Annotated in this window: 108 protein-coding genes, 4 tRNA genes and 1 other annotated feature (2 of these 113 cut by a window edge); of the genes, 81 read left to right on the forward strand and 31 right to left on the reverse strand. The window is 35.6% G+C overall.

The features are described 5' to 3' along the window. On the reverse strand, positions 1 to 4 hold the start of the coding sequence (thpR, locus tag CALHY_RS05595) for an RNA 2',3'-cyclic phosphodiesterase (RefSeq protein WP_013403009.1). It extends 548 nt beyond the left edge of the window; only the first 4 of its 552 coding nucleotides appear in the window; the start codon lies at positions 2 to 4; the stop codon falls past the left edge of the window. Positions 5 to 122: 118 nt separating this feature from the next. Here thpR and CALHY_RS05600 point away from each other — a divergent pair, with 118 nt between their 5' ends. The 12 genes from CALHY_RS05600 (at position 123) to larC2 (ending at position 11,482) form a co-directional block, all read left to right on the forward strand. Further along, a complete protein-coding gene (locus tag CALHY_RS05600; protein ID WP_013403010.1) occupies positions 123 to 425 on the forward strand; it encodes a hypothetical protein in 303 nt (100 codons plus the stop codon). 10 nt (positions 426 to 435) lie between these two features. Beyond that, positions 436 to 1,236, forward strand: coding sequence for a glutamate 5-kinase (gene proB / locus CALHY_RS05605; RefSeq protein ID WP_013403011.1), 801 nt, complete (start codon positions 436 to 438; stop codon positions 1,234 to 1,236). A 22-nt stretch (positions 1,237 to 1,258) separates the two neighbouring features. Next, positions 1,259 to 2,518 carry a glutamate-5-semialdehyde dehydrogenase gene (locus CALHY_RS05610; protein WP_013403012.1) on the forward strand — a complete coding sequence of 420 codons (1,260 nt, stop codon included), beginning with the start codon at positions 1,259 to 1,261 and terminating at the stop codon, positions 2,516 to 2,518. 155 nt (positions 2,519 to 2,673) lie between these two features. Then, complete coding sequence (locus CALHY_RS05615) at positions 2,674 to 5,037, forward strand: endonuclease MutS2 (protein ID WP_013403013.1); 2,364 nt, start codon at positions 2,674 to 2,676, stop codon at positions 5,035 to 5,037. A 94-nt stretch (positions 5,038 to 5,131) separates the two neighbouring features. After that, positions 5,132 to 5,689: a signal peptidase I gene (lepB, locus tag CALHY_RS05620; RefSeq protein ID WP_013403014.1), complete on the forward strand. Its 558-nt coding sequence runs from the start codon at positions 5,132 to 5,134 to the stop codon at positions 5,687 to 5,689. Between the two features lie 95 nt (positions 5,690 to 5,784). Further along, on the forward strand, positions 5,785 to 6,309 hold the full coding sequence (locus CALHY_RS05625; protein WP_013403015.1) for a DUF6106 family protein: 525 nt from the start codon (positions 5,785 to 5,787) through the stop codon (positions 6,307 to 6,309). Positions 6,310 to 6,338: 29 nt separating this feature from the next. Next, positions 6,339 to 7,805, forward strand: coding sequence for an IMP dehydrogenase (gene guaB, locus CALHY_RS05630; RefSeq protein WP_013403016.1), 1,467 nt, complete (start codon positions 6,339 to 6,341; stop codon positions 7,803 to 7,805). A 32-nt stretch (positions 7,806 to 7,837) separates the two neighbouring features. Beyond that, on the forward strand, positions 7,838 to 8,710 hold the full coding sequence (locus tag CALHY_RS05635; RefSeq protein WP_013403017.1) for an aldose epimerase family protein: 873 nt from the start codon (positions 7,838 to 7,840) through the stop codon (positions 8,708 to 8,710). A 25-nt stretch (positions 8,711 to 8,735) separates the two neighbouring features. Continuing rightward, positions 8,736 to 9,542, forward strand: a complete 807-nt coding sequence (gene larE, locus CALHY_RS05640; RefSeq protein WP_041723362.1) for an ATP-dependent sacrificial sulfur transferase LarE — start codon at positions 8,736 to 8,738, stop codon at positions 9,540 to 9,542. A gap of 27 nt (positions 9,543 to 9,569) precedes the next feature. After that, positions 9,570 to 10,331, forward strand: a complete 762-nt coding sequence (gene larB / locus CALHY_RS05645; RefSeq protein WP_013403019.1) for a nickel pincer cofactor biosynthesis protein LarB — start codon at positions 9,570 to 9,572, stop codon at positions 10,329 to 10,331. Positions 10,332 to 10,361: 30 nt separating this feature from the next. Then, complete coding sequence (gene larC, locus CALHY_RS14020) at positions 10,362 to 11,105, forward strand: nickel pincer cofactor biosynthesis protein LarC (protein WP_041723123.1); 744 nt, start codon at positions 10,362 to 10,364, stop codon at positions 11,103 to 11,105. A 44-nt stretch (positions 11,106 to 11,149) separates the two neighbouring features. Then, positions 11,150 to 11,482 carry a nickel pincer cofactor biosynthesis protein LarC2 gene (gene larC2, locus CALHY_RS14025; RefSeq protein WP_041723363.1) on the forward strand — a complete coding sequence of 111 codons (333 nt, stop codon included), beginning with the start codon at positions 11,150 to 11,152 and terminating at the stop codon, positions 11,480 to 11,482. Between the two features lie 61 nt (positions 11,483 to 11,543). On the opposite strand, the gene ychF is transcribed toward larC2, so the two are convergent. The 6 genes from ychF to CALHY_RS05680 all read right to left on the reverse strand — a co-directional run bounded on the left by ychF (position 11,544) and on the right by CALHY_RS05680 (position 16,082). Further along, positions 11,544 to 12,632, reverse strand: coding sequence for a redox-regulated ATPase YchF (gene ychF, locus CALHY_RS05660; RefSeq protein ID WP_013403020.1), 1,089 nt, complete (start codon positions 12,630 to 12,632; stop codon positions 11,544 to 11,546). 162 nt (positions 12,633 to 12,794) lie between these two features. Beyond that, positions 12,795 to 12,953: a hypothetical protein gene (locus CALHY_RS13735; protein WP_013403021.1), complete on the reverse strand. Its 159-nt coding sequence runs from the start codon at positions 12,951 to 12,953 to the stop codon at positions 12,795 to 12,797. A gap of 48 nt (positions 12,954 to 13,001) precedes the next feature. After that, entirely contained in the window at positions 13,002 to 13,673 is a 672-nt protein-coding gene (locus tag CALHY_RS05665) for a lytic transglycosylase domain-containing protein (protein WP_013403022.1), read from the reverse strand. Positions 13,674 to 13,711: 38 nt separating this feature from the next. After that, positions 13,712 to 13,966, reverse strand: coding sequence for a hypothetical protein (locus tag CALHY_RS05670; protein ID WP_013403023.1), 255 nt, complete (start codon positions 13,964 to 13,966; stop codon positions 13,712 to 13,714). A 23-nt stretch (positions 13,967 to 13,989) separates the two neighbouring features. Continuing rightward, a complete protein-coding gene (locus CALHY_RS05675; RefSeq protein WP_013403024.1) occupies positions 13,990 to 15,876 on the reverse strand; it encodes a heme NO-binding domain-containing protein in 1,887 nt (628 codons plus the stop codon). Positions 15,877 to 15,881: 5 nt separating this feature from the next. Beyond that, complete coding sequence (locus CALHY_RS05680) at positions 15,882 to 16,082, reverse strand: hypothetical protein (protein WP_013403025.1); 201 nt, start codon at positions 16,080 to 16,082, stop codon at positions 15,882 to 15,884. A gap of 108 nt (positions 16,083 to 16,190) precedes the next feature. On the opposite strand from CALHY_RS05680, the gene CALHY_RS05685 reads away from it, so the two are divergent. The 3 genes from CALHY_RS05685 (at position 16,191) to CALHY_RS05695 (ending at position 18,347) form a co-directional block, all read left to right on the forward strand. Continuing rightward, on the forward strand, positions 16,191 to 16,622 hold the full coding sequence (locus CALHY_RS05685) for an EamA family transporter (protein ID WP_013403026.1): 432 nt from the start codon (positions 16,191 to 16,193) through the stop codon (positions 16,620 to 16,622). A gap of 78 nt (positions 16,623 to 16,700) precedes the next feature. Continuing rightward, positions 16,701 to 17,522 carry a helix-turn-helix transcriptional regulator gene (locus CALHY_RS05690; RefSeq protein WP_013403027.1) on the forward strand — a complete coding sequence of 274 codons (822 nt, stop codon included), beginning with the start codon at positions 16,701 to 16,703 and terminating at the stop codon, positions 17,520 to 17,522. Positions 17,523 to 17,621: 99 nt separating this feature from the next. Further along, entirely contained in the window at positions 17,622 to 18,347 is a 726-nt protein-coding gene (locus CALHY_RS05695) for an SIMPL domain-containing protein (RefSeq protein WP_041723365.1), read from the forward strand. A gap of 84 nt (positions 18,348 to 18,431) precedes the next feature. Here the strand turns inward: CALHY_RS05695 and trxA are convergent, their stop codons facing one another. Further along, complete coding sequence (gene trxA / locus CALHY_RS05700; protein WP_013403029.1) at positions 18,432 to 18,758, reverse strand: thioredoxin; 327 nt, start codon at positions 18,756 to 18,758, stop codon at positions 18,432 to 18,434. Between the two features lie 44 nt (positions 18,759 to 18,802). Further along, on the reverse strand, positions 18,803 to 19,072 hold the full coding sequence (locus CALHY_RS05705; RefSeq protein ID WP_013290262.1) for a metal-sensitive transcriptional regulator: 270 nt from the start codon (positions 19,070 to 19,072) through the stop codon (positions 18,803 to 18,805). Between the two features lie 412 nt (positions 19,073 to 19,484). On the opposite strand from CALHY_RS05705, the gene CALHY_RS05710 reads away from it, so the two are divergent. Together CALHY_RS05710 and CALHY_RS05715 are read left to right on the forward strand one after the other, a co-directional pair. Further along, positions 19,485 to 20,645 carry a glycosyltransferase family 4 protein gene (locus tag CALHY_RS05710; RefSeq protein ID WP_013403030.1) on the forward strand — a complete coding sequence of 387 codons (1,161 nt, stop codon included), beginning with the start codon at positions 19,485 to 19,487 and terminating at the stop codon, positions 20,643 to 20,645. After that, positions 20,642 to 21,724, forward strand: a complete 1,083-nt coding sequence (locus tag CALHY_RS05715; RefSeq protein ID WP_013403031.1) for a D-glucuronyl C5-epimerase family protein — start codon at positions 20,642 to 20,644, stop codon at positions 21,722 to 21,724. Before CALHY_RS05710 ends, CALHY_RS05715 begins: the two co-directional genes overlap by 4 nt. 5 nt (positions 21,725 to 21,729) lie before the next feature. On the opposite strand, the gene CALHY_RS13740 is transcribed toward CALHY_RS05715, so the two are convergent. Further along, a complete protein-coding gene (locus CALHY_RS13740; protein WP_013403032.1) occupies positions 21,730 to 21,882 on the reverse strand; it encodes a hypothetical protein in 153 nt (50 codons plus the stop codon). A gap of 100 nt (positions 21,883 to 21,982) precedes the next feature. On the opposite strand from CALHY_RS13740, the gene CALHY_RS05720 reads away from it, so the two are divergent. The 6 genes from CALHY_RS05720 (at position 21,983) to cysK (ending at position 28,806) form a co-directional block, all read left to right on the forward strand. Beyond that, entirely contained in the window at positions 21,983 to 22,648 is a 666-nt protein-coding gene (locus tag CALHY_RS05720) for a class I SAM-dependent methyltransferase (RefSeq protein WP_013403033.1), read from the forward strand. After that, the gene (locus CALHY_RS05725; RefSeq protein WP_013403034.1) at positions 22,642 to 23,742 is read left to right on the forward strand and encodes a Nif3-like dinuclear metal center hexameric protein; all 1,101 of its coding nucleotides are present in this window, start codon (positions 22,642 to 22,644) and stop codon (positions 23,740 to 23,742) included. The genes CALHY_RS05720 and CALHY_RS05725 overlap by 7 nt, the downstream gene beginning before the upstream one ends. A gap of 43 nt (positions 23,743 to 23,785) precedes the next feature. After that, positions 23,786 to 25,807 carry an NAD-dependent DNA ligase LigA gene (ligA, locus tag CALHY_RS05730; protein ID WP_013403035.1) on the forward strand — a complete coding sequence of 674 codons (2,022 nt, stop codon included), beginning with the start codon at positions 23,786 to 23,788 and terminating at the stop codon, positions 25,805 to 25,807. Between the two features lie 6 nt (positions 25,808 to 25,813). Beyond that, positions 25,814 to 27,457 carry an ABC1 kinase family protein gene (locus tag CALHY_RS05735; protein ID WP_013403036.1) on the forward strand — a complete coding sequence of 548 codons (1,644 nt, stop codon included), beginning with the start codon at positions 25,814 to 25,816 and terminating at the stop codon, positions 27,455 to 27,457. 20 nt (positions 27,458 to 27,477) lie between these two features. Beyond that, entirely contained in the window at positions 27,478 to 27,786 is a 309-nt protein-coding gene (locus tag CALHY_RS05740) for a phasin family protein (protein ID WP_013403037.1), read from the forward strand. Positions 27,787 to 27,879: 93 nt separating this feature from the next. Continuing rightward, the gene (gene cysK / locus CALHY_RS05745; protein ID WP_013403038.1) at positions 27,880 to 28,806 is read left to right on the forward strand and encodes a cysteine synthase A; all 927 of its coding nucleotides are present in this window, start codon (positions 27,880 to 27,882) and stop codon (positions 28,804 to 28,806) included. A gap of 14 nt (positions 28,807 to 28,820) precedes the next feature. Here the strand turns inward: cysK and CALHY_RS05750 are convergent, their stop codons facing one another. Further along, positions 28,821 to 29,204: a hypothetical protein gene (locus tag CALHY_RS05750; RefSeq protein ID WP_013403039.1), complete on the reverse strand. Its 384-nt coding sequence runs from the start codon at positions 29,202 to 29,204 to the stop codon at positions 28,821 to 28,823. A 35-nt stretch (positions 29,205 to 29,239) separates the two neighbouring features. Further along, positions 29,240 to 30,178, reverse strand: a complete 939-nt coding sequence (locus CALHY_RS05755; RefSeq protein WP_013403040.1) for a KaiC domain-containing protein — start codon at positions 30,176 to 30,178, stop codon at positions 29,240 to 29,242. A gap of 297 nt (positions 30,179 to 30,475) precedes the next feature. Here CALHY_RS05755 and CALHY_RS05760 point away from each other — a divergent pair, with 297 nt between their 5' ends. The 13 genes from CALHY_RS05760 to CALHY_RS05820 all read left to right on the forward strand — a co-directional run bounded on the left by CALHY_RS05760 (position 30,476) and on the right by CALHY_RS05820 (position 55,018). Next, a complete protein-coding gene (locus CALHY_RS05760) occupies positions 30,476 to 33,088 on the forward strand; it encodes a M48 family metalloprotease (RefSeq protein WP_013403041.1) in 2,613 nt (870 codons plus the stop codon). Positions 33,089 to 33,131: 43 nt separating this feature from the next. Continuing rightward, positions 33,132 to 33,335, forward strand: a complete 204-nt coding sequence (locus tag CALHY_RS05765) for a hypothetical protein (protein ID WP_013403042.1) — start codon at positions 33,132 to 33,134, stop codon at positions 33,333 to 33,335. A 12-nt stretch (positions 33,336 to 33,347) separates the two neighbouring features. Then, on the forward strand, positions 33,348 to 34,289 hold the full coding sequence (locus tag CALHY_RS05770) for a DUF4846 domain-containing protein (RefSeq protein WP_013403043.1): 942 nt from the start codon (positions 33,348 to 33,350) through the stop codon (positions 34,287 to 34,289). 336 nt (positions 34,290 to 34,625) lie between these two features. Continuing rightward, entirely contained in the window at positions 34,626 to 35,261 is a 636-nt protein-coding gene (locus CALHY_RS05775; RefSeq protein ID WP_013403044.1) for a nuclease-related domain-containing protein, read from the forward strand. A gap of 61 nt (positions 35,262 to 35,322) precedes the next feature. Then, positions 35,323 to 36,078 carry a hypothetical protein gene (locus tag CALHY_RS05780; RefSeq protein ID WP_013403045.1) on the forward strand — a complete coding sequence of 252 codons (756 nt, stop codon included), beginning with the start codon at positions 35,323 to 35,325 and terminating at the stop codon, positions 36,076 to 36,078. A 241-nt stretch (positions 36,079 to 36,319) separates the two neighbouring features. Further along, complete coding sequence (locus tag CALHY_RS05785) at positions 36,320 to 39,517, forward strand: NACHT domain-containing protein (protein ID WP_013403046.1); 3,198 nt, start codon at positions 36,320 to 36,322, stop codon at positions 39,515 to 39,517. 37 nt (positions 39,518 to 39,554) lie between these two features. Then, the gene (locus CALHY_RS05790) at positions 39,555 to 41,612 is read left to right on the forward strand and encodes an ATP-dependent nuclease (RefSeq protein ID WP_013403047.1); all 2,058 of its coding nucleotides are present in this window, start codon (positions 39,555 to 39,557) and stop codon (positions 41,610 to 41,612) included. Beyond that, positions 41,578 to 43,503, forward strand: a complete 1,926-nt coding sequence (locus CALHY_RS05795) for a UvrD-helicase domain-containing protein (RefSeq protein WP_013403048.1) — start codon at positions 41,578 to 41,580, stop codon at positions 43,501 to 43,503. Before CALHY_RS05790 ends, CALHY_RS05795 begins: the two co-directional genes overlap by 35 nt. Positions 43,504 to 43,741: 238 nt before the next feature. Continuing rightward, the gene (locus CALHY_RS05800; protein WP_013403049.1) at positions 43,742 to 46,984 is read left to right on the forward strand and encodes a DUF499 domain-containing protein; all 3,243 of its coding nucleotides are present in this window, start codon (positions 43,742 to 43,744) and stop codon (positions 46,982 to 46,984) included. Then, entirely contained in the window at positions 46,977 to 47,579 is a 603-nt protein-coding gene (locus CALHY_RS05805) for a DUF3780 domain-containing protein (protein ID WP_013403050.1), read from the forward strand. Before CALHY_RS05800 ends, CALHY_RS05805 begins: the two co-directional genes overlap by 8 nt. Before the next feature lie 40 nt (positions 47,580 to 47,619). Continuing rightward, positions 47,620 to 50,523, forward strand: a complete 2,904-nt coding sequence (locus tag CALHY_RS05810) for an anti-phage-associated DUF1156 domain-containing protein (RefSeq protein WP_013403051.1) — start codon at positions 47,620 to 47,622, stop codon at positions 50,521 to 50,523. A 77-nt stretch (positions 50,524 to 50,600) separates the two neighbouring features. Next, complete coding sequence (locus CALHY_RS05815) at positions 50,601 to 53,270, forward strand: phospholipase D-like domain-containing anti-phage protein (protein ID WP_013403052.1); 2,670 nt, start codon at positions 50,601 to 50,603, stop codon at positions 53,268 to 53,270. Next, positions 53,270 to 55,018: a DUF262 domain-containing protein gene (locus tag CALHY_RS05820; protein WP_013403053.1), complete on the forward strand. Its 1,749-nt coding sequence runs from the start codon at positions 53,270 to 53,272 to the stop codon at positions 55,016 to 55,018. Before CALHY_RS05815 ends, CALHY_RS05820 begins: the two co-directional genes overlap by 1 nt. A gap of 63 nt (positions 55,019 to 55,081) precedes the next feature. Here the strand turns inward: CALHY_RS05820 and CALHY_RS05825 are convergent, their stop codons facing one another. Then, the gene (locus CALHY_RS05825) at positions 55,082 to 56,404 is read right to left on the reverse strand and encodes an ATP-binding protein (protein WP_013403054.1); all 1,323 of its coding nucleotides are present in this window, start codon (positions 56,402 to 56,404) and stop codon (positions 55,082 to 55,084) included. Between the two features lie 215 nt (positions 56,405 to 56,619). On the opposite strand from CALHY_RS05825, the gene CALHY_RS13670 reads away from it, so the two are divergent. The 7 genes from CALHY_RS13670 (at position 56,620) to CALHY_RS05855 (ending at position 62,486) form a co-directional block, all read left to right on the forward strand. Next, positions 56,620 to 56,793: a low molecular weight phosphatase family protein gene (locus tag CALHY_RS13670; RefSeq protein ID WP_158304230.1), complete on the forward strand. Its 174-nt coding sequence runs from the start codon at positions 56,620 to 56,622 to the stop codon at positions 56,791 to 56,793. A gap of 111 nt (positions 56,794 to 56,904) precedes the next feature. Beyond that, positions 56,905 to 57,606, forward strand: a complete 702-nt coding sequence (locus CALHY_RS05830) for a SurA N-terminal domain-containing protein (protein ID WP_013403055.1) — start codon at positions 56,905 to 56,907, stop codon at positions 57,604 to 57,606. A gap of 242 nt (positions 57,607 to 57,848) precedes the next feature. Further along, entirely contained in the window at positions 57,849 to 58,133 is a 285-nt protein-coding gene (locus CALHY_RS05835) for a hypothetical protein (RefSeq protein ID WP_013403056.1), read from the forward strand. 151 nt (positions 58,134 to 58,284) lie between these two features. Continuing rightward, a complete protein-coding gene (locus CALHY_RS05840; RefSeq protein WP_013403057.1) occupies positions 58,285 to 58,650 on the forward strand; it encodes a hypothetical protein in 366 nt (121 codons plus the stop codon). Positions 58,651 to 58,836: 186 nt separating this feature from the next. After that, positions 58,837 to 59,472, forward strand: a complete 636-nt coding sequence (locus tag CALHY_RS05845) for a TetR/AcrR family transcriptional regulator (RefSeq protein WP_013403058.1) — start codon at positions 58,837 to 58,839, stop codon at positions 59,470 to 59,472. Between the two features lie 84 nt (positions 59,473 to 59,556). Beyond that, a complete protein-coding gene (locus CALHY_RS05850; RefSeq protein ID WP_013403059.1) occupies positions 59,557 to 60,255 on the forward strand; it encodes an ABC transporter ATP-binding protein in 699 nt (232 codons plus the stop codon). Next, positions 60,255 to 62,486 (forward strand): ABC transporter permease, encoded by a 2,232-nt coding sequence (locus CALHY_RS05855; protein ID WP_013403060.1) that lies wholly within the window; start codon positions 60,255 to 60,257, stop codon positions 62,484 to 62,486. Before CALHY_RS05850 ends, CALHY_RS05855 begins: the two co-directional genes overlap by 1 nt. Before the next feature lie 46 nt (positions 62,487 to 62,532). Here the strand turns inward: CALHY_RS05855 and CALHY_RS05860 are convergent, their stop codons facing one another. Genes CALHY_RS05860 through CALHY_RS05875 form a run of 4 tightly spaced genes read right to left on the reverse strand, consistent with a single transcriptional unit; the run spans position 62,533 to position 65,974 of the window. Then, positions 62,533 to 63,387: an ABC transporter permease gene (locus tag CALHY_RS05860; RefSeq protein ID WP_013403061.1), complete on the reverse strand. Its 855-nt coding sequence runs from the start codon at positions 63,385 to 63,387 to the stop codon at positions 62,533 to 62,535. Beyond that, positions 63,387 to 64,286, reverse strand: coding sequence for an ABC transporter ATP-binding protein (locus CALHY_RS05865; protein ID WP_013403062.1), 900 nt, complete (start codon positions 64,284 to 64,286; stop codon positions 63,387 to 63,389). Before CALHY_RS05865 ends, CALHY_RS05860 begins: the two co-directional genes overlap by 1 nt. Before the next feature lie 29 nt (positions 64,287 to 64,315). After that, positions 64,316 to 65,464, reverse strand: a complete 1,149-nt coding sequence (locus CALHY_RS05870) for an anti-sigma factor family protein (protein WP_013403063.1) — start codon at positions 65,462 to 65,464, stop codon at positions 64,316 to 64,318. A gap of 6 nt (positions 65,465 to 65,470) precedes the next feature. Next, the gene (locus CALHY_RS05875; RefSeq protein ID WP_013403064.1) at positions 65,471 to 65,974 is read right to left on the reverse strand and encodes a sigma-70 family RNA polymerase sigma factor; all 504 of its coding nucleotides are present in this window, start codon (positions 65,972 to 65,974) and stop codon (positions 65,471 to 65,473) included. Positions 65,975 to 66,129: 155 nt separating this feature from the next. Between CALHY_RS05875 and CALHY_RS05880 the strand changes: the two genes are divergently transcribed. Continuing rightward, complete coding sequence (locus tag CALHY_RS05880) at positions 66,130 to 67,488, forward strand: glycosyl hydrolase (protein WP_013403065.1); 1,359 nt, start codon at positions 66,130 to 66,132, stop codon at positions 67,486 to 67,488. A gap of 108 nt (positions 67,489 to 67,596) precedes the next feature. On the opposite strand, the gene CALHY_RS05885 is transcribed toward CALHY_RS05880, so the two are convergent. Next, positions 67,597 to 68,928, reverse strand: a complete 1,332-nt coding sequence (locus CALHY_RS05885; RefSeq protein ID WP_238524588.1) for a glycoside hydrolase family 28 protein — start codon at positions 68,926 to 68,928, stop codon at positions 67,597 to 67,599. A 539-nt stretch (positions 68,929 to 69,467) separates the two neighbouring features. On the opposite strand from CALHY_RS05885, the gene CALHY_RS05890 reads away from it, so the two are divergent. Further along, complete coding sequence (locus tag CALHY_RS05890; protein WP_013403067.1) at positions 69,468 to 70,685, forward strand: RNA-guided endonuclease InsQ/TnpB family protein; 1,218 nt, start codon at positions 69,468 to 69,470, stop codon at positions 70,683 to 70,685. 15 nt (positions 70,686 to 70,700) lie between these two features. On the opposite strand, the gene CALHY_RS05895 is transcribed toward CALHY_RS05890, so the two are convergent. Beyond that, entirely contained in the window at positions 70,701 to 70,916 is a 216-nt protein-coding gene (locus CALHY_RS05895; RefSeq protein WP_013403068.1) for a hypothetical protein, read from the reverse strand. Positions 70,917 to 71,086: 170 nt separating this feature from the next. Between CALHY_RS05895 and CALHY_RS05900 the strand changes: the two genes are divergently transcribed. Next, on the forward strand, positions 71,087 to 71,878 hold the full coding sequence (locus CALHY_RS05900) for a PhzF family phenazine biosynthesis protein (protein WP_013403069.1): 792 nt from the start codon (positions 71,087 to 71,089) through the stop codon (positions 71,876 to 71,878). A 2-nt stretch (positions 71,879 to 71,880) separates the two neighbouring features. Here CALHY_RS05900 and CALHY_RS05905 read toward each other — a convergent pair whose 3' ends face one another. Then, entirely contained in the window at positions 71,881 to 72,381 is a 501-nt protein-coding gene (locus tag CALHY_RS05905) for a copper chaperone Copz family protein (protein WP_013403070.1), read from the reverse strand. A 6-nt stretch (positions 72,382 to 72,387) separates the two neighbouring features. Next, positions 72,388 to 72,900 carry a flavin reductase family protein gene (locus tag CALHY_RS05910; protein WP_013403071.1) on the reverse strand — a complete coding sequence of 171 codons (513 nt, stop codon included), beginning with the start codon at positions 72,898 to 72,900 and terminating at the stop codon, positions 72,388 to 72,390. 310 nt (positions 72,901 to 73,210) lie between these two features. Between CALHY_RS05910 and pepF the strand changes: the two genes are divergently transcribed. The 4 genes from pepF (at position 73,211) to CALHY_RS05935 (ending at position 78,094) form a co-directional block, all read left to right on the forward strand. Further along, entirely contained in the window at positions 73,211 to 75,082 is a 1,872-nt protein-coding gene (gene pepF / locus CALHY_RS05915; RefSeq protein WP_202944081.1) for an oligoendopeptidase F, read from the forward strand. Positions 75,083 to 75,322: 240 nt separating this feature from the next. Further along, the gene (locus tag CALHY_RS05925; protein WP_013403073.1) at positions 75,323 to 75,544 is read left to right on the forward strand and encodes a FeoA family protein; all 222 of its coding nucleotides are present in this window, start codon (positions 75,323 to 75,325) and stop codon (positions 75,542 to 75,544) included. A 17-nt stretch (positions 75,545 to 75,561) separates the two neighbouring features. Then, on the forward strand, positions 75,562 to 77,385 hold the full coding sequence (feoB, locus tag CALHY_RS05930) for a ferrous iron transport protein B (protein ID WP_013403074.1): 1,824 nt from the start codon (positions 75,562 to 75,564) through the stop codon (positions 77,383 to 77,385). A 265-nt stretch (positions 77,386 to 77,650) separates the two neighbouring features. After that, positions 77,651 to 78,094 carry a Fur family transcriptional regulator gene (locus CALHY_RS05935; RefSeq protein WP_013403075.1) on the forward strand — a complete coding sequence of 148 codons (444 nt, stop codon included), beginning with the start codon at positions 77,651 to 77,653 and terminating at the stop codon, positions 78,092 to 78,094. A 14-nt stretch (positions 78,095 to 78,108) separates the two neighbouring features. Here CALHY_RS05935 and CALHY_RS05940 read toward each other — a convergent pair whose 3' ends face one another. Then, positions 78,109 to 78,414: a hypothetical protein gene (locus tag CALHY_RS05940; protein WP_013403076.1), complete on the reverse strand. Its 306-nt coding sequence runs from the start codon at positions 78,412 to 78,414 to the stop codon at positions 78,109 to 78,111. 22 nt (positions 78,415 to 78,436) lie between these two features. Further along, positions 78,437 to 79,117 (reverse strand): spore cortex-lytic enzyme, encoded by a 681-nt coding sequence (gene sleB / locus CALHY_RS05945; RefSeq protein WP_013403077.1) that lies wholly within the window; start codon positions 79,115 to 79,117, stop codon positions 78,437 to 78,439. A 156-nt stretch (positions 79,118 to 79,273) separates the two neighbouring features. On the opposite strand from sleB, the gene CALHY_RS05950 reads away from it, so the two are divergent. Continuing rightward, the gene (locus tag CALHY_RS05950) at positions 79,274 to 80,434 is read left to right on the forward strand and encodes a D-alanyl-D-alanine carboxypeptidase family protein (protein ID WP_013403078.1); all 1,161 of its coding nucleotides are present in this window, start codon (positions 79,274 to 79,276) and stop codon (positions 80,432 to 80,434) included. A 17-nt stretch (positions 80,435 to 80,451) separates the two neighbouring features. On the opposite strand, the gene CALHY_RS05955 is transcribed toward CALHY_RS05950, so the two are convergent. Together CALHY_RS05955 and CALHY_RS05960 are read right to left on the reverse strand one after the other, a co-directional pair. Continuing rightward, positions 80,452 to 80,530 (reverse strand) — tRNA-Pro (locus CALHY_RS05955). Positions 80,531 to 80,570: 40 nt separating this feature from the next. Next, positions 80,571 to 81,695 carry a glycosyltransferase family 4 protein gene (locus CALHY_RS05960; RefSeq protein WP_013403079.1) on the reverse strand — a complete coding sequence of 375 codons (1,125 nt, stop codon included), beginning with the start codon at positions 81,693 to 81,695 and terminating at the stop codon, positions 80,571 to 80,573. A gap of 78 nt (positions 81,696 to 81,773) precedes the next feature. Here CALHY_RS05960 and CALHY_RS05965 point away from each other — a divergent pair, with 78 nt between their 5' ends. The 15 genes from CALHY_RS05965 to CALHY_RS06035 all read left to right on the forward strand — a co-directional run bounded on the left by CALHY_RS05965 (position 81,774) and on the right by CALHY_RS06035 (position 98,279). Beyond that, positions 81,774 to 82,709: an RluA family pseudouridine synthase gene (locus tag CALHY_RS05965; protein WP_013403080.1), complete on the forward strand. Its 936-nt coding sequence runs from the start codon at positions 81,774 to 81,776 to the stop codon at positions 82,707 to 82,709. Then, positions 82,706 to 83,953: a CapA family protein gene (locus CALHY_RS05970; protein WP_013403081.1), complete on the forward strand. Its 1,248-nt coding sequence runs from the start codon at positions 82,706 to 82,708 to the stop codon at positions 83,951 to 83,953. The genes CALHY_RS05965 and CALHY_RS05970 overlap by 4 nt, the downstream gene beginning before the upstream one ends. Positions 83,954 to 83,988: 35 nt before the next feature. Continuing rightward, complete coding sequence (gene lepA, locus CALHY_RS05975) at positions 83,989 to 85,797, forward strand: translation elongation factor 4 (RefSeq protein WP_013403082.1); 1,809 nt, start codon at positions 83,989 to 83,991, stop codon at positions 85,795 to 85,797. 40 nt (positions 85,798 to 85,837) lie between these two features. Continuing rightward, a complete protein-coding gene (gene hemW / locus CALHY_RS05980; RefSeq protein ID WP_013403083.1) occupies positions 85,838 to 86,968 on the forward strand; it encodes a radical SAM family heme chaperone HemW in 1,131 nt (376 codons plus the stop codon). 110 nt (positions 86,969 to 87,078) lie between these two features. Further along, positions 87,079 to 88,110: a heat-inducible transcriptional repressor HrcA gene (hrcA, locus tag CALHY_RS05985; protein ID WP_013403084.1), complete on the forward strand. Its 1,032-nt coding sequence runs from the start codon at positions 87,079 to 87,081 to the stop codon at positions 88,108 to 88,110. 22 nt (positions 88,111 to 88,132) lie between these two features. Next, positions 88,133 to 88,810: a nucleotide exchange factor GrpE gene (gene grpE, locus CALHY_RS05990; RefSeq protein ID WP_013403085.1), complete on the forward strand. Its 678-nt coding sequence runs from the start codon at positions 88,133 to 88,135 to the stop codon at positions 88,808 to 88,810. 51 nt (positions 88,811 to 88,861) lie between these two features. Further along, positions 88,862 to 90,685: a molecular chaperone DnaK gene (gene dnaK, locus CALHY_RS05995; protein WP_013403086.1), complete on the forward strand. Its 1,824-nt coding sequence runs from the start codon at positions 88,862 to 88,864 to the stop codon at positions 90,683 to 90,685. Positions 90,686 to 90,820: 135 nt separating this feature from the next. After that, positions 90,821 to 91,987, forward strand: a complete 1,167-nt coding sequence (gene dnaJ / locus CALHY_RS06000; RefSeq protein WP_013403087.1) for a molecular chaperone DnaJ — start codon at positions 90,821 to 90,823, stop codon at positions 91,985 to 91,987. A 38-nt stretch (positions 91,988 to 92,025) separates the two neighbouring features. Continuing rightward, positions 92,026 to 92,940 (forward strand): 50S ribosomal protein L11 methyltransferase, encoded by a 915-nt coding sequence (gene prmA, locus CALHY_RS06005; RefSeq protein WP_013403088.1) that lies wholly within the window; start codon positions 92,026 to 92,028, stop codon positions 92,938 to 92,940. 11 nt (positions 92,941 to 92,951) lie between these two features. Further along, positions 92,952 to 93,683 carry a 16S rRNA (uracil(1498)-N(3))-methyltransferase gene (locus CALHY_RS06010; protein WP_013403089.1) on the forward strand — a complete coding sequence of 244 codons (732 nt, stop codon included), beginning with the start codon at positions 92,952 to 92,954 and terminating at the stop codon, positions 93,681 to 93,683. A 16-nt stretch (positions 93,684 to 93,699) separates the two neighbouring features. Continuing rightward, the gene (locus tag CALHY_RS06015; RefSeq protein ID WP_013403090.1) at positions 93,700 to 94,848 is read left to right on the forward strand and encodes a cysteine desulfurase family protein; all 1,149 of its coding nucleotides are present in this window, start codon (positions 93,700 to 93,702) and stop codon (positions 94,846 to 94,848) included. Positions 94,849 to 94,851: 3 nt separating this feature from the next. Further along, positions 94,852 to 96,042, forward strand: a complete 1,191-nt coding sequence (gene thiI / locus CALHY_RS06020) for a tRNA uracil 4-sulfurtransferase ThiI (protein ID WP_041723125.1) — start codon at positions 94,852 to 94,854, stop codon at positions 96,040 to 96,042. Further along, complete coding sequence (locus CALHY_RS06025; protein WP_013403092.1) at positions 96,035 to 96,757, forward strand: pseudouridine synthase; 723 nt, start codon at positions 96,035 to 96,037, stop codon at positions 96,755 to 96,757. Before thiI ends, CALHY_RS06025 begins: the two co-directional genes overlap by 8 nt. A 30-nt stretch (positions 96,758 to 96,787) precedes the next feature. Then, positions 96,788 to 97,903, forward strand: a complete 1,116-nt coding sequence (locus CALHY_RS06030; RefSeq protein ID WP_013403093.1) for an aminopeptidase — start codon at positions 96,788 to 96,790, stop codon at positions 97,901 to 97,903. An 88-nt stretch (positions 97,904 to 97,991) separates the two neighbouring features. Continuing rightward, on the forward strand, positions 97,992 to 98,279 hold the full coding sequence (locus tag CALHY_RS06035; protein WP_013403094.1) for a hypothetical protein: 288 nt from the start codon (positions 97,992 to 97,994) through the stop codon (positions 98,277 to 98,279). A gap of 90 nt (positions 98,280 to 98,369) precedes the next feature. Here CALHY_RS06035 and argF read toward each other — a convergent pair whose 3' ends face one another. The 4 genes from argF to asnB all read right to left on the reverse strand — a co-directional run bounded on the left by argF (position 98,370) and on the right by asnB (position 105,543). After that, positions 98,370 to 99,296: an ornithine carbamoyltransferase gene (gene argF / locus CALHY_RS06040; protein WP_013403095.1), complete on the reverse strand. Its 927-nt coding sequence runs from the start codon at positions 99,294 to 99,296 to the stop codon at positions 98,370 to 98,372. Then, on the reverse strand, positions 99,271 to 102,504 hold the full coding sequence (gene carB, locus CALHY_RS06045; protein ID WP_013403096.1) for a carbamoyl-phosphate synthase (glutamine-hydrolyzing) large subunit: 3,234 nt from the start codon (positions 102,502 to 102,504) through the stop codon (positions 99,271 to 99,273). The genes argF and carB overlap by 26 nt, the downstream gene beginning before the upstream one ends. Positions 102,505 to 102,510: 6 nt before the next feature. Then, complete coding sequence (carA, locus tag CALHY_RS06050) at positions 102,511 to 103,581, reverse strand: glutamine-hydrolyzing carbamoyl-phosphate synthase small subunit (RefSeq protein WP_013403097.1); 1,071 nt, start codon at positions 103,579 to 103,581, stop codon at positions 102,511 to 102,513. A gap of 126 nt (positions 103,582 to 103,707) precedes the next feature. Further along, complete coding sequence (gene asnB, locus CALHY_RS06055; protein WP_013403098.1) at positions 103,708 to 105,543, reverse strand: asparagine synthase (glutamine-hydrolyzing); 1,836 nt, start codon at positions 105,541 to 105,543, stop codon at positions 103,708 to 103,710. A gap of 140 nt (positions 105,544 to 105,683) precedes the next feature. Between asnB and CALHY_RS06060 the strand changes: the two genes are divergently transcribed. From CALHY_RS06060 to CALHY_RS06130, 15 genes are all read left to right on the forward strand, one after another. Next, a tRNA-Ser gene (locus CALHY_RS06060) sits at positions 105,684 to 105,775 on the forward strand. A 281-nt stretch (positions 105,776 to 106,056) separates the two neighbouring features. Then, entirely contained in the window at positions 106,057 to 106,917 is an 861-nt protein-coding gene (gene ispE / locus CALHY_RS06065) for a 4-(cytidine 5'-diphospho)-2-C-methyl-D-erythritol kinase (protein WP_013403099.1), read from the forward strand. 31 nt (positions 106,918 to 106,948) lie between these two features. Then, positions 106,949 to 107,629 (forward strand): GntR family transcriptional regulator, encoded by a 681-nt coding sequence (locus CALHY_RS06070; protein WP_013403100.1) that lies wholly within the window; start codon positions 106,949 to 106,951, stop codon positions 107,627 to 107,629. 16 nt (positions 107,630 to 107,645) lie between these two features. Next, the gene (locus tag CALHY_RS06075; protein ID WP_013403101.1) at positions 107,646 to 108,398 is read left to right on the forward strand and encodes a nucleotidyltransferase family protein; all 753 of its coding nucleotides are present in this window, start codon (positions 107,646 to 107,648) and stop codon (positions 108,396 to 108,398) included. 68 nt (positions 108,399 to 108,466) lie between these two features. Further along, on the forward strand, positions 108,467 to 108,685 hold the full coding sequence (locus CALHY_RS06080) for a DUF1858 domain-containing protein (protein WP_013403102.1): 219 nt from the start codon (positions 108,467 to 108,469) through the stop codon (positions 108,683 to 108,685). Between the two features lie 50 nt (positions 108,686 to 108,735). Next, positions 108,736 to 108,809 (forward strand) — tRNA-Gly (locus tag CALHY_RS06085). 42 nt (positions 108,810 to 108,851) lie between these two features. Beyond that, positions 108,852 to 108,927, forward strand: a tRNA-Thr gene (locus tag CALHY_RS06090). Between the two features lie 176 nt (positions 108,928 to 109,103). Further along, positions 109,104 to 109,268, forward strand: coding sequence for a 50S ribosomal protein L33 (gene rpmG / locus CALHY_RS06095; protein ID WP_013290321.1), 165 nt, complete (start codon positions 109,104 to 109,106; stop codon positions 109,266 to 109,268). A gap of 23 nt (positions 109,269 to 109,291) precedes the next feature. Next, a complete protein-coding gene (secE, locus tag CALHY_RS06100; protein ID WP_013403103.1) occupies positions 109,292 to 109,561 on the forward strand; it encodes a preprotein translocase subunit SecE in 270 nt (89 codons plus the stop codon). Positions 109,562 to 109,609: 48 nt separating this feature from the next. Next, positions 109,610 to 110,134, forward strand: coding sequence for a transcription termination/antitermination protein NusG (nusG, locus tag CALHY_RS06105; protein ID WP_013403104.1), 525 nt, complete (start codon positions 109,610 to 109,612; stop codon positions 110,132 to 110,134). Positions 110,135 to 110,171: 37 nt separating this feature from the next. Further along, entirely contained in the window at positions 110,172 to 110,597 is a 426-nt protein-coding gene (gene rplK / locus CALHY_RS06110) for a 50S ribosomal protein L11 (RefSeq protein WP_013290324.1), read from the forward strand. A gap of 75 nt (positions 110,598 to 110,672) precedes the next feature. After that, a complete protein-coding gene (gene rplA, locus CALHY_RS06115; RefSeq protein WP_013403105.1) occupies positions 110,673 to 111,365 on the forward strand; it encodes a 50S ribosomal protein L1 in 693 nt (230 codons plus the stop codon). Positions 111,366 to 111,391: 26 nt separating this feature from the next. Continuing rightward, positions 111,392 to 111,596: a sequence feature (ribosomal protein L10 leader region), on the forward strand. Continuing rightward, positions 111,593 to 112,144, forward strand: coding sequence for a 50S ribosomal protein L10 (rplJ, locus tag CALHY_RS06120; RefSeq protein WP_013403106.1), 552 nt, complete (start codon positions 111,593 to 111,595; stop codon positions 112,142 to 112,144). Its footprint overlaps the feature before it by 4 nt. Before the next feature lie 47 nt (positions 112,145 to 112,191). Further along, the gene (gene rplL, locus CALHY_RS06125) at positions 112,192 to 112,581 is read left to right on the forward strand and encodes a 50S ribosomal protein L7/L12 (protein WP_011917713.1); all 390 of its coding nucleotides are present in this window, start codon (positions 112,192 to 112,194) and stop codon (positions 112,579 to 112,581) included. A 136-nt stretch (positions 112,582 to 112,717) separates the two neighbouring features. Then, entirely contained in the window at positions 112,718 to 113,089 is a 372-nt protein-coding gene (locus CALHY_RS06130) for a hypothetical protein (protein WP_013403107.1), read from the forward strand. Between the two features lie 51 nt (positions 113,090 to 113,140). Here the strand turns inward: CALHY_RS06130 and CALHY_RS06135 are convergent, their stop codons facing one another. Together CALHY_RS06135 and CALHY_RS06140 are read right to left on the reverse strand one after the other, a co-directional pair. Next, entirely contained in the window at positions 113,141 to 114,934 is a 1,794-nt protein-coding gene (locus CALHY_RS06135) for an ABC transporter ATP-binding protein (RefSeq protein ID WP_013403108.1), read from the reverse strand. Further along, positions 114,931 to 115,343, reverse strand: the 3' end of a protein-coding gene (locus CALHY_RS06140) for an ABC transporter ATP-binding protein (RefSeq protein ID WP_013403109.1). The gene runs 1,333 nt beyond the window's last position; only the last 413 of its 1,746 coding nucleotides appear in the window; the start codon falls outside the window, past its right edge; its stop codon occupies positions 114,931 to 114,933. Before CALHY_RS06140 ends, CALHY_RS06135 begins: the two co-directional genes overlap by 4 nt.

Below are 115,343 nucleotides of genomic sequence, written 5' to 3' on the forward strand. Positions count from 1 at the left end.
GCATTCTATCTTCATTCCTTTCAATACAGAATTTTTAGAAAAATCTTTGAAGGGTACACATTAATTTGATAGAATAAATATAAGCAGCTCATATCTTAAATTTTATCAGGGGGAAGGACATTATGGAAGTACTTTATAACGTAAAACTTTTATATCCAACAGACATCCCTGTATCACCAGGTGTCATACACGTTGAAATTTATAAACCCCAACAAGGAAAGCTTCCAATATACATCAAAAGCCTTGATGAAAACGACCCGAAAAGATTTATACCAAATATTGCTTCCATCATACAAGAAGAGCTTTTAAACAGAATAAATATTGATATTGTAATCCAAACCCAGCTTTATGTGGTTGACGAGAATTCAAAGTATAAAATCATTTTTAACAATAGCTTGAAAGATTTTACCATAGAAAAGGAGTAGAAAGTGGAAAATGCGAGACTTTGGAAATGTAAAAAAGGTTGTTGTAAAAGTTGGAACAAGCACTGTAACATATCCAACAGGTAAGTTAAATCTTTCACGATTAGAAAAACTTGCAAGAGTTCTTTCTGACATAAAAAATGAAGGAAGGGACGTTGTGCTTGTCACATCTGGTGCTGTTGCATCAGGGTTAGGAAGGCTTGGGCTTACCAAAAATCACAAAACAACCCAGGAAAAACAGGCGCTCGCGGCAATTGGCCAGGGAATTTTAATGCAGATTTACGAAAAGCTTTTTGGTGAATACGGAGTTGTGGTTGCTCAGGTGCTTCTTACAAAGGATGTTGTTGATGAAGAGAAGAAGATGCTAAATGTTAAGAACACATTTGAGTACCTGTTCAAATATGGTGCAATTCCAATTGTGAACGAAAACGACGTTGTTGCAATTGAAGAGCTTGAGTTTGGCGACAACGATACTTTGTCTGCTTATGTTGCGACAATAATTGATGCTGACCTTTTGATTATTCTTTCTGACATAGATGGACTTTACTCATGTGACCCGAGAATTGACAAGAGTGCAGAGCTTATAAAAGAGGTTTTTGAGATTGACTCATATATAGAAAGCATTGCAGGAGGAGCTGGCAGTGTCAACTCAACAGGCGGTATGCAGACCAAAATTGAAGCTGCCAAAATTGCAATGCAACATGGGATTCCTATGGTTATTGCAAACGGTGAAAATCCGACAGTTGTAAAAGAGATTTTAGAGGGCAAGGAGATAGGGACGTTATTTGTTAGTAAAAACACTGTTTCAAGATAAATGCAAAGGGGGCAGAATAAAGATGAGCGATTTGATTGAAAAAGCGAAAAAGGTGAAAGAAGCGTCAAAAAAGCTCATGAACCTTTCTGAAAATGAAAAGAACAGGGCACTTTCATGCATATCTCAAAAGATATTAGAGAAGATGGATTTTATTTTGCAGGAAAACCAAAAAGACATGGAAAATGCTGTCTCTAAAGGCATCAAAGGAGCACTTTTAGACAGGTTAAAGCTAACAGAGGACAGAATAAAGCAAATCTGCAAGGGGATTGAGGATGTTATAAAACTTCCTGACCCGGTTGGAGAAGTTATTTCTATGTGGAAGCGTCCCAACGGGCTTGTAATTGGTCAAAAGAGAGTGCCGATTGGTGCAATTGGAATAATCTATGAGGCAAGACCAAATGTTACTGTTGATGCAGCCGTTTTGTGTTTAAAAGCAGGGAACAGTGTCCTTTTGCGAGGAGGATCTGAAGCAATAAACTCAAATATTGCACTTGTAAAGGTAATGAAAGAGGGTTTGCTTGAGGCTGGAATTGAGGAAGGCAGCATAGAGATTGTTGAGGACACATCACGTGAGACTGCTGTTGAAATGATGAAATTAAATGAGTATTTGGACCTTTTGATTCCGCGAGGTGGTGCAAACCTTATAAAAACTGTTGTGCAGAACGCAACAGTTCCTGTGATAGAAACTGGTGTTGGAAACTGTCACGTTTTTGTTGATGAAAGTGCTGATTTTGAGATGGCAAAAGCAATTGTTGTAAATGCAAAAACACAACGGCCAGGTGTTTGTAATGCAGCTGAAAAGCTTTTAGTTCACAAAAATATTGCAGAAGAATTTTTGCCGATGATTGTAAAAGAATTGATAGGAAAAAATGTTGAGATAAGAGGATGCTCTCTGGTAGTTGAAATTTGCAGAAAAAATGGAATTGAAATAAAGTTAGCAACTGAAGATGACTGGTATACAGAATATTTAGATTTGATAATGGGTGTTAAGGTAGTTAACAGCATCGATGATGCAATTGAACATATTAACAAATATGGTTCAAAACATTCAGAAGCTATTGTAACTAAGGACTACTTCAACGCTCAAAAGTTTTTGGACTATGTAGATGCTGCGGCCGTGTATGTGAACGCATCAACAAGGTTCACAGATGGCTTCGAATTTGGGTTTGGAGCAGAGATTGGAATCTCAACTCAAAAACTTCATGCAAGAGGTCCTATGGGATTAAAAGAGCTCACAACTATAAAATATATCATCTATGGCAGCGGACAAATAAGAAGATAGAGATTTTGAGGTGTTTATTTATGGAACAAAAAATCACAAGGACGACCATGATGTTGTCCTTTTTTCTTTATGAGGGAAAGCCTTGTGTGCTATAATAAACAAAAAAGACACTTTTGCTGCGATTTAAAAACTGAACAAGAAGGGGTAATGCAAGCTTGAATCAAAAGACCTTCAGAGCTTTAGAATATGACAGGATATTAGAAATGTTAATATCTTTAGCACATTCTGAACCTGCAAAAAGGTACTTTCAAAATCTTGTGCCTTCAACAGACAAGGATTTTATCCAAAAAGAACTTGACAAGGTTGAAGAGTGTTTTATCTATATACTAAAATATGGAAGACCGCCCATATTAGAGTTTTCTGATATCTCATTGATTTTGAAAAAGGCAAGAGCACAGGCAATTTTAACACCACACGGAATCTTAGCAGTGGGCAGAATATTAAAGCTTTCACAAGAGGTAAGGTCATACCTTGCAAATGCAGATGGTAGCTATCTAAAAAGCAGTCGAGAGAAGCTATTTTATCTTAAAGAGCTCACAGCCCGTATTGACCAGACATTTTTGACTCCTGAGGAGATTTTAGACACTGCATCGCCAAGGTTAAAAGAGATAAGAGACAGAATAAGACGGCTTGAGACAAGGATAAGAGATGAACTGAACAGGATGATAAGAGACCATAAAATCCAGAGGTTTTTGCAAGAACCTATCATAACAGTTCGTGGGGATAAGCTTTTGCTTCCTGTGAAGGCTGAACACAAAGACAGCATCAAGGGTATTATTCACGACCAGTCTGCAACAGGTGCAACACTTTTTGTTGAGCCGTTTGTGTGTGTTGAAATTTCAAACCAGATAAGGGTTGCGAGGTCAGAAGAAAAAGAAGAGATAGAAAGGATATTACAGGAACTCTCCCAGCTTATTTCCCGCAACTATAATGAGATAAAACAAAATTTCGAGAGTCTTTCTGAACTTGATATTCTATTTACCAAAGCGCAGTGGGCACATCAATTTCGGGCTTCAAAGCCAATCCTCAACACAGCTGGATATATTAATCTCAAAAAAGCAAGACATCCGTTGATTGAAAAAGAAAGGGTTGTGCCAATTGATGTACATTTGGGTAAAGAATTTGACGTTCTTGTCATTACAGGACCAAACACAGGTGGCAAGACTGTGACGTTAAAGACCATTGGGCTTTTCTGTCTTCTTGCTCAAAGTGGAATGTTTCTCCCGGCAGATGAAGGGTCTGAGGTGTGTGTATTTTCAAAGATATTTGCAGATATTGGCGATGAGCAGAGCATAATTCAGAGCCTTTCAACTTTTTCAGCGCATATGAAAAATATAATTGAGATAACACAAAATGCAGACAGCTCAACACTTGTTCTTTTGGACGAGATTGGTTCTGGCACAGACCCCGAAGAAGGCGCTGCGCTTGCCAAAGCAATTTTAAAGTTTCTCTACAGAAAAGGCTCTAAAGTTGTTGCTACAACACACTATGGAGAGCTTAAAACCTTTGCTCAGCAGGAAGAGAGATTTGAAAACGCTTCTTGTGAGTTCGATATCAATACTTTAAAACCAACATACAGGCTTTTGATTGGAATTCCCGGTATGAGCAATGCGCTTTATATATCTTCCAATTTGGGTTTGAAAGAAGAGATAGTAGAGCTTGCTAAAAGCTACATGTCTAAAAAGACGCTGGAGCTGACTGACATTATAAACGAGATGGAAAGAAAACGAAAAGAACTGGAAGAAGCCCTGGAAAGTGCAAATAAACTAAAGATTGAGGCAGAGAACTTAAAGAGAAGCTTGGAAGAAGAAAGAAGAAGGTTTGAAGCAGAAAAACAGAGGATAAAAGAAAGATCAGTAAAAGAAGCACGTGAGTTTGTGCAAAGGGTTGAAGATGAGGTTGAAAAGCTATTCAAAGAGCTTAGGAAGATTGCAGAGAGCCTGAAGGAAAAAGAGATGTTAAAACAGCTTGAGGAGAAGAAGAGAGAATATGAAAATCTTGTAAAGAGTATAGAACAGGCATCACAAAAAGAGAAAAAACTGCAGTCAAAGTTACCTGAAAACCTTCGGCTTGGGCAAAAGGTATATGTCAAAAGCTTTGATGCAGAAGGGTTTGTTGAATCACTGCCTGACTCTAAAGGAAATCTCACAGTTAGAATTGGCATTATGAAACTTTCTGTGAATATATCTGATGTATTTGAAATAGAAGAGGACACGACTGTTAAAAACTTGGGATTGTCTTCAAAAAAAGGTGTTGAAGTTGTTCAAAAGAGTATTGACATTTCCATTGATGTTAGAGGAAAAACAAGTGATGATGCCATTTTAGAGGTTGACAAGTATTTGGATGACGCATACACAGCGGGACTAAAACAGGTGACAATAATCCATGGAAAAGGTACAGGGGTTTTGCGTCAAGCTATAAGGAATTTTTTGAGACGGCATCCGCATGTAAAATCATTCAGAGATGGAACATATGGTGAAGGTGAACAGGGTGTTACGGTGGTTGAGCTGAAAGACTAATGATTTTCTTGATATTGACTTGGCAAATAAATTCAATTAAACTTATATTTAAGCTTCTATTTTTTAACTTCAGAAAAGAAGGAGACGAATATTGATGATGGAACAGCATCAAACGCTGAAACTTCAAAACAAAGTGGTAAAAGAAGCAGTTGAGTGGATTTTATGGATTGGCGGTGCAGTGCTTATTGCTCTTATCCTGCGCACTTATGTCTTTTCACTTGTGATTGTCCCGACCGGCTCAATGCTCAACACAATTCAGCTAAACGATAGACTCTTTGTATATAAGCTTGGTTATGTTCTTCATATAGAAGATGTCAAAAGAGGAGACATTGTGGTTTTCAAGTATCCAGACGATAGAAAAACTTTATATGTCAAAAGAGTTATAGGTCTTCCTGGCGACACAATCGAGATAAAAGATGGTGTTTTGTACATCAACGGTAAAGTCTATAAAGAAAATTATTTAAAAGAACCCATGGTAGGAAGCTTTGGACCATACAAAGTTCCGCCCGGACACTATTTCATGATGGGTGATAACAGGAACGACTCTCACGACAGCCGGTTCTGGGAACACAAGTATGTTCCAAGAGATGATATTTTGGGCAAAGTTGTGTTTAGGGTATATCCGTTTAGTCGCGCAGGAATAGTAAAGTAGATGAAAACAAAAACTACTGATGGTGATAAAAGTTTATTTTTAGATAGATTTGTTGTTTAAAAAATTAGAGTTATTCGGAGGGTTGATTGTAAATTATGAACGATGTTTTCCATGAACAGCTAATTGTCAGAAAAAAGACCTCTGGTGAAAAGGCAAAACAAGTGCTCATTATTATCGGCGGGGTGTTGGTTGGACTTATAACATTCTTTATACCAATCATAAACACCTTAGGTCCTGTTCTTTTAGTTTTGGCTATATGGGGTGCAATTTATCTTTCGAGAAACTACAACATTGAGTATGAATATGCTGTAACAAACCACTATCTTGACATAGACAAGATAATTGCTCAGAGAAAACGAAGCAGGGTTGTGTCTTTGGACATCCGAAAGATTGACTATTTTATTTCTTCAAAAGACTCAAGTATGTTCAATGCTCAAAAAAATGACAAAAGTATTATCCAGTCATTTGACTGCACGTCAAACAGTGGTGAGGAGAATGTATATGCTATTGTTGCTAATGTAGAAGGTAAAAAAACAAGAATTTTGTTTGAGCCGAACGAAGAGATAGTTCAGGCAATAAACAAGTTCTTCCAGAAAAAGCCTTACCAAATTTATAGATAAAAATTCTTCCAAAGGAGATTGAGATTGAGATGGCATTTGAAGACAAAATAATCAAAGAGGCACTGACATTTGACGATGTTTTACTTGTACCTCAATACAGTGAAGTTTTGCCAAAGGATGTAGATGTTTCGACTTATCTTACAAAGACGATAAAACTCAACATTCCTCTTATGTCAGCTGGTATGGACACTGTAACAGAGTCGCGCATGGCAATTGCCATTGCCCGTGAGGGTGGAATTGGTGTTATCCACAAGAATATGACAGTGGAAGAGCAGGCAAGCGAGGTAGACAAGGTAAAAAGGTCTGAACATGGTGTAATAGTTGACCCGTTTTATTTGTCCCCTGACAACAAGATATACGAAGCGATGGAGCTCATGGCAAAGTATCGCATTTCAGGTGTTCCGATAACAGTAAATGGCAAGCTTGTTGGTATTATAACAAACAGGGATATTCGATTTGAGACAGACTATTCAAAACCAATCAAAGAGGTTATGACGTCAAGTAACCTTATCACTGCAAAGGAAGGCATCACCTTAGAAGAAGCAAAGGAGATCATGAAAAAACACAAAATAGAAAAGCTCCCTATTGTTGATGATGAAGGTAATTTGAAAGGTCTTATCACTATAAAAGACATTGAAAAGGCAGTAAAGTACCCAAATGCAGCAAAGGACAGCAAAGGCAGGCTTCTGTGTGCTGCTGCTGTAGGTGTATCAAAAGACACAGATGAGCGTGTTGACGCTCTTGTTAAAGCTCAGGTTGATGTGATTGTTGTTGACACAGCTCACGGACATTCAAAAGGTGTAATTGAAACGGTAAAGAGGATAAAGTCAAGGTATCCACACATTCAGGTTGTTGCGGGCAATATTGCAACTGCTGAGGCTGCCCGTGATTTGATTGAGGCTGGAGCAGACTGTGTAAAGGTTGGAATTGGTCCTGGGTCTATCTGTACAACAAGAGTTGTTGCAGGTATTGGTGTGCCGCAGATAACTGCTATAATGGATGTTGCTGAGGTTGCAAAAGAATATGGTATTCCTGTTATTGCCGATGGTGGAATTAGGTATTCTGGGGATATAACAAAAGCGCTGGCAGCTGGTGCTGATGTTGTCATGATAGGAAGTCTTTTTGCAGGATGTGAAGAGAGCCCTGGCGAGTGTGAGATTTACCAGGGGCGAAGGTTTAAGGTTTACAGAGGCATGGGTTCGCTTTCTGCAATGAAAGCAGGAAGCAAGGATAGATATTTCCAGGAAGATGCTTCAAAGCTTGTTCCTGAAGGGGTTGAGGGTAGAGTTCCATATAAAGGTCCGCTTGAAGACACTGTTTTCCAGCTAATTGGCGGTTTAAAGTCTGGTATGGGTTATTGCGGTGCAAGGACTATAAAAGAACTTCAACAAAAGGCAAAGTTTGTAAAAGTCACCCAGGCTGGTGTCAGAGAAAGCCATCCGCATGACATCTATATCACAAAAGAAGCACCAAACTATTCTGTTCATGTTGAGTAGTCGGAAGTATTATACAGGGGAGGAAAACCATTTTGGACTTTGCAGAAAAATATCATGAAAATGGTTTGGATCTTATCAAAATATATTCAAAGACAAAAAATTCATATTTTACAGTTGCACCCGAGCGGGGTGCAATTGTTGTTTTACTCAATCTTTCAGGCAAAGAGATTCTTTATTTGAATGAGGCGACACTTTTTGACAGAACAAAAAACATAAGAGGCGGAATACCAGTTTTGTTCCCGATATGTGGCAGAGTTGTGGACGGCAAGATTTTTTTCAAAGGTCAAGAGTTTGAGATGAAAAATCATGGCTTTGCAAGAGACAGCTGTTTCAACATAGCAGGTTACATTGACATGCCAGATAAAAATGGTATAATTTTGAGGCTTTCAAGTAACGAATTTACAAAGAGATTTTATCCATACGATTTTGAACTTTTGCTTCAATATCTACTGAGCGATGAAATGTTTGAAGTGAAGATGATTGTTAAGAATGAAGACAGTAGTATAATGCCTTTTTATGCAGGATTTCATCCTTATTTTCTGTGCAATAAAGACGAGTTTACTCTCAAGCTTGAATGTGAAAAGTGCTTTGACGATGTTGAAAAAAGGTTTATTGATCTTCAGGATTTCAAAGAGATTGATTTTTCAAAACCTGAGGTCAACCTTGACTTTTTGGATGTAGGAAGTAGCGAAGTTGAAATTACTCTTGACAGGGATAAAAAAATAGTGCTTTTGAAAGATGAAAATTTCAAGAACATTGTGGTTTGGTCTTTAAAAGATTTTGACTTTGTATGTGTTGAGCCCTGGATGGGCGAACATGAAGGATATATCAATAACAAGTTTTATTACTTAGAGCCAGGAGCAATCTTTGAAGGATGGTTTGCAATTAAACTTGCAAGCAAGTAAACTAAAAAAGGCGGGGGTTAAAACGTTGGTCGATAAAAAAATTGCATATGAAAAACTTGAAAGGCTAAAAGAAATTATAAAAGACTATGAAAGCGTGCTTGTTGCGTTTTCGGGGGGAGTTGACTCTACATTTTTGTTAAAGGTTTCGTTTGATGTGCTGGGGGAAAAAGCCATCGCCGTGTTTTCAAGTTCAGTTTTGAGCCCGCAAAGGGAAAAGGAAGATGCAGCAAAGCTTGCAAAAGACATTGGGGCAAGGCTGATTGTTATAGAGAGAGACGTTTTTTCAAATGAGGATTTTATGAAAAATGATAGACTTAGATGCTATTATTGCAAGAAAGATTTGATAAAAAGGTTAAAAGTATTAAAAGAGGAGTTAAATCTAAACGAGATAGTTGAAGGTTCAAACATAGATGACCTTCAGGATTTTAGACCCGGCAGAAAAGCTTTTGAGGAAGAAGGTATCAAAAGCCCACTGGTTGAAACAGGACTTACAAAAGAGGAGATAAGGTATTTGTCGAAAGAATTTGGGCTTTCCACATATCAAAAACATTCTTCTGCATGTTTGGTTACAAGAATTCCATATGGTGATGAAATTACATTGGAAAAACTTCAAATGATAGAAAAGGCAGAGGATTTTTTGGTTCAAAAAGGATTTTCACAGGTGAGAGTAAGACATCACGGAGCTATTGCGCGAATTGAGGTTGCAAAAGAGGAGCTTTCAAAATTTTTCGACCTTAAACTGCTTGATGAAGTTTCAAACGCTTTGAAAGCCTTGGGATTTAAGTATGTAACGCTTGACCTTTCCGGCTACAGAACAGGAAGCATGAACTGATTTAACACGAAAGGAAGAAGGTAGAAAATGGATGTAAGAAGAATACTTGAGGATGTCAGAGACGGCAAAATTTCGGTTGACGAGGCATTGAAGGTTTTTGCCAAGATGCCATTTGAAGACATTGACTTTGCAAAGATTGACCATCACCGCAAGCTCAGACAGGGCATGTCTGAGGTCATCTTTTGCGAAGGGAAAACAAAGGAGCAGGTTTTAAAGATTTTTGAGAGGATGATTGAAAGAGGAGAAGTAAACATTATTGGCACAAGGGCAAGCAGAGAACAGTATGAGTACTTAAGAGAACATCTAAAAGATGATGTGATATATTATGATACAGGTAGAATTATCTGTGCAAAGAGGGTTGAGATTATCAAAAATCCAAAAGGACACGTTGCAGTTGTGTCTGCTGGAACTGCCGATTTGAAAGTGGCGGAAGAAGCAGCTATAGTTTTGGAGATTTTAGGAAACAATGTAAAGAAAATGTACGATGTTGGTGTTGCAGGAATCCACAGGCTGTTTGCCCACCTTGATGATATTCAGTCATCCAACGCAGTTGTTGCAGTTGCCGGTATGGAAGGTGCACTTGCATCAGTTGTTGCTGGGCTTGTTTCAAAACCTGTTATTGCTGTTCCAACATCTGTTGGTTATGGCGCAAATTTTAAGGGGCTTTCAGCCCTTCTTACCATGCTAAACTCGTGTGCAAACGGTGTTTGTGTGGTCAACATTGACAATGGATTTGGTGCAGCCATTGTTGCCCATATGATAAACTCGCTTGCAAATCAGAACTTGTAAAAAAGGAATAAAAGAGGAGGAAAAGTTTTTATGATTCTCTATTTTGATGCAATCTCAGGCCTTGCGGGTGATATGCTTGTTGCATCGCTAATTGACTGTGGAGTTGATTTTGAGTATATAAAATCAAATATTTCACTTTTAAAGCTTGACGTTGAGCTTTCGGTTGAAGAGAAATTTGTAAATGGTATTAAGGCAAAAAGATTTATAGTAAATACTCATTCACATAACCATGAACATCACAGCGAGGATGCTCATCATCACAGAACTTTTAAAGATATAAAAAAGATGCTGATAGAAAGCTCTTTGCCAGAGGCTGTAAAAGAGATGTCGATAAAAATATTTGAGAAGATAGCTTTGGCAGAGGCTAAGGTGCACAGCAAGAATCCAGAAGATATTTCTTTCCACGAGGTTGGAGCAGATGATTCAATAGTGGATATTGTTGCATTTTCTCTTTGCATAGATTATTTAAAGCCTGAAAGAATAATCTTTTCGCCTCTTTGTGACGGCAGAGGTTTTACAAAATCGATGCACGGCATTATTCCTGTGCCAGCACCAGCTGTTTTAGAGATTGCAAGGCAAAATGGTATTCCACTTTCCACAAAGGATATTGAATCTGAGCTCATAACCCCAACAGGCATTGGGATTGCAGCAGCAGTTGCAAGCTCATTTTCCCAAATGCCAAATATGACCATCGAAAAGATTGGGTATGGTGCAGGGACAAAAGAACTTCCTATTCCCAATGTTGTGAGAGCTATAGTTGGAAAAAAAAACTGAATTTTGATGGTGATTATTTTGAGATATTTGCAAACGTTGATGATATGACAGGCGAACATCTTTCGCTTGCACTTGAGAAGATAATGCAAAGCGGTGCTTTGGATGTCTATTTTACTCCAATTTTCATGAAAAAAGGTCGGCCTGCTTACAAGATTGGGGTCATAACAAAAGCTCAAAACTTTGAGGATGTAGCCTCTGCAATCTTTCGCTGGACATCTACAATTGGTATAAGATTTGTAAAGATGCAAAGAATAGAGATGGAAAGACAGGAGAAAAGAATTCAGGATAATCCCGAGCTGAGATTAAAGATAAGTTCTTATGAGGATATTAAAAGAATCAAACTTGAATTTGAAGATATTAAAAAGTTAACTGAATAATAAAAAAGGGGCAATCCAAAAAATACATTGGATAGCCCCTTTCTTGCAATATACAATATATCTACACATTGAACCTGAAAATAACCACATCACCATCTTGCATGACGTAATCTTTCCCTTCTGACCTGACAAGCCCTTTTTCTTTTGCCTGGGCAAACCCGCCACATTCTACCAGCACTTCAAACGGCACAACTTCAGCTCTTATAAATCCTTTTTCAAAATCGCTGTGGATTTTGCCAGCCGCCTGTGGTGCTTTTGTTCCTTTTTTGATTGTCCATGCTCTTACTTCTTTTTCTCCCGCTGTCAAAAACGAAATCAGCCCCAAAAGCCTGTATCCTGCCTGGATTAGATTGTCAAGTCCCGATTTTTCAATGCCAAGTTCTTTTAAGAATTCTTTCTTTTCTTCATCTGGCAGCGCAGCAATTTCCTCTTCGATTTTAGCGCAGATGACAATTACTTCTGACCCTTCTTCTGCTGCAATTTCCTTTACTACTTTTACATATTCATTTTCTTTTCCAATATCCTTTTCAGAGATGTTAGCTGCATAAATTGTAGGTTTGAATGTAAGAAGGTTCAACGAATTTACAAACTTCAAATCGTCTTCATCATCGAATTTGAGCGTTCTTGCCATTTTGCCACTTTCCAATGTAGAATAAATCTTTTCCATGATTTCAAGCTCGTGTGCTGCTTCTTTGTTATTTTTTGCAAGTTTTCTTGTCTTGTCAAGCCTTCTTTCCAGCACTTCCATGTCAGCAAAGATCAACTCTAAATTGATTGTTTCAATGTCTCTTCTTGGGTTTACACTTCCTTCCACATGGACTATATCAGTGTCGTCAAAACAGCGAACAACATGAACAATTGCGTCAACCTCTCTTATATGAGACAAAAACTTATTGCCAAGGCCTTCACCTTTGCTTGCACCTTTTACAAGCCCTGCAATGTCAACAAATTCAATAAAAGCAGGTGTCACCTTTTCAGGATTGTATATCTTTGCAAGTACATCGAGTCTTTCATCAGGCACTGCAACAACTCCCACGTTGGGTTCAATCGTACAAAACGGGTAGTTGGCAGCTTCTGCACCCGCTTTTGTTATTGCATTAAAGAGAGTACTCTTGCCTACATTTGGAAGTCCAACAATACCAAGTCGCATTTTTCTTTTTTGCCCCCTATGAAAATCTTTTGTTTTTTACAAATAAACAGTATAGAATACTTTGTGTCAAAAATCAATTTAGAATTGCGCAAAATAAAAACGCCACCCCACTTTCTTTTGAGCCATTTTACAAGGTGGCGCTAAGAATTTTTGAAAAACCTTTTAATCTTTTCTGAGTTTTTTCCCGATTATCATTCCAATCATCATACCCTTAAAAAGCCCTGTAAGATAAGAGCCGAGCATACACAGCATATTCTTTTTTGCCTTGAGCATGCTGTATCTACTTCTTTGGCGATTATACAGCTTTCTTGTTCTGACCATTTTTAATCTCCCCCTCTTTCTATTAATGTGTGCAACTGAAGAGGGAGATTATACATCATATTCTCTGTATTTTTGAGAAAGTAAAAGCACCCTTTGAACGTAGTTTATAGTCTCATCAAACGGTGGAATTCCACCAAACTTTAAAACATTTGCTGGACCTGCATTGTAAGCTGCCAGTGCAAGTTCAATGTTTCCATCAAACTCTTCAATTTTTTCCTTCAAGTATCTTATACCACCGTCTAAGTTTTCAATAGGGTCATATGGATTTACACCTAAGGATTTTGCAGTTTGGGGCATCAGCTGCATAAGACCAATTGCGCCAGCCTTAGAGACTGCATCTTGACGAAAACCTGATTCTGCTTCAATTACGCTTAATACTAAACTTGGCAAAACTCCATATTGTTTTGCCTTTTGTGTAGCGATTGATATTATGTCGTCTTTGCTAAGATTAAATTTGTTGTTGGTCAAAGGCTCAAAAGCATAGCTTGAGCTTTGCAAGTTGTAGCTGCCAAGTCTTTTGTTCAAAATAATATCTGCAGTTTTTGCCTGTGTGCTCAAAATTGGAGTATCAGTTTCTACATTGGTTGTTTGAACGGCATTTTCAAAGCTCTGCACAAATATATCTTTAAAATTTTGGGGCAGGTTAGTTTTGCTTGATATTCTTTGCACTATCTGGGAAAATTTCTGCACAATTAAATCCTGAACGTTATAAATTGCCATAACAAAATCCCCTCAAGCTACTTTATTTTTAAAAGCCTTTAGCATTCAAGATTCATATACTGAAGTTTCACATGATCAAGCTGTTTCACATCGTTTTCAAATGCCTTTATCTCATCCTCTGTTGCCTGCATGTGCAAGATGATAGGTCCCTGGTTTGAACAGCTCTCGCCTGCCTCATGAATTCCAAGTCTTGTTTTGATAATACATCCATGTTTTGTCAAAATCTCCTGAAGTTTTGGTGCATCGTGCAGCCTGTTGTCAACTAAAATTGCAGCTATAAAAGTTTTGCACATTTTCAAAACCCTCCCCTTTATTTTTATAATCGGTATTTTGAAAGCTCTTCTTTAAACACATTTGAAAGGTTTTCAAGGTCGGCAACCTTGTTCAAAAGTTCTTTTATACTCTCTGCATACATAGAAATTGAAGCTGCCATCTCCTGAGCAGATGCTGAGTTTTCTTGAGATATTGCCGAAAGAGATGTGATTGTTTCAAATACGTTTGAAATCCTCTCGGCTTCCTGGGAAAGAGATTCAATTTGCGAAATTAAAGTCTCAACCACATTTGATATTCTTTCAATGTTTTGGTTGTTCCTATTCACAACGTCATTTAAAGTAGATTCGCTCTTTGTGAGTTTTTCGACCTGCTGGGTCAAAATAGTCGACAGATTTTCAATCTCCTCCACAAATGTTTTGAGGTTTTTGTTAATTGTCTTTGCAAAAGACATTGTGCTATCTGCAAGCTTTCTTATCTCATCTGCGACAACTGCAAATCCAACACCGACATTTCCAGCCCTTGCAGCTTCAATTGAAGCGTTGAGCGCAAGCATGTTAATCTGGTTTGAAATTTCTGCAACTGTTGATGTTATCTTCATGACCTCATTTGCTTCTTCAGAAAGTTTACTGCCTTTTTGAACTATCTCAGAAAACTCCGTGCTAATTATGTTTATATCTTTTGCAGCTTCACTTATGTCTTTTCCAGAATTATTAAGTATTTGATTGACGTCTGTCAAAATATCTTTTGTCTGAGTTTGCTGTGACACAATTAATTTTAGATTTTCTATATTTTCATTCAGAGTTGTTATAGCCTTTTCAATCTCTTCTGCCTGATGAATAGCACCTTGAGCAACATCATTTACAATTCCAGCAACAGAATCAGAAAGACTTTTCATCTTATCAGCAATTTCTTTTATGTTCTTAGAGAAACTGTATATCTCGTCACTTCCACCTTTGAGCAAAAGCAAATCTTTTTTAACAGAAGATTTTGTTGTGGCTAACATTTTTGCAAAGTTTTCTAATTTGTCATTTGTCTTTATAATCAGTGAGCCGCTAAAATCCAAGTTCTTGAGAGAATTTAGCTCATCATAAATAGGCTTTAGAGGTCTTAGGATAAAAAACGCAGCAACGAATGTGGTTATAAAAGTGAGGCCTGCCGTAAGAAGATGGCTGGCATATTCAGTTTTGTTTGACTCGAGTATAAAACTTAAAACTATGACTGCGATTGATGAGAATATAGAAATCTTGAACTCCAAAGACCTTATAAAACCTAAACCCGCTATTATATTGAAGTAGGCTTTTTTAACCTTTCGATTTGTTTTTTCAAATCTAATTCTAATTTTTAAATGATAAAATCCCTCTTCATCTTTGTACCTTTCAAGCTCTTCAAAATCCAGTTTCTCATTGAAAAATTCAGCACTTCCTTCAAGAAGACCAAGGAAATAATCGTAAAATCCTCTTTTGGACACATATGTTATGTAGGCTTCATTTGGCGATATTTCTTCAAAGATTATTCGGGGCGGTTTTGCACCTTTTATCATTCGGGTAAGCTGGCTGTGAACATCGTCCATGTATTCTAAAAAGCCTTTTAGTGATAGTCTTTGAAAATATGAAGGGAACCATTTACTAAATGTTTTTATGTTATTTTTACCAATCTCTCTCCACATCTGCGAAGGGAGGACATTTGCTTTTTCGCACGCCTTTTCAATCATCTTGTGAACAAGCTCATCGTCAATATCGTCTGTTGGTGAAATTATAACCGACTCGTCAAGTCCCATACCTTGCCTTGCATACTTTTTAACATCCTCTCCCCATATATTTCCAATTGTTTCAAGCCAGGTTAGAACAACAGTTCCTTTCAAGCCTACATTTCCCCTTTCTAAAAAAGTGCGATATATTAAAATAATACCACAAAAAATGAAAAAGAGCACAACTTTTATGTGCTCTTCTCAATCCTCCTTTGTGCTTCGCTTTCAATTAGCCTGTCCAAAAATATAGATTTTTCAAATACTTCTTTTCGTGCAATAATGCCTTTGTCAACCAAAACTTCAATTAGCGAGGTTATCATCAAGGTGTTTTTATAGTCAACCTCTTTGAGCTGTGAAATCTGAGACAAAATATCAATTGACCCTTTCATTTGACCTCAATACCTCTCCCTCTATTTAAAAATTTTAATTGCTATCATTTTGATTATTGGCTAAAATGTAATTAGCTATACATCTGGTTGATTTGGAGGTATGCTGAAATGAACTATTTGTGGCTAATATTCGGACTTTTATCAGCTCTGTTTGCATCTCTTGTTGCAATATTTGGGAAGATTGGTCTAAAAGGCATTGATACAAACGTTGCAACAGCTATAAGAGCCGTGATTATGGCTGCTTTTTTAATCATTGTAGTTGCATTTCAGGGGAGACTGAGCAAGGTTGGGGAAATCTTAGCTGATAAAAAGGCTATTTTGTTTATTGTTTTAAGTGGCGTTGCAGGAGCTCTATCATGGCTTTTCTATTTTTTGGCTCTCAAGAATGGGAAGGTTCAGCAGGTTGCGCCAATCGACAGGCTTTCGGTTGTGTTTGCAATTGTACTTGCTGCCATTTTTCTTGGCGAGAAAGTTTCATTTTACACAGCAATTGGAGTGCTGCTAATTGCCGCAGGTTCTATATTTGTTGCACTGGGCTAAAAGATTATTCAATATAATATCATTTTACAGATTTTAGAAAACAAGCTTTGAGACTTTTAAGAGGGGAAAGACAGCATTATGAAAACCTGCTTTATAGTCAACACTTCTTTGGAAAAAGGACTTCCTATTTATCTCAAAAGCGTGGGCTTTAACCAGTCTCAAGAGCATATTGTTCGAAAGAATGGGCATCCGGATTTTCATTATCTTCACACCGCGCAAGGTAGAGGAGTTTTAATTGTGGATGGGAAGGAATACATTGTTGATGAGTCTGTGGCATTTTTCTTGTGGCCAGGTGTTCCCCATGAATATTATGCGATATCTTCTGATTGGTCAACAGTATGGCTTACTTTCAACGGCCCTGCTTGTGAGATGATATTAAAAACCATGGGAATAAAACCTTTTGAAATATTTAAACTCTCAAGCAAACAGTATTTGGAAGGCATTTTAGAAGCCATTTCGAATAAAGCATCATTTTACAATTATATAGTTTCAATTGAATGTTCTCAGCTAATTTATAGTTTCATCCTTCACATGGCGTTGAATCTCCAGAACAAAATTGAAAGAAATTTTGAGAGTAATTATTTAAAGCTACTTCCAATCCTAAGATATATCGAAGAGAATTATTACAAGAACATCACTCTTGAGGAGCTTTCAAAACTGATTGGTCTTTCACCACAGCATCTTTGCTCAGTTTTTAAGAAAACTTTTCAGACAACACCCTATGAATATTTAATAAGAATTAGAATTCAAAAAGCAAAAGAACTTTTGATAAAAAACCCTATAATTCAAATAAAAGAAGTGTGTTATGAGGTTGGATTCAAAAATCCAAGCTATTTTTGCTACATGTTCAAAAAATTAGAAGGGATAACTCCGATGCAGTTCAAAAGGCTTTTTGGATAAAAATTTTTAAAGGTCACAACATTTATGGAAGTTAAGCGTTATATAAGGTAGAATAAAAAACAAGAAGAAGTTGTATTTTAGGAGGGAATTTAGTTGAAAGTGAAAAACAAAAAGATTGGAGCTGTAAGTTTGGCAATCTTGCTACTTTTGGCAACTTTTTTGGTATTTTTTGCACCAAAGGTGGATGCATCATCTGCATCTTATCAAGCAAAAACAGAGATTACTGTAAAAGGACAGGCATCGGTGTATGTAGAACCTGACATAGCCATTTTGACATTTGGAGTTGTGAGTGAAGATATCAGTGCAGATGCTGCATACTCTCAGACTGCAGCAAAGATTAACAAAACCATTGATGCAGTAAAGAAGCTTGGAATTGACCCAAAGGATATAAAGACACTCAGAGTAAATGTTTATCCAAAATATTCTTACAACAAAGATGACGGCACTTCAAAGATAGTGGGATTTTATGCATCAACTGATTTGACTGTAACTGTAAGAAATCTTTCTATTGTTGGAAAGGTGATTGACACTGCATTCAAAAATGGTGTAAACACATTCAGTAGCCTAACATTTGATATCTCAAACTCATCGCCTTACTACAACCAGGCACTCTCAAAAGCACTTGAAAATGCAAAGCAAAAGGCAGCAACAATTGCAAAAGGGCTTGGCTTAAGCCTTGGCAAGCCAAAATCTGTTACTGAAAATAGCTATGTGAACAATCCTCCTATATTCTACTACAAGGCAGAAGCTATGGCTTCTTCAACATCAACCCAAATTCAGCCTGGAACAATTGAGATAAAGGCCGAGGTAACATTGGTATATTGAGATTTTCTAAAACATATACGAGAAAAGGCGGCAGTTTTATCCCTGCCGCCTTTTCAGGTGGTTTTTTCAAGTAGCATTAAGATATTACAAATTCCTGTTTATAAAGTTTACAAAGTCGCTCTTAGGTCTTGCACCGATAATCTTGTCAACTGCTTTGCCATTTTTAAAGAGCATAATTGTCGGAATGCTCATGATTCTAAATGCATATGCTATGTCACCATAATCATCAACATTGAGTTTTGCGAATTTTACTTTCCCTGCATATTCCTGAGCAAGCTCTTCCATAACAGGTGCAACCATTCTGCAAGGTCCGCACCACGCTGCCCAGAAATCAACAACAACAGGAATATCTGATTGCAAGACCTCTCTTTCAAAATTTTCACTTGTCAGTGTTACAATATTATTTGCCATCTTTATCACATCCCCTTTCAATTTTTATATATACCCATTTTTATTTATTTGATAAACCTTAATAAGGTTTCAATCAGCTCATCAATGCTTTTTTCATTTTCAGTATTTTTGTACTCAGCAATGCATGACTTTGAATACTTTTCAAGAATGATTGCTCCTACCTTGTTGAGTGCAGCTTTTACAGCTGCAATCTGTGTCAAAACATCGTTGCAAGACTTGTCATTCTCAATCATCTTCTGGATACCCTTAATCTGTCCTTCAATCTTTCTGAGTCTCAGCAGGAGATTCTCTTTTTCCTTGCTCAGTTCATCCACTTTCGAACCCTCCCTATACCATATACCCCTATCACTTATTTATTATACCCTCTTTTTTCATTTTGTCAACATTTTTAAAAATAATTTTTCTTCAAAAGATTTTTATAATAAACATTAGATTTTAGGAGATAATTAAAGATAGAATTGGTTTTTCTCAAAAAATTGAAAAATAAACGTGAATTTTGGTCTTAAATTGTCCGAAATAGACTTTTTTAATAATTGACAAGTATTCACAGATGAGTATAATGAAAATCAAGGAAGGTCAAAGTAAAACAAGTCAGGGTATAAAGTCAAAGTCTCATGTCGTCTGTGGGATTCCAGCGGTTTTCGGAAGTAAGGTATAAGTAAAAGTGGCAGTGGGAAAAATAATTTTAGCTACAAGCTAAATATTTTTTGAAAAGGAGGGATTGAAATGGCTATAAAGCCAGTGTTTGTAAGCACATATCCTCCGAGAGAATGTGGTATTGCCACTTTTACACAGGATTTGGTAAATGCAATTGAAAAATATAATGATGTAAGACGTTGTTATATAGTTGCTCTGAGCAAAGACAAGCATATTTATGACAATAGAGTAATATATGATATTAACCAAGATAAATTTTCAAATTATGTAAAAGCAGCTAATCTTATTAATATGTCTGACATTGATGTTGTGATAATTGAGCATGAATATGGGATATTTGGTGGGGAGGATGGAGATTATATAATCCCATTTGTGAAGCTTATCAAAAAACCAATCATTACAACATTCCACACAGTTTTGAAAAATCCAACTGCAAAACAATTTGAGATACTGAAAAAGTTGGCAGATGCAAGTTTCAAGGTCATAACAATGGCAAAAACAACAAAGGATATTCTAATGGAAGTGTATGACATAGAAGAAGAAAAGATTGAAATTGTTCATCATGGTGTTCCTTATATGGAACTTGAAGATAGAGAGACTTTAAAAGAAAAGTATGGATTAAAAGGTAGAAAAGTGATATCCACGTTTGGGCTTATTAGCCCTGGCAAGGGTTTAGAGTATGCGATTGAAGCAATGGACAAGGTAAGAAAAGAATTTCCTGAGGCTGTGTATTTAATTTTGGGTCAAACACATCCAAATATCAAAAGAATAAAGGGTGAAGAGTATAGAGAAAAACTTATGAATATGGTAAAAGAATTAAAGTTAGAAAACAACGTCCAGTTTGTTGACAAATATCTAACAAAAGTAGAAATAATGGAGTATTTGCGACTGAGCGACATTTACCTGACTCCTTACATAGGGAGGGAGCAGGCAGTATCAGGTACGCTCGCATATGCTATTGGTTCTGGCAAGGCTATAGTTTCGACGCCTTATACTTACGCTCAGGAGATGCTCTCGGATGGCAGAGGTGTTCTTGTAGAGTTTGAAGATGCACAGTCGATTGCAGATGGTATATTGATGCTTTTGAAAGATGAAAGTCTCAGGAAAGAGATTGAAAGAAAGACATTGGAGATTGGCAAAGAAATGTACTGGCACAATGTTGCAAAGAGAATGATAGATATATTCTATGATGTTGTTGAAATAAACAAGAAGGTAGGGGTGATAGCATGAAAAGAGGAACAAAAAGGCTTGCCCTTCCTTCTTTGAACACAAAGCATCTTTTTAGAATGACAGACTCAACAGGAATTTTGCAGCACGCTAAATTCTCAGTCCCAAACTACAAAGAAGGATATACCACAGATGACAATGCAAGAGCGCTGATCGTTGCCTTGAGGCTTTATGAAAAGACAGGAGACAAATCTTACCTTGACCTTGTTTACAGATACATGGCGTTTTTATACAATGCTTACACTGAGGATGGCTTTTTCAGAAACTTTATGAATTATTCAAGGGTGTTTCTGGACGAGAAAGGCACAGAAGACTGTTTTGCAAGGTCTTTGATTGCTCTTTCGTATGTTTACAGCTCTGAGATACTTGATAGCTCTATTAAAGAGCTTGCGTATGTGATGTTAAAACGCTCGCTCAGAAATGTTTTGCACCTCACCCACCCAATTAGCATCGCATATTCAGTGATTGCACTTTCAATACTGCACGACATAAAAGAGTTTTCAAGTGAAGCAAAAATGTACTTAGAAGCTCTTTCTGAAAAACTTTTAAACTTTTACCACAAACACTCAGATGAAAACTGGAAATGGTTTTCAGACAAGCTCACATATGCCAATGCGATAATTCCCTATGCTTTGTTTAGAGCTTTTGCTGTTACAGAAAAAGAAAAGTATTTAAAGGTTGCAAAAGAAGCTCTTGATTTCTTGTCTGGTATTTTATTTGAAAATGGCTTTTTGAGAGTTATAGGGAACAGAGGATGGTATGAAAAAGGGAAAGAACGTCCTTATTTTGATGAACAACCAATTGATGCATGTGACTGTGTGATTGCCTATACTGAGGCTTATAAAATCACTGAAGAAAAAGAATACAAAGAAAAAGCTCTCAAAGCTTTCAGGTGGTTTTTGGGTGAAAATATTCACAGAAAACCTCTGTATGATGAAAAAACAGGAGGATGTAGAGACGGTATAGAAGAGGATGGCATTAACCAGAACCAGGGTGCAGAGTCTACCATTTGCTACCTCTTAGCAAGGCTTTTCATTGAAGAGCTTGTTAAAAGTGAAGAAAAGAACAAAGAGGTTGTGTAAGTTTCTTACAACCTCTTTTTTTCTTCTAATTTTTTAAAAATTGGTGTATTTTGATTTTCTATGGTTGTTTTGAGATTGCTTTGACTATCTTCCTTGCTAAGATTCAAATAGTTTTGGAATGTTTCTGTTATTCTTTCAATATCACTTGGCTTTTTCATTTCTTTTATTCCTGCTAAGTAAAGTGTTTGATATTATTATTGACAAAAATTATAATTGTTATTAGAAAGAAAAAGATAGATTTTGGGGAGAAAGGTTTTAGTGATTTCAAAGCGAATTGAGGAAATCATAAATCTATTGGATAGGTGCAATACTCTTGCTGATATAGGATGTGACCACGGATATGTTGCGGTAGAAGCTATCAAAAGAAAAATTGCAAATAGAGTCTTTGCAGTTGACATCAATCTTCAACCTCTTTTAAAAGCAAAAGAGCTTTCTAAAAAAGAAAATGTGGATGATAAAATAGAGTTTTTACTTGGCAACGGATTTGACCCAATTGAGGGCAGTGTTGATGAAGCTGTTATTGCAGGGATGGGAGCAGAAAACATATGTAGTATTTTATCCAGGGCAAAGGACAGAATATCTAATACCACCTTGATATTGCAGCCAATGAAAGACATTGAGCTTTTAAGAAAATGGCTTTTTGAAAATGGGTTTGATATATTAAATGAAAAAGTTGTAAAAGACAAAAACAGGTTTTATGTTATTATAAAATCCAGCTACTTGCCGGAAAAAATATCTTTTTCAGATAAAGATATTTACATTGGAAGACACATTCTTGACAGAACAGAAGAAGCTTACGAATTTCTTTTGAAAATGAAAGAAAAGATGAAGAAAATCATAGGGATGAAAAAGAAGAGCTTTTTAGATACCTCATATGAAGAAAAGGTTTTAATTATGATTGAGGAGGAATTGAAAAAGTGGTAAGTGTTCAGGAGATAATTTCGTTTATAGAGACCTATTTTCCCAAAAAGCTCTCATATGAATGGGACAACTGTGGTCTTCAGGTTGGAAGTTATTCAGACAAATTAGATTCGGTTTTAATCTGTGTTGATATAACAGAAGAGGTTATAAAAGAAGCATTAGAGCTTGGAGCAAAGCTTATAATTTCCCATCATCCCCTTATTTTTCAGGGAATCAAAAGCATAAAAGATGACACACCAGAAGGAAGGATTATCATAGATGCTATCAAAAACGGCATAAATATATACTCTGCTCACACCAGTGCAGATGTCTCGAAATACGGTATAAACCACTGGCTTGCCAATCTCATAGGTCTTAAAAACGTTGAAGGTTTGAGCGTCAAACAAAAAAATGGGTATTTTAAAGTTGTGGTGTATGTGCCGGTAGACTATGTTCAAAATGTGTTAGAGGCAATGGCAAATGAAGGTGCGGGCTTTGTTGGAAAATACAGCCACTGCTTTTTTGCCACAGAAGGTGAAGGAAGTTTTAAACCTCAAGAAGGTGCAAACCCTTTTTTGGGACAGGTCGGTAGGTTAGAAAAGGTTAAAGAGGTGAGACTTGAGAGCATAGTACCTGAAGATAAGCTTAAAAATGTGATAAGAGCGATGTTAAAAGCTCATCCTTATGAAGAGGTTGCATATGACATATACCGGCTTGAAAATGAAATATCATATGAAAGTTTAGGAGTTGTTGGTGAAAGAGAGGTTTTGGCAAGAGAACTTATTTTAGAGCTAAAACAAAAACTTGGACTTGACTTTGTAAAAGCAAGCATTCAAAAAGATGCTTTTAAGAAGCTAGCCATTGTCAGTGGTTCTGGTAAGGACCTTATAAAGGATGCATATTTCAAAGGTGCAGACTGTCTTATCACAGGGGAAGTTGGTCACCACGGGATTTTGTTGGCAAAGTCGCTATCCATGAGCATAATAGAGCTTGGTCATTATGAGAGCGAGAAGGTGTTTGTGGATATCGTTTACAGCCTTTTTGAAGACTTTAAGAAAAAAGATGATCTGAAAATATATAAATCCAAAATCAATACCAACTTTACAAACATTTACTAAACCTAAATTTTAAAATTGTAAACAAAGAGGGTGAAAAAGGCGCATGAGTGAGTTTATAAAAAAGAGAATAAGAGAGCTTGTTGATCTTATCAATTATCATGATTATAAATACTATGTTGAAGATAATCCAGAGATCAGCGACTATGAATATGATATGTTATATCGTGAGCTTGTTGAGCTTGAAAAGCAATACCCTGAATATGTATTTCCAGATTCTCCTACTCAAAGGGTTGGTGGAAAGGTAAAAGAGGGCTTTAAAGAGGTTGTACATCGTGTGCCACTTCTTTCACTTTCAAACGTATTCAATGAAGGGGAACTTTACGATTTTGACAGAAGACTAAAGGAACTTCTTGGTACATCTAATTTTGACTATGTCGTTGAGTACAAGATTGACGGGCTTTCTGTTGCGCTTGAGTATGAAAATGGTCTTTTTGTCCGAGGTGCAACCCGTGGGGATGGGAATATAGGCGAGGATGTGACAGAAAACTTAAAGACTATAAGGTCTATTCCGCTAAAGTTAAAAGAAGACATCTCCATTGTTGTTCGTGGAGAGGTGTTCATGCCAAAGGATGAGTTTATAAAGCTCAACCAGGAAAGGGAAGAGAATGAAGAGCCTCTTTTTGCAAATCCACGAAATGCAGCGGCGGGGTCGCTTCGTCAGCTTGACCCAAAAATAACAGCCCAAAGAAAGCTTGATATATTTGTGTTCAATGTCCAGTGGTGCGAAAAAGAGCTTGAAACACATGCACAAGCGCTTGAGTTTTTAAAGCATCTGGGTTTTAAAGTTTCACCTGACTATGTTGTTTGCAGGGATATTAAAGAAGCATTTGAAGCTATAAAGAAGATTGAAGAAAAAAGGGACTTACTTCCTTTTGAGATAGACGGTGCTGTTGTGAAGCTGAACCAACTAAGACTTCGAGATGTTGCGGGGGAGACTGCAAAGTCGCCAAGATGGGCTGTTGCTTATAAATTCCCGCCAGAGAAAAAGGAGACAAAGCTTTTGGATATTGAGGTCAATGTGGGACGAACAGGTATTCTTACACCAACAGCAATTTTGGAGCCTGTTAGAATTTCAGGTTCTGTTGTTTCAAGGGCAACTCTTCATAACATGGATTATATAAGGCAAAAAGATATAAGAATTGGCGACACTGTGATAGTGCAAAAAGCTGCAGAGATTATTCCTGAGGTTGTTGAGGTTGTGTTTTCAAAGCGAACAGGTCAAGAGAGAATTTTTGAGATGCCAAAGAAATGTCCTGTTTGCGGAGCAGATGTTATAAAATTTGAAGATGAGGTTGCATACAGGTGCACAGGTGTTGAATGCCCTGCTAAAAGCTACAGGTTAATTTTGCACTTTGTTTCGCGCGATGCGATGGACATTGCTGGCATGGGCGAAATGGTTGTAAAAACCTTGTTTGAAAGAGGTCTTATAAAGACTCCTGCTGATATTTATTATTTGAAGTTTGAAGACTTGGTAAATTTAGAGCGTTTTGGAGTAAAGTCAACAAATAATTTGCTAAAAGCAATACAAGCATCTAAAAACAGACCATTAGACAGACTCATATACGCGCTTGGAATAAGGCACATTGGGCAAAAAGCTGCAAAAACTCTTGCTGAGCATATATCGTCTATAGATGACCTTTTTACTATAACAGAAGAGCAGCTTTTAAGTCTTCCTGACTTTGGTGAAAAGATGGCAAAAAGCGTTGTGACATTTTTCAGGCAGGATCAGACAAGACACCTAATAGAAAGGTTGAAAGCTGCTGGTGTCAATACAGTTTCTGAAAAGAAAGCAAAATCGGATATTTTAAAAGGCTACACATTTGTTTTGACAGGGACTTTGTCAAAGTATAGCAGAAATGAGGCAAAAGAGATTTTAGAAAGTCTTGGGGCAAAAGTGACAGAAAGTGTTTCTAAAAAGACAACAGCTGTGGTTGTAGGTCAGGACCCTGGTAGCAAATTTACAAAGGCTCAGCAGCTTGGTATTAAGATTTTGAACGAAGAGGATTTTGAAAAGTTAGTAAAAACTTCATCCCGCGAGGAAGTAGAAAAGATTTTAATGGAGTGAGTTTGTTTGCCAAACACAAAAAGAAAAAGGATAAACAGGCTCAGGTTTATAATAAATGTCTTTGTAAAGCATGGCTTTGGCTATATCTTTAGCAGCACCCCACTTGTAAAATTTAAAAGGTTTTCTGAGAACAAAGTAAATAGAGGACAGAGGCTTAAAAATGCTTTAGAAGAGCTTGGGACAACATTTATCAAGATGGGTCAGCTTCTTGCTAACAGACCTGACCTTGTGCCAGAAGACATTATAGCAGAGCTTAAAAATCTTCAGGAAAACGTAAAATCATTTTCCTTTGATGAGGCAAAAAGTATTTTGGTCCGAAATGGCATCTTTGATAAGTTTGAGTATATAGAAAAAGAGCCAATTGCAACAGCTTCAATTGGTCAGGTCCACATAGGTTATATAGATGGCAAAAAGGTTGCTGTGAAAATAAGAAGACCTAATGTTGATAATGAGGTTAAAACTGATATAGAGATATTAAAAAGAATAAGTGCAATTTTGGACAAGTACTCACCAGTAAAAAATATTGTCAGTTTTTCGGATATAGTAAACGAAGTTGCAAACGTGCTTTTAAAAGAGATAGATTTCAGGTTTGAACAAAACAACATAAAAAAGCTCAGGAAAGCTCTTTCAACCAAGGAAGTTATTATTCCTGATGTGTATGATGAGCTTTGCTCTGAAGAGGTTCTTGTTACAAGTTTTGTTGAGGCAAGCACTTTAGGCACTATAGAGGTTGAAAAAATTCCGTTGATAGAGAGAATAAAGCTTGGCAAAAAACTTGTAAATCTGTATCTTTCGCAGATATTTGAGCTGGGAGTATTTCATGCAGACCCTCATCCAGGTAATATTTTAATTACAGATAATCACGAGATTGCCTTTGTAGACTTTGGAATGGTAGGCTACCTTAGCAAACAAGATAGAGAAAATCTTTCTAACTTGCTTTTGGGAATAGTTCTGAATGATAAGAAAAGGGCAATAAAGGCTTTCAAAGAGCTTGGAATAATTCAAAAAGGCATTGATGCCAATAAATTTTACAATGATATTGAAAGTATTGTTAATCACTATATAAACCAGCCCATCAGTTCTATTAAGGTAGCAGATGTGTTCAATGATGTCTTTAAGCTTACGTTTAAGTACAAGCTAAAAATTCCGCACCAGTTTGTTTTGTTTGGCAGGACGCTCAGCCTTCTTGAGAATGACATTGCTCTTTTGAAAGTTGATTTAAATATTTTAGAGGCAATTTTGCCGTATGTAAATAGGCTTGTGTTCAAAAATAGGCTTTCTAGACTTAGCATTGCTAATTTGTTTAACATCTTGTCATCTTACTTTAGTTTACTTGAGTTTTTGCCCAAAAAGACAGAGACAATATTAGAAAAGCTCGAAGAGGACGAACTTACAGTTAATATCGAGATTAAAAACATAGACAAGATTTTGCACCAAATGGAAAGACTTGCAAACAAGGTTTCGCTTTCGGTTATTCTTCTTTCAGTTAGTATAATAATTGCAGGTATGACGGTTGGAGGTTTGCTTTCTCCAGCCTTGTATAAAACAATTTTATCAGCATGGTATTTATGGGCTTTAAGATTGGGTATATTAATATTGATTGTTCTTATTATCATCATGCTTGTTATGATTATCAGAAAAGAAAAATAATATTTGTGGAGGTGTGAGAAGTGAAGGATTTATTAGAAAAGGTTATCAACATCGGGCTTGGAGTTTTTGCCATCTCAAAAGAGAAAGTAGAAAAATTTTTGAATGAGCTTGCTGAAAAAGGTGAGATTAGCAAAAATGAAGTGCAAGAAATGGTAAATAAGATTATGGAGAAGGGCGAAGAGCAAAGAAAGGAGCTCAACGACTATATTGCAAAGCAGGTTGAGAACATTTTAAACAAAATGAACCTTGCGACAAAGTCAGAAGTTATTTCAGAGGAGAGAATAAGAGAAATAATAAGAGAAGAGCTCTCTAAAATTCACAATCAGTAAGAACTTTTCTTTAATTTTTTTTGACTGCGAGTATAAAAAAGGATTATAATAAAATAAAAACATACTATTTCGACTGGAATTGGGGGTATATTTATGATTTATAATAATATCACAGAACTTATTGGTAAAACACCACTTGTAAGATTAAATAAACTTTCAAAAGAGTATGATGCAGAAATAATTGCAAAAATAGAATATTTTAATCCCGGTGGAAGTGTAAAGGATAGAATTGGTCTTGCTATGATTGAGGATGCTGAAAAAAGAGGTTTGATAAATAAAGATACAGTTATAATTGAGCCAACAAGCGGCAATACAGGTATTGCTCTTGCCATGGTTTGCGCTGTGAAAGGCTATAAGTTAATTCTGACAATGCCAGAAACAATGACTATAGAGCGAAGAAAATTGTTGCGTGCATATGGAGCAGAGATTGTTCTGACACCTGGTGAAAAGGGTATGAAAGGCGCAATTGAAAAGGCTTTTGAGATTTATAATTCAACTCCTAATGCATTTATGCCACAGCAGTTTGAAAATCTTTCAAACCCTGAAATTCACAGAAAAACAACAGCACTTGAGATTTGGAACGATACAAATGGTAATGTTGACATATTTGTTGCTGGGGTTGGCACAGGTGGAACAATTACAGGCGTTGGTGAGGTTTTGAAAGAAAAAAAACCATCTGTTAAGATTGTGGCAGTTGAACCTTTTGACTCTGCGGTTTTGTCAGGGGAAAAGCCTCGTCCTCACAAAATACAGGGAATTGGTGCAGGGTTTGTGCCAAAGGTATTGAATACAAAAATATATGACCAAATAATCAAGGTAAAAGCTGAAGATGCATATGAGATGTCAAGATATTTAGCAAGAGAAGAAGGTATCTTGGTTGGGATATCATCTGGTGCAGCACTTTATGGTGCTTTAGAGTTTGCCAAAAAACAGGAGAACAAAAAAAAGATGATTGTTGTTCTTCTTCCAGACACAGGAGAAAGATATTTGTCTACTGATTTGTTTGATGTTGGGATATGATAGAAATCAAGGCTCTATGCCTCTTGATGTGACATAGAGCCGTTTTCATTTTCTTCTTTCCATTTTTTGTATGCAATCTTTGCTATACCGCCTGCAATATGGGTTTTTTCGCTGCTTTCACCACTTTCTAACTTGATTTTTGCGTATTCAGGTTTGCTTTGCAAGATTGCTTTTGCTGTTTGACTGCTGATTCCTAAAAACTCAGCAATTTCATCTGCTGATTTGTTCTCTTCGTTATGAAGATAAATCACAAATATTGCTTCCATCAATGATGCAAGCCATGTAAGCCTTTTGTACTCAACAAGCTTTTTAGGACCACCTAAGATGTCTATAGCAATCATAAATATTTCTTTTATCACCTTGTCCATATCTTGTTTTAAAAGTTCAATCCTTTTCATGGCTTGCATCCCTCCTATTTTCGCCAGTTTTTATTTTATTCCTTTTCACCTGATTGTTGATTAATGAGACTTGACAAAGGATATAGTACTTTGATAAGCCCTGTCTGGTCTATTTCAAACACATATGTCTTTGAGTCATGACCGCACATTCTGCAGCCATCAATCCTCAAAAGACGTATAACCTCACCAATTGGTTTTTTGAAAGTAGAGCTGTCAAACTTGTTCATGATAATCTGTTTTGAAAATACAATTGTACCATCTACAATGTGGCTCACAGCATATCCACCTGCAGCTTCAGCTGACAGGTGTTCTTGTCCACTTCTCTTTTGTGAAATCATAAGAGTAGTGAGTTTTTTAGACTTTAAGAAATTATAAATTGTCCTTACAATCTCACGAGCGTAAATTTCCTTTGACTCAAAAAATCCAGTAATAGAGTCAATAACAACATTTTTTATGTTAAACTTTGATGCGGCATTATCAATAGTCTTTATAAAGTTGTTTATGTTTCCACGGATGTTAAAATCTCTTGTTACGTCAAGTATATAGATGTTTTCTTCCACTTTAGATTTGTCAATGTTCATTGCATTTGCGCGAAATAACAATGATGAGTACAAAAACTCAGCAGGTGTCTCAACAGTAACATACAGAACATTATTTCCCTCATTTGCCTGCACTACAGCAAACTGTTCAGCAAAAAGGCTTTTACCTGTGTCCGCAACACCACTTACGTTTATGACCGAGTATGCAGGAATTCCGCCAAGTGGTTTTATTACAGGTTTTCCCTGGTCTTTCGAAAACTCAAGCTTGTAAAATAGCTTGTCTATCCCTTCAACTCCTGTCTTTACACCAAAAAGTTCAGGTGCAGCTTTAGATAGGTCTTTGAGCTTCACAGCATCTTGTAGGTGATCCATCTCTTGGGTTTTTGGAGCTGCTGACTCATGAGTTTTCTGAGCTGTGGTCTCCTTTGCTGCCATTTGATGCCACCTCCTTTCTTTCTTTAAAGGAGGACCGTACAACCTTCCAATATTAAATATTATTACAAATTAATACTTTGTCAAGGTCAGAAAAAGTCAAATTTTTTAAAATTTTTTTGATTTTTTCGGACATTTGCTCTTTAATTTGGGCTTTTTCTTCTGAAAATTATTATTTGCTCTTTTTCTTAATTTCTGAAATGCAAAACTATTGTTGTTGATTTGAAGGATTTTTTGTTATAAAATGTTATTGTTATAAATATTCGAGTTTAGTTTATAAACAATGAGAGGTGGAGTTTTGTGCTGTGGATTAAAAATATCATAGCAAATTTGGTGTTTTTTATATTTTGCATCTTAATTATGATTGCACTGAAAAAGTATATAATAGCCAGATACGAAAAAAGTGAGGAAAAAGAAAAAGAAGCAACGAGATTGAATACTTTTTTAGGAAGAGCAATTTTTATAATTAGCTTAGCAATGGGGGCAGTAGGCGGCTTTATAGTTGGAATTTTGAATTCAAAAAGACACAACTACTTGGCAGACTTCTTTATATTACTAATTTATATACTTGAAGTTTTTATAATAGCAGTATTTGTTACAACAACTATACAAGCAAAAATTTTAAATCAGAAAGTAAAAGGTTTATTTTTGTTTCGCAAGTTTGTGTCTGGACTTTTAGGTTACGTTGTAATGCTGGGTATAATTTTTTTACCTATTGTTAAAAGTTTAAGAAGCGATGATATTAAATATATTTATATTCTGCCTGTTGCCTTTTTTGTTGGTAATTATTTGTTTTATATAATATTTTTAAATTTGCAGTATCCAAAAAGAAGACTTAATGAGGGTGAAGAGAAGATTATAAAAAATACTTTAAAAAGGTTTGGTGTTGAGTCACTCAGAGTAACTGTGCTTGATACACTTGGACAAAAATTTGCTAATCTTTTTGCGGCAGGCATTTTTAAGCCTCAGCTTTTAGTAACGTCGTATGCTTTGGAAAATCTAAAGGAAGATGAGCTTGATGCAGTTTTAGTTCACGAGATAGGTCATATAAAAGCAAAGCATGTGCAGAAAATTCTATTTGGTTGGCTTATTGCAATACTTTATTATTTAGCACTTGTATTTGGTTTTGATAGTTTAGCTGGCTATTTTGTTTCAGAATCTAAAATGTTAAATTTCATAAGATTGGCAATTTTATTAATAGGAGCAATTCAGTTTCTCTTTTTACCAAGTTATATTAGCCGAACTGCCGAAATAGAAGCTGATTTGTTTGTTTTGAAAAGTGGGGTAAAGAGAGAGGTCTATGAAAGTGCTTTAAAAACTCTATATGCTATCAATTACATAAAAGGTGATGTTTCGAACGCTTTAGAAAAGATTCAGTCACATCCTTCGCTCAAAAATAGAATTAAGATATTAGCTGAAGCCGAAAACAAAGTAGAGAGAGGAGATACTCATAAATTCAAGAAAATTTATATTTATTTGGCGACAGCCTGTACAATATTTGCCACTGTTTATCTTGCGTTTGGTGTGCTTTTACCCCAAGAAGATGTTAAAAGTTGGTCACAAAATATTGAAAAGATAAAAATAGAAAAGAGTATCCCTACCTTGGTCGAGATTGCTGGAAACAAAAAAGAAATTGAGTTGCCAGCAAAAGTAGATATTACTGATGAAAAAGATATTGAAAATATCGTGAAGAGCATAAATAAAACAAGGAAAAAGTTTAGCTTAGCCAACACAGTTCTTAGTAATAATTACCATATTGAAATATTTGAAAAAAGTGGCAAGTCATATTTGTATTCTTACTCCTCAGACTCAGGAACACTTATTAAGTATATCCCAGCAGTCGATTTTAATAAGGATAAGCCGTGGTGGGGAGTAAATAAAGAGATAGGGAAAATAATATCAAAATACTCATATAGCTTCAGTAACTTAGGGAGCGTACAAGAGTCTGTGTCAAACAGTGTTTATAAATGGTTTGTGTGCGTTGATAGAGATTGGCCAAAATATGAAAACTCAGAGGCAGTATTTATTGAGAAAGTAAAAGATGAGAATATAGGAATTTGTGCATTAAAATATGAGATTAAACTGCCACCTTGGGTAAACAGAAAAGATATTGATGATGCTATCAAAGAAGCATTCAATGTTTATCTGAGAAAAGCAAAACTTCCTTCTACAATACCACTTCCTGAGAAGATTTTTGCGGACTATAAAGTTGTGTTTGAAGAGTCTGAGAAAAATAAAGTTATGACTGGGATTGTGTATTCTTTTGCAGGTTTTTCTTTTGTAAATAATAAATTTGCTGCAGAGGCTTTAGGGGGCCTTGAAATTGCAAAGGGTGAAATTCTTCTGAATAGTGATGGTAGTATAAAGGGTATTTTTCTTACAATACCTACAGGACAGGGGAAGTATTTTTCAAAGTCAATCGAAAGGATATTTGGAAGTGAAAAGGCAAAGAAGCTTCTTTTGAATTACCAGTTTTCAGAAAAAATCTATGAGTACGCTAAAGAATATTTGAAAAGTATTGGCAATGAAAATATTAAAATAGCAAGATATGTTCAAACAAAACCTTCTAACAACTGGTACTCTCAACAGGTATATAGCCTTCTTCCAAAAGTTTCAGAGATAACAGGATGGAATTTTATAGAATCAGGAAGCATCAGGAGGCTTTATAAGATTTTTGATTTTCAAACTCCTATAGAATGTACACACAAAACTGTATTTGAAAAATTTAATGACAATGAGGCTTTGATTTCTTTTTATAACATATGGGATGTTAAAATTAACGGGAAACCAATTCAAAGCTATTGGAAATTTAGGCTTAACATAGATGGGACATATAAACTTGTTGACAAAAATGACCAGACAGGTCTTTTGCTTGAGATTGTCAAGAGGGTTGAAAAAAAGAGTGAGTCCTAATAATTAAAAAATCATTTTTTAATATTGCGAGGAGGTAGATAAAATGAAATTTGGCATGAGAAAACCAAGTATAAGGAAAAGTATAGCTGCCAGAACAAGTGTTAAGAGATTTATACGCCACAGTTTAGGTTTAAAAGCTCCACGGGGTTATGGTTGGATGACTAATCCAAAGAAGTACATGTACAACAAGATATACAATAAGACAACTTTTAGCATATTTACTCTTTTGAAAAAGCTGTTTAAATGAGGAGCTGATTCAATGCCTACGCTAAGGAAAATAATGCGGTTAGGGGCAGCAAGTATCCTTATTTTTGCTCTGATGGTAGCATGTGCAGTTGAACAATCCCAATTGAATAAAAAACCTGAAATTGCAAAAAAGCCAAAGTTAGAGGAGAAGGATAGTATTGCTTCCCTGAAAAATAAATCAGAACAAAGTTACAAAGAAAGTCTGATAAATAGCCATGGTAAAACAATAAGCGAAAGAATAAAAGTACCAGAAGGATATGAAAGAGTTGAAGTTCCGAGGGAATCTTTTGCTGAATTTTTGAGGAATCTTCCACTCAAGCCCCATGGCACAAAAGTAAAGTACTATAATGGTGAAGAAAAACCAAACGGCGTATATGTTGCAGTAATTGACATGGATGTTGGCACAAGAGATTTGCAGCAGTGTGCAGACGCTGTTATAAGGCTCTATTCAGAGTATCTTTATAAAAATAAGCAGTATGATAGAATTCACTTTAACTTCACAAATGGTTTTAGAGCTGATTTTAAAAAGTGGATGCAGGGTTATAGAATAAAAGTTGAAGGTAATAGAGCTTATTGGATAAAAGCTGCTGGATATGATGATAGTTATGAATGTTTTAGAAAGTATCTTGACATGGTATTTGCATATGCTGGAACACTGTCACTTTCTCAGGAAATGCAAAAAATACCTCTGAGTGATTTGCAAATTGGAGATGTATTTTTAAAAGGAAGCGACCCTGGACATTGCGTTATTGTAGTTGATATGGCTCAAAATCCAAAAACAGGTGAAAAGATATTCCTGCTTGCACAAAGCTATATGCCAGCCCAAGACATCCACATCTTAAAAAACCCAGCAAACGATGATGACAATCCATGGTATTCAATAAACTTTGGTGATGTTTTAATAACACCAGAGTGGCAGTTTACAAAAGATCAGGTGTATAGATTTGGGGAGTAGAGAGAGGAGCTGAATATCCAAGAACATTTAGCTTTTGTATCTATTTTGTTTCCATGCGGCACATTTAAAATTTGAATGCCAGAAAGACCAAAGTTTTTCTATGTAATTTTTACAAAAAATTTAGTTTGAAAGATTATAATAATTCTTTCTTCATTGAGATATAAACACAAACATTTCAAACTCATCGATACGGTTAATTTTAGTATATCTATTTTACTAAGTTATGGTATAATGTAAATAAGATAGTAATTTTATGCTTTTTATATTAGTTTGTTAGAGAAAATAACGTATACTGTCTAATAAAGCCGAATTTTGTTTGTCGAAGGAGGTAAGAGATTGAAGTTAGCTTTTGATCTGCTTTTAGATTTATGGTACATATGGGTTTTGCTAATTATAAGCGCAATATTATCATTGTTGAGACCGAAGATAAAAGGAGCAATAGGTGAAAAATCAGTTTCGTTTTTTCTGGCTCGATTAGACCCTAAAAAGTATAAAGTTTTGAATAACCTTTTGATTAAAGTTGGTTCTAAAACAGTTCAAATAGATCATGTTGTTGTTTCAAATTATGGAATATTTGTTATTGAGACAAAGAATTATCAGGGTTGGATTTATGGTAAAGAATATGATGAATACTGGACGCAAGTTATATACAAAAGAAAAGAAAAATTTTACAATCCGATTAGGCAAAATTATGGTCACATCCAAGCGCTTAAAGAAATATTATCATATTTAGGTGATATAAAATTTATCTCAGTGATAGTTTTTACCACAAAGGCTGATTTGAAAGTTGAGACAAAAACAGATGTTGTTTGGACAACTAAACTTATAAAAACGATAAAGAAGTATAATCAAGAATGTTTGACTGATGAACAAAAAGAGAGAATTTTTCAGAGGCTTTGTTCAATGAATGTTAATAGTTACAAAAATATGAGAGAGCATGTGAGAAGTGTTAATAGAAATAAAGTAAGATAGAGTACAATTAATAAAAATTACTTCAGAAAAAATACCATAATTTTCAGGAGTGGTGTCTTATATGGCTGGATACGATTTTGAGTTTAAGATTAACAATAGACATTTTTCTTTAGCTTTTGATTTTCTCAGATATATGAAAGCTTTTTATGAATTATATGGCTTAGAGTTACAATTTATTTTAACTCGAAAAAGAAGGTTAGTTATTTATGTGACTGTTGATGGAGATTTAGCAGTTATGCAATTGATGAACATGAGTATAAAAAATGCTATAAAATTCTATCTATTAAGATACGAGAAAAAGAAGAAGCTAAAAAGTGTAGCAGTAAATCTAACTGCTCTTTTCTACAAATCGAACTACGAAGGAGTAAAGAAAATCACAGAAGGAATATTTGAAATTGCGACAAGTTTGAATGCACAACCTCATCCATTAGCTCTGCAACCTTCTTTATTGACGAATATGGAATCAAACAAAAAGGCTTCAAAAGAAGTTAGAATAGTAAAGAAAATTCTATTTTTAATTAGTAAGTGGTTTTCAGGTGAGAGTAGTAATAGTGAGATAATAATTTTGCTTGATCAATGTATTGAAACGTGGTTAAAATACAGATTGGGTTTACATAAGAATGCTTCATATGGTTTTAAGAAAGTAGTAAAGGAAGCATTTGAAAAAGGTTTAATTTCAAACAATGAAAAATTAGAATTGGAATATTTACATACTATTAGAAATAGAGTTCAGCATAGAGGTGGTTCTGCAAACAAAGGAAAAGTTATTTTTGTTATTAAATGTTGTATAAAACTCATCAATAAGTACTGTGTATAAAAATCAAACAATGTACAGAAGAAGAAGGTACTGCGAAAACTCTTGGAGAAATGTGCACTCCAATGAAAATTTTTTATAACATGTAGCTTAGAAGATGTCCAAGCAATTTCCAATTTACTTTCTGATGAGATCAACCCGACAAATGTTTTAGACCGTGCTCAAGTTCCAAATAATTGAAATATTTTTTAATGAAGTTTTTAGGAAATTTTACAAGGTATCAATAATGAGGGGTGAAATTTTTATGAGAAAACAACTATATGATGGATTAGTAAGTATATCTGATGATAAGTTTCATAGGTTATGTGATGAAATTTTGGAACATTACAATCCTGAATATTCTAACCTTGACTCACATGGTATGCATTTATATAAAGATAAGCCCGTGCCAGGTACTCCGGATTCAATAAAATTTTTTCCTGACGGAAGCATATATGCTTTTCAATATACAACTTCTGATGAGAAAAGTTTAAAAAATAAACTTCTTAGAGATATAAAAGAAGTGGGTTATTGGGAATATGCTAAAGATGTGCGAAGAGTTGTTTTATGCTGCAATTCAAAGGTCAAAGATGATATTAGAAGAGAATGTAGGGCAGAATGCTCAAAGTATGGTTGGGATTTAGACATAGTAGATATTGATTTAATAATTTCTCTTATTCTTAACAATTATGATGCAAGAGTCAAAGCTAGTAAATATTTTGAGGTCGATGTTTTCTCAATTAACTTGGAAAGCGAACTAAAATATTATATCGAAAATAAGTATCCTCTGCTTGCTTCGAGGGAAATAAGGGAAAACTATCATCGAAAGCTTCTGGAATTTGATATTTATGCACTTGAATTAAAGGCTGTCTCTGTTTCAAATGGGACGGAGATTGACTTTAAAACAAAACAGAACATTATATTGACAGGGGAAGCTGGAGCAGGCAAAAGTACGTTCGTTAAGAGATGGTTTTTAGAATGTTTAAAAGAAAAGAATTTAAAATCTATACCAGTATTTTGTGAACTTAGGAGTTATTGTGGCGAAGCTTTGCCTGAATATATAAAAATTAATATCGAAAAGGGTTTTAATCAGATTAACATAGAGCTTATAAATAGGCTCTTATTAGAAGGTCGTTTTCAAATATTTCTTGATGGTTTTGATGAATTATCTGAAAAATATTTTGAGGAATTTAAGATAAAATGTCTTCAAAACCTAAAGTATAATAAAAACACATTTGTTATTACTTGTAGAAATAATCAAGTTAGTAAAATTGAAAACGTAAATTTTGAAAAGTATATAATGAAACCATTAGAATATAATGCTATATTGAATTTTGTTTCAAGAGTTGTGCCAGAAAAGTTAAATATTATTAAAGATTTTTGTAATAATAATACAAACATCTTAAAATTATTATCAAATCCATTTAATCTGACTATAGTTGTGTCTATAATTAAGACATTAAAACAAGAAAAAAGTATTATTGTTTTCTTAGAAGAAATTAGTAGCAAACCACATTATTTTTATAAAGAATTATTTAATCAAATGCTTAAATGGAATCGTGACATAATAAATAAGTTTAAATTAAAGGAAAAGTTTTTAGCTTATCTTGTTTCATATATTGCTTTCAAAACATTAAATGATATGGAAGTGCGTTTAAATTTATGCTATATTAACAGGCTCATTGCAGATGCTTTAAATGAATTTTCCCTTTTTGGCCAAATTAACATAGATGATGTAAGAGATTGTTTGGTTAGTTGCAAATTTATACAAGAATTAAACGATTATTATCAGTTTGAACATAATAATCTTGTAGATTTTTTTGCTAGTGTGTATATCTTAGAAAAAAAAGATGATTCTGATTTTCTTGCTGATGTTTTCAAAAATCCAGTATTAATGGAGCCTCTATTGATAGCATTTGAAAATGAAAATTCATTTTTTGAAAAAAATATTGAAAATATACCATCCAGCCTTTTTCAAAAAGCAGTCGAAAGAATTGATGATTTTGTAAGTGAGAGAGTAGTAGATTTCGTTAGAAAAGTATTTTCAAATGATGAAGAAAATAATGAAAACTTTGACAAGGCATTATGTATTTGCAGCCGTTTTTATTATGATGAAAGGTTATTAATGGCTGTGTTTGAATATTTGAAAAGAAAAGAGGAGAAGGGTTATAAAGATTTTAGTAGTTTCAGGTTTAAAAATAGTGATATTAATGCCATTTTCAACAGCATGCCTGGAATAGAGGTTTTTAGAAGAATGCGTCTTGCTGAAGTCCTGGACTTATTAACCAATCCTTTTAAATATGGTAAAGCCGCTACAATACTCGCCGCAAGATTTATTAAACATCTTGATAAAGCAAGTGATGAACAATGGGATAAGGTTAAGGATTTTTATTTGAGGTGCTTTAAGTATAAGGATAAGGATTTTTTATATTATATACTTATAGAGCTAGATTCATATTTTAGAATCAAACCTAAAGGTGTAGAAGAGGTTTATGAGATGTTTAAAAAAACATATAAAGGACATTTTTGGGGTCTTGCAAACAATCTTATTATAGAGGTAATGGAGTTAATGGGAGAACTTAAGCCGTGTGATAATGACGAATTTATAAGAGAACTTGTTGAAAGAGCTTTAAACTGTGAAAAAAATAATGATTATTACATTGGTCAGCAATTGGCAACATTAAACTTTGAAGAAATTGAGTATTTATGGAGTGCTCCTGCCAAGGTACGAAAAATCATTGGGGATGAAGCATATAAGAAAGCTTTACAATTCGCATTTAACGATCCGAAATTGAATGAAAATGAAATAATTTTATCTGATATGTTATTTTATATATCTGAATTTAACGATGATAATACCCTTAAAATATTGAGGAGATACTGTTATTATACATCTGAACACTATTTTTATAATGGGAAATGGGATGGGGTTAGAACATATGCGCTTGAAGGACTATATAGGAAACCTAATGCCCAAAAATTAAATATTTTGCTTTCTGAATTTAAGAACAGCAAGGAATATACCTATAAGATATTTTTCTTGTATGGTATTTATAAGATGTTTATATCTAACGAATCCGAAAAGCTACCTATGATAGCTGCTGAGTATAAAAAGGCAAAAGAATGCTTATTGGATGAATTGGAAAATCCTAATAATCTAAGAGAGGCAATAATTCAAGTATCTGATTTTTATGTACCATTTCGTAGCAGCTATTATTTAACTTACTTTATTCAAGAAATATTATCTTCACTTTTCCAAGAATATGTTTTTGAAATATGCTTTGAGATTTTGAATTCAGAGAATAAAAAAGACTTTTGGGACTATGTTTTAACGATCATAGACTATGTTGGAAATGAAGATTGGTTGAAAAATTTAAATTGCTTCGGTTTAAAAAATCCTGATTACGCAGATAAAGTTGCTAATATTATAAGACAATGGCGGACAAAAAACAGTTGCAAATAAAAGAAGATATAAGTAATATACACAGGAGTGAAATAAAGTGTATATTGATAAAATAAAAATCAGAAATTTTAGATGCTTTGGTCCTGAGGAAACAGTAATTGAATTTGATAAGCTAACTGCTTTAATAGGTGCAAATAGCTGTGGAAAAACAGCAGTTTTACATGCATTAATGAAAATATTTGGGAGTGACAATAAAGAGATTAAACGTTCTGATTTCCATGTACCTAAAAGCATGGATCCGCAAGAAATTGAAAATAACGACTTATACATAGAGGTAAAATTAAGTTTTCCAGAATTGCGGCAAGAGAATACTGAACTCAATAGTATACCATCTTTTTGGAATTATATGGTTATTAGAGAACCTGGCGTTTTACCATATGTAAGGATATGTTTGAAATCTTCATGGCAAAAAAGTAATACTCCTGATGGAGATATTGAAACAGAAATATTATTTATTAAAGCCCCGGAAGGTAGAGAAAAAGACAGCGATTACGAAAAAGCAAAACGAGAGCATTTATCAAGAATTCTATTTGTATATGTTCCGGCTATAAGAGATGTCTCTCCTCAATTAAGAAATGTTTCGAACTCTATACTCTGGAAAATACTCAATAGCATAGAATGGGAGGAAGATTTCAAAAGTAAGATAAGGGAGAAGACGGAAGAGATTGACAAACTTTTTGCAAAAAATCCAGGAGTATCTTTAGTAAAAGAAATTATTAGTAATACGTGGAAGAAATATCATAGGGATTATAGGTATAAAGAGGCACACATGCGTTTTAGTAGGGGAGACTTGGATACTGTTTTAAAGAAAGTTGAAATAGAATTTTATCCAACTTCTGAACCTAAGTCTTATACAGTAAATGAATTGGGCGATGGATTGCGCTCGCTATTTTATTTAACATTGGTAAATTCCCTTCTTGAATTTGAGAATAGAATCCTACAGTCAAAACATTCTTCTAAAAGTCCTTTTAACAAAGAACCTTCGACACTTGTTTTGCTTGCAATAGAAGAGCCAGAAAATCATGTTTGTCCTCATTTATTAGGACGTATTATGGATAACCTAAAAGATATTTCCTCAAAGCAAAATGCACAGGTTATACTTACTTCACATTCGGCAAGTATTATAAGTAGAATTGAGCCTACAGAAATACGTCACCTAAGAATAAAAAATGAGGATTTATGTACTAAAGTTTCAAGGATTATTTTACCAGAACAAATTGATGAAGCATTTAAATATGTAAAGGAGGCTGTAAAAGCTTATCCTGAGATATACTTTTCCAGGTTGGTAATATTAGGTGAAGGTGATAGTGAAGAACTAATAATCAAGAAAATGATTGAAAAGAGCGGTTTGTCAGCTGATAGCTGTGCAATAAGTATTGTGCCACTTGGAGGAAGATTTGTAAATCATTTTTGGAGACTTCTGCAAGATATTGGTATTAATTATATAACATTGCTTGATATGGATATCGAAAGAAATACAGGGGGATGGGAAAAGCTGCATTATATAATGAATCAGCTTATACAAAGTGGCTATGATGAAAAAAGTGTTTTAGCAGATTTATCTAAAGAAGAATTTGACAATATGCCAAATTGGTCATATGACGAATATAGCAGAGAGAAAATAGAAAAGTTTGCAAAACATCTTCAACAATTTGATATATTTTTTTCATTTCCACTTGATATAGATTTTTCAATGTTAAGTACTTATGAGGAAGCATATAAAAAACTTATACCTAAAAAAGGTGGTCCAAGAATTCCTGATAAAATTACAAAAAAAGAAGACTATGCACGTTATATTGACAATGTTGTAAAAAGTGTTTTGAAATCAGATAATGCTACTGGTATAACTTATTCAGATAATGAAAAGGAGTTGATGGTCTGGTATAAATATTTATTTTTGGGTAGAGGTAAGCCAAATACTCATTTTCAAGCTTTGATAGAACTTGGGGATAGTATAAAATCAAACATGCCAGATGTTTTTAAAAACCTTATAAACAGGGCTAAAGAATTATTAGAAAATGACCCCTACTCTGATATATCTAATTTAGGAGATGAAAAATATGCTGATACCAAAGGAACAATGGAAACCTGCTGATGGAATTGAACTTGAAAAAAATGCAGAGATAGTAGTTAAAAGTAATTGCAACTATTTAGTAATAGCTGGACCTGGCTCAGGTAAAACAGAGTTGCTTGCTCAAAGGGCTTGTTTTTTACTTCAAACGGGTATTTGCTATTCACCAAAAAGGATACTTGCAATCAGCTATAAAAAAGAAGCTGCCAAAAATTTAGCAGAAAGGGTTCAAAAAAGATGTGGTCAGAAATTGGCGAATAGATTTGTATCACTAACTTTTGATGCTTTTGCTAAGAGCCTTTTGGATAGATTTCTGTATGGACTTCCTGAAGTATACAGACCTGATGTTAATTATGATATTAATCCTTCTGTATTAAGAGAGGGGAAGCGAAGCATTTTGTTAAGATTTGAGGGAAAAGAACCGAAACATTTACTTACAGGTGATTATGTTGATGGAATTCATAGTCTTTCAATAGAGAATATTATTAATAAAAAAATGACAGATAAAAAGCTTCCCTTTAATAATGAACCTAACAATTTAGAAGAATGGATGATTAACGAATTATGGAAATTATTTTTGAAAGGAGATAAAGATTTTAAACCTGCTCTGACTTTTCCAATGATTTCAAGACTTGCTGAATATATCTTGAGGGAAAATCCTTTTGTTCTTAAAGCATTGCGAGCGACATATTCACATGTATTTTTAGATGAATTTCAGGATATAACAGGAGTACAATATGATTTATTGAAAACTTGTTTTCTCGGGTCTAATGCCGTAATAACTGCAGTAGGAGATAATAAACAGCGAATTATGGAATGGGCAGGAGCACTAAGAAATTCATTTGAATTGTTTGAAAAAGATTTCAATGCCCAAAGAATAAATTTACTGATGAATCATAGGTCTGCGCCGCGTTTAGTTGAATTGCAAAAAGTTTTTATAAAAGAAGCATTTGGTGAAAAAATAGATTTGTCCGATTTAAAAATAGAGAATAGCAAAAAATGGAGTAAAGATGATGGAATATGTGAAGTTTGGATTTTTAATGATTATATTAAAGAAGCTCAAATTTTATCTGAAAACATAAAGAAGTGGCTAAATTCAGAAGATTTAAGTCATAGAGATATTTGTGTTTTGGTAAAACAACGTCCTTCTAAATACACAAATATGCTGATTAAAACATTAGCTGAAAATAGCATGAATGCAAGAGATGAAGGCGAAGTTTCAGATTTATTAAATGAGGAAATAATTCAGTTTATAATTAATTTATTTTCATTAGCATTAAATATTAATGGAAATAATTCATACACATTTGTATACGATTTTATAAAAATATTAAATGGATATGATGATGACACTCCAGAGAGGTTTTTAATTAAACTTGAATCTGAAATAACAGAGTTATTGAGGTTTGCAAACGAAAAACTACTTAAGATTGATAATCAGAAACAAATTGTAGAATTATATAAAATTATAATTAGATATTTAAAAATGGATAGATTAATATCCTATTTTCCGCAGTATAGAAATACAGCATGGTTTAATGATTTAATGAATAAGTCTATTAAATTATTGTGGAATGAATTTGAAATAACAAATAATTGGTCAAAAGCAATAACTAACTTTATAGGAATAAACAGTATTCCTATTATGACTATTCATAAAAGTAAAGGGCTCGAATATGATACTGTTGTATTCATTGGTTTAGAAGATTCAGCATTTTGGAGTATTAAAAATCAACCTGAACAAGATACTTGCGCCTTTTTTGTAGCTTTATCGAGAGCGAAAAGACGTGTAATAATAACTTTTAGTAAATATAGAGATGTCGGAGCAAATCCTTGCCAAACTGCAGAAAATGTTAAAAAATTTTATGAATTACTTGCCAAATCGGGTATTGTAGAATATAGAGATTTTATGTAAGAGAATACTTGAATGTGATTGTTGGTTTAATCTTCGATGGAGAATTGGTATAATAAAATCAATAGCAATATACGAAACTTAACCTGTATTATACATGAGTGAGAAAGTAGAAAGATTTTGTTTAGTGCATCAACTAAATGTCTATAAATAAAAAAATAATTAATTGGCTAATTTAGGTATCGTAAGGATGATTCGTATTCTCATTGAAAAAAATAAAATTCACTGGAGGTAAACACTCATGAAAACTCTTTTCGAGCTTTGTAAACCCAGGGATGATGTGTTCACAACAAGAAGCTCAGAAGATGTTCAGGAAATCTCAGACCTTCTTTCTGACAAAATCAAGCCGGAAAAGTTTTTTGAACAAACATACATAACAAACGGTATGAGAAGATTATTTGATGTTGCATTCAAAAGATTTAGTGGAATTGATGATGAACAAGGTGTAATTGTTCTGCGACAGGCAATGGGTGGTGGCAAGACCCATAACATGATTGCTTTGGGGCTTTTGGCAAAGTATCCGGAAATCAGAAAAAAGATTTTAGGTGATGATTATCCATATATGTACACAGGTAGAATAAGACTTGCAGTATTTACTGGAAGATGGACAAATTCAATCCCATGGGTAGAAATAGCGAACCAGCTTGGCAAGCAAGAGGTTTTGAACAAGTCCCTTCAAAATCATATGTTTGCACCTGGCGATAGAGAGTGGACAGAGCTATTAGCAGGGGACCCGCTTTTGATACTGCTTGATGAGCTTCCGCTATATCTTGAGTATGTCCAGAGTATTCCAGTTGGTGAGAGTAACTTTGGAAAGGTTGTTTCAATTGGGCTTTCGAATCTTTTCAATGCAATCCAGAAAAAAGAGCTTTCAAACGTAATGGTGGTTGTGGCAGACCTTCAAGCAGCGTATGAGCAAGGAGGGAAACTTTTACAAAGTGCTTTAGCAACAGAGCTTGACAAAGAAGCAACCCGTGTTGCCTCTTCTATCCAGCCGGTTGATATGGTCACAAATGATGTATACTGTATTTTGAGAAAAAGATTTTTCAAAGAGTATCCTCAAGACCCTGAAAATGACCCAGATGTAGAAGAGATTGCAAAAGCCTACAAAGAGGTTATTGAAGAAGGTAATAGAAAAGGACAGACTACAGTTGAGCCAGAGCGAATTTACACTGAGATTAAGAGAACATATCCGTTTCATCCTGCAATAATGGAGCTTGTTAGCAGATTCAGGGAAAATGTCAATTTCCAGCAAACACGAGGACTTATTCGTCTTATGAGGCACTACATAAGATATCTTTACAGTGAAGATGGGAAACTTGCAAAGCAGAAGTATTTAATTGAACCATACGACTTTGACCTGAGCGATTACAACACGCGCGAAGAGATTATAAATATAAAGCAGAGTTTAGAAAATGCCATTATGCACGATGTTTATTCAACAGCTCATATTACAACTGCAAAGGCTATTGACCAAAAGTACAATACTAACTTAGCAAGTGAAGTTGCAAAATTGATTTTGCTGTCTTCGCTGTCTGAAATTACAAAATCTCCATTAGGTCTTACAACAAGTGAGCTTTTTGCATATATGAGCTCTCCAAACAAAGATTTAAGCAGTCTTGCGAACATAATTGAAGAATTTAAGCAAAATTCATTACATACAAGAATTGATGCAAATGACAGAATATATATTACACCAATGGAAAATGTAGTTGCGCGCATGAGAAAATTCAAAAGTATGTATACATTAGATGAAGCGGAGGCAGTGTTAGAGAGGCTTCTTTATGAATATTTTTCACCAAGGAATCTAAACTGCTATCAGAAGGTGTACCAAAAGATTGTCGCTTTGCCAAATGACATATCAAAAATCAATGTGGATATGAACAATGTAACGCTAATTATTTCAAAGCCTTATGACTCAAAAGGGTCTCTTAACCCAGCACTGATTGGTTTTTGGCAAAATCAAACTTACAAAAATAGACTTCTCTTTTTAACAGGTTCTACTACCATGTATAATACGCTTTTAGAGAAAATAAGAGAGTATATGTGTTGGGAAAACGTGCTAAATGAGCTCAGAAAAGAGGGTGTTCCAGAGACTGACACAGAATATCAACGAGCAGAAAATGAACAGAGCAAGATGAAAACTGCAGTTTTAGAAGTCTTGAGAGAGACTTTTAACAAGATTTACTATCCACAGAGGCCATATACTAAACAGAACGCTGAACTTATTTCTGAAGATTTAAAATATCTGCCAGCGAGTGAAAATAGTGATTCTCAAGGTTCAAAAGGGATAGACAGAGTTAGAGCTCTTCTTGGCAACAACCGAGATGGAGAGATTGTCATTCAAAAAGTGTTGCTTAACAAAAAGTATATAGAAGTAAATGACATTGATGAATTTCGCGAAAAGGTAGAGAATTTGCTCTTCACAAGAGAGTCAATGTCTTGGTCCGAGATTGTTGAAAGAGCAGCGCGAGATGCAAGGTGGTTTTGGCATCCACCAGAGGCCCTGGAGAATTTAAAGCGCGAGATGCTTTCAAAAGGTTTGTGGAAAGAAAGTGGAGGGATTGTTTTAAGAGGTGAGGCAGCAAAGGACAAAACAACAGTAAAAGTTCAGTTTGTATCCCCTGACTTTGACACAGGCGAGGTAGTTTTAAAGCTCATACCAATGTTTGGTGATGTTGTACATTATGAAGAGGGTGATAAGGAGGTATCAGAGAACTCACCGGTTGTGCCAAATATTAATGAGTTCAGGACAAAAGCAGTAAAGCTCAGTTTCCTTTGCATTGATTCAACAGGGTATCATCCAAAAGGTGATGTTGTAAAATATGAATGTGAAATTTTACTTGATGACAATATAAGATTTTGCGACCAAGAAGGCAGAGCTCACATAAAAATAAGAACAGCTCCGCAGGCAACTGTAAAGTATACAACAGATGGTTCAAACCCGCGCTATAATGGCAAAGTTGCCGAAAATGGTGATATTACAATTCCAGATAATACAAGGGTAATTAATGTGGTTGCAGAAAAAGATGGTGTTTTTTCAGAGATAAAAAATATTCCTGTGAGAAGAGATGTTACAGGAAACATAGTAATTAAGCAAATAGAACTTGATTATACAAAACCGGTTAAATTAAAACTTTCAGGTAGCAAGAAAATTCTGATTTTTAGTATAGAAGAACTTCAAAGAGAAATTGAACTATTGAAAAATTACAAAGGAAAGTTTGTTGCCTATTCTCTTGATATTTATAGAGATGATGATAACTATATTGTCCTGACATGTAAAAAGCCACAAGGGGTAGAACCAAGCGAGATTTTTACACATATTGAAAAGGTCAAAACCGACTTCTACAATGATGGGATTCAAAACGTGAGAGCTGTTATTACAGAACTGTTATTTGAAGATGCAAAAGACTTTGAAGAATGGATAAAGCAAAAAGGCAAGACGCTTCATGACTTCAAGGAGGCAATAACACAGAATGAGTAAATCTAAAAAGAAAGACGCTGCAGCCTCAATTGGCTTTGGATATGTACCATCTGAGACGCAGCACCATTTTATGGTGGTAATTCCTCAAGGGAAGAACGAAACAGTAAAGGTGTATGAAAGATTTATATGGCAAGAGGGGAAGGAAGTACAAGATATTGATGAGAACAGTCCTCTTCACAACCAGCTCAAAGTAGTTGTTCCTAAATGGTTGTGGCAGAGAGTTGCACCATATGTTGCACAGGAGTTCAATTTTCGGCTTGAAAAGGAGGGTTTTAAGAAATCTAAGTGGAAAGTTGGGCAAAATCCCGTTCACAGACTTTTGGGGAAAGAACTTGTGGTTTTGCTCTGGGCACTGGAAGATTGCACTGATGATTCGCAGGTGCCTGTTGCAATTGTCAACTGGCAGGGCTTGCGACCAGAAGAGAGATGGTGGTTGTATGGTGTTACGAATGCTGCAACAGGCAGGGTAAATGACAGAAAAGGTTGGAGAATGGCACTAAAATATGCTTTGCTTGATAATCCAGTAAGTCAAAAACAAATTAAACAGCTTGACTTTGAAAGCATCAAAGAACAAAAAGTTATATATGAAGAGTAATACTGACAGAAATTCTTGACCTAAAAGGAGATGGAAGAAGATGGAGAAATCTTTTATAGAGGTTCAATTCCCAGTTTCAAAACTTTCAAAGGAGGCATTTAAAGAGCGAAAAGCAGGTGCAGGACAGACATTAACAGGACTTGGCAAATGGTGGGGCAGAAAACCTCTTGTGCTTGTGCGTGCACTACTTTTGGGACTTCTTTTGCCTGCAACAGACGATCCAAAAAAAGATATGAAGATTTTTCTCAAGCTTATGGCTATGGACGAAGAAGGCTTAAAGCTGAGAAGAAAAAGCATCATATCAGCAAGAGATCTTTTTGAATTTGCAACAGAGGAGGAAAAGACAAGATATTTCGATGTTACAGATGATGGAAAGATAAGTTACAAAAAAAATTTAAAAAAAGCTGAAAGGGAAGAAATTCAAGAAAAAATATTTAAAAGGATGCCGTATGAACAAAAGCTAAAATATTGCAAGCGACCTGAAGAAATAGAAAATCTACCCAAGAGTGCTTGGGATGAGATAAATGAACATCTCGGAACAAATGCATATTCGTATTCATCTCTTATTGAAGAGCTTGGCAAAAAAAGATTTGGACAGATTCCAACAGTTGGAGATTGTTTTTGCGGTGGAGGGAGTATTCCATTTGAAGCAGCAAGGCTTGGGTTTGGTGTTTTTGCGTCAGACCTAAATCCAATTGCAATGCTTCTTACGTGGGCAGCTTTGAATCTTTTGAGCCTGCCCGAAGATGCGATTGAAAAGCTAAAAGATTTTCAAAAAAGAATATTTGAGCAGGCAGACAAGATTGTAACTCAGTGGCAGATTGAGCACAACTCAAAAGGGCATAGAGCAAATGCATATTTATACTGCGTTGAGACAATTTGTCCTGAATGTGGTTTCAAAGTACCTCTACTACCTTCTTTGGTAATTGGCAAAAATTCTAAAACTATTGCAGTGTTGCACGAAAACCCGGTTAAAAAAGGATTTGATATAGAAATCAAAATGAATGTCAGCCAATCAGAGCTCGAACAAGCAGCTAAAAACGGAACTGTAAAGGATGGTTATCTAATTTGTCCACATTGTAAAATGGAAACAAGTATTTCGTCAATTAGGGGAGATAAGGTTGATGAGAGTGGCAAAACAATTTGGGGGCTAAGGCGCTGGGAAAAACATGAATTTATACCAAGAGAAGATGATGTTTTTCAAGAAAGATTGTATTGCATAAGATATGAGGATGAAAAAGGGCACAGATATTACAAAGCTCCAGATGATGAGGATTTGGAAAGGGAAAAGAAAGTTATAGATCTTTTGAAAGAAAGATTCGATGAGTGGCAGCAAAAAGGATATATTCCAAGCGATATGATTGAAGAAGGAGAAAAAACAAACGAACCTGTACGAACACGCGGTTGGGCATATTGGCATCAGCTTTTTAATCCACGACAGTTACTTTTACATGGACTTTTGATGGAGCTGATTGATAAAGAGGCAAGGACAAAAGAGGAGAAAATTGTGGGGCTACTAGGGGTTAATAGGTGCTGTAATTGGAATTCAAAATTATCCCATTGGGAAAATAAATACGTTGAAAACGGTCGGCAAACTTTTTACAATCAAGCTTTAAATAGTTTCTACTTATATGCTACTAGACCTCTACATTCTTTGAAAGAAATGATCTTAATAGAAATATCATCTTTTTTGCAATTAAATAATCATAATATGGTTGATGTTTTTCTTTCAGACGCCCGCGATATAAATCAATCCTGCCACATTTGGATAACAGACCCCCCATATGCCGATGCAATAAACTACCATGAGCTATCAGAGTTCTTCTTAGCATGGGATAAGAAGTTTTTGAAAGAAGTTTTTCCAGATTGGTATACAGACAGCAAAAGGGCATTGGCAGTTCGGGGCGACCGCGAACTGTTTAAAGCAGCTTTTACAGAGATTCTTAAAAACATAGTTTCTAATATGCCTGAAAATGGCTATTTTGTCCTCATGTTTACACACCAAGACTCCCAAGTTTTTGCAGACCTTACAGAGATTTTGCTTAACTCAGGGCTTTTGTCTGTCAATGCATGGAGCATTGCAACAGAGACAGAGGACAATATGTCAGAGGGCAATTTTGTCCAGTCAACTGTGTGTGTTGTTTTAAAGAAGATTGATAGAACTCAACTTGAGCCTGTATTTATTGAAGAGCTGTATCCTTTTGGCAAAGAAGAGGTAGAAAGACAGATAAAGCTCATGTATGAGCTTGACAAAGATGAAGCAGAGCCTAATTTTAGTCCAACAGATTTGGAGTTGTCAGGCTACTATGCAGCACTGCGTGTTTTGACATCCTGCAATCTTAAAGCTACAAATCAAAAGATTAAAGAGTTTTTGGATTCCATGCGCGAATATGCAAGCAGCTACATAGTACCAGAAGGTTTGAAATACCTTGGGTTTGATCAAGATACCATTTATGAAATTTGGCGCAAGATGGAAAGCTATGAGAAGTTTTATATAAGGGGCATCGAATTTGAAACAAGGGGCGAAAAAAGAATAGGTGCATATCAAGATGCTGCAAGGAGTCTTGGTGTTGCTGATTATGATGAACTTTTTGCAGTCAAAAAATCAAATTCGGCAAGACTGAGGACAGCAAGTGAGCTTGGGCAGGAACTTCTTGATACCAAACATGCGTTTAGTACAACAATCTTGCGCTTGTGTCTTTTAGCGATAAATAGCGCAATAAAAAAAGACCAGGAAATAAATGACACTGCCGAGGCGGTTGCACTTTCACATGAGATGTTAAAGACCAAACTTGGCACAAAGTACTGGAACAACAAAAGCAAGATAGAGATAATATTCAGATACCTTGCAAGGCTTGAGAAAATTGATGGCATGGAACACTGGCAAAACGACTCAAAAATAGCTTCATATCTTGCTGAGCGTGTGGCAAACGATAGACTGTAAAATTTAAAGCGAGAAGGAGGTGCAAAAAAGGCAGTATCCTGCAAAAAAGGATGCAGGGTATTGCCTTTTTGTAAAATATGCTTGAAAGATATTCGTCACGTCTTACTGACCTTGCAGAGGGATTTTTAAACAAACACCTGAAAAATGCTAAAAGCTATGATAGACTTGCTGGGTACTTTAGCTCATCTATCTTAGAGATAGCAGGTGAAGCAATTGAGAGTATAGAAGGAGTTGCAAGGGTTGTTTGCAACTCTGAGGTTGAGAGCAAGGACGTTTTGGTGGCAAAACTTGCAAAACAAAAGCTTGTCAGGGAATGGTTCAAATCAAAACCTGAGCTTAAGGCTGAACAGTTTCCAGAGAGGTTTAAAAAACTCTATGAACTTCTGAAAAGCGGTAAACTTCAGGTAAGAGTTGTACCAAATGATGTGTATGGACTTGTACATGGCAAAGCCGGTGTCATAACTCTATCAGATGGTAGAAAGATTGCATTTGTTGGAAGTGTCAATGAAACCCTACCTGCCTGGAAAGGCAACTACGAGATACTTTGGGCAGATGACAGTATTGAGAGCGTGGAATGGGTGCAAAATGAGTTTGACTTTTTCTGGAATAATCCTTATGCTTGTGAGCTTTGTGATTTGATAATTGAAAATATAGGAAGATTGGCAGAAAGAAATATAGTTAGCATTGAGGAGTGGAAAAAAGAGCCTGATCCTGCATCTCCTGTGATAGAAGCACCTGTTTACCGGGAAGGTTTTGGGCTTTGGAATCACCAAAAGTATTTTGTAAAAATGGTGTTTGAAGAGCACTGCAAAGATGGAGCAAGATACATTCTTGCAGATGAGGTTGGACTTGGTAAAACTGCCCAGCTTGGTATGATTGCTCAGCTAACTGCGCTCTATGGAAACAAACCTGTTTTGATAATTGTTCCAAAGACACTTTTATGGCAGTGGCAGGATGAGCTCAAAACAATGTTTGATATACCTTCTGCTGTGTGGGATGGGAAAAGATGGATAGTTGAAACAGGGCAAGAGTACAGGCCACAGGCAAATGGCATACCCCCAATCTTACAGTGTCCAAGACGAATAGGAATAATTTCCCAAGGCTTGATTACCTCTAATTCGGATATTGTAAAGCCTCTTTTGGACCTTGAGTATGAATGTGTAATTGTTGATGAGGCACACAGGGCAAGGCGCCAAAATTTAAATAAGCCTGGTGAAAAGCCAGAGCCTAACAACCTTATGAAGTTTTTACTTGAGCTTTCGCAAAAGACAAAGACAATGATTTTAGCAACTGCAACTCCAATTCAGCTACATCCCATTGAGGGTTGGGACCTTCTGTATATACTTGCACAGGGCTCACAAAAGGTTTTAGGCGATGCGTTTAGCCTGTGGCAACTAAGACCTTTAGAAGGAATTGATTATGTGAGGGGAGAAAAAGAAATTTCAAGTAAGGCTTATTACTGGAGCTGGATAAGAAATCCTCTGCCTCCCTCAAGTGAAAATCCATTTACAATTGGGAAACTCAGAAGATCACTTGGTATGGGTGATGATGAGTATGTTTCATATGATGATTATGATGCACTTTTGCCATCCCAGCAGGATATCGTAGATGAGCTTATAGAAGAAAACTTCATGGAAAAGTATAATCCTTTTATCAGGCATATTGTCAAGAGAAAAAGAAGTACACTTGAAAATACAGTTGATCCAGAAACAGGTGAGCCATATCTTAAGAAGATTGATGTTGTCCTTTTTGGTGAAGGTGATGATGAAGGTCTTGTACTTTCTGCACCACTCAAAAAAGCTTATGAGTATGCTGAAGAATTTACAAATTTACTGAGGCAGAAAACAGGCGCGAAAGGGTTTTATAAGACACTACTTTTGCGAAGGATGGGCTCTTCTATGCAAGCAGGCTTGAACACTGCAAAAGCAATTTATGAAAAGAGAGCAATTGTTAAAGACGACTTTTCTGAAGAGGATGAAGACGATGAAATGCCTGATAGAATTAGTATCACAGGCAGGGACGAGCTTTTCTGTTTGGAAGAAATAATAGATCTTCTTGAATATAACAAAGACAATGACCCAAAGCTAAACAAAATTTTGCATATCTTAAACGACATGGGGTGGCTTGAAAGAGGCTGCATAATCTTTTCTGAGTACTTTGACACAGCATGGACCATTGCACAAAAGTTGTCTTCAGCTATGCCAGACAAGAACATAGCAATTTATGCGGGTGGTGATAAATCTGGCATAATCAAGAATGGAGTTTATTCAAAGGTAGAACGGGATGAGATAAAAGAGCTTGTGTTAGACGGTAAAATTAAACTTATGATTGGAACAGATGCCGCTGCAGAAGGTTTGAACTTGCAAACGCTTGGTGCTCTTATAAACGTTGACCTTCCATGGAATCCAATCAGGTTAGAGCAGCGCCAGGGAAGAATAAGAAGAATAGGTCAGCAATTTGATAAGGTTTATGTGTATAACTTAAGATACAAAGATTCTATTGAAGATAGAATTCATGCGGTTCTGTCTGGCAGAATAAAACTCACCTATGATATGATTGGATCACTTCCAGAGATTATAAAGGATGAGTGGATGGAGATAGTCAAAACGGTTGAGATACTAAATTCCGAACATCCATTTGATATAAAATATAAGGAACATGTCGAAAAAGTCGACTGGGAAAGCTGCAAAAAGGTTTTGGATAATGAACAAAGAAAAGAGTGGCTGATGAGGGGGTGGAGTAATTGATGAATCTCCAGCAAGGCCAAATGAACTTATTGGACTTAGTTAGAAAGGCTTATAATGGTGAATGTATGCTCCCCGATTTTCAAAGAAATTTTGTTTGGACAAGATATGACATTGAAGAGCTTATAAAATCACTTCTTCAGGGTATGTTTATAGGAACTTTTTTGATTTTAGAAACGAATCCACAAAGTGTTCCTTTTAAGGTGATTTTTGTGGAAGGAGCAGAAAAGGTGAATCCCCAAATTTGTGAACAACCTAAGATATTAATTTTGGATGGACAACAAAGACTTACATCTTTGTTTTACGCTATATATAGTCCTGATATTCCTCTACGCAATTCTGAAAATCCCTATGCATTTTTTATTGATTTAGAAAAACTTGCTGAAGATAACATTGAGGACGCGGTATTCAGCTGGTCAAAAAAATGGAGAGAGTTCAAGGAGATTATTGATGAAAACGGAGACTATAATCTTGAAGTTTTAAAAGAGAAGAAAATATTGCCATTGACAGTGTTTAAAGATATTCCTGAGTTCTATAAATTATGGTTTGGAGAGTATAAATTATTATTTGAAGACAAGGAAGCGAATAAAATATTTGCTTATATTGATAACATGATAAAATATAACATTTTTACTCTATCGCTTGGTCTATCATATAATGACAAACCTGATGAAATTGCTGCACTGTTTGAAAAAATCAATAGAAGTGGTGTAAAACTTTCCATTTATGATCTTCTTGTAGCAAGATTTTACAAGTTCATAAGACTTCGAGAAAAGTGGGAAGAAGTATTTGAAAATAGTGTTAATATTAAAAAACTTGCAGGAAGAATAGATAACACTACAGTTCCATATTCATTTATTCAAGCTCTTGCATTAGCGGCCGACAAAAACATCAGTTCACGAGAAATGCTTAGGATAGATAATAACATTCTTTCAGACCAGAGTTGGACCAGAGTGGTTGATATTGCAGAAAATAAGGTATTGCCGTATTTGCTCCAGGTAAATAACTTTGGAATAGTAGATTTTGAAAAGTGGTTGCCATATTATCCTATTGTTACAATGATGATTGCATTCTTCTTAAAATTTGATCATCCTGACACAGATAAAATTGAAAAATGGTACTGGAGTGCAGTCTTTTCAGAACGATATTCAGGTTCTACCGAAACCGCTATGGCAAAAGACTTCAAAGAAGTATGTGCTTGGTTTAACAATAATAACTTAATACCTGAGGTTGTGGAAAAGTTAAGAAATCAATTAGAGAGTAATGTATATACTTTGAAAGAGGTAAGGAGAAAGGGAAGTTCAAAATATATCGGAATTTTCAATCTTTTATTTAAAAACGGAGCAAAGGATTTTTATTATCCTGAGAACATTGCATTTAACCAGCTTGATGACCATCATATTTTTCCAGTGAGCTTTTTGAAAGCCAAAGGTGTGGAGGTTGATGTTGACTCAATTATGAACAGGACATTGATTTTTGAAAATACTAACAGAAGCATATCTCGTCACAGTCCAGGTGATTACATAAGAAAGATGATTGAAATTCAAAAATCAAAAGGCCTATCAGAACAAGAAGCAGAGCACAAGGTAAAAGAGATATTAAAGGACCATTTCATAGATGAAGAAATGTATTTATTGTTAAAAAACACTACTAATAATCTGACACCTTCGGAGATTAAAGAGAACTTTGAAAGATTTATAAATAAACGAGAAAAGTTAATTTTGAATGAGATAAAAAGGCTAATAAGGTAAATATAAATGTTATACAAAACAAAAAAGTACAAAACAAAAAAGGGCTAAAGCATTTTTGCTGCCTTAGCCCTTTTTCATTTTAACCTGCGTCTCATACCAGTCAACAAACTGCTTAGCTGTTCTTGCTGAGCGGCCGTTGTAGTTCATCTCCCACTGCAGAGCAAGCCTGTGAAGCTTTTCTGTAATTTCAATTCCCTTTTTCTTTGCAATTTCATCAACAATTGCAAGGTATTCCTGCTGGGTTGGGGATGGGTATGTGACCACTATTCCAAACCTGTCAGCAAGAGAAAGTTTTTCTTCTAAAGTGTCGTTAAAGTGCACTTCATCATCAGAAAGACCATTTCTGTCGCTAAACCTTTCTTTTACGAAGTGTCTTCTGTTTGAGGTTGCATATATAACAACATTTTGAGGCATTGCCTCTAAAGACCCTTCTAAAATGGCTTTTAGTTTGGTATAATTTTCCTCAATGTCTTCAAAAGACAAATCATCTACAAAGATTATGAATTTAAGCGGGACATCTCTTAAGATTCTAATTAGCCTCGGAAAAGTGTAAAGCTGGTCTTTAAACACTTCAACAACTCTCAAACCCTTGTGAGAAAACTCGTTCAAAATTGCTTTTACAGTTGATGACTTTCCAGTTCCTCTGCTGCCATAAAGCAGGATGTTGTTGACTCTTTGACCATTTAAAAACGCTAAAGTGTTTTCAACAACAATCTTTTTCTGCCTGTCAATATTTACAAGGCTATCTAATCTTATTGGGTCTAAGTTCTCAATGCCAATTAGCTTCTCGCCATCCCATGAAAAACCTTTGTATTTTGCAAAGATTCCAAAGCCATTTTGCCTGTGGAATTCTACAAGCTCCTCAATTAAACTGCTCCAGGGAGTTATATTCAAAAATTTTTCAATGATGGTTTTTGTAGAGTTATCAATGGTGTTGTGCAACATGGTATTTGTGCCTTTGAGCTCTAAAAAACTTTCAGCTAAAAAGTTTGGCAAGGTAGCAGATTCTTTTAAATAATCTTTTATCTCTTTTGCAGAAAAATTTGATATAAACTCAAGGCAGTCTAAATCATAAGCTGTAGCTTTTTTAAGACTCTCATTTATTGCTATATTGTTAACACTTTTTGCTGCTAATTTTGTAAAAGTATTTTCGCTAAAGAGAATTTTCTCAATAATGTATTCCTTTAAACTACAGCCTTTCCCAGCTTCTAAAAGATTGTAATAAACTGTGCTATAAAGATTTACAATTCTTGCAAAATCCTGACTTCCATCGTCAATGTAGCAGATAAGATTGTACAGCTTTTCAAGAACGCTATCATGAATAAGGTTTCGATAAACTTTTAGGTTTTCAAAACACAGTCTGTAGAGCTTTATTTTCTCATTCATCGCTGGTATATCTCCTTTGTGCCGAAATTAAATCTTTTGTAATAGAAAGTTTGAATCAACGATATCCTTTGTCTCTACATTTATTTTAGAACAAGCTAATGTCTTTTGAAAAGTTTTCTTCTATATAAATTCAAAATTTGATTGACAAATTTAAGACAATCTTGATACTATATGATTAAATTCAAATATACTCATACAAAGGCAGATTGAAAGATATGAAGCTTGATGAAATTTTCAAAGGGTTGAGTGACCCTGCAGGAAAACCTATTGAAGAGTTTAGAAAAATCAGGGATGAGATAGAAAAGAAGATTTTGGAATTGCTTGAGAGGGTTAAAAAGGAATATTACTTGCTTTGTCCTTCAGTTCAAACTTGTTCTTGTGAAATATAGCGTTGTATTTGAGACGTTTTCTAAGATAGTATAAATATTTTCAAAGTATTGATTAAATAACTTGTATCTGGTACAATGAAAAAAGATAGTAAATTAAAGAAGTGAAGAAGGTTGAAAGAGAAGAAGATTAGAAAATGTTTTTCTTTGATAATAATGGTAATAATAAATCTAATGGCATTTTCTACAGTCTTCTCAGCAGATATTTGGATAGAGTGTGGCAAGAAGATAAAAAATATACAGCAGTCAAAAGACAATAGAGTTGTAGCAGTTGTAAATGGTGAAAAGATTTATAAAAAGGATTTAGAGATTGCGTATGCGTTAGAAGAGGCAAGCTATTTATCTCAAAAAGAATCTTATCAAAAGCTTTTAAAAAAATACAAGGCAAGCTTTCTAAAGCCACCTGTGCAAAAGACAAAAAAAGATGTTTTAAACAGCATGATAGAAAATCTCCTTTTGCTTCAGGCTGCTAAAAAAGAGGGATATTTTGTATCCGAAAAAGAAGCAAAAGACTACTATGAAAAAACAAAGAAGACAATGCAAGACGTAATGAGTGGAAAAATTTCAGGTTATGTGGAAAGTGTAAAGTTTGCAAATGATGTAATTGAGAAGCTCATCAAAGGATGGGGAATAACAAGAGAGGAGTATGACAGAAAAGCTATTGAACAAACAAGAAATATGCTTTCAATTCAAAAACTGCTTAACGCAAAATTTGAAGAGTTCAGGCTCAAGTCTAAGAATTTGGTAATTGAAAACTTCAGAAAGGAATATATAAATTCATTAAAGAAAAAAGCAAAAATAACAATATATGAATGAAATATTTAAAAATGGAATTTATATAGCGCAAGGCCACAGGCTTGAAAAGTCTGTGGTTTTTATTTTTTTAACTTCGCATAAAATTTGAACTTTTTTAGAAAAGCGTTTTGAATATAATAAAAAATTAGCTGCTTGCTACTAAACAAAATTGGCTGGGAAGGAGGGAATAAAAAAAGAAGGCAAAAAGTGCGGCAAATAGCTTTAAGGCTTTAAAATAAGCATTGAAGAAAGGATGTGATTTTTTGAGCCAGAACTGGTTGTTTGAAGAAGCAACAAGACTGGCTCATGAGTATGGCTTTAGAGTGTATGAAGTTACACAAACGGTTGTGAGAATTAGAACAATTTGCGACGAGTGGCTGATACAGTATGTTGAGGGTTCGAAAAAACCGTTTTACCTGTACCACTACAAGCAAAAGCCTCATCTTCAGAGAAAGTTCTATGATCTGCCTTTCTTGTTCAAGTCAATTTGGCAGCATGACAGGTTTGTCTTAAACGGGCGTAGTACAGTTCCTATCGGAGTATATTAAAATTCCTGCGAAAATTGAAAATAGCACAAAAGAAAGGAGGTGGGTTTAATAAAATGTAAGTTTAAATGTTTCTTGAAAAAAGTTGAAGTAAAATTCAAAACAACAACATGAATATCTATGGTATAATAAAATTTCGAAGGAGTGTGATAGTTTGGCAAATGTTTTTTTGTTTTTTATGGGGTTCGTAGGGGGAGTAGTAAGTTTACTTTTGTATCTGAAATTTCATTTTCCAAAACTTTCAAAAAAATCTTCTATCAAGCTTGTACCAACAGCAAGGTCATTTGATGAGCTAAGAGAGATGTTCAGCGCTACAAAAGAAGATGTAGAAAATGAGCTAAACAGCTATTTAGAGTTTTCCACAATTGAAAAAGGAAAAAAACTTGCTGAGAAAATATTTTGCCATGTGACAGTTTGTTTGGGGATACTTGCTTCGTTGGAAAGATTTGGTGTAAATCCAAATGAAGTTTTAGAAAAGTTGAAGAATGAAAATATAGTTCGAGAAGAGTGCAAAAGATAAAGAAACTAATAACAATGACAAGGTTGTTGGAGCTGTCCAAGCAGATGAATTGGCAGCTCCATTTGTTTTATATAGCTAACTTACTTCTTGTTATTTTTGCTATGTTACATCATAGAGCTCAATCAAAATAAAATTTTCTTTACATCACATGACCGATAAGTCATAATAATCTTGAGGTGAGGTTTTATGCCTAAGCAAACATTTTTAAACCTTCCAGAAGAGAAAAGAAACCTTATAACAGATACATTAATAAAGCACTTTTCACAAAAACCTTATCATGAGGTTGATATATCTGATGTTGCAAAAGAATGCAATGTTGCAAAGGGGAGCATGTATCAGTATTTTGAAAACAAGAAAGACATGTACTTTTACGCAATAGAGGTCTCTTATCAGAGATTTTTGAAACTTCTTGAAAAGCTTGATATGGTACATATAAACATTTTTGATTATTATGAGAACTCGTTAAAAAGTATATGGCTTGCAATGAAAGAACTAAAATACGAATACATGCTTATAGAAAGAGCGTTTTTTTTACATGACGCCCCTTTTAAAGATGAAGTAAATGAGAGATTTTTAAAACAGTCAAGAGACTTTTTGATAGAAGTTATAAAATACAACCAAGAAAAAGGGATTATAAGAGACGATATTGATGCAACCGTAATTGCTATATTTTTAGAAGGTGCAGGCTTCTATATGAAAAAATTTATAATAGAACAAGCTTTACAAAATATGTCAACTACACTTGAGATTGATATAGAATACTTCAAAAAGGCTATGTCGCAGTTTTGGACCCTATTAAAAGAAGGAATTGGAAAAAAGTAAAAATATAAATATGACTTGACAGTCATATGACCGATGAGTCATAATATATAGTAGTAATATAAAAAATAAGGGAGATGAATCTAAGTGTTTGTGAAGGTTGAGAATCTTTCAAAGGTCTACAGGATGGGCCAAAGTACAATCAAGGCGCTCGATAGAGTAAGTTTTGAGCTCGAAAAAGGAAAAATCTACACTGTGATAGGTCCATCTGGGTCAGGTAAAACCACGCTTTTTAACATCATTGGCGGGCTTGACAGGGCAGATGAAGGCAGAGTTTTTGTAGATAGCAAAGAGATAACTGCAATGGACCAAAAAAGGCTTTCTGAGTACAGGCGCGACTATGTGGGGTTTGTATTTCAGTTTTTTAACCTCATAAATGGTCTTACGGTATATGAAAATGTGCTCTCAAGTGCACATCTTAGCAAAAATCCGTTGGATGTTGATATGGTATTAAAAATGATGGATGTCTATTCTGAAAAGGACAAATTTCCGTTTGAACTGTCTGGCGGACAGCAGCAAAGGGTGGCAATTGCAAGAGCAGTTGTCAAAAACCCTGCATTGATTTTGTGCGATGAGCCAACAGGTGCACTTGACTATGACAGCAGCAAACTTGTGTTAAAACTTTTAGAAGATGTAAATAAAAAGTTTGGTACAACCATTTTAATAATTACACACAATCTTGCAATTTCTAAAATGGCAGATGCTACGTTGAGGCTGAGGTCAGGTAGACTTGTAGAATTTTCGAAAAATCCTCAAAAGATTTCTGCTCAAGAGGTGACATGGTGATGGTCATCAAAAAAATTCCCCTGCGAGTAATCAAGAGAGAGTTTTTACAGTTCTTTTCTATAATGCTGCTTGTTGCTATTGCCACAATGACATATACACTTTTTGCTGCGTCAATGCAAGATATAGATTATAACTATGAAATGTTCAAAAACAAATACAATCAGGAAGATGGGAATTTTATTACTGCAAAAGAGGTTGATATAAAACTTCTACAAGAAAAATTTAAAATTAATGTAGAACAAAGGCTATTTACTGATGTCCAACATGACCATTTTACCCTAAGAGTTTTTTCAGTGCCAAAAGAAATAAACAAACCATATATCGAAAAAGGCAGAATGCCATCAAAAGATGAAATACTTATAGACCCTGCTTTTTACAAAAAACATAACCTCAAAATAGGGTCAGTGCTGACTATAGGTAGAGAAAATTTCAAGGTTTCAGGCATTGCTTATCTTCCAGATTATATTTACATCATTAAAAATGACCAAGACTTACTTCCTGACCCGGAGCATTTTGGTTTTGCTCTTATGAATGAAGATGAGATGAGAAGACTTTTCAACATTTTTCCTGTTCATTATTATTGTTTCAAAGGTAAAGTTGAAAACATTGACAAGTTTAAAGAGTTTTTAAATAGCAACTGGGGGCTTTTGAAATTTGTACAAAGAGACCAGAATCCGCGAATAATGTATACAGAGATAAAAGTTAAAAATGCAAAGAATATAACTCTGCCACTCAGTCTTTTTATAATTCTTGTATCATCTTTTATACTCTTTATTGTCATGCGAAGGGTAATAAATACTATGCATGCTGAAATTGGTACAATCTATTCAATGGGATATACACAAAAAGATGTACTAAAAGTCTTCATGAGGTTTCCACTTTATATTTGGCTTTTTGGTTCCATCTTCGGTGTTGTACTTGGGGTTATTGAAGCATCTCCTTTTGCACAGTTTTACAGGTCATATTTTACATTACCAAAGATAAAGTCAATTTTGCCATGGCAGCATGTATTTGTTGCGATGCTTCTCCCAGCCATATTTATATTTCTTTCAGGTTACCTTGCAATCAAGAACTTTTTCAAGCTCACAATTGTTCAGATGCTTCGCGGCGTTGATGAAATAAAATTTGGCAAGCTTCCTTCAATAAAGTTTTTTGACAGATTTGAGTTTGGAACAAGGATTATGCTAAAATATGGCTGGCGTCATATTGGCAGGGAACTAATTTTGGCAGTTGGGATAATCTTTTCAACAATCCTTATGATGTATGGTATGACTGCAAAAGATTCGATCATAACTGCAATAGAAAGAACATATGAGAAAAATTTTAAGTACAATTATCTTTATTCTTTGAATTCTTCTTCTGCCCATCCTGAGATTAAGTTAAAAGCTACATCTGAGCCGTACAATATTTTGTCTTTTGACATTGAAGGGACAAAACTGAGTATTACAGTTTACGGTATTAAAAGTAACTCAGATATGATAAAACTGTATGATGAAAAAGGAAAAGAAATCTCTGTGTCAAGTGAACTTATCATAACCAAACCTCTTGCAAGCAAACTTGGTATTGGCGAAGGAGATAAGATTAAACTAAAAAACAAATTTACAGGCAAAGAATATACTTTAAAAGTGAAAAAAGTTGCCAACCTTCCTGTTGGGAACAATGGGTACATGGAACTTGAAAGTTTTAATAAGCTTTTTGGATATAGCAGTGGAGGGTATATTGGGATATTCTCAAAAGAAAAGTTGGAAATTCCACAGAGCTTAATTTTTGAAAGTTACACAAAATCTGAGCTTGTAAATACAATAAAGGCATCTGCTGGCGACTTATCAAAGACTATAGGTGTGATGGCGCTAATTGCTGCTATCCTTGCTCTTTTGATTGTGTATGTTCTGTCTACTTTGACTTTAAATGAAAACAAGAAAAATATAGGAATTTTAAAAATGCTGGGGCACAGTGAAAGAAGTATTTTTAAGATGATTCTCGGTTTTAACTACATTTCGTTTTTTATAGGATTTGTTGCAGGAATTCCACTATCTAAAATTACAATGGATGGGCTTATGAGCACAGTGACAAAAGATATAGATTTTGCAATGAGCCTTGATTTGAGCGTGCAGAGTGTATTGTCTACATTTGTAATCCTTCTTTTAGTCTTTCTAATTTCAAGGTTTTTAGCAAGGCAGAAAATAGCAAGGGTAATGCCGGTTGAGATATTAAAAGGGCAGCTTGATTGATGTCAAAAGGGCTGGCTTGCAAGAGAAAAAAGCTCAGCCCTTTTTGTTATGTCAAGTCCTTTTTGTCAAACCTTTTGATGGTTAAATACATTAAAGCAAATACATAGAAAAACCAATATATTCTCATGTATATACTATTTTTTGATATTCCCGCAAATGGGTCAATGGTCGAAAAGTCAATCAAATTGGATTTAAAAAGAATATTTGCCATCTCACGATAAATATTGTCAGTTGGCAAGATCAAGCTTGATACAATACCAATTGTCTGAAGTGTTGTTGATGCCTTTGAAAAATCTGCTATTGCATAGCCAATCTGTTCCAAAAAACCTCCTATCATTGCAAATCCAAACAGAAGTACAACAAGTATTCCCGTTGCAAGAGTTGAAAACGATGTGCTAAAGAATATTGTGACTGTCAAAAGGACAATCGCAATTAATTCAAACAAAAGCCATCCCAAAACTACTTGTGATATCGTGTGATCAATTGAAAATCCTAAAGTCTTGTTGATAGTGTAGATGCTAAAGAATATTGCAGTTGAATATAAAGTTATAAAAATCAAGGCACCTAAGTACCTCGCAAGCACATATTTCCAACGTGCAATTGGACGAACAATGATTGTGTGGACATTGTAATTTTCAATCTCAGACGAAATTATTCCTGATGTTGCGAACACAACCAAAAAAGCAACCATCAGGTGTGAAAAGTAAAACCCAAGCGATGAAAATACAGTAACCTGCTGCATTGCAAATGTCATCATAGTACTTTGCTGTTTTAGATTTTCTGCTATTTCTTTTAACCCCCAACTGTACAAAAACAAAAAGGCTGCTGACATCAAAATTGTAATCAAAAATATTTTCTTTCTCACAAATTCTTTAAAAGAGTATCTTATTATTGCCGCCATCAGAAAAACCCCTCTCCTATAACCTGCAAGAACACATTTTCAAGCTCTTGGGATTTTTTAACTTCGTATATCTTATAACCACTTTTCACAAATTCCTCAACAAGGATGGGTATGTCTTCATGCGAAGAAAGTTCTACCTCTAAGGTATTTTGCGAATGAGTCAAGACATTTATATTTTTCAAACTCATAATTTCAAATAATTTGCTATCTACTTTATCCAGCACAAAAGTTACCTTTAAGGCTTTTCTTGTGAGCTCATCAATTGTCCCCATCGCAACGATATACCCTTTGTTGATTATAGCAACCATGTCGCAAACCTTTTCGACCTCAGACAAAAGGTGTGAGTTTAGAAACACTGTTGTTCCTTGGTTTTTTAATTCAATTATTATATTTCTCACATCAATTCTGCCAATTGGGTCAAGTGCAGAGGTTGGCTCATCTAAGAATATTATCTCAGGTCTGTTTAGCATACTCACTGCAAGTCCAAGCCTCTGCTGCATCCCTTTGCTAAACCACCTTATCTTTTTGTCTTTGTGTTCAATTATACCTACCTTTTCAAGCAGAGAATAAATCTCATTTTTGTAGTTTTTCATTCTTAAAAGCTGGCAGTGAAATTCCATAACCTCATAAGCTGTCATCCAGTCAGGGTATTTAAAATTTTCAGGAAGATAGCCTATTTTTGATTTAATAACAATATCATCAAGAGGTTTCCCAAGCAAAAAAGCCTTTCCCCTTGTGGGTCTCAAAAGCCCCACAAGGGTTTTTACAAGTGTACTTTTTCCAGCACCATTTGGACCTAAAAGCCCAAACACCATAGGTTTTTCTATTTCAAGGTTTATATTAAAGCACCCGTTTTTAGACGAATATTCTTTTGTAAGGTTTTCTGTTTTCAGTATCAAGTACCATCCCTGCCTTTTTTATTTTTCAGTTATTTTAGCAAATTTGCAAGTTCAAGAAGCTTTTGCTCGGAGGTAGACTCTGCTTTAATATATTTTACACTATTATTGTGGTCCACCCATAAAATAGCACTATCATCAGGATTGTTTTTATGGTAGACAATAAGTCCGCTATTACCTGCAATGCTAATTTTCTTATAATCGTATTCATCTTTGTTCACAGGTACAGGGAGTGTTGAAAGAGGGTCTTTGATTGAAAGAAGCTGAGACCTTATATTGTTTGGAACAAACGGTAAGTTTGCTATTGTTTCATATATTTTAACCTCATCTAATTCAACTGGGGTTGTTAACTTTGGAACTTTTACAATTCCTATTTCTAATGAAGGTATCATATATACAGTACCTTTTTTGGACTCTTCAGAATTTTTTATAGGGTAGAACATTAAATTAAGTGCACCTTCTATGGTAAGCACAAACTCTTTCTGGTCAAGTGCTTGAGGTAGCAGGGTTTTGGAGCCAAGTGATTTTAAGAGCTGGTTTACTTTGTCAATGTCAAGTTTGAATTTTAATTCTATATTTGGATTCTCATTTATCATCATACTCTTGATATTTTCTTTTTGCCAAAGATAAGCTATTTCATCAGGATTTATATTGTATTTTTTAAAAATGTTCTTTGCAGATTCAAATTCAGTTGAGTTTAATGATTCCACATATATGCTATTATTTTCTGAGCTTTTAAAATCAATTTTCCCAAATTGTTTTAAATCAATTGTAGAATTAGCATTAATCTGCTGCAGCTTGCTTTCAATTTCCTGAAGGTCAGAAATAGTAATTGCAACTGGCTCTATGGATGAAGCTCTGAAAATTTTCAAAGCATCTGATAAAGCCTTTCCAAATGGTGTAAATATTATGCTGACTAAAAAAACAAGTGCTAAAGCTGCTGTAAGAACAACTTTTCTATTTTTATTAAGCATGCTCAATAACCCTCCCTTTTTGTTATTTGCGCTTAAATTGAGGACTTTTTGCATTTTCATAGATACAAACTCATCTGTCTCCTTCAGTTCATTGTAGAGTTTTCTGCACTTTCTGCACACAAGAAGATGTTTTTTTATTTGCAAACTTTCTTCTTTAGAAAGCACCCCATCAATAAGCTCTTGGAGCTTTCCTTCGCTATAGCACATCAAATATCACTCTCCTTCCCCCTCTTCATATATTTTTCTGAACTTCCTTTGAGCTCTTGCAATCATAGTGCCAACAGAATTCGGGTTTATATTCATAATCTTTGCTATCTCTTCATATGTATATCCAGAGTATTTCAAAATTAGCAGGTCTCTTTGTTCCTCAGGAAGCTTTTCAAGTGTCATTTTGACTTGAAGTATTTCAATATCATCTTCTGGGGCTTTAGAAAGAAGCAGATACTTTTCTCCGAAAGTAGTTCTTTTTTGCGATTTTAAGTAGTTTATTGCAAGATTTTTTGCAACAGTAATAAGCCATCCTTGAATATTATCCTCGCGAGGGGGATTTTTAATAAGCTTGTAGAAAACTTCCTGTGCAATGTCTTCCGCCTCTTTTGAAGTTTTCAACATAAATGTCAGATAATTTAGCACCTTTTGATAGTATTTAGAGTAAATCTGCTCGAAGTCCAGCGACTCAAAACCCCCTTGTTTTTCGTTTTCTAATATTATAAACAATTTAAAAACAGGATTTGTGACATGTTTTAAAAAAGAGTATTAAGAGATTTTTTAAAATTTCTGCATGCTAATTTAGGATGTATTTGGTATACTGCTGACTAAATCACGATAAAAACTGTTAAAAGAAGTCTTTGTGAAGGGATGATGGGGTAGCTATGAAGATAAGCAAATATATAAAAGAAGCAATGTTAAATGGAGTAAAAATTGTAAAAGAACATATCAGCGGGGAAGATGTTTATAGTGCTTTGCCTGAATCAGACAGATTTGAAATTGAGTTTTGCATAGAAATAGAAAAAAGTGGTTATTACAATCTATATTTGAATTATAAAATAGAAAAGTACACAAAAGCTGTCTATCTCGTAGATATAGAGGGATTGTGTCATGGCGATATTAGATTGCATTCTGAATCGGGTGAAGTTTCAAAAATGAAGATTGGGAGAGCCTTCTTAGAAAAAGGTCAGAAAAAAATCAAAATTTATGGTGGCTGGGGAGTAGCTCACATATATGCAATTGAACTTGAAGAGGATAAGTTGCAAAATTACAGTGCTCCTTCATTTGATCTTTCAAACAAAAATGCCTCTGATAAATGCAAAAAATTGATGGAATATTTTTCAAAGATTTATAGCAAGGCAATTATTGCAGGCCAGCACACAAACACAGCAGCAGGACCAGAAATTGCATATTTAGAATATCAAACAGGCAAAAAGCCAGCTCTTCGAGGCTTTGATTTTCTCAGCTATACAAGACACACCATTACTGATAATATGACCTACGATGCAATATTTGAAGTAACGCTAAATCGGGGTTCTGTTGAAGAAGCAATTAAATGGCACAAAGAGTTTGGAGGAATTGTGACATTTTGCTTGCATTGGTTTTCTCCAACAGGAGGTAGTGACAAAACATTTTATACCAAAAACACTGATTTTGACATAGAGGCTGCTCTTTGTCCTAATACTAAAGAAAACAAGCTGCTGATAGAGGATATATATGAAATTGGCAAGTGGCTAAAAATCATGGCAGATGCAGATGTGCCTGTTATTTTCAGACCTCTTCATGAAGCTGATGGCAGATGGTTTTGGTGGGGAGCAAAAGGGCCTGAAGCTTACAAAAGGCTTTACTATCTTTTGTATGATGTATATACTAATTGCTTTAAGCTAAACAATCTCATATGGGTTTGGAATGCACCACATCCTGATTGGAGAATAGAAAAAGACTACTATGATGTTGCAGGGGTTGATTTTTATGCCCCACCCCAAAACTATGGTCCTCTTTCATTTTGGTATGATTATGTCTATGAGCTGATAGAAACTAAAAAACCCATAGCTTTAACAGAAAACGGGCCAATTCCTGACCCAGATAAACTGCAAAGTTCAAAGACTTATTGGCTTTGGTTTATGCCTTGGTGGGGTGGATTTACGACTGATGGTAAGATAAATTCGTTTGAACATCTGAGAAAGGTTTATAACCACCCTTACGTAATAACACTTGATAAATTCGACTTATTTAGAAGATGAAAAAAATAAAAGTTCAAGGCTGCCATTTGAAAGAGGTCATTTCATATGTTCTGGAGTGAACGGGCAGCCTTGAAATTTTGTTATAACTGGGATTTTAAACTTTTGACTTTAAGTAGCTACTTTTCTAATACCAGAAAAGAAAGAGTTATTTACATTTTGAAAAATTCCCTCTATGTCAAAATCAGTTTTTAAGCTTTGTAAATTGTATCCATAGTTTATATCTTGAAGTTTAAGATTCAAAACATCTTTTGCAAAAATCCATGGAATTTTATTCATGTAATCAGGGAAAGGTGGACATTGACTTGGGAGAATATCAATTCTTTTGCCAAAAAGTGACCTGTTTTTGCCAAAGCTGAGGTATATATCAATATTTTTAAGCGAAATATTTCGGATATTATTATCTTTGCCATAGATTAAAATCCCATTTTCCGAATAAGCTTTTACATTGGAAATAGAGATATCTTCAATAAAATTACCTTCTTCAGGGGAAGCAATTACAATTGGTTCACCCTTTCCCCACCATGTACCAGCAAATATTTTTGTTGTCATAATAACATTTGAAATTGTAACTGATTTGACATACCCATTTTTGCCGTTTGCAAATATTGCAATTCCTCTGTTTGAATTAAGGATGATAAGATTAGAAGCAACCACATTCTTTACTTTGCTATCTAAATGTCCCATTCTCACAGCTGCTGAGCGTGTTTGCATTATGCAGTTTGACACAATTATATTTTCACATGGTTTGTCCCAGTTTGTAATGCCAGATATAGCAACACAGTCATCACCGCAAGTAAAGAAGCTATCTGTGATTATTACATTTTCGCATGAGCAAAGATGTATACCATCGCTGTTTGGGACTCTGAGATTGTTTATAATCCTTATGTTGTGCGCCTTGATGTATTTTGATGAGTGGATGCACACTGTCCAGCAAGGTGAGTCGATAATTGAAATACCGCTCAGGCTAATATTTTCGCAGTTATAGAAGAATATGGGCTGATTTGGTCTGTAAATTGGCTTACATTCTGTCTCTTCAAACTGCTCTTTGTCAAGTTGAGATAGCTCTTCAAACTGATTAAATGCTCTTGAAAAATCCATAAAACTGCTTCCAGAAAGGTCAATTGTACCTTTTCCCTCAACTGCTATGTTCTTTTCGTTCATCGCAGATAAAAAGGAAGTAACCTCTCCCCATTCGTTGTGGTAATAACCAATTTGGTAGAAATCTTCAATATTGTTGGTTGCTTTGATTACAGCACCTTCTTCTAAATATAGGGTTACATTAGATTTTAACCTTATAGGGCGGCTCAAATAAATTCCAGCAGGTATAACTACAACTCCACCACCATTTTCGAAACAAGTGTCAATTGCCTTTTGTATTGCCTCTGTACTGAAACTTACACCATCTGGTTTTGCTCCAAAGTCAGTTACAATTATTCTCAAGAGTTTACCTCCTATTACTTTAGGTTCATACATTTAAAATAACCTAAAAAATCACTAAAATCCTCTCAATAATTTTGAGAAAATGTTAGATTTTGATGGTTGTAAATAACAGTGATTAAACATATTGTAATAAACGAAAAAAGAAGGGCATAAAGCCCTCCTTGCAATCCCTGTAGGGTTTGGGTTTGAGAAAAAACTTACTTTTGTTTAAAATATCAAGATTTTGAACCACTGTAAAAAACCATGGCTGACCATTTACTTATTACTTCATTCTCAAAAACACTGCTCATTTTACAAGCACTCTCCTTTCAAAAGAGTTTCAAAAAAATTTAGTTTTCTAATTTCAAGACTCTAAAACTTGTTGGTTCTAAGTTGATTTCATAGATATTTTCATTTTCTGATATCATAGTGACTTTAAGATCAGAAGCTTTTAAAGGATCAATAAGTTTTTTATCAAAAATTAAACAAGAAGGCTCCGTCTTCTACAAGATGGAGATGAATTGCTAAAAATATGATATAATATTCCTCAGGTGATTAAAATGTACAAAACACAGAAAAATCATATAAGATGTGATAAACAAACATACAGACTGCTACGTCAGCTTTGCCACTTTTCAAAAAACTTGTACAACTATGCTTTGTATCATATAAGGCAACACTACTTTAAAACTCAGGAATATCTGCGATATGAAAGTGTATATCATCTTGTGAAAGAGAACGAAAACTACAGACTTTTGCCATCACAGGTTGCCCAGCAAACACTTATTTCAGTGGACGAAGCATTTAAATCTTTTCTAAGTCTTTTGAAAGCCAAAAAAGATGGGAAGGTAGATGAAAGAGTTTCAATGCCAAAATACCTGCCGAAAGATGGGATGTATCAGATAGTTTTTCCGAGGGACCAGTTCAAGACAGAAGACAAAAAAGTACGATTGAGTCTTGGCAGGAGTTTTGCAAAAGAGTTTGGTGTAAGGTACTTGTATTTTGAGTTGCCACAAACTGTTTCAGGCAAAAAGCTCAAGGAAGTCAGGATAGTACCAAGGCTTAATGGCAGATGGTTTGAGGTTGAGTATGTGTATGAAGAAGAGCATAAGCTGAGTATTTTTGATTTGAGCAGATATTTAGGGGTAGACTTAGGGCTTGACAATTTTGCAGCGGTGGTTGATACCATCGGGACTGCCTTTTTGATAGAAGGCAGGTATATAAAATCAGTCAACCGATGGTACAACAAACAAAGAGCAAGACTTCAGTCAATCTACAGCAAGCAGGGAATAAAATGTGGCAGAAAACTTGCTCAGATTTCTCTTAAAAGACAGCATATAATTGACAACTTTTTGAATCAAGCTGTAAGTTTGATAATCAAGCACTGTTTGAACAATCAAATAGGTACAGTAGTTGTTGGCAAGATGAAAGGCATAAAGCATAAAATAGACCTTGGGGTTGTAAACAATCAAAATTTTGTGGGAATACCATATGACAAGTTCAAGAGGAAGCTAAAATCAAAGTGCATGTATTATGGTATAAGATATATGGAAGTGGATGAGAGTTATACATCACAAAGATGTAGCAGATGTGGGCAAGTTTGCAAAAGTAGCAGAAGATACAGGGGATTGTATGTATGCAGAAAGTGTGGGTGTGTAGTAAATGCGGATGTAAACGGGGCGATAAATATACTTGCAAAGGTAGCTGGTGAGTCTGCGAAAGAGCAGATAACCAGTAGTGGGTGTGTGAGCCACCCTGTGAGAATAAGGGTAGCGTAGATGCTATCAAACTTCTCACGAAGCCACCACCTCTTGAGGTGGATGGTAGTTCACTCTGAGCATCTTCTCTCTTGGGACGGTATCTGCACCTCTGTGTGTCTCAAGGTATACCTTTGAGATATCTAAGTGTCTTTTGAAAAACTCTAAATCTTTTTCAAGTGTTTCAAACTCTACATTTTTTAAAAATCCAGCAGGGCAGTATATTGCCAGTTTGAAGTTTTCATATGCCATTTGTCAAAACCTTCCTTTCAATATTTGAGTAAATCGATTACAAGGAATATTATACTACTTAAGATTCTTATTACAACCCTTTTGAATCAGATGAAAAGCAAGGCTTACAAATATAGTGCTGTATGGTATAATAATTCTCAAAATTTGTCTTAAAGGAAGGTAGTTTTGAGATGAAGCTATATCAGGTAGATGCATTTACAGATAAGTTATTTCACGGTAACCCAGCGGGGGTTTGTATATTAGAAGATTCATTGAGTGAAGAGGTAATGCAAAATATTGCAATGGAGATGAACTTGTCTGAAACTGCTTTTTTACAAAGTCAAGGTGATTATTATTTACTAAGATGGTTTACCCCTGAAACAGAGGTTGATCTTTGCGGTCATGCAACCTTGGCAAGTGCTCATATTTTGTGGGAAGAAGGTTATGTTGAAAAAGAAAAAGAGATTGTTTTTCACACAAAAAGCGGTATTCTCAAAGCAAAAAAAGAAGGTGAGTATATTACACTTGATTTTCCTTTGGAAGAGCCCAAAGCGGCAAGTGCGCCAGAAAATCTTGTTAAAGCATTGAATATTCCATTTTTGTACGTGGGAAAAAACAGAATGGACTACTTGGTTGAAACTGAAAGTGAAGAAATATTAAGAGATCTCAAACCAGATTTTGAATTACTTAAGAAAGTGGATACGCGAGGAGTAATTGTGACTGCCAAATCTTCAAGCCCTGAATTTGACTTTGTTTCAAGATTTTTTGCGCCAAAAGTAGGTGTAAATGAAGACCCTGTGACTGGCTCTGCCCACGCTGCTTTAGCACCGTACTGGAGCAAAAAGCTGCAAAAGACACAACTTGTGGCTTATCAGGCTTCAAAAAGAGGAGGGGTGCTAAAACTCAGAATAGATGACCAAAGAGTGTATATAAGCGGCAAGGCAATTACTTTTTTCAAGACAGAAATAAAGGACTGCCGATAGCATCAGTTCAGGCAGTCCTTGGTTTCTTTTCTAATTATTATAGCCTTTTCAAATGCCTCTTTTACAATATCTGCACAGCACTTTCCAGTTGGATTGTTTATCTCACATTTGCAATCTTTCATTGCACCTGTGATTTTACATGCTTCACTGAGAGTTTTTGCACCTTTTTTCAAAACCGCATCCATTATATCTTCTTCTGTAACCTTTCCACAATAGCATACATACTTGGGATTTGCATCTTTTTTAAGCCAGATTGGTACCTTTAGCTGCTGCTTGTAAAAGACATTTTCGCCTTGGTAATATCCTACATCACACTCTGGGTTTGTGCATAAGAAATAGTCATTAATTCCTATTTGAGGCAAATACTCATTTAAAACAATATGCTTTACAGTGAAATTCTTAACGAGTATTCCTTGGTGTTTGCAAATAGGACAGGTTTGAGAGGGAGTTTCAATGTAGCTGCTTTCACAGCATGAGAAGTTAGAAAGTGTGCAACAGTCCATTATTTTTTACTCCTCCCTCTTTAGCACTTTAACAATCTCCCCAATAAACATTCTATGATAATCTTTTGCAGTGTAAAAATTGTCAATGCTTTTGTCCAGGAAATTCTCAGGGATTATATCTTGAAAATAAATCTTTTTGCAAATCAAAACAAGGTTAGCCTCATCGAAAAACACTGTTTTGAACTCTTCATCTTCTTTGGGGGTGAGCTTTGCCATCTCAACCTTATTAACATCTTTGCCAGAGTATTTGCCGCAGATTTCAAGAGTTGACCTATACTCCCTACCGAGAAACGAAAGTGTAAAGAATTCATTTTCTTCAACAAACTTTCTTGTAAACCTCTGGGGTCTTATTACACAAAAGGCAACAGGCCTTTCCCAAATATAGCCGAGGCTTCCCCAGCTTGCAGTCATTGTGTTAAATGAGTTGATGTTCCCTGCTGTAATGAGCATCCACTCTTTTCCAATTAGAGTAAAGGGATTAAAATTGAGGTCTTCAATTTTGACCATTTTGTGTGCCATGAAAAATCACCTCGATAGAAATTTTGAAATTCTTAGAGTTTGCGATTGTCCTCTAAAACTTAAATATACTACAATGAGTTTTAGTTTTCAAATCATCTTAACTGCAAAATTCAACAAATAGAGGAATTATAGTAGTCTTTTTCATTAGACAAACAAAACTCTGAATACTAATTAAAGACTATCTTCAATAATATTGCAAAAATAGTTGTAATGATGTATAATTTATACCAAATTGAATGTATAAAAGCACACATGAATACAATTTTAAGAAAGGGGGAAAGCGGTAGTTTCCGCGAACAAAATGAAGAGGATGCATTTAAAAAAACTTTTAGTCTTTGCTATTATCTTCTCTTTTATTGTCACCACAGTTATTGGTTTTGCTTCTGAGGGTGTGAAAAAGAGAAGTGAAATCCCTGACAAGTACAAGTGGAATCTTGAAGACATCTATAGTTCACCAGAAAAGTGGAATGCAGATCTCAACAAGGTTCTAAATTATTATATTCCTAAATTTAAAAACTATAAGGGTAAACTTTCAGACAAAAATAAACTACTTGAATGTTTGAAGTTAAGAGATGAGATGATGAGAATTGCAGATAAAGTCTATGTTTATGCTCATATGAAGGCTGATGAAAATCAGGCTGATAACAAGGTCAGTGAAATGAGATCAAAATCTGAGACGATGTATGCGCAAGTCTCGGCAGCGGTTTCGTTTATCCAGCCAGAACTTTTGCGTTTGCCTGAAAAAACTTTAAAATCCTATATGCAAGATAAGAGTTTTGCAGATTATAAAATGTATCTGGATGCTGTTCTAAAGCAAAAACCTCATACGCTCTCCCCAGAGGGTGAAGAATTATTAGCGTTAGCTCAGGATTTTGCAGGCTCACCATACAATATATTCACTCAGCTAAAGTATGCAGATCTCACATTCCCAAAGATTAAGGATGACAAGGGTAATGAGATTCAACTTACCGAGGCAAGTTATGGAAAGTATCTTGAGAACAAGGACAGAGATTTTAGGAAGAGAGCATTTGAAGGTATATACTCCTCATTTGACAAAGTTAAAAATACATTGGCAGCTACATTGACTGCTGAGGTTAAGAAGAATGTGTTTTTTGCAAAGGCAAGAAAATATAATTCAGCATTAGAGGCTTCTTTAGCACAAGAATTTATTCCAAGGAGTGTTTATGATAATCTTATCAAGGCAGTTAATAACAATATTAAGTACTTGCATAAGTATGTGGAGCTTAGAAAGAAGGTACTCAATCTTGACAAAGTTCATATATATGATATGTATGTTCCGCTTGTAGCAAATTATGAAATGAACATTGATTATGAACAGGCGAAGAAGTTGATTTTAGAAGGTTTAAAGCCACTTGGGAATGATTATTTAAAGGTTTTAAACATTGCATTCAACAATAGGTGGATAGACGTATTTGAGACCGAGAACAAGTATACAGGTGGATATCAATGGGGAGCGTATGATACGCATCCTTATATCCTTATGAATTATAATAACACTATGGATTCTGTTTTAACTCTTGCTCATGAACTTGGGCATGCTATAAATTCATACTATACAAACAAGACACAAAAGTATATAAATTCTAATGTGCCAATCTTCACAGCTGAGGTTGCTTCAACCACAAATGAGCTTCTCATGATTAATTATCTGCTTAAAAAAGCAAAAAGTGATGATGAAAGACTTTATCTATTAAATACTTTAGTAGAAAATATAAGAGGTACTGTTTATACTCAGGTTATGTATGCTGAATTCGAGAAAGAAATTCATGAAAGAGTTGAAAAGGGCGAAGCACTTTCTGCAGAAACATTAAGTAACATTTGGGGTAATTTAATGAAGAAGTATTACGGTGATAGCTTTGAAGTTGATAAGCTTGCAACACTATGGTGGGCAAGAATACCACACTTTTACATGAACTTTTATGTTTACAAATACGCAACTTCTATGGCTGCTGCAAATGAGGTTGTAAAGAATATTGAGAAAGGCGATACTGCTAAATATATAGAGTTCTTAAAAGCAGGAAGTTCAGATTATCCAATCAATGTTCTTAAAAAAGCAGGTGTTGATATGACATCAACAAAGCCTGTTGACAACTTGTTAACATATTTTGGTCAGCTTGTTGACGAGATGGAAAAGATTTTGAAAAAGCAAGGAAAGATATAAGGTAGAAAAAGAAAAAAGATAAAGATTCAAAAGGGACTGCTCGTAAAGAAGAGGAGTGGTCCCTTTTTTTTTAGTTTTAAATAAAAGAGATGCAGTTTCAAATATTCTTCTTGACCCAGAAAGAAAAATCTGTTATTATATAATTGAAAATGATTTTCAATTAACACAAAATATCAATTACAAATTGTTTTCAAAAAAACCAGAGAGTTTTATGTTAAATATCATGAGAGGTGATCAGCTTTGACGCTGGATATGATTTCAAAAGACCAGGAAGTTATAATAAAGAGCATAAAAAGCAAAACCGCACGTGTGTATGCTTTGAGATTTGGTATAAATGAAGGAAGCAAAGTAAAATGTGTAGCTAAAATAAATAATGGTCCTATTATTCTCAGGAAGAATCACCAAGAGATTGCAATAGGAAACGGTCTTGCTAAGCAAATTGAAGTTGAGACTCAAAAGTAGAAAGGGGCTTGATACATTTGAACTGTCACTGTGTTCAAGAGATGCTAAATATTCCAGATGACAAAGAGGTAATAGCACTTGTTGGAAATCCTAATGTTGGGAAGTCGGTTATTTTCAATAAACTGACAGGAAGATATGTAGAAGTTTCAAATTATCCCGGCACAACTGTAGATGTTAATTATGGTTTTTACAAGGATTATGTTATTGTCGACACACCAGGCGTTTATGGAATTTCTTCTTTCAATGATGAAGAGATTGTAACGCGTGATATTGTGCTGAATACGCAGAAGATTATAAATGTAGTCGACAGTGTCCATCTTGACAGAGACTTATTCTTAACACAGCAGCTTATTGATTACCAAAAAGAAGTCATAGTTGTACTTAACATGGTTGACGAGGTTGAGAAAAATAATATCAAAATTGACATAGAAAAACTAAAAGAAAGCCTTGGTGTTGAAGTGATAGCAACATCTGCAAGCAAAGGAATTGGTATTGACAAGTTGAGAGAAGCTATAGACAAAAATCTTTTTAAAAAGGGCAAATCCACTCCTAATTTAGAAAAGATTTTAGAATCTGAAGGAAAGAAATTTTCTTGGGAAAGCCTTGCCGAAGCTGAAAATGTATTCAGTTCATCAGTGTCTGAACTTCAAGAAAAGATATTCGCTTTGAGGCGCACCTATGTGGATGAGATATTCAATAAAACTGTCAAGTTTGATACCAAAAAGCTTGAGTTCAAAAACAAACTAAGTCAAGTTCTCATAAATCCTGTCACAGGAATTCCTATTTTGTTTGCCACTATGTATATTATGTATTATTTTATGGGAGTGCTTGTTGCGCAAAGACTGGTTGACTTTACTATGAATACAGTGATGGGAGAATATTATCTTGGCTTAATAAAAGGGATTGTAGGTAAGTTTGTTACAAACCTCTTTTTGCAAAAGATTATTGTTGGTAATTATGGAATTCTTTCTATGTTTCCAATCATCTTTTTTGGTTTGTTGTTTCCTCTTGTTGTAGCCTTCCACCTTTTTATGAGTATATTAGAAGACAGCGGTTATCTTCCCAGAATTGCAGCGCTTGTTGACAGAGTGTTTAATAAGATAGGTTTAAATGGAAGGGCGATAATTCCTATAATTTTGGGCTTTGGCTGTGTTACAATGGCAACAATGACAACAAGAATATTAGGGTCAAAAAGAGAAAGGCTCATTACAATGTTTTTGCTGGGACTCACAATACCATGCTCTGCTCAGCTTGGAATAATTAGTGGGCTTATTTCAAGACTTGGGTTTTGGTATCTTGTTGCTTATATTTTGATAATTGCATTTATTTTCGGACTGGTGGGCAGGATATTGAACAAAATTATAAAGGGTGAATCAACATCGCTTTTTATAGATCTCCCAACTTTGAGAATTCCTCAGCCTTCTAATGTTTTGAAAAAAACCTATTATAAATCAAAAGGATTTTTGGTAGAGGCTTTTCCGATCTTTGTTGCAGCAACGCTTGTACTTGGATTTTTGGATGCAACAAACCTTCTTCATGCTATAGAAAATTTTGCACAGCCGGTTGTTACAGGATTTTTAAAGCTGCCAAAGGAGATAACTGAGGTATTTATCCTGGGTATAATAAGACGAGACTATGGAGCTGCAGGTCTTGTGACAATCCCGACAACAAAAGGTCAGATGTTTGTTGCACTTGTAACAACAACATTGTTTGTTCCTTGCATTACTTCTTTTGCTATGATGACAAAAGAAAACGGGCTTAAATATTCAGTTTTTGTGTGGGTTTCTTCTGCTGTGATTGCGATTTTAGTGGGAGGGATTCTTGCACATATAATACTTTAAAGATTCAGTCCAAAACAAAAGGGAGAGTGTTTTTGTGATGAAAGTAAAATGTCCTGTGTGTGGTTATGAGGTGGACATTTCAAACAAAAAATGTCCGCGGTGTAACGCATCTTTGTTTGAAGCGTTTAAGTGTTCAGGAAATTGCAAAACCTGCAAAAAGAGTTGTTCAATGAAGTCTTGACATCTGAGCTTTTGAGAGAATAAAATGTATATCATAAATAAATTGCAAATTACAAATTGATGTGGCGGAGCAGTGATATTCAGAATGAAAAAAGATCAGTTGGAAGAAATAAAAGATCAGCTTAAGCAAAAAGGTTATAAGCTCACAACCCAAAGAAGAATAATATTAGATTCAATTCTTGACAATCAAGACAAACATTTGAGCATTGAAGAGATTTACAAGATAGTAAAAGAGAAGATGCCAGAGATTGGACTTGCAACAGTATACAGAACCATAATGCTTTTGAACGATTTAAAAGTTCTTAACAAGATTGACCTTGACGATGGATGTTCACGTTTTGAACTTTCAAATAGCGAAGATTCTCACAATCATCATCACTTGATATGTATAAAGTGCGGGAAAGTGGAAGAAGCAGAGGATGATTTACTTGAAAGTTTAGAGGATCAAATAGAAAAAGAAAAAGGATTTAAAGTTGTCAATCACATAGTTAAGTTCTATGGTATATGTAAAGATTGTAAAAAGGAATGAGAAGGAGCTTCTTCTCATTCCTTTGATTTTATACCTATCTTATAAAAGTTTCCATTGTTATCATCTGGATTTCCAAAATTGTCTTTAAATGCAATAAATAAAAAACCACTTTTGAGCAGAGGAAGTACTGCTATATATTCGCCATTTTTCTTTATCATTTTAGTTTCATAAACTTTGCCTTCTGCAAACTCATCTCCAAACCCAAATTTAAGATAAATTTCCTTCTCAAGACCATCTAGTAAAATACCATTATTGTAAGTTACTATCAATTTATCACCTGCAATGGGCTGTTGTGGGTAAAATTTAAAAGGCAGTTGCATCTTTGAATTGATTCACCTTCCTTTACCTTGCGAATACATGATTGCCTATGACAGCCACGATTGGTCTGCTCCAAATCCATTTGTTTGTAGTTTTTGCAGGATTAAAAAAGTAAAGCGCGCCACCTGTCGGGTCCCATCCGTTGAGTGCATCCCTTGCAGCGTTTATTGCTGATACTGTCGGGGGAAGGTTTATCTGACCGTTTGCTACAGACTCAAAAGCCCCTGGTTGATAGATCACACCTGCTATTGAGTTTGGAAAGCTTGGATGTCTCACCCTATTTAGCACCACTGCTCCTACTGCAACTTGTCCAACATAAGGTTCTCCCCGCGCCTCTGCACTGATAAGATGAGCAAGAAGGTTGAGGTTTGAGCTGTATGATGAACGTGATGTTGTTGTGACAATTCCAAGTGCCCTTAGAGTTTCACTTCCTGCAATTCCATCTACTTTAAGGCCATTTTTAGCCTGGAAGTATCTTACCGCCATATATGTTTTATATCCATAAATACCGTCAATTGGCCCATCGTAATATCCCCACTGTTTAAGTCTTTTCTGGATTTCAATAACCTCTGGTCCGGTAGAACCATAGTATGAAAGAACAATAGGAGAGAGAGCATATTTGAATTTAAGGTGCTGATAGTCTGCTATAGTATATACGCTCAAACTCAAAAGTATGAGTAATATTAATGCTTTTACAAATCTCATTTATCATCACCCCATGCAGTTTAATTCACGCTGCAATAAGATTTTACAAATAGTATTATGCATCTAAATTTTTGAGAATATGTATAATGAATAACCAAAGCTGAATGTGCAGATAATTTAAAAGTAGGAGAATTAAAGAATTGGGGTGATGGCAAGGTGAGAAAGGCCATAGCAATTTTAATTTTGATTTTCCTATTGTTTGGAAATTCACTTATTGGCTGTAATAAAGTATTTGGCGAGTCCCTTCAAACCCAAACACCGTCCTTAGAAATTTCAGCAAAATCAGCAATACTTGTTGACTTTGACACAGGAAAGATTCTTTACGAAAAGAACTCACATGAAAAACTTCCCCCAGCGTCGATCACCAAGATAATGACCATGATTTTAATATGTGAAGCTATAGAAAAAGGCAGAATAAAACTCTCTGATAGAGTAATTGCAAGTCAAAATGCGTCAAGTCTTGGAGGGTCTCAAATTTATCTTAAGGAAAATGAAGAGATGACAGTTGAAGAGCTTTTAAAATCAATTGCAATTGCCTCAGCAAATGATGCGTGTGTTGCACTTGCTGAGCACATTGCAGGAAGCGTCCAAGAATTTGTTTATATGATGAACAAAAAAGCAAAAGAACTTGGAATGCTTGACACAAACTTTGTAAATCCATATGGACTTGATGCTGAGAATCATTACACCAGCGCATATGATGTTGCAATAATGTCAAGAGAACTTTTAAAACACAAGATCATCAGAAAATACCTTACAACATGGGTAGATACCATAAGGGAAGGCAAGTTTGGCCTTACAAATACAAACAAGCTTGTGAGGTTTTATAGAGGATGTACAGGTGTCAAAACAGGTTCTACCGACAAAGCAAAGTTTTGTGTATCAGCATCGGCTTTGAGAAATGGCCTTCATTTAATTGCGGTTATAATGGGAGCACCAGACAGCAAAACAAGGTTTAATGAGGCCACAAAGCTTTTGGATTGGGGTTTTGCAAATTTTTCAATGTACAGCCCTTATTCTAAAGGATATTGTTTTGGGAAGGTAAAGGTGAAAAATGGAATTGAGAAAGAAGTAGAAGCAATTTTGAGCACAGATGTCAAGCTTCTTGTTAAAAAAGGTGATGAAAGTACAGTTGAATCAAAAGTAACCTTGCCTCAGCAAATATCAGCACCTGTGAAAACTGGACAGAAGATTGGAAAATTAGAACTATGGCAAGAAGGGAAATTGCTGGGTGCATATGACTTAATTGCCAAGAAGGATGTCCAAAAGAGAAATCTTTTTGATATTTTCCGCATGCTTTTTAGGCTTGAAAGCTGAACTTGAAAAAAATAAGATGGTCGGGGCGACTGGACTTGAACCAGCGAACCTCTAGCACCCCAAGCTAGCGCTCTAACCAAACTGAGCTACGCCCCGACCTTTTGTTATTTACATCATCAATTATATTCTAATTTTTTTAATATTTCAAGGAAAAAATTTGCTGGTAAATTTTCAAAGTATTCATAACTGTTTTTTCCCAGCTATAACTTTTTGAAAGCAAATAACCTTTTTGAGCAAGCTGATTTCGTAGCTCTACATTTTCTAAAACAAGCAGTATTTTTTGAGCGATGTCTTCTTCAGAATAAGGGTCCACATACAGGGCAGCATCCTTTAAAACTTCAGGCAGGCAAGTTGTGTTGCTTGCTATAGTCGGGACTTTGCAAGCCATTGCCTCAAGTGGTGGAAGACCAAACCCTTCGTACAGCGATGGATATACAAAAAGCAAAGCACCGTTGTATATATATGGCATAAATTCTACATCCACATAGGAAAGAAAATGCACGTGGGAAGTGAGCTTAAGATTTTCAACCAGATTTTTTATTTCCTCATAACTTCTGCTGAACTTCCCCGGTATAACAAGATGGATGTGCTCGATTTTTTCTCTTATTAAGGAATAAGCTTTGACCAATCTTTTAAGATTTTTCCTTGGCGAAAAACCACCTACATAAAGGATGTATGGGAAATCAATGTTGAATTTTTGCAAAAGAAAGGTTTTGACTTCATCTTCTGGTAAGGGCTTGTATATGTCTTCTGCTGCTAAATATGTTACAAATACTTTTGATGGATGGATGTCGAAGTATTCGCAAATATCTTTTTTGGAAAACTCAGATACAGTGATGATACAGTCGGTTATTTTTATAATTTTTGGGACGACATCTCTAAATATTTTCAAATAGCCCGGTCCAACTGTTTCAGGAAGCCTGAAAGGAATTATGTCATGCAGAGTAATAATGTAACTGCATTTTTTAGACAGAGGAAGCCCAATACCATTTTGAGGGACATGATATATATCAATATCATTTTGAAGTATAATCTCTTTTATCATAATTTCTTCCCAGAACTTATCTAACTGCTGAGGAAGAAGGTTGATGTTTATATTCTGTGCAAGTACAAATTCTGTCTCGCAGCTATCAGGCCAAATTATTAAATATTCATTTTCTTTGTCGAGTTTTTTGATATAATTTAAAAGCTGATAGGTGTATGTGCCAATACCGGAACCCCTATACCATTTAGCAGCTCTACCATCAATGCCAATTTTCATGATTTTTTCATTTTCAATTTGGTCAATTTTATTATATGATATTAGTATTCTCATGTGTTAAAAGGGAGTGATCAAGAAGTGACGGTGAATTTTGTTGTTGATAAAGAGCTGGCAGGGGTAAAAGTGGAAAAAGCCATAAAAAAGAAATATCCTATAATTCCAATGAGTGTAATTTTTAAAATGCTCAGGAGAGGAGAAATTATTGTAAGTTTTCTTCCTGCTCAAAAAGGACAGGTTTTGAGGTTTGGAGACACTGTAAGTTTTGAAATAGAAGATAGATTTTTGGAGCACAAAAAAGTGGAGATTCTTAAAGTGTACGAGGATGACAACATTGTTGTAATTGACAAACCATACGGAATTCCATCACATCCAGATTCGAACAATGAGTACTCTGTTGTCAGCTGGATAGAAGACAATTACTCTAAAAATGAACTTCCTCAGCTTTGTCACAGGCTTGACAGGAACACAGCAGGACTTATGATCGTTGCAAAAAATAGACAAGTTTTAAGCGAGATGTTAAAATATATGAGTAGAAGGGCAATTATAAAGAAGTATTTATGTATAACTAAAAAAGCTGATTTGCCAGAAAGTGGAGTGCTTGTTCACTATCTTAAAAAAGATTCAAAAAAGAGCAAAGTATATATTTCTGACTTTCCACAAGATGGCTATTCAGAAGTGGTGACAGCATATAAGATTGTGAGACAAAAAGATGACTTGCAGCTTGTAGATGTTGAAATCAAGACTGGTAAAACCCATCAAATCAGAGCGCAGCTTGCGCACGTTGGGCTTTGCATCTTGGGTGACAGCAAGTATGGTGATTGGAAACTAAATAAAAAGTACAAGGCAGATATGCAAGCCTTGTGTGCTTATTATCTTAAATTTGAGATTGGTAAAAAAGGTGTTTTGAGGTATTTGGATGGTCAAAAGATAGTAAAAGAGACAGTAGAATTCCCGGTTGATATCGAAGGTTTTTCTTCAATAAACGTATATAAAGAAAGAGGGCTGGAGATATGAGAAAGCTTTTATATGCATTGGGGTCGTTTATCATAATACTTTTGATAGGCATAAATGCTCTTTTTTACTATGAAAACATGTACATCAAAAAATACATTCCTGTCTCAGAAGAGGTTTCCAGAAAACCTCAGCAAAAGACTTTGCCAAAGACACAGCAGAATAAGAATACTTCTGCTAAAAACAATTCTTTGTCTGTTAAGCTTAAGTCCCAGCCAAAAGAATACAAGGCAAGTATATTTATGGCAGGAGATGTGTTTTTCAACGGTTATCTTTTAAAATCTTATTATGACAGACAATCTCAGGCTTATGCATTCGGGGATATATTGGAAAATGTAAAAGACATCACTTATGCAGACCTTAGTATTTTCAAGTTTGATAGCACAATTACTGACAATATTCCTGTTTCAACATATGGAAAATACAATGCTCCAAAAGAGGTTTTAAATGTGCTCAAATCAGGCCGATTTAATCTTGCAGTGCTTTCATCATCGCACATATTTGATGGAAAAGTGGAAGGTTTGCAGAAAACAATAAATAATTTGAAAGAGGCAAAGATTGAAACTGTAGGTGTTAAGCTTTCTAAGGAAGATCATACCTCAAAGTTTTTTGATATAAACAACATAAGAATTGGCGTTGCTGCGTTCACAAAAGAGCTTTCATCAGTCTATTTGGGAGGAAGCTCTACTTATAAAGATTTTGTTAGTCTTCTTGACAAGGATGAGATACAAAATGAGATTGAGTACTTGAAAGGGCTCGACTGTGACATTATAATAGCATATGCAAACTGGGGATTTGAAAATTCAAACTCAGTTAGTTTTGAGCAGAAAGAGTTTGCAAAAGAGCTTATAAAGAATGGTGTTGATATTGTAATTGGTACTCATACTCATACAATTCAGCCGTTTGAAAAGGTTAAGGTTGAGGATGAGTCAGGCAACGTAAAAGAGGGGATAGTATTTTATTCGCTTGGTAATTTCCTGTGCGACCAGACAGTTATTTTTCCATACAATAGATTTGGTTTGACAGTGAGACTTGATCTTGTTAAAAAAGAAAATAAGCTCACTAAAAAGATATCAGTTGAGCCAATATATATCTTTAGAAAGACAAGAAGGAATGCAAGTTACTATGATTTTATTGTTCTTAAAGCAAAAGACATTTTAAATAGAAATGATGTAAAAACATCCTACATTAATTATGCCAAAAAACTGCTTGAAGATGTTGATAAATGGCTTAAAACTGTGCAATAAACAAAATTTTTTGTGCGTAGGGGGATTATTCTAAAGTGGAGAGGAGACAGGACAGAATACGTAACTTTTGCATAATAGCTCACATAGACCATGGGAAGTCAACCTTGGCTGACAGAATAATTGAGCTCACAGGAGCACTCACAGAAAGAGAGATGCAGGACCAGGTACTTGACACCATGGACATAGAAAGAGAAAGAGGGATTACCATAAAAGCCCAGGCGGTAAGGCTCAACTACAAAGCAAAGGATGGCAAGGAATATACATTTCATCTGATAGATACTCCTGGTCATGTAGACTTTACCTATGAAGTTTCACGAAGCCTTGCTGCCTGTGAAGGTGCGATTTTGGTTGTGGATGCAACTCAAGGTATTGAAGCACAGACCCTTGCAAATGTCTATCTTGCACTTGAACACAACTTAGAGATAATACCTGTTATAAACAAGATTGACCTACCAAGTGCAAGACCTGAAGAGGTCAAAAAAGAAATAGAAGATGTGATTGGACTTGATGCTTCTGACGCACCGCTCATTTCAGCTAAAATGGGCATTAATATAGAGGAGGTCTTGGAGAGAATAGTAAGAGACATTCCACCTCCGAAAGGTGACGATACAAAACCGCTAAAAGCTTTAATTTTTGATTCGCTTTATGACAACTACAAAGGTGTTTTGGCGTATGTGAGGGTGTTTGACGGGGTTGTGAAACCTAATATGACCATTAAGATGATGTCAACAGGTGCTCAATTTACTGTAACAGAAGTTGGGTATTTTAAACCGGGAATGCTAATCCCATGTGATGAGCTAAGAGCCGGGGATGTTGGCTACATTGCAGCGTCAATTAAGACTGTGAGAGATACAAGAGTTGGTGATACCATAACTGATGCGAACAATCCAGCTGATGAGCCTCTGCCGGGCTTTAGGAGATTAAACCCAATGGTGTTCTGTGGAATATATCCAACTGGTGATACAAAATATGAAGAGTTAAAAGATGCACTTGAAAAACTTCAGCTAAATGATGCAGCATTGTTTTTTGAACCAGAAAGCTCTGCTGCGCTCGGTTTTGGTTTTAGATGTGGATTTCTTGGACTTTTGCATATGGAGATTGTTCAAGAAAGGCTTGAGAGGGAATATGATTTGAACATAATCACAACAGCACCTTCTGTTGTATTTAAAGTTACAAAGACAGATGGTGAGGTTTTGTACATTGACAATCCAACAAAACTGCCACCCCCGAACGAGATTGCCAAGATGGAAGAACCAATGGTAAAGGCAACTATCATGGTACCGAACGAATTTGTAGGTAGCGTGATGGAGCTGTGCCAGGAAAGAAGAGGAATTTTTAAGGACATGTCATATATTGAGACAACACGTGTTATTCTCACTTATGAGATGCCTCTTATGGAGATTGTGTACGACTTTTTCGATGCTCTAAAGTCAAGGTCAAAAGGTTATGCGTCGTTTGACTATGAGTTTATAGGGTATGCTGAGTCAAAACTTGTAAAGCTTGACATTATGATAAAAGGCGAGGTTGTTGACGCGCTTTCGTTTATTGTTCACAAGGATAAAGCTTATCAAAGGGCAAGAAGAATTGTTGAGAAGTTAAAAGAGGAGATTCCGCGGCACTTATTTGAAATACCAATTCAGGCTTGTATTGGCAGCAAGGTTATTGCAAGAGAAACGGTAAAAGCTTTGCGAAAAGATGTGCTTGCTAAGTGTTATGGCGGGGATGTCACAAGAAAGAAGAAGCTCTTAGAGAAGCAAAAAGAGGGTAAAAAGCGAATGAAACAGGTAGGAGAGGTTGAGATACCGCAGGAGGCATTTATGGCTGTTTTAAAGCTTGAAGACTAAACCATTTGGTTAAAATAAAAAAAGGAAGTGCAAGCCACAATTGAGAAATATAGGACTATATATTCACGTTCCATTTTGTAAAAGAAAGTGTTATTACTGTGATTTTGTGTCATATGAAAATGTCAATGATGATGTGATTTTTGCATATTTTAGCGCGCTTGAAAGTGAGTTAATTTATTATAAAGAAAATTATGAAATTGAAATAGACACAATTTATATAGGGGGTGGCACACCTTCCTCCATTTCTGCCAAGTATATCTTAGAACTATTAGAATTTATATATTCAAATTTCAAGATTAAAAGCAACTGCGAGATAACCATCGAAGCAAATCCTGAGAGTATCACACAGGAGAAACTTCAAAGTTACAGCTTGGCAGGAGTAAACAGACTCAGTGTGGGGATACAGTCGCTAAACGATGTAGAACTGAGAGCAATTGGTAGAGTCCATGACTCTGAGGTTGCGTTGAAGATTTTGAGTGTGGTACCTTTATATTTTGTAAATTTTAGCGTTGATGTTATCACAGGTCTTCCATATCAGACTTTTAAAAGTTTTATGCAAACACTCAATACACTTTTGGAATTTTCACCGCCTCATGTGTCAATTTATTCACTGAAGATAGAAGAGGGAACACCTCTTTTTGAAAGATATGAAGAGTATAAGAGCTTGTTGCCAAGCGAAGATGAAGAAAGAAGAATGTTCTGGTGGGCAAGGAGAATACTTTCTGAGGTTGGACTTTATCATTATGAGATTTCTAATTTTGCTAAGAAAGGTTTTGAGTGCAAACACAACTTGAAATACTGGAATGTAGAGGAATACATTGGAGTTGGCTGTGCAGCTCATTCATTTTTTGAGGGTTACAGGTATTATAATACTTCTAATATAAACGAATATGCTAAGAAAATTAAAGAAAATGGTTTAGCTGTGGAAGGGGAAGAGTTTATTTCAAATGAAGAAAGTGAAAAGGAGTTTATCATATTAGGGCTAAGAAAGATAGAAGGATTTTCTCTTGATGAATTTAGAGAAAGATTTGGCGTAGAGTTTGAAAGAAAGTACAACTCTCAAATTGAGAAGCTGAAAAAATATGGATTGATAGAGGTAAACAACAGCCGTCTAAAACTTACAGAGAGAGGAATTGACCTTGCAAATTTGGTGTGGCGGGAGTTTGTGTAAAAAGGTCAAAGAAAGTCAAAAATATACTTGACAAAAATCTACTCAAGTGATATCTTATATCTTAGAATTAGCACTCATCAACAGAGAGTGCTAACAGTAAGGTGAGGAAAATGCTGGATGAAAGAAAAAGAAGAATACTTGAAGCTATTATAGATGATTATATAAATACAGGTGAACCTGTTGGTTCAAGGACAATTGCAAAGAAATACATTTTTGGTATTTCTTCTGCTACAATCAGAAACGAGATGTCGGACTTAGAGGAGATGGGATACTTAGAGCAGCCCCACACGTCAGCTGGTAGAATTCCTTCAGATAAGGGCTACAGGTATTATGTTGATGAGCTGATGAAGGTGTCAAGGCTTTCGCCACAGCAAGTTGAATTTATCAGGTCGCAACTTGATATCAAATTCAATGAAATAAACGAATATATGGAGAACATTGCAAAGATAATATCTAACCTTACAAACTACACAGCAGTAATTTCAACACCAAATGTTAAAAAGAGCTTTATAAAGTATCTTCAGCTTGTACCAGTTGACAGCAAAAGGTATATACTAATTTTAGTAACAAACACAGGTCTTGTAAAAGATATTCTCTTGGACAAACCGGAGAATGTCGACATAAAAGACTTCATATATATATCAAATATCCTTAATGAGAAACTGAGCGGGCTTAAACTTGAAGACATTGACCAAAAAATTGTACTTGACATTGAAAACATACTTGGTAAAAACAAGACAATCTTGTCACCAATAATTGAAAATGTACTGCGCACAATCAGTGCAGCTGACAGCACAGAAGTTGTTTTAAGTGGAATCAAGAACATGTTTGATTTTCCTGAGTTTAGTGATGTTTTAAAGGCAAAGATATTCCTGCATATATTTGAGCAAAAGGAGATGCTAAGACAAATAATAAACTCTGCAATGCATGAACATATAACCATCAGGATTGGTACAGAAAATCCCATAGAGGATTTAAAAGAGTGCAGTGTTGTTCTTTCCACTTACAGAATAGGTGATAGTATTGCTGGTTCGATAGGTATAATTGGCCCAAAAAGGCTGAGATATTCTCAGACAGTTTCACTGATTGATTACATTTGCGATACTTTATCTGATATTTTGACAAGACTTTTTACAGAATAAATTAAAGAGGTGATTTGTGAAGATGCTTGACATGGAAAACAAAGATCTAAAGAGCGAGGAGGTAAACTCTTCTGAGGCTCAGACTTTAGAAGAAACTAATTCCGAGGGAAAAAATGAGAATATGCAACATTCTCAAGAACCTCAAGAGGACGCAGCAAAAACACAGGAAAATGATGGGTCAAATGAAAGTAGTGAAGATATTGAGGTTGAACCTCACCAAGAGGACACTGTGGAAACTTTAAAAAAGCAGCTGGAAGAGAAAGAAAGGGAGGTTGAAGAGTACAAAAGTCTATGTCAGAGGATAGCTGCTGATTTTGATAACTACAAAAAGAGAATAGCAAAAGATAAAGAGAATATGTATTATGAAGTTGTTGCTGATGTTGTTGGTAAACTCCTTCCGATTGTTGACAACTTTGAAAGAGCGATTGACTCTGCAAAAAATTCAAGAGATAAAAATGATGAACTTTTAAAGGGGCTTGAAATGATAAAAAAACAGATTGATGATATCTTTTCAAAACTTGGTGTTGAGCCAATTGAGGCTTTGAATAAAGAATTTGACCCATACCTTCACAATGCAATTATGCATGTTGAAGATGAAAGGTACGGTAAAAATGTTGTAATTGAAGAATTCCAAAAAGGTTACAAGATAAAAGATAGAGTTATTAGATATAGCCTTGTAAAGGTTGCAAATGCTAATTAAATTTAAGAAGAATTTGAAACTAAATTTTTAAAAATAAGGAGGTTGATAACAATGGCTCATATTTTAGGTATAGACCTTGGTACAACAAACTCTTGTATGGCAGTTATTGAAGGTGGTCAGCCTGTTGTAATTCCTAACGCAGAAGGCTTCAGAACAACTCCATCAGTTGTAGCTTTCACCAAGACAGGTGAGAGGCTTGTCGGTCATGCAGCAAAAAGACAGGCTATCACAAACCCTGAAAGGACTATTATATCAATAAAGAGAGATATGGGTACAAACAGAAGGATAAAGATAGATGACAAGGAATATTCACCAGAAGAGATATCTGCTATGATTTTGATGAAACTCAAAGCTGATGCAGAAGCATATCTTGGTGAAAAAATAACACAGGCCGTTATAACTGTTCCAGCTTACTTTACAGATTCGCAAAGACAGGCAACAAAAAACGCAGGTAGAATTGCAGGACTTGAAGTTTTGAGAATCATCAACGAGCCAACAGCAGCAGCTTTAGCTTACGGTCTTGACAAAGAAGGTCATCAAAAGATAATGGTATATGACCTTGGCGGTGGAACATTTGACGTTTCAATCTTGGAGATTGGCGATGGTGTTATTGAAGTTTTAGCGACATCTGGTAACAACAGACTTGGTGGTGATGACTTTGACCAAAGGATTATAGACTATATAGCTGATGAGTTTATGAAAGAGCACGGAATTGATTTGAGACAAGACAAAGTTGCGCTCCAGAGACTAAAAGATGCAGCAGAGAGGGCAAAGATTGAACTTTCGTCTGCGCTTCAGACAACTATTAACCTGCCATTTATCACAGCAGATGCAAACGGTCCAAAACACATTGATATGGTATTGACACGCGCAAAGTTTGAAGAACTTATAAAAGACCTTGTAGAAAAAACAAGAGAGCCTGTCGAGACGGCACTTTCTGATGCAAAGCTCACTCCAGAGCAGATTGACAAGGTTATTTTGGTTGGTGGTTCAACAAGAATTCCTTATGTTCAGGAATTTGTAAAGAAACTCACTGGCAAAGAGCCGTTTAAAGGAATAAATCCAGATGAGTGTGTTGCAATTGGTGCTGCAATCCAAGCAGGTGTTCTTGGAGGTCAGGTAAAAGACATATTGCTTTTGGACGTAACACCACTTTCACTTGGTATTGAGACTCTGGGCGGCGTGTTCACTAAGATTATTGAAAGAAATACAACAATCCCAACACGAAAAAGCCAGATATTCACAACAGCAGCAGATGGTCAGACACAGGTTGAGATTCACGTTCTGCAAGGTGAAAGACCACTTGCAAAGGACAACAAGACACTTGGAAGATTTATACTTGATGGTATTCCACCTGCACCGCGAGGAGTGCCACAGATTGAGGTTACATTCGATATAGACGCAAACGGTATTGTACATGTTTCAGCAAAAGACCTTGGTACGGGAAGAGAGCAAAAGATTACAATAACATCCCAGACACATTTGAGTGAAGAAGAGATTCAAAGAGCTATTAAAGAGGCTGAAATGTACGCTGAACAGGATAGAAAGAGAAAAGAACTAATTGAGGCACGAAACAGAGCAGACTCTATCATTTACCAGACAGAAAAGCTGCTTCGCGAACTTGGTGACAAGATGACAGAAGCTGAAAAGCAGCAGATTGAGTCAAAACTAAAAGCCTTGAAAGATGTTATGAATGGTGAAGACAAAGAACAGATTGAAAGGGCAATTGATGAACTCACAAAGTCGTTCTATGATGTGTCTACAAGACTTTATCAGCAGGGTTATACCACATCGGGACCACAAGGTGGGCAAAACCCAGGTGGCGGCCAAGGTGGTCCTGATGGCAATGTAAATACTGATTATAAAGTATACTAAAGACTGTGATAAAAACAAGGTAGAGGACCAAAGTCATGAAGTTTTTAAAAATGGCTTTGGTCCTTTTTATGATTATTTGTTAAATTCATGTTATTAGTATATAATAATATTCAGTAAAGTAAGCGGGTGATAGAGATGGCACAAAAAAAGGACTACTATGAGATTTTAGGTGTTTCAAGGAATGCAACAGAAGAAGAGATAAAAAGAGCCTACAGAAGACTTGCAAAACAATACCATCCTGATGCAAATCCAGGTAATAAAGAAGCAGAGGAAAAGTTCAAAGAGATAAATGAAGCATATGAAGTCTTGAGCGACCCTGAAAAGAGAAAGCTTTACGACCAGTTTGGCCATGCAGCGTTTGACCCGAAATATGGTGCGCAAGGCAGCGGTGGTTTTTCTGGTGGATTTGGCGGTGGGTTTGCTGACTTTGATTTTGGCAGTTTTGGCGATATTTTCGAAGACCTATTTGAAGGCTTTGATATATTTGGAACATCCAGAAGAAGAAAAGAAGCACCAAGAAAAGGTGCTGATATATATGTCGATTTAGAGCTGACTCTCAAAGAGTCTGTATTTGGCTGTGAAAAAGAGATTCCAATTTACAGAACTGAAAAGTGCAGTGTTTGTGGTGGAAGTGGTGTAAGACCAGGTTCTGCACCTGTGAGATGTCAAAAGTGCGGCGGCACGGGCCAGATAAGGTCAAGACAGGCAACATTCTTTGGAGAGTTCACCACCATAAAAACCTGTGATGCATGCGGCGGAACAGGAACTATTATAACAGACCCATGCAGAGAATGTGGCGGAACGGGAAATGTAAGAAGACAGCGACGAGTAAAGATTAACATTCCGGCAGGAATTGATGATGGTCAGGTAATAACATTAAGAGGCGAGGGTGAAAGTGGCATAAAAGGTGGACCAAACGGTGATTTGCATATTAGAATAAAAGTAGCGCCTCATCCTGTGTTCAAAAGAGTCGGGCAAGACCTCTATATTGAGGTTCCAATAACATTTGTTAATGCAGCTTTGGGTGGAGAGATAGAAATTCCAACGCTTGATGGCAAGACAAAGGTGAGAATTGAACCAGGGACACAAAATGGTGATGAGGTCAGAATTAGAGGCAAGGGCGTTCCGAACCTGCGTTCGCGAGGAAGAGGCGACCTTGTTGTGAAGTTTATAGTGGAGGTTCCCAAAAAGCTTACAGAAAAGCAGAAAGAACTTTTGAGAGAGTTTGAAAGACTTTCATCAGAAGAGGGATATGAAAAGAGAAAACATTTTTGGGATAGAATAAGAGAAGCGTTTTCTTAAACCATTTTTGAATTTGAAAAAAGGAGAAGAAAGCGCAAATGAGATGGTATGAGATATCAATTAAGACCACCGAAGAGGCAGAAGATGCTATTTCAAATATTTTGTATGAGCTTGGAGCAAACGGCGTTGTCATTGAAGACAATGAGATTGTGTCAAGACCAAATTTATGGGATTATATTGACGAAAACCAGTTTACAAAAAAGGATTATGCGAAAGTTTGTGCTTATTTTCCTGAAAGCAGCAATATTTTAGAGCTTACCCATACTATTGAGGAGAGGCTTAAAGAGACTGCAAAATATATCAATATTGGAGAAGGCAAAATTACCGTTTCTGAAGTTGATGAAAAAGACTGGGCAGAAGAGTGGAAAAAGTATTATAAGCCTGTTGAGATAGGGGATATTGTGATTGTTCCTTCATGGCAAGATTATAAAGCCGAAGACAGCAAAACAATTGTTAGGCTTGACCCGGGTATGGCATTTGGCACAGGAACTCATGAGTCAACCATTTTGTGCCTTGAAGCTATCCAGAAATATGTAAAGCCAGAGATGGATGTTCTTGATGTTGGGACAGGTTCAGGGATATTGGCAATAGCTGCAAAGAAGTTTTTGGCAAAAAGAGTTTTAGCAGTTGATATTGATGAGGTTGCTGTGAAGGTAGCAGAGGAGAACGCGAGGTTAAATGGAGTTGAGATTGAGATAAAAAAGAATGACCTTGTTGAAGGCATAGAAGAAAAGTTTGATGTGGTTATCGCTAACATTGTGGCTGATATCATTATGAGGCTCTCAAGAGATGTAAAGAAAGTTTTGAAAGACAACGGAATTTTTATCTCTTCTGGCATTATTGAAGACAGGCTTGAAGATGTTTTGAAAAGCTTTGAGAAAAATAGTCTTGAAATTGTAGAAGTGAAAAAAATGGGTACATGGTCCTTGGTTGTTAGCAAAAAAACTGTGTAGGGTGATATTAAGTGCCAATCTTTTTTGTTGAAAAGCAGAACATTGAGAATGATATTGCCTACATCACAGATAAGGAAGATATAAATCATATAGTCAAGGTTTTAAGGAAAAGAGAAGGAGATAAAATAAATCTATGTGATGGCAATTATGACTACTCATCGCGAATACTTGAAGTTTCCAAAGACAGAATAAAACTTTTGATAGAAAGCAAAACTTTGAATGACCGAGAAAGTACCAAAAACATTTTTTTATTTCAATGTATTATCAAAAACCAAAAAATGGATTTTGTTGTGCAAAAGGCAACAGAGCTTGGAGTAAAAACAATTGTACCTGTGGTGTCGAAAAGAGTGGTGATTGATATTTCAGAAAAACAGGAAAAAAAGGTTGAAAGGTGGCGCAAAATTGCGCAAGAGGCCCAAAAACAGTGTCTTCGCCCTATACCACCTTTAATCGAAATGCCAATTAGAATTTCTGAGATTAAAGAGAAATATTTAGATAAGCTTGATATTCTTTTTATTCCTTATGAAAAGGAATCGGAGACTTCAGAGTGGTGTATATCTTCAGATTATAATAACATTGGGATTTTGATTGGACCTGAAGGTGGTTTTGAAGAAGAGGAGATAGAAGAGTTAAAAACCTTTAAAAATGTACAAGTTATTTCGCTTGGCAAAAGAATACTCAGAAGTGAGACAGCCTCAATTGCTGCGCTTTCCATCCTAATGCATGAAGTTGGAGAAATATGAAGGGAAGTGCAAAATTATGAATGTGTACTTTGACAACGCTGCAACCACAAAGCCTTTTGATGAGGTAATTGAGCAGCTTTCAAAGTTTTTGCTAGATACCTATGGCAATCCTTCATCGCTTCACAGACTTGGTGTTGAGGCAGAAAGAATAGTAAAAGAGGCAAAAGAAATTATTGCCAAAAAACTTGGAAGTAGCAGCGATGAGATTTATTTTACCTCTGGTGGAACAGAAGCAAACAATTTAGCACTTATTGGCTGTGCATTTGCACATCAGAAAAGAGGAAAAAGGATTGTATCAACGCCTGTTGAACATCCTTCTGTTATTTCTACACTTGAGTATTTAGAAAGAAATGGATTTGAGATACAATATGTACCTGTGGATGCTGAGGGAAATTTAGATTTTGAGCAGTTTGAGAAGCTTGTGGACCAGAATACCATTCTGGTAAGCGTGATGCTTGTCAACAACGAGACAGGGCATATATTTGACGTGAAGAAGCTATCAGAAATTGCGAAAAAGAAAAACCCAAATGTTATTGTTCACACAGATGCTGTCCAGGCTTTTATGAAAGAAAAAACCAATGTTAAAGAATTGAATGTGGACCTTATGTCGATAAGTGGTCATAAAATACACGCATTAAAAGGAATAGGAGCTTTGTATATCAGAAAGGGTATAAACATCCAGCCGATAATCTTTGGAGGACAGCAGCAAAAAGGTATAAGACCTGGAACAGAGAATATGCCCGGCATTTTTTCGTTTGCTAAAGCAATTGAGGTGTATGAAAAGCTAAAAGCTTCTGAACCAGATAAGCTAAGGAATATAAAACGAAGATTTATTGAAGGACTTTCAGCGTTCAATGATGTTGTGATAAATTCTCCCTTAGAAAAGACATCTGATGCAATATTAAATGTGTCTTTTTTGGGTATAAAATCTGAAATATTTCTTCACACACTTGAAAGTTATGGTATATTTGCATCTTCAGGTTCTGCCTGCTCATCAAAAGGCAGAACTTACAACAAGGTTTTGCACTGCATGGGAAAAAGGATGGAAATTGCAGAAAGCAGTATACGTTTTTCGTTTTCTTACCTCAATCAAATTGAAGAGGTTGACTATGTGCTTGAGTGTATCGAAAAATCGCTAAGATTCTTGAGAAAAATAAAAAAGTAAAGGATGGGCTCAAAATTGAAAGCACTGCTGATGAGATACGGTGAGCTTGCGTTAAAAGGTCAAAATCGTCCTTTTTTTGAAGATACGCTGGTCAGGAATATCAAAAAAAGACTTTCTGACATTGACTCGGTTATGGTTAAAAAGGAGCAGGGCAGGATATTTGTTGAGAATTTAAGTGAGGAATATTTTGATGAAGCAATTGAAAGGCTCAAACGCGTTTTTGGGATTGTAGGAATTACCATATGCGAGGTTGCTGAAAAGAATTTAGAGGGAATAAAGCAGGCTGCTGAAGTTGTTACCAAAAGTGAGCTTGAGAAGGGTAAGAAGACTTTTAAGGTTGAGACTAAGCGAGCAGATAAGAAATTTGAGTTAAAGTCTCCAGAGGTCTCTAAGTTAATAGGCGCGCATATCTTGAGAAAGTTTGCTGAGATGTATGGACTTTGTGTTGACGTTCACAACCCTGATTTTATTTTGAACATTGAAATAAGAGACAAAGTATATGTCTATTCATCAGAAGAAAAAGGTATTGGAGGAATGCCGCTTGGCACAGGTGGCAGGGCACACCTTCTTTTGTCCGGTGGTATAGACAGTCCTGTTGCCGGTTTTATGATTGCCAAAAGAGGTGTTGAGATAGAAGCAATTCACTTTTACAGTTTTCCTTACACCGGCGAGAAAGCAAAGGAAAAGGTAATAGACTTGTGTAAGGTTTTGGCAAAATACACAGATAAGATAAAGCTCTATATAGTTCCATTTACTGAAATTCAGCTTTCTATTTATGAAAATTGTGATGAGAGATTCTTGACAATAATAATGAGAAGGTTCATGATGAAGATTGCACAGAAGATTGCGATGCAAAACGGTGGACTTGCTTTGATTACTGGTGAGAGCATAGGTCAGGTTGCAAGCCAGACAATGGAAAGCCTGTTTTGCACGCAGGCAGCTGTTTCAATGCCAGTTTTCAGACCGCTCATTGGCATGGACAAGGAAGAGATAATAAGACTTGCAAAGAAGATTGGCACATATGATATCTCTATACTTCCTTATGAAGACTGCTGTACTGTGTTTGTTCCTAAGCATCCGAAAACAAAACCAAAGCTTGAACAAGTTTTGGCTGAGGAAAGCAAGCTCAAGGCAGAAGAACTGATTGAAAAGGCAGTAACAAATACCGAGTGGATGGTGATAAGAGATAGGTGAGCTTGTAAGACTTCAGAAATTTATGGCACAGTGCGGTGTTGCTTCCAGGAGGAAGTGTGAAGAGATTATCCTGCAAGGCAGAGTAAAAGTAAACGGAAAGCTTGTGAACCAGCTTGGGTTCAAGGTTGATCCAGAAAAAGATGTGGTTGAAGTAGATGGAAAGAGAATATCCTTGCAGAGGCAGAAGGTATATATAATGCTTAACAAACCTTTTGGAGTTATTTCTTCTGCAAAGGATGAAAAGGGCAGAAAAACAGTGGTTGATTTGGTCAAGGACAAAGTAAATGTAAGAGTATTTCCTGTAGGAAGGCTTGATTTTGACACAACTGGCTTAATTCTTCTTACAAATGATGGTGAATTTGCATACAAAGTCACACATCCAAAACACGATATTGAAAAGACCTATATAGCCTTAATCAAAGGCATTCCTTCTAAGGAAGAGATAGAAAGGTTTGAAAAAGGTCTTTTGATAGATGGGAAAATGACTGCACCTGCCAAATTTAAGATTTTAAAGCTTATAAATGGTAATGCTCTGGTTGAGATAAAAATACATGAGGGAAGGAACAGGCAGATAAGAAAAATGTGTGACCAAATTGGTCATAAGGTTTTGAAGCTAAAAAGAGTTGCAATAGGCAAACTCCAGCTTGGAAAGCTAAAAGAAGGGAAGTTTGTTTTCTTAGATAGAGATACAGCAAACAAGGTGTTTGAAAAATGAAAATTAAAAAACTGAAAGGAGAGTGCTAAATTGACTGATGAGAGGTTAAAACTTCTTGCAAAAAACCTTATTGAGTATTCGGTTGAATTAAAAGAAGGCGAGAACATTTTGATAGAGCTAATTGGTCAGGAGATCGAGCTTGCAAAAGAACTTGTAAAACTCTCATATTCAAAAGGTGCAAAACCATTTTTGTGGCTAAAACACCCAACACTACTTAGAAGTCTTCTTTTGAATGCAACAGAAGAGCAGATAGAAATTATTGCTCAAAATGAAAGAGATCTTATGGAAAAGATGGATGCATATATAGGTATTAGATCTTCACCAAATCCATTTGAACTTTCAGATGTTCCAGACGAGAAGATGAATCTGTATCAAAGAATATGGTTTCACAAAGTTCACGGAGAGGTCAGAGTTCCAAAAACGAAGTGGTGCATATTAAGATATCCCAACTATTCAATGGCACAACAGGCAAAGATGAGTTCGGAAGAGTTTGAAGATTTTTATTTTAACGTTTGCAATCTTGACTATAGCAAAATGTCAAAAGCAATGGACGCTTTGGTTGAGCTTATGCAGAACACAGATGAGGTTCGGATAGTAGCAAAAGACACAGATTTGAGATTTTCAATTAAAGGCATGAAAGCTGTAAAATGTGATGGTCACATGAATATTCCCGATGGTGAGGTATACACTGCGCCTGTCAAAGATTCTGTAAATGGTTATATAACATACAATACACCTTCGAACTATGCAGGGTTCAAGTTTGAAAATATAAGATTTGAATTTAAAGATGGAAAGATTGTAAAAGCAACTGCTAACAATACAGAGAAGCTCAACAAGATACTGGATACCGACGAGGGTGCAAGGTATATTGGTGAATTTTCAATTGGTCTGAATCCCTACATTACAAAGCCGATGGAAGACACGCTTTTTGATGAGAAGATTGCGGGAAGCATTCATTTTACTCCTGGTAACGCCTATGAGGATGCTGACAATGGCAACAGGTCAGCTGTTCATTGGGACATTGTGCTCATTCAAACACCTGAATATGGTGGTGGGGAAATTTACTTTGATGGAAAGCTTATTAGAAAAGATGGGAGATTTGTGATAAAAGAGCTGGAAGGCTTAAATCCAGAGAACTTGAAATAGACTCTTTACTTGAAAAAATTTTTTTCACAGTATTTGCCTTTTAAGAATATCATAGAAGTAGACATAATATATTATTTGAGGATGGGAAATGGAAAATTATCTTTCTGCTCAGCAGCTTGGAACATTTGCTGGGATTGCTATCGCTACAAATATAATTGTTCAGTTTACCAAAAGCATTTTTAAAAGACGATGTAAAGATTATGTAATCAGAATATACACATTTGTTGTAACTTTTATTCTTTCGTTTATCTTCATACCTCATCAAAATACACCTAAGGATATTGTGCTTCTTATTATTAATTCAATATTGATTTGCATGACTTCATTTGGGAACTATGAGATTTTTAAAGACACATACAGAAACACCAAAAACTAAAAATGGATAAGGCTGCCCAGCAAACAGAGTTACAATTTAGCTCCTTGACTTTGCGGGCAGCCTTATTAGTTCCTTTGAAAAACCGCTGGTTCAAATTTTCCCAAGACACACAAAAATCATTATAGCCTTGTGAGCGTGAAGCCTATTTTCTGCCTCATCAAATACCCTCGATTGCGAACCGTCTATGACCTCTGAGGTTACTTCAAACCCTCTGTATGCTGGAAGACAATGCAGGAATATCGCATCATCTTTTGCTAATTTCATAAGAGAGCTGTCTACCTGATATCCTTCAAAATCCCTTATTCTTTTTTCCTTTTCTTCTTCCTGACCCATCGAAACCCATGTGTCTGTATAGACAACATCAGCATCTTTTACAGCCTCTTTTGGACTATTGGTAAATATGATATTGCTTTTACTCTTTTTTGCCTCATCAAGTGAAAAATCTACCACCTCTTTTTTTATTTCATAATCAGGTGGAGTTGCAACTGCAATGTCAAGACCAAGCTTTGCTGCGCCTACCAAAAGTGTGGCTGCTACATTGTTGCCGTCTCCCACATATGCGATCTTTAAGTTACTGAGCCTTCCTTTCTCCTCAAAAATTGTCTGAAAGTCCGCTATAATTTGGGTTGGATGATAATCATCAGTAAGACCATTTATAACTGGGATGGAAGAGTATTTTGCAAACTCTTCAACCTCTTTTTGTTCATATGTTCTTATAACAATTAGGTCAAGGTAGCGCGACAGAACCTTTGCTGTATCTTCTATTGTTTCACCTCTGCCAAGCTGAAGGTCATTTTTCCCAAGATAGAGTGAATATCCGCCAAGCTGGTGGATTCCAACTTCAAATGATACACGCGTCCTTGTTGAAGCCTTTGTAAATATAAGTCCCAGCGCTTTGTTCTTTAAATAGGGAAAGTAAAAACCTTTTTTAGCTTCTTTTTTGAGTCTGCTTGCAAGCTCAACCAAATACATAATATCTTCTTTTGAAAGGTCATTTAGATGAAGAAAATGTCTCATAGCACTTCATCCTTTCATCTTTAAATAAATCATTCAGACAGTAAATATCTTTTTCAATCTCATGTAGTAGAGATAGAACGTCCACATAATACTGTGCTGTATCAACCGATGTTAATGTTGTAACTCCAAACTCAACAGAAAGTCTTCGCAAAACAAATCCAAACTCTTGCATTTTGTCTTTGGATGGAATATTTATTACAAACGAGAATTTGTCTTCAAGTAGCATCTTTTCAGCAGTCTCTTTGTCTAAAAACTCTACATTTAAACCTTTTATATAATCCTTCATGCTATCTAAGAGGAACACTTTGTAGTTTACTTCATATAGTTTTCGTATAATCTGCTGTATAGCATCCTTTTCACTTTCAGGTGCTAAAATCAAGCAGCTACCGTTTTTCACAAATTTGTGATTGGAGGATATGAAAGCTTTGTGAAGAGCAACTTTTAGGTTTTTGGAAATACCAAGAACTTCGCCGGTGGATTTCATCTCTGGTCCTAAGTATGCATCAACCTTGGATAGTTTAGAGAACGAAAATACAGGAGCTTTTACTGCAAAAAAGTCTGGTTCTTTTACAAGGCCAGTTTGGTATCCCAACTCTTTTAGCTTTTTGCCAAGTATGAGCTTGGTTGCAATCTTTATCATAGGAATTCCTGTAACCTTGCTCAAAATTGGCACAGTTCTGCTTGCGCGAGGATTTACTTCTATTACATAAACATTTTCATCTTTGTCAATTACAAATTGGATATTGAAAAGTCCTACAACTCTCAAGGCACGGGCAAGTTTTATGGTATAATCAACAATTTTTTCTTTAACCCTTTCAGAGAGTGTATGGGGAGGAAACACTGCCATGCTGTCTCCAGAATGAACACCAGCTCTTTCAATATGTTCCATGATCCCAGGTATTAACACATCTTCTCCATCCGAGATTCCATCAACTTCCGCTTCTTTTCCAAGGATGTATTTATCGATCAAAATAGGATGTTTTATTGATATCTCAATTGCAGCTTTGATGTATTTTTCAAGCTCCTCACGGCTGTAGACAATCTCCATTGCCCTTCCGCCAAGAACATAAGATGGTCTTACCAGAACAGGATAGCCAATCTTTTCGGCAACCCTCACCGCATCTTCCAAGCTGTATGCAGCCCCACCTGGAGGATAAGGAATATTGAGGTTTTTGAGAAGATTCAAAAACTTGTCTCTGTCTTCTGCAGTGTCAATGCTTTCCATAGAAGTTCCAAGGATCTTCACACCGTTTTTTGCAAGGTATGAAGCCATGTTTATTGCTGTCTGACCACCAAATTGAACTATTACCCCCATTGGTTTTTCCTGTTTTATTATATCTAAAACACATTCTTTTGTTAGAGGTTCAAAAAAGAGCTTGTCTGATGTATCAAAGTCGGTTGATACTGTCTCAGGATTGTTATTGATGATTATAGCTTCAACTCCTTCTTCTTTTAACGCGAATATTGAATGAACACAGCAATAATCAAATTCAATTCCCTGACCAATTCTTATAGGACCTGAACCAATTACAATTGCTTTAGGCTTTGAACTTACAACTAAGTCAGTTTCTTTTTCGTATGTGGAATAAAAATATGGTGTTTTTGCTTCAAACTCACCTGCACAGGTATCAACCATCTTGAAAGAAGGTTTTAGCTTACATTTCTCTCTTATTTCTATTACCTCGTCCACATCCTCTTTTAAAAGATTTGCAATGTATGAGTCACCAAACCCAAGTCTTTTAGCTTTTTGTAAAAGGTCATATGGCAGTGATTCTATGTCATATTTTTTGAGCTGTTTTGACATATCAACTATGTTTTTGAACTTTTCAATAAAGAAGTAATCAATCTTGCTGAGGTCTGAAATGAACTTGCAGTCATAATTTCGGGAAAGAGCTTCGCATATTGCGAAAACTCTCTCATCGTTTGGAGTTTTTATATACTCTAAAAGCTCACTATCTGCCATCTCTTCGAATTTTTTAAGCCCAAGCTGGTAGTTAATCTTAACATCCAGTGAATCTATTGCTTTCAAAAATGCTTCTTCAAATGTTCTTCCAATTGCCATGACCTCGCCAGTTGACTTCATCTGTGTGCCAAGTCGTCTGTCTGCCTTTTCAAACTTGTCAAACGGCCATCTGGGCACTTTTACAACAACATAGTCTATAGACGGTTCAAAGCTTGCATATGTGTTTTGGGTGATAGGATTTATTATTTCGTCAAGTGTAAGACCAATTGCTATTTTTGCAGCAATTCGAGCAATAGGGTACCCTGTTGCTTTTGATGCTAAGGCAGACGAACGGCTCACTCTCGGGTTTACCTCAATTACCACATACTCCATGCTGTTTGGATTTAGCGCAAACTGAACGTTGCATCCGCCCTCAATTTTTAGACTTCTTATTATGTTTAAGGAAGCACTGCGAAGCATCTGATACTCTTTATCAGAAAGAGTTTGAGATGGGGCAACAACGATACTGTCACCTGTGTGAATTCCCACAGGGTCTATGTTTTCCATGTTGCACACAGTGATGCAGTTGTCGTTGCTATCCCTCATGACCTCATATTCTATTTCTTTCCAGCCAAGGACACTCTGTTCAATCAATACTTGATGAATTAAAGAAAGTTTCAATCCCTTGCTTGCAATATATCTCAGCTCTTCTTCGTTGTAAGCAATTCCACCGCCTGTGCCGCCAAGGGTATAGGCGGGACGAACAATAACAGGGTATCCAACTTCTCTTGCGAATTCTATAGCTTCTTGTACAGAGTGTGCTATGATGCTTTTTGGCACAGGTTCTCCAATTTCAATCATGGTCTTTTTAAAAAGTTCCCTGTCTTCTGCCTTTTTAATTGTTTCAAGCGATGTTCCAAGAAGAGAAACTCCGTACTTTTCCAAAATTCCTGCTTCGGCAAGCTCAAAAGCCATATTGAGCGCTGTCTGACCACCAAGCCCAGCCAAAAGTCCCTGTGGTCTTTCTTTTTTGATTATTTCTTCGATATAATCAACTGAAATTGGTTCAATATATACCCTGTCAGCAATTTCTGTATCAGTCATGATTGTTGCAGGGTTGGAGTTTACAAGCACAACTTCTATTCCTTCTTCTTTTAAAGCGCGGCAGGCCTGAGTTCCTGAATAGTCAAACTCAGCAGCCTGCCCAATTACTATCGGACCAGAGCCTATTATCAAAACCTTTTTTATGTCCTTTCTCTTTGGCATCTTTTTCTACACTCCATTCAAAAGCTTAGTAAATTGGTCAAATATATATTTTGAGTCATGTGGACCCGGGCTTGCCTCAGGATGGTATTGAACAGATACTATAGGCAAATCAAGATGAGCAAACCCCTCAACAGTTTTATCATTTACATTTACATGTGTGATTTTTATTTTTTCATATTCTTTATATTCAATTGCATAGTTGTGGTTCTGTGAGGTTATATAAACCTTGCCGGAAATCAAGTCTTTAACCGGGTGGTTTCCTCCATGGTGACCAAATTTCAGCTTGTATGTCTTAAGTCCTAAACACAAACCTAAAAGTTGGTGGCCAAGACAAATTCCAAGGATAGGCTTTTTTAGTTCTATTATTTGTTTCAAAGTAGGGAAGATTTCTTCTAAGTCAGTAGGATCACCCGGTCCGTTTGAGAATACAAACCCTTCTGGATTTATTTTCATTATTTGGTCAAGTGAGCTATTATATGGAAACACATATAAGTCAAGCCCTCTTTTTGAAAGTTCTCTCAAGATGTTTTGCTTAATTCCAAAATCTAAAACAGCAACCTTCTTGCCACTGCCTTCAATTCTGTATACCTGAGTGGTTGAAACCTCTTTTACCAGAGCTGGCTTTTGTTTTTTGTACTCAAATATTTTGCTCAGGAGAACCTCTTTATTGTCGGTCTCTGTTGAGATTATACCAAGCATTGAACCTTTATTACGTATGTGTTCTGTTATAGCTCGTGTATCTACACCCTCAATTGCTACAATATTATTTTCTTTTAAATATTCATGCAATGTCTTCTGAGCCCTGAAATTTGAAGGTGTTTTGCATGCCTCTCTGACAATAAAACCTTCAACATGAGGTTTGTATGATTCCACATCTTCACTATTTATTCCGTAGTTGCCTATAAGAGGGTAGGTCATTGTAACAATCTGACCATTATAGGAAGGGTCAGTCAGCACCTCTTGATATCCTGTCATGCATGTATTGAATACAATTTCACCAATTGTTTCGCCTTCACTGCCAAGTGAAATTCCTTCAAATGTCAGCCCGTCTTCTAAAACAAGTATCGCCTTTTTCATTTTCATTCTCCTTCTTGAGCATTTTTAAATAAAAGAGTACCAAAATCTCAGCTTAAGTTCAATACTAAAAAGTTGTCAAATAAATTATAAACCAAAATGAATAAAAATACAATATCGAATTTATTTTTATTCGAAATCTACATTGTAGGTCTTTGCCCAAAAATCAAGCTGGATGATATATCCAAAAAACTGTGGGAGGGTCATTAGCTGACCAAACCAAGGTTTATCCAAGGGGAAATATTCTTTCTCTGTTATGATTTCCAAGTAAGTCTTATCTATTATCTCAAATATAGGAGAGTTATTTTTTATAATCTCTAAAACCTTTTTCTTTGTTTTTTTGAGATACTCGGGATTATAGGTTTTAGGATAAGGGCTTTTTTTGCGATTCTTTATTTCATCAGGAATAATTCCTTCAAATGAGCGCCTTAAAAGACCTTTTTCCATATTTTCAAGGCATTTTATCTTCCAAGGGACATTGTACAAAAGCTCTACAATTCTATAATCTGCAAATGGAACTCTTACCTCCAAAGAATTTGCCATACTCATTCTATCTTTTCTGTTTAAAAGCGTTACCATAAACCACTTAACATTCAAGTAGTACAAAATTCTATGTCTCACCTCTTCCTGAGAGTCACTGTCAAGGTAGTTTACTTTTCCAAGCGACTCTTTATACTTTGAGTTAACATACTCTTCAAGCTCAGATTTTGAATATTTTTTCGACAGAATATTTTTTCTGAATTCCAATGAAGGCGACCAAGGGAAGGTTTTAAAACTTTTATAATCCTCTCTCCAATACCAAGGATATCCGCCAAAAATTTCGTCAGCACACTCTCCCGATAGGGCAACCTTTGCATATTTTCTCACTTCACTTGTGAACAAGAGAAGTGATGAGTCAATGTCAGCCATGCCAGGAAGGTCATTTGCAACTGTGGCATGTAAGAGAGCATCGCATAAAAGTTCATTGTCAATTTCAACTACAATGTGTTCTGTGCCTATACTTTTTGAAGCTATCTTAGCATAGGTGTTATCTAATGTGGGCTGATACTGATTGGATTTATAATATTTTGCGTTATCTTTATAATCGATAGAAAAACTCTTTAACCTTTTTCTTTCTTTTCTTAACTGGTTGGCAGAGATAGCTGTAATAATGGTTGAATCCAGTCCGCCTGATAGAAAGCAGCATATTTCAAAGTCAGAAACAAGCTGTCTTGTTATGGCATCTGTGACAAGGTTTTTAACTATCTCAATGGTTTCATCTACTGTTTTGTTAAACTTTTCTGGTTTTAACAGCCAATATTCTTTTATTTCATATCTATCTTTGCTGTATATTACATAATGTGCAGGAGGAAGTTCTATAATATCTTTGAAAATTGCTGAAAATGGAGACCTTGCAGGGCAAAGACCTATAAGCTCAAAAATACCCTCTTTGTTTACCTTAGTGGATATTAATGGATGCTTTAGGAGAGCTTTTATTTCTGAAGCAAAAATAAAATTGTCATTTTTAATAGAGAAAAATAGCGGTTTTACTCCTAAATGGTCCCGAGCTATAAAAAGCTGATTTTTGGTTTCATTAAAAACTGCAAAAGCAAATATACCATTTAAATATTTCACACACTCTTCTTTCCATTGAATATATGAGGTCAACACAACTTCGGTATCTGAGTATGAACTGAAATGATACCCTAAGCTTTGAAGCTTTGCCCGAAGCTCTTGAGTGTTGTAAAGCTCACCATTGTAAACTATAACAAATTTTTGTTGATCATGGAATTTAATCATTGGCTGTTTGCCACCTTCAGGGTCAATAATAGTGAGTCGCTTGTGCCCAAGCAAAGCATGTTTGGTGATATAATAGCCTTCTTCATCAGGTCCGCGGTGACTAAGTACATCTGTCATCTTTGTTATTACATCCTGGAATTCAGAAATGTCTGAGCTAAAGCATATCCATCCGCTAAATCCGCACATTTTCCCACAACCAATTTTAGAATTTCAGTATCAATATATTAAGCAAAAGGTAAGATGGTGAATGAGGATGTTTTGGGTTATTGACATATCACATCAGATGTTTTATAATAAATCTTGCATCGAAAATAGAAGATTTTTGCGGAAGGGTGTCCGAGTGGTTTAAGGAGCTGGTCTTGAAAACCAGTGACCCGCCTGAAGCGGGCCGTGGGTTCGAATCCCACCCCTTCCGCCATTTAATTTTTATTAGGATTTTTTTATTTTACCGCTACAAAAGTGCTTGCAAGTTTTTGGACACATAGTGTAATATTATAATTGAGCGAGTAATTTAAGGACCATGAAAAAAATATGGTCTTTTTTTATTACATCTCATCTTGCGATTATAATTGTAAGAATCAATTTCCTTATATTTCTTTACATTTTGTGATAATATAGTTTTTGAGGCCAAACAGAAGAATACAATATACACAATAAAATGAGTCTTTACAATCATCATTGCGAAAGGTGTGGAATGCGTTGGAACTCAAGGCTTATGCTAAAATCAACTTAGCATTAGATGTGCTTTCGAAAAGAGAAGATGGCTATCATGAAATAAGAACTATAATGCAAACAGTGGATTTGTATGATATAATCAATATTGAAAAGATAGAAGAAGACAGTATAATTGTAACAACTTCAAGTGAAAATATTCCAACTGACAATAAAAACCATGCATACATTGCGGCTTCACTTTTAAAAGAGCGTTTTGACGTAAAGCAAGGTGTGAGAATACATATTGAAAAGAACATTCCGGTCTCTGCGGGTTTAGCTGGTGGAAGCACTGACGCAGCAGCAGTTTTAAAAGGTCTGAATGAAATATTTGAGCTAAATCTTTCTGAGCAGCAGCTTATGGAAATCGGAAGAGAGATTGGTGCTGATGTTCCATTTTGTTTGGTAGGTGGCACAGCCCTCTGTGAGGGAATTGGCGAAAAGGTTATAAAACTAAAATCAGCTCCTCAGATGAATATCCTCATTGCAAAGCCAGAGGTATATGTTTCTACGCAGGCTGTGTATGAGGCGCTTGATCTTAGCAAGATAAAAAAGAGACCAAACATTGAAGCTATGATTTCGGCAATTGAAGAAGGCAATGTAAAAGAGATAGCAAAGAATCTTTGCAATGTTTTAGAGGTGGTTACAGTAAATCAGTATCCAGTCATAAACAGAGTCAAGGACATTATGAGAAATAACAATGCTCTTGGGACAGTTATGACAGGAAGCGGACCAGCTGTATTTGGGATTTTTGGCAACAAGTATGATGCTTTAAAAGCTGCAGAGAGGCTTAAAGTATTCATAAAAGAAATTATCTTGACTACAACATGTGAAGGTAGCGGATTTTAGTAATTTAGTATAGTAGGAGTTGTGATAAAAAATGAATGAGAAGAATGAGTCACATTATTTTTTAATAGAGAACTACAAGCCTCTGCGCGAGATTGTGTTTGAAAAGCTAAGAGATATGATTGTGAACGGAGATTTAAAACCTGGTGAAAGGCTTATGGAGATAAAACTTGCAGAAATGCTTGGAGTTTCAAGAACTCCTATCAGAGAGGCGATAAGAAAACTTGAACTTGAAGGGCTTGTTGTGATGCTTCCTCGAAAAGGAGCTTATGTTGCCGATATTTCCAAAAAAGAAATAATGGATGTATTAGAGATACGGGCTGCACTTGACAAGCTTGCGACAGGTCTTGCAGCCCAGCGAATGACAAAATCAGAAAAGGAGCAGCTCAAAAAGGTTCTCTCTTCATTTGAGAAGAATTTTAAGTCGGGAAATATTGAAGGAATGATAAATGACGATATAAAGTTGCACGACTTGATATATTTGGGTGCAAAAAACGAAAAACTTCAGCACATAATAAATAACCTTCGCGAACAGATAACCCGGTTCAGGATAATATATCTTAAAGAGATTTACAGAAAAAATGAAAATCTTTTGAAAGAACACAAAGAGATTGTGGAAGCAATTATAAGTGGAGATGTCGAAAAAGCACAGAAGATAGCAGAAGAACATATAAAAAATCAGGAAATAGAGCTTATCAACAGCTTAAAATTTTAACAAAAAGGTGAAAAATATGATAAATGCTGTAATACTTGCTGGATCTGATAAAAACAAATCAGGTACTCCTTATGAGTGCAAGGCATTGATAAAGATAGGAGAAAAATATTTAATAGAGTATGTGCTTGATGCAGTATGCAGCTCCAAGCATATTTCGCGCAGAGTTGTTGTAGGCCCAGTTCAGCTAAAAGAATTTTTAATTTCAAAGTATCCACAGGTTGAATTTGTTGAAGAAGACACCTCAATAATGAAAAATGCCAAAAAGGCGATAGAATTTTTGAACGACGACAAAAAAATTTTATTTTTAACTGCAGACCTGCCCTTTATCACTGCTGAGGCTATAGACCATTTTATCGAAGAGTCGATAAAATCAGGTGCAGATATCTGTTATCCTATTGTTGAAAAGAGCATAAACGATGAAAAATACCCTCAGATGAAAAGGACATATGGAACTGTAAAAGAAGGAACATTTACTGGTGGTAATGCCATTATAATAACTCCATCAGTATTTGAAAAGTGCTATTCACTTGCCGAAAAACTTGTGGAAAAACGCAAAAATCCTATCGCCATGGCGCGGCTAATAGGACCTACCATTTTGTTGCTTTTTTTAACCAAGAGACTTTCAATCCAGAAAGTTGAAAAAAGGGTATCTAAGGTTTTTAAGATTAAAGCTAAAGCTATCATCTCTACATATCCTGAATTGGGGCAGGATGTGGATAAAGACTCTGACCTTGTGGTGGCAAAATTCTATCTTGAGAAAAAGAGGTAGAATTCCGATTGAAATTGTGGTATAATATAAAAAGTGATACTTTTATCTCAAGAAGGAGGCAAATAGGAATGCCAAAAATTACAACAGATACAATAATTGCAGATGTATTGAGGATTGATAGAGGGACTATTCCGATATTTTTGAACAATGGTCTTCACTGTTTGGGTTGTCCTTCTGCTCAAGGAGAAAGCATTGAAGAGGCATGTGCGCTTCATGGAATAGATGCGCAAAAGCTTGTAGATGAGCTAAACGAGTATCTCAAGAGCAAAGGTCTTTTGGATGAATAAAAAAATACTTTACATCTTAAGCAAATCGTATTAAAATAATAAATGGTAGTGCGGGTGTAGTTCAATGGTAGAACACCAGCTTCCCAAGCTGGCAGCGTGGGTTCGATTCCCATCACCCGCTCCAGATGAGAAAGAGGGGGGTATGCTCCCCTTTATTTTTGTAATCGCCCACGTAGCTCAGCAGGCAGAGCGTCGCCTTGGTAAGGCGGAGGTCGCCGGTTCGAGCCCGGTCGTGGGCTCCATTTAGTTATTGACAATTTTAATTGTTTATGATAGATTTAAAAAGTCAAGCAAAGAAGGGTTATTTTTTTTTGCTAATTTTCATTGTTGAAGAATACAAAGTGTTGTTCTGAAAAAGAAAAGAGAAAAAGGATGAGGTCATTTATAGAAGGTTTGAGATGGAGGTGAACACAGAAACATGGCGGCAAAAGGTGCGAGAATGATAATTCATCTTGAATGTACCGAGTGCAAAAACAGAAATTATACGACAGAGAAGAATAAGAAGAATGACCCAGATAGACTTGAGCTAAAGAAGTATTGTAAGTTTTGCAGAAGACACACCATCCATAGAGAAACTAAATAGTTAAGAAAGAGGATGTGTGAATTATGGTGGAGAAGAAAAAGGTGGAAAAGGTACTTGCAAAACCTCAAGGAAATAAAAAGAAGATGAATTTTAAAGAATGGTGGGCAAGAACTTTAAAGTTTTTCAGAGATGTTAGAATAGAGATGAAGAAGGTTGTGTGGCCTTCTCAAAAGCAGGTGGTAAAGCACACAATTGTTGTGTTGACATTTACATTATTTTTTACAGTATTTATCTTGCTTGCTGACCTTATATATGACCAGCTTATTTTTAAACTTTTATTGAAGATAAAGTGATAATGTAATTCTTTAGAAAAAAGGAGGGCGGGCTTTTAGCCCTTCAAAATGAGTGATAAAAGAGCAAAATGGTATGTTGTTCATACCTATGCAGGCTATGAAAATAAGGTAAAAGCCAATTTAGAAAAGATAATTGAAAATAGAAATTTGGCTGATAGGATTTTAGATATCAGGATTCCCACAGAACTTGTTACTGAAATTAAGGATGGAAAGAAAATAGTGAAAGAAAAAAAGAAATTTCCTTCGTATGTGCTGATCAAAGCTGTTATGGACAATGAAATATGGTACACTATAAGAAACGTCAGAGGCGTAACTGGTTTTGTGGGTCCTGAATCAAAACCTACCCCCCTTACGGATGAAGAAATAGAAGCAATGGGTATAAAGGAAGAAGTTGTAGAGATATTTGATATTGAAGTTGGTGATAATGTTAAGGTTGTATCTGGTCCATTTACTGATTTTTATGGGCCAGTTGTTGAGATAAACAAAGAACGAAGAAAAGTAAAAGTGATGCTAAACCTATTTGGGAGAGAAACTCCTGTGGAATTTGATTACCATCAGGTAGAGAGATTATAATATATCCAAACTCAAGTCAAACGGGAGGTGAAGAACAATGGCAAAGAAAGTTTTAACACAAATAAAGCTTCAAATTCCAGCAGGCAAGGCAACACCAGCACCACCAGTTGGACCTGCATTGGGTCAGCATGGTGTTAACATTATGCAGTTTTGCAAAGAGTTTAATGAAAGAACAGCGAAAGATGCTGGATTGATTATTCCAGTTGTTATAACTGTTTACTCTGATAGGTCTTTTACATTTATTACAAAGACGCCTCCAGCATCAGTACTGTTGAAAAAAGCTGCGGGAATTGAAAGTGGGTCTCCAAAGCCAAACAAGCAAAAGGTGGCTACATTAAAGAGGGATGTAATTAGAAAGATTGCTGAGCAAAAGATGCCAGACTTGACTGCTGCATCTTTGGAGGCTGCTATGAGAACCATTGAAGGTACTGCAAAGAGCATGGGAATTGTAGTTGAAGACTAATATTTTTGCACCTTAAGGTAGGTGTGGGAGGTTAATTTATAGCCGCAAATACCACAAAGGAGGTTTATAAAGAGAATGTTCAGAGGTAAGAAATATCAAGAAGTCGCAAAACTTGTCGATAAAACAAAGCTTTATGACCCAGAAGAAGCAATTGATCTTGCGCTAAAAACATCTTATGCAAAGTTTAACGAGACAGTGGAAGTTCATGTAAGATTAAACGTTGATCCAAGACATGCTGACCAGCAGGTAAGAGGCACTGTGGTTTTGCCGAACGGTACAGGTAAAAACGTAAGAGTTTTAGTTTTTGCAAAAGGTGACAAGGCAAAAGAAGCAGAAGAAGCAGGAGCAGATTATGTAGGTGCAGAAGAGCTTGTTGCAAAGATTCAAAATGAAGGCTGGACAGATTTTGATGTATGTATTGCAACACCTGATATGATGGGTTTGGTTGGAAGACTTGGTAAGATTTTAGGCCCTAAAGGTTTGATGCCAAACCCAAAATCAGGGACTGTAACAATGGATGTTGCAAAAGCTGTGAAAGAAGCAAAAGCTGGTAGAGTTGAATTTAGGCTTGACAAGACAGCTATAATCCACTGTCCAATTGGCAAGGTTTCATTTGGGAAAGAGAAACTTCTTGAAAACTATAGAACACTAATGGATGCAATCATCAAGGCAAGACCAGCTGCTGCAAAAGGGCAGTTTATAAAAAGCATCACAGTAGCAACAACAATGGGACCTGGAATTAAAATAAACCCATTAAAACCGTTATAATAGTATAAAAATGTTCTAAAATTCAAAAAGTGAATAGCCTACAACCGAAGACAGTAGGTGCAAAGTACTTTTTAAGGGTACTTTGCTTAAAGGTTTGCCTACCGAGGTTGTAATTATTTGTAAGCCCATCGGCCGAGGTGTATTGTGAATTGTTTTTCTCATTGGCCGAAGGGGGGAAGGATAATTACAGCCTCTTTAAGGTAAACTTAAAGAGGCTTTAATAATTTATGGGATACAAAAGGGAGGTGAATTTGTTGGCAAAGTCAAGAGCGGTAAAAGAACAGCTTTTAAATGAATACAAGGAAAAGCTGTCCAAAGCAAAAGCTGGTGTGATTGTTTGCAATCATGGAATTACCGTCGAACAGGACACAGCGCTCAGAAAGAAGCTAAGAGAAGCAGGAATTGAGTACAAGGTTGTAAAAAAGACTTTGTTTACCTTTGCTGTAAGGGAAAATAATCTTTCTGAGCTTGAACAGTTTTTTGAAGGGCCTATTGCTATTGCATTTTCATACGATGACCCTGTAAAGGTTGCAAAGGTATTAAAAGAAGGCGCAAAAGACCTTGAAAAGTTAGAAATAAGAGGCGGATTTATTGAAGGTAAAGTGATTTCTGCAAAAGAGGTTGACGCACTTTCCAAACTTCCATCAAGAGAAGAACTTGTTGCAAAGATGCTTGGCGGCTTGAACGCGCCGATGTCTGGTCTTGTATATGTACTTTCTGGTACAATTAGAAAGCTTGTTCTGGCACTCGATGCTATTGCTAAGAAGCAGAGTGCTTAACATAAATAAAAAAATAAAAAAATTTTAAAGTGGGAGGTTGTTTAAAGATGGCAAGCGAAAAGGTTCAAAAATTGATTGAAGAAATCAAAACATTGACAGTATTAGAGCTTTCTGAGATGGTAAAAGCTTTGGAAGAAGAGTTTGGCGTTACAGCAGCAGCTCCAGTTGCGGTTGCAGCAGCTCCAGTTGCTGGTGCTCAGGCAGCAGCTCCAGCTGCAGAAGAGAAGACAGAATTTAACGTTATTTTAGCAGATGCAGGTAGCGATAAGATCAAGGTTATCAAGGTTGTAAGAGAGATAACTGGTCTTGGGTTGAAAGAGGCAAAGGATCTTGTTGATGGTGCTCCAAAGCCAATCAAAGAGAATGTTTCAAAAGACGAAGCTGAGCAGATCAAGAAGAAACTTGAAGAAGTTGGAGCAAAAGTTGAACTCAAATAATGAATGCCAAATTACTGAAAAAGGGCGGGGGAAATTTCCTGCCCTTTTTCAATTTGATGGATGAAATCTTGAGTTTAGTGTGGTATTATATAAAATATATATTACACTATTAAGTCAGGAAGGTTGGGTTAGAAAAATGAATGAAAAGTACTTAGAGATTGTCCAAAAGATAAATGAGCTTACCTCTACCATGTCAGAAGCTTTTGATCATATCATGAATGTTCAAATTCCGCAGCTGAGGTTTGAAGACTCTTTTTATCTTTTAAACGATATCATTGAAGCATTCTTAAGCATTTCAAGTGCTCTGAGAGTAATTCAAGATGAGTTTGACGTAGAAAGTCTTCAGAACACAGAAAATGAATTTCAAGAAAGGTTGAGCGAGCTTCTTCAGATGTACAAGCAGCCAGTAGCTGAAAAGCTTCTTGCCAAGTATCAAAACGAAATAATACCGGTTTATGAAAAATGGCAGACACAGCTTCTAAGTACGATAAACAAATATCAAGCATGAATCATAAAAAATGGCTGGCTACTTTGGACCAGCCATTTTTAATTGGGATTACTATTTTTCAAAATATTTAAACTGTGAGGTATAGAGATTATAGTAATAGCCTTTCTTCTCAATAAGCTGTTCATGATTGCCTTCTTCAACAATTTGTCCATCGTGGATGACAAATATCCTGTCTGCATTTCTGATTGTGGACAGTCTGTGAGCTATAATAATTGAGGTCCTGCCCGATGTTAGCTTTTCTATAGCCTGTTGGATTAGGACCTCTGTTTGAGTGTCTACTGCCGAGGTTGCTTCATCTAATATCAGTATTTTTGGGTCAGCTAAAAGTGCTCTGGCAAATGCGATGAGCTGTCTTTGGCCGATAGAGAGGCGACTTCCTCTTTCGTTGACCTCCGTATCATATCCGTTTTCCATTTTCATAATAAACTCGTGCGCATTAACAATCTTTGCAGCCTTTATTACTTCATCCATTGTAGCTTGCGGTTTTGCGTATCGAATGTTGTCTGCAATTGTGCCAGAAAATATGAAAGTGTCTTGTAACATTATACCCATTTGCTTTCTTAGTGAGTTTAAAGTTACGTTTTTGATGTCATGTCCGTCAATCAGGATTTTTCCTTTTTGAGGATCATAAAACCTTGCAATGAGATTTATTATTGTGGTTTTTCCTGCACCTGTTTCGCCTACAAGCGCAATTGTCTCACCAGCTTTAATGGTGAATGAAACATCTTTTAAAACAGGTTTTTCCTCGTCGTATGAAAAAGAAACATTTTCAAATGTTATTTCACCTCTAATTGGTGGTAAGTCATATGCATCTTTGGCATCTTGAACATCCGGTTGAGTATCAAGAATTTCGAATATGCGCTCTGTTGATGCCATAGCAACAAGCAGCTGGTTATAAAAGTTAGATATATTGTTAATAGGTTGCCAGAACATTCCCATATAATTAGAAAATGCTATAATTGTGCCAAGTGTTGTGTACCCTTTTCTCATCATCCAGATACCAAAAAGAAATATAAGAACACTCGAAAGGGTCCCGGTGAAATCTATTGTTGGCCAAAATAGGTTATTTACTCTGATTGCTTTCATCCATGTATTTTTGAATGTAGTGTTAAGCATCTTAAAGATTTCAGCATTTTTTTCTTCTCTAACAAAAGCCTGAGTTATTTTCATTCCTTGAATGCTTTCATGGATGTAAGCATTCAAGGTAGAGGATTTTTTCCTGACATCTTGCCATCTTGTTCTTATCGAATTTTTTAATATCATGATTATTGAGATTAAAAGAGGAAGCACTGCAAGTGCGACAATGGAAAGTTTTATATCTATTGAAAGCATTATTACTATGGTAGCCCAAAGGCTTAAAGTGTCAACAAGCACATTTAAAATACTGTTAGACAAAAGCTCTGATAAAGAATCCACGTCATTCATTACTCTTACCATTATCTTGCCTGCAGGTCGACTGTCAAAAAAGTTGAGAGATAGTTTCTGAAGATGAGTAAAAAGATGCATTCGAATATCTGAGACCACACTGTTGCCGAGTTTTGTCATAAAGATTGTTCTTACGCGAAGACTTATCACGTACAATAAGGTAAGTACAATATAGAAAACTGCCTTATAAAAAAGAGCATGGATATTTCTGTGGGGAATATCAATATCAATAACCAATCTTATCAAATACGGTCCGGCAAGGTTGTAGAATGTAGCAAGTATCATTAGAAGAAGAGAGTATATAAAGTACCTTTTATATGGCTTTATATATCTCAAAAGTCTCACAAACTGTGACCAATTAAAAGGCTTTGTTATTGGTTCATCTTCTTCAATTCTGAGTCTTTTTGTAGAAGTATTCAAAATCTACCACCTTCTTTTTGTGTACTCAGAATATCTTTGTATTGCTGAACAAATATATTATAATATCTGCCTTTTTTAGCTAAAAGTTCACTATGAGTTCCTTGTTCCACAATCTTTCCATTTTCAAGGTAGAGTATCAAGTCGCAGTCTTTTACCATTGAAATCCTATGAGCAATGATAAATACGGTACAGTCTTTAAAATATTCTTCTAACGCTTTGCTTATCAAATATTCTGTCTCCATATCAACTGCAGATGTTGCGTCATCGAGGATCAATATCTTGGGTTTTTTCAAAAGAGCTCTTGCTATTGCAATTCGTTGTTTTTGACCGCCTGAAAGACCAATTCCTCTTTCTCCAACAAGAGTATCGTATCCATCTGGGAACTGGATAATAAACTCATGTGCCTGAG

It is taken from the genome of Caldicellulosiruptor hydrothermalis 108, assembly GCF_000166355.1.
In the GTDB taxonomy this organism is placed as follows: domain Bacteria; phylum Bacillota; class Thermoanaerobacteria; order Caldicellulosiruptorales; family Caldicellulosiruptoraceae; genus Caldicellulosiruptor; species Caldicellulosiruptor hydrothermalis.

What these genes read in the sequence shown, in the direction of transcription:
- CALHY_RS05600 (WP_013403010.1), top strand. Translation starts at nt 123, where the DNA reads ATGGAAGTACTTTATAACGTAAAACTTTTATATCCAACAGACATCCCT.
- proB (WP_013403011.1), top strand. Translation starts at nt 436, where the DNA reads ATGCGAGACTTTGGAAATGTAAAAAAGGTTGTTGTAAAAGTTGGAACA.
- CALHY_RS05610 (WP_013403012.1), top strand. Translation starts at nt 1,259, where the DNA reads ATGAGCGATTTGATTGAAAAAGCGAAAAAGGTGAAAGAAGCGTCAAAA.
- lepB (WP_013403014.1), top strand. Translation starts at nt 5,132, where the DNA reads ATGATGGAACAGCATCAAACGCTGAAACTTCAAAACAAAGTGGTAAAA.
- CALHY_RS05625 (WP_013403015.1), top strand. Translation starts at nt 5,785, where the DNA reads ATGAACGATGTTTTCCATGAACAGCTAATTGTCAGAAAAAAGACCTCT.
- guaB (WP_013403016.1), top strand. Translation starts at nt 6,339, where the DNA reads ATGGCATTTGAAGACAAAATAATCAAAGAGGCACTGACATTTGACGAT.
- larB (WP_013403019.1), top strand. Translation starts at nt 9,570, where the DNA reads ATGGATGTAAGAAGAATACTTGAGGATGTCAGAGACGGCAAAATTTCG.
- larC (WP_041723123.1), top strand. Translation starts at nt 10,362, where the DNA reads ATGATTCTCTATTTTGATGCAATCTCAGGCCTTGCGGGTGATATGCTT.
- larC2 (WP_041723363.1), top strand. Translation starts at nt 11,150, where the DNA reads ATGACAGGCGAACATCTTTCGCTTGCACTTGAGAAGATAATGCAAAGC.
- ychF (WP_013403020.1), bottom strand. Translation starts at nt 12,632, where the DNA reads ATGCGACTTGGTATTGTTGGACTTCCAAATGTAGGCAAGAGTACTCTC.
- CALHY_RS13735 (WP_013403021.1), bottom strand. Translation starts at nt 12,953, where the DNA reads ATGGTCAGAACAAGAAAGCTGTATAATCGCCAAAGAAGTAGATACAGC.
- CALHY_RS05665 (WP_013403022.1), bottom strand. Translation starts at nt 13,673, where the DNA reads ATGGCAATTTATAACGTTCAGGATTTAATTGTGCAGAAATTTTCCCAG.
- CALHY_RS05670 (WP_013403023.1), bottom strand. Translation starts at nt 13,966, where the DNA reads ATGTGCAAAACTTTTATAGCTGCAATTTTAGTTGACAACAGGCTGCAC.
- CALHY_RS05680 (WP_013403025.1), bottom strand. Translation starts at nt 16,082, where the DNA reads ATGAAAGGGTCAATTGATATTTTGTCTCAGATTTCACAGCTCAAAGAG.
- CALHY_RS05685 (WP_013403026.1), top strand. Translation starts at nt 16,191, where the DNA reads ATGAACTATTTGTGGCTAATATTCGGACTTTTATCAGCTCTGTTTGCA.
- CALHY_RS05690 (WP_013403027.1), top strand. Translation starts at nt 16,701, where the DNA reads ATGAAAACCTGCTTTATAGTCAACACTTCTTTGGAAAAAGGACTTCCT.
- trxA (WP_013403029.1), bottom strand. Translation starts at nt 18,758, where the DNA reads ATGGCAAATAATATTGTAACACTGACAAGTGAAAATTTTGAAAGAGAG.
- CALHY_RS05710 (WP_013403030.1), top strand. Translation starts at nt 19,485, where the DNA reads ATGGCTATAAAGCCAGTGTTTGTAAGCACATATCCTCCGAGAGAATGT.
- CALHY_RS05715 (WP_013403031.1), top strand. Translation starts at nt 20,642, where the DNA reads ATGAAAAGAGGAACAAAAAGGCTTGCCCTTCCTTCTTTGAACACAAAG.
- CALHY_RS13740 (WP_013403032.1), bottom strand. Translation starts at nt 21,882, where the DNA reads ATGAAAAAGCCAAGTGATATTGAAAGAATAACAGAAACATTCCAAAAC.
- ligA (WP_013403035.1), top strand. Translation starts at nt 23,786, where the DNA reads ATGAGTGAGTTTATAAAAAAGAGAATAAGAGAGCTTGTTGATCTTATC.
- cysK (WP_013403038.1), top strand. Translation starts at nt 27,880, where the DNA reads ATGATTTATAATAATATCACAGAACTTATTGGTAAAACACCACTTGTA.
- CALHY_RS05750 (WP_013403039.1), bottom strand. Translation starts at nt 29,204, where the DNA reads ATGAAAAGGATTGAACTTTTAAAACAAGATATGGACAAGGTGATAAAA.
- CALHY_RS05755 (WP_013403040.1), bottom strand. Translation starts at nt 30,178, where the DNA reads ATGGCAGCAAAGGAGACCACAGCTCAGAAAACTCATGAGTCAGCAGCT.
- CALHY_RS05765 (WP_013403042.1), top strand. Translation starts at nt 33,132, where the DNA reads ATGAAATTTGGCATGAGAAAACCAAGTATAAGGAAAAGTATAGCTGCC.
- CALHY_RS05770 (WP_013403043.1), top strand. Translation starts at nt 33,348, where the DNA reads ATGCCTACGCTAAGGAAAATAATGCGGTTAGGGGCAGCAAGTATCCTT.
- CALHY_RS05780 (WP_013403045.1), top strand. Translation starts at nt 35,323, where the DNA reads ATGGCTGGATACGATTTTGAGTTTAAGATTAACAATAGACATTTTTCT.
- CALHY_RS05785 (WP_013403046.1), top strand. Translation starts at nt 36,320, where the DNA reads ATGAGAAAACAACTATATGATGGATTAGTAAGTATATCTGATGATAAG.
- CALHY_RS05795 (WP_013403048.1), top strand. Translation starts at nt 41,578, where the DNA reads ATGCTGATACCAAAGGAACAATGGAAACCTGCTGATGGAATTGAACTT.
- CALHY_RS05800 (WP_013403049.1), top strand. Translation starts at nt 43,742, where the DNA reads ATGAAAACTCTTTTCGAGCTTTGTAAACCCAGGGATGATGTGTTCACA.
- CALHY_RS05805 (WP_013403050.1), top strand. Translation starts at nt 46,977, where the DNA reads ATGAGTAAATCTAAAAAGAAAGACGCTGCAGCCTCAATTGGCTTTGGA.
- CALHY_RS05810 (WP_013403051.1), top strand. Translation starts at nt 47,620, where the DNA reads ATGGAGAAATCTTTTATAGAGGTTCAATTCCCAGTTTCAAAACTTTCA.
- CALHY_RS05815 (WP_013403052.1), top strand. Translation starts at nt 50,601, where the DNA reads ATGCTTGAAAGATATTCGTCACGTCTTACTGACCTTGCAGAGGGATTT.
- CALHY_RS05820 (WP_013403053.1), top strand. Translation starts at nt 53,270, where the DNA reads ATGAATCTCCAGCAAGGCCAAATGAACTTATTGGACTTAGTTAGAAAG.
- CALHY_RS05825 (WP_013403054.1), bottom strand. Translation starts at nt 56,404, where the DNA reads ATGAATGAGAAAATAAAGCTCTACAGACTGTGTTTTGAAAACCTAAAA.
- CALHY_RS13670 (WP_158304230.1), top strand. Translation starts at nt 56,620, where the DNA reads ATGAAGCTTGATGAAATTTTCAAAGGGTTGAGTGACCCTGCAGGAAAA.
- CALHY_RS05845 (WP_013403058.1), top strand. Translation starts at nt 58,837, where the DNA reads ATGCCTAAGCAAACATTTTTAAACCTTCCAGAAGAGAAAAGAAACCTT.
- CALHY_RS05855 (WP_013403060.1), top strand. Translation starts at nt 60,255, where the DNA reads ATGGTCATCAAAAAAATTCCCCTGCGAGTAATCAAGAGAGAGTTTTTA.
- CALHY_RS05860 (WP_013403061.1), bottom strand. Translation starts at nt 63,387, where the DNA reads ATGGCGGCAATAATAAGATACTCTTTTAAAGAATTTGTGAGAAAGAAA.
- CALHY_RS05870 (WP_013403063.1), bottom strand. Translation starts at nt 65,464, where the DNA reads ATGTGCTATAGCGAAGGAAAGCTCCAAGAGCTTATTGATGGGGTGCTT.
- CALHY_RS05880 (WP_013403065.1), top strand. Translation starts at nt 66,130, where the DNA reads ATGAAGATAAGCAAATATATAAAAGAAGCAATGTTAAATGGAGTAAAA.
- CALHY_RS05890 (WP_013403067.1), top strand. Translation starts at nt 69,468, where the DNA reads ATGTACAAAACACAGAAAAATCATATAAGATGTGATAAACAAACATAC.
- CALHY_RS05895 (WP_013403068.1), bottom strand. Translation starts at nt 70,916, where the DNA reads ATGGCATATGAAAACTTCAAACTGGCAATATACTGCCCTGCTGGATTT.
- CALHY_RS05900 (WP_013403069.1), top strand. Translation starts at nt 71,087, where the DNA reads ATGAAGCTATATCAGGTAGATGCATTTACAGATAAGTTATTTCACGGT.
- CALHY_RS05905 (WP_013403070.1), bottom strand. Translation starts at nt 72,381, where the DNA reads ATGGACTGTTGCACACTTTCTAACTTCTCATGCTGTGAAAGCAGCTAC.
- CALHY_RS05910 (WP_013403071.1), bottom strand. Translation starts at nt 72,900, where the DNA reads ATGGCACACAAAATGGTCAAAATTGAAGACCTCAATTTTAATCCCTTT.
- pepF (WP_202944081.1), top strand. Translation starts at nt 73,211, where the DNA reads ATGCATTTAAAAAAACTTTTAGTCTTTGCTATTATCTTCTCTTTTATT.
- CALHY_RS05935 (WP_013403075.1), top strand. Translation starts at nt 77,651, where the DNA reads ATGAAAAAAGATCAGTTGGAAGAAATAAAAGATCAGCTTAAGCAAAAA.
- CALHY_RS05940 (WP_013403076.1), bottom strand. Translation starts at nt 78,414, where the DNA reads ATGCAACTGCCTTTTAAATTTTACCCACAACAGCCCATTGCAGGTGAT.
- sleB (WP_013403077.1), bottom strand. Translation starts at nt 79,117, where the DNA reads ATGAGATTTGTAAAAGCATTAATATTACTCATACTTTTGAGTTTGAGC.
- CALHY_RS05960 (WP_013403079.1), bottom strand. Translation starts at nt 81,695, where the DNA reads ATGAAAATTGGCATTGATGGTAGAGCTGCTAAATGGTATAGGGGTTCC.
- CALHY_RS05970 (WP_013403081.1), top strand. Translation starts at nt 82,706, where the DNA reads ATGAGAAAGCTTTTATATGCATTGGGGTCGTTTATCATAATACTTTTG.
- hrcA (WP_013403084.1), top strand. Translation starts at nt 87,079, where the DNA reads ATGCTGGATGAAAGAAAAAGAAGAATACTTGAAGCTATTATAGATGAT.
- grpE (WP_013403085.1), top strand. Translation starts at nt 88,133, where the DNA reads ATGCTTGACATGGAAAACAAAGATCTAAAGAGCGAGGAGGTAAACTCT.
- dnaK (WP_013403086.1), top strand. Translation starts at nt 88,862, where the DNA reads ATGGCTCATATTTTAGGTATAGACCTTGGTACAACAAACTCTTGTATG.
- dnaJ (WP_013403087.1), top strand. Translation starts at nt 90,821, where the DNA reads ATGGCACAAAAAAAGGACTACTATGAGATTTTAGGTGTTTCAAGGAAT.
- prmA (WP_013403088.1), top strand. Translation starts at nt 92,026, where the DNA reads ATGAGATGGTATGAGATATCAATTAAGACCACCGAAGAGGCAGAAGAT.
- CALHY_RS06015 (WP_013403090.1), top strand. Translation starts at nt 93,700, where the DNA reads ATGAATGTGTACTTTGACAACGCTGCAACCACAAAGCCTTTTGATGAG.
- thiI (WP_041723125.1), top strand. Translation starts at nt 94,852, where the DNA reads ATGGGCTCAAAATTGAAAGCACTGCTGATGAGATACGGTGAGCTTGCG.
- CALHY_RS06035 (WP_013403094.1), top strand. Translation starts at nt 97,992, where the DNA reads ATGGAAAATTATCTTTCTGCTCAGCAGCTTGGAACATTTGCTGGGATT.
- argF (WP_013403095.1), bottom strand. Translation starts at nt 99,296, where the DNA reads ATGAGACATTTTCTTCATCTAAATGACCTTTCAAAAGAAGATATTATG.
- carB (WP_013403096.1), bottom strand. Translation starts at nt 102,504, where the DNA reads ATGCCAAAGAGAAAGGACATAAAAAAGGTTTTGATAATAGGCTCTGGT.
- carA (WP_013403097.1), bottom strand. Translation starts at nt 103,581, where the DNA reads ATGAAAAAGGCGATACTTGTTTTAGAAGACGGGCTGACATTTGAAGGA.
- asnB (WP_013403098.1), bottom strand. Translation starts at nt 105,543, where the DNA reads ATGTGCGGATTTAGCGGATGGATATGCTTTAGCTCAGACATTTCTGAA.
- CALHY_RS06070 (WP_013403100.1), top strand. Translation starts at nt 106,949, where the DNA reads ATGAATGAGAAGAATGAGTCACATTATTTTTTAATAGAGAACTACAAG.
- CALHY_RS06075 (WP_013403101.1), top strand. Translation starts at nt 107,646, where the DNA reads ATGATAAATGCTGTAATACTTGCTGGATCTGATAAAAACAAATCAGGT.
- CALHY_RS06080 (WP_013403102.1), top strand. Translation starts at nt 108,467, where the DNA reads ATGCCAAAAATTACAACAGATACAATAATTGCAGATGTATTGAGGATT.
- rpmG (WP_013290321.1), top strand. Translation starts at nt 109,104, where the DNA reads ATGGCGGCAAAAGGTGCGAGAATGATAATTCATCTTGAATGTACCGAG.
- secE (WP_013403103.1), top strand. Translation starts at nt 109,292, where the DNA reads ATGGTGGAGAAGAAAAAGGTGGAAAAGGTACTTGCAAAACCTCAAGGA.
- nusG (WP_013403104.1), top strand. Translation starts at nt 109,610, where the DNA reads ATGAGTGATAAAAGAGCAAAATGGTATGTTGTTCATACCTATGCAGGC.
- rplK (WP_013290324.1), top strand. Translation starts at nt 110,172, where the DNA reads ATGGCAAAGAAAGTTTTAACACAAATAAAGCTTCAAATTCCAGCAGGC.
- rplA (WP_013403105.1), top strand. Translation starts at nt 110,673, where the DNA reads ATGTTCAGAGGTAAGAAATATCAAGAAGTCGCAAAACTTGTCGATAAA.
- rplJ (WP_013403106.1), top strand. Translation starts at nt 111,593, where the DNA reads ATGGGATACAAAAGGGAGGTGAATTTGTTGGCAAAGTCAAGAGCGGTA.
- rplL (WP_011917713.1), top strand. Translation starts at nt 112,192, where the DNA reads ATGGCAAGCGAAAAGGTTCAAAAATTGATTGAAGAAATCAAAACATTG.
- CALHY_RS06130 (WP_013403107.1), top strand. Translation starts at nt 112,718, where the DNA reads ATGAATGAAAAGTACTTAGAGATTGTCCAAAAGATAAATGAGCTTACC.